Genomic DNA, 115,343 nt, shown 5'->3' with positions numbered 1-115,343 from the left:
GACGACGCACCCGAAGCCTTGCTCGAACGCGGGAAAAAACTCGTGGTGCAAATGGTCGAGACGTTCCAGGAGGGCGGCAAGCCGACCTTCGTTGAAACCCTCGACGCGGTCGAAGTGGCGAGGAAAAGCGGCATGCCGCTGGCGCCGATCATGATCTACGGCGACGACGTCACGCACCTGTTGACCGAAGAAGGCATCGCCTATCTGTACAAGGCGCGTTCGCTGGAAGAGCGTCAGGCGATGATCGCCGCCGTCGCTGGCGTCACCGCCATCGGCCTGCGCCACAACCCCAAAGACACCGCCCGCATGCGCCGCGAAGGCCTGATCGCCTTGCCCGAAGACCTGGGCATCCGCCGCACCGACGCGACCCGAGAACTGCTGGCGGCCAAAAGCGTGGCCGATCTGGTGGAGTGGTCCGGTGGCCTCTACAACCCGCCCGCCAAATTCAGGAGCTGGTAATGCACGCCTTCAACCTGCAACCGAAAACCATAAGCGTGGCCGAACGGCTGGCGGACCTGGCGGTGGATGCGCTGATCGACGAAGCGGATTTGTCGCCAAAACCTGCATTGGTCGATCGTCGTGGCAACGGCGCACACACCGATTTGCACCTTGGGCTGATGCACGCCTCGGCGCTGTCGCTGTGGCCGGCGTTCAAGGAAATGGCCGAAACGGCCATCGAGTGTGGCGAGGTCGGCTTGCCGCTGCGCGAAGCCCTTGGGCGCATTGGTCGCGAAGGTGAGCAAGCGATGCTCGCAACCACCCACGGAGTGAACACTCATCGTGGGGCGATCTGGGCGCTGGGACTGTTGGTTGCGGCGGCGGCGCTGGAACCTGAATCCAGTGGCGCAAGTGCCGTCACCTTGCGCGCGGCACGGCTGGCGCTACTCGATGATCGATACGCACCGCGTCCCTTGAGCCACGGCGCCCAAGTCGCCCAGCGTTATGGCGCTCGCGGTGCCCGTGAAGAAGCGCAGCTTGGTTTCCCGGCAGTGCTTCAACGCGCGCTGCCACAACTCAAACGTAGCCGCAGCTTGGGCCATGGCGAACAGAACGCCCGCCTCGACGCGTTGCTGGCGATCATGACCCGACTGGCCGACACCTGCGTGCTCTACCGCGCCGGCGAACAAGGCCTGCACACCATGCAGTCAGGCGCCCAGGCGGTACTGGACGCGGGCGGCAGCGCCAGCCTGGCCGGTCGCCGTCGTCTGCATGAGCTGGACCAACAATTAATCGCATTGAACGCCTCGCCCGGCGGCGCCGCCGACTTGCTCGCCGCCTGCCTGTTCATCGACCGTATCGAGTCTGGCGCCGGCGTCACCCAGGGAGTTTGCTGATGGAAACCTTGTCCTTTGAATTCCCCGCCGGGCAGCCGCCACGGGGCCGTACGTTGGTGGGTTGTGTTGGCTCGGGCGATCTGGAAGTGCTGATCGAACCCGGTCAGGCCGGCAAGCTGACGATCCAGGTGCAGACCTCGGTCAATGGCGCCGAACAACGCTGGCAGCATCTGTTTGCGCGGATGTTCGACGGCCAGACGCCACCCGCGATGGCGATTGATATCCACGATTTCGGTGCGACCCCCGGCGTGGTGCGTTTGCGTCTGGAACAAGGCTTCGAGGAGATCGGCCATGACTGACAGCGCCGCATTGTTGAACAAGCACAGCTTCGTCGAACTGGGTGCCCGGCAACGTGCCAAGGCCCTGCTCGACAGCGGTTCTTTCCGTGAATTGCTCGATCCGTTCCAGCGCATCATGTCGCCCTGGCTGTCGCGCCAGGGCGTGGTGCCGCAAGCCGATGACGGTGTGGTGATCGCCAAGGGCCGCATCGGCGGTTTGCCGGTGGTGATCGCCGCCATTGAAGGCGCGTTCCAGGGTGGCAGCCTCGGTGAAGTCGGCGGCGCGAAGATTGCGGGCGCGCTGGAACTGGCCGCCGAAGACAACCGCAACGGCATCGCGACCCGCGCCGTGTTGTTGCTGGAAACCGGCGGCGTGCGCTTGCAGGAAGCCAATCTCGGATTGGCGGCGATTGCCGACATTCACGCCGCGATTGTCGATCTGCGCCAATACCAGCCAGTGGTTGGCGTGGTGGCGGGCAGCGTCGGCTGCTTTGGCGGGATGTCGATTGCCGCCGGGTTGTGCAGCTATCTGTTGGTCACCCAGGAAGCACGGCTCGGCCTCAATGGTCCGCAGGTGATCGAGCAGGAAGCCGGGCTTGAGGAATATGACTCCCGGGACCGGCCTTTCATCTGGAGCCTGACCGGGGGCGAGCAACGGTTTGCCAGTGGTTTGGCGGACCGTTATGTCGCTGACGATGTGGCGCAGATTCAGCAGCAGGTCAGCGAGTTGCTTCAGCAAGGCTTGCCGGCGCACCCACGCAGCCAGCAGGCGGAGCTGTTTGTGCAACGCCTGGCGCGTCTGGACGCCGAGCCGCAAATCGAGCCGGCGACGGTTCGCGATCTGTATCAAGGAGAGCGCGCATGAGCAGTTATTCGCTGAGAGGCTTGAGCTGGTTCAACGCCTTGAGTGCCGGTGCCCGGCCGGTCGAGGGTTTGCCGGCTTCGCTGAAAGTGGCCGACGGATTTTTGGCTGATCAGCCCGTGCGATTCATTGCGGTGGTGGCTGATCCTGACAACCGCTTCGCCCGCGCCCGCAACGGCGAAGTGGGTTTGCTGGAAGGCTGGGGCCTGGCCAAAGCGGTGGATGAAGTCATCGCAGCGGACATCGACAAGCCGCACAAACGCGCCTTGATCGCCATCGTCGACGTGCCGAGCCAGGCCTACGGTCGGCGCGAAGAAGCCCTCGGCATTCATCAGGCGCTGGCCGGTGCGGCGGACAGCTATGCTCGCGCTCGACTGGCCGGCCACGCGGTGATCGGTCTGTTGGTCGGCAAGGCAATGTCCGGGGCATTCCTGGCGCATGGGTATCAGGCCAATCGGCTGATCGCGCTGCGTGATCCCGGCGTGATGGTGCACGCCATGGGCAAGGCATCGGCGGCGCGCGTGACGTTGCGCAGCGTCGAGGAGCTCGAAGCCCTGGCCGCCAGCGTGCCGCCGATGGCGTATGACATCGATAGCTATGCCAGCCTCGGGTTGCTCTGGGAAACCCTGGCGGTGGAACAGATCGAGCAACCGAACGCGACCGATCTGGCGCGGGTGACCGAATGCCTGGGCCTGGCGATTGACGATGTAGCCGTCGGTGGTCGCGACCTGAGCAGCCGCTTGGGCGCGACCAACCGTGCCGCATCGAGCAAGGTCCGCGAACTGCTGAGAGCGCAGTGGTGAACACGCTGCTGGCCCACGACCTGCTTTGGGGGATGACCCCGCAGCAGTTGCCGGCGGACGCGCCGTTGTGGGTGGTCGAGGTGTTGAGCGAAGGCCAGCCAGTGGTGGTTCGGCGTGCCTTGGCCGCAGCAGGGCAGATTGCCGTGGGTGTGCGTGGGGCTTTGCGCGAGCAACGTTTTGCGACGGTGATGGATATCGCTGCGATCCAGCGCCGGGTGCAACCGCAAGCGCTTTGTCATGCCTGGCTTGCTCGGGATCTGCCCGCCTTGCGCGCCCTCGATCAATTGCGGCCCATGCTCGATGCCTGCGGTTGGGTATGGGGTGTCAGCGGCAGCGCCGGGTTCGAGCTGGCCAGTGGTTTTGAGGCATTGCATGAACGCAGCGACCTCGACCTGATCCTGCGCACACCGCAACCGCTGGACCGCGCTCAAGCACAGGCACTGGTGAACATTCTGGACACGGCGGTGTGCCCGGTAGACATGCAGCTGCAGACGCCTTCAGGCGCCGTCGCCCTGCGCGAGTGGGCGGGTCCTTCGCGGCGGGTCCTGTTGAAAAGTGCCAGTGGCGCCTGTCTGGTGAGCGATCCCTGGAACCCGCAGGTGCAGGCAGCGTGAGCAGTCTGCTGGTGTTCCCCGGCCAAGGCGCGCAACAGCCGGGCATGCTGCATCGATTGCCTCGGGAAACGGTCGAGGAGGCGAGTGACGTCCTTGGCGAAGAGGCGTTGCTGTTGGACTCTGCCGAAGCCTTGCAGTCGACACGCGCGGTTCAGCTCTGCTTGCTGATCGCCGGTGTCGCGGCTTCGCGTCAGTTATCAATGGCGCCGGATTACGTGGCGGGATTGTCCATCGGTGCGTACCCGGCAGCGGTGGTGGCCGGTGCCCTGGGCTTCAGTGACGCGCTGCATCTGGTCAGCCTGCGCGGTGAACTGATGCAGCAGGCTTATCCACAGGGTTACGGCATGACCGCGATCATCGGTCTGGATTTATCCACAGTGGAAAATTTGCTGGCGCAGGTTCACAGCGTTGATACGCCGGTGTATCTGGCCAACATCAACGCCGATAACCAGGTGGTGATTGCCGGCAGCGACGGCGCGATGAACGCGGTTGCCAAGCTGGCGAAAGGTCGCGGCGCCGGTCTGGCCAAGCGGCTGGCGGTCAGCGTGCCGTCGCATTGCCCGCTGCTGGAGGCTCCGGCCAACACCCTGGCTGAAGCCTTCGCCAGCATTCAGTTGAAAACGCCGACCTTGGGTTACCTGAGCGGCAGCCGCGCCCGGCCGGTCAGCAACACCGAAGCCCTGCGCGACGACCTGGCGTTCAACATGTGCCGCGTCGTCGATTGGCGCGGCACGGTGCAAAGCGCCTACGAGCGCGGCGTCCGTCTGCAGATCGAACTGCCACCCGGTGCGGTGCTGACCGGGCTGGCGCGCCGGGTGTTCGAGCAGGGCACCGTGATTGCCTTCGACGGTGCGCGCCTCGACACCTTGCAAGCGCTCATGCGTGAGGAGGGACGCCGCCAATCCTAGATCACCGACTCAAGCTTGCGAAGCACAAGAACAACAACTTCGACGATGCACTTTGAGGACAACAACAATGATTATTTACGGTGTGGCGCTGTTGGCGATCTGTACGCTGGCAGGCGTGATCATGGGTGATGCGCTGGGCGTTTTATTGGGCGTGAAGTCCAACGTCGGCGGGGTCGGGATCGCCATGATCCTGCTGATCTGCGCGCGGTTGTGGATGCAAAAACGTGGCGGCATGACCAAGGATTGCGAGATGGGCGTCGGTTTCTGGGGCGCGATGTACATTCCAGTGGTCGTGGCGATGGCCGCGCAGCAGAACGTCGTGACCGCCTTGCACGGCGGCCCGGTGGCGGTCCTGGCGGCGATTGGTTCGGTGGTGGTCTGCGGCTGCACCATTGCCCTGATCAGTCGCACCCACAAGGGCGAGCCATTGCCCGACGAACCGGCAGAAGTGACCCCGGTCGGCACGCCAGTAGGAGGTCGATGACATGTGGGATCTCTTCGAGAAAGACCTGGCCAGTAACAGCCTGATCACGGCCTTCGCCTTTGTTGGCGTGATCATGTGGGTGTCAGTGGTGTTGTCCAGGCGCCTGACCTTCGGCCGCATTCACGGCTCGGCGATAGCGATCATGATTGGTCTGGTCCTGGCCTGGGTCGGCGGCACCATGACCGGCGGCCAAAAAGGCCTGGCGGATCTGTCGCTGTTCTCCGGCATCGGCCTGATGGGCGGCGCCATGCTGCGCGACTTTGCGATTGTGGCCACGGCGTTCGAGGTGCAGGCCACCGAGGCGAAGAAGGCGGGCTTGATTGGTATCGTCGCGTTGCTGCTGGGTACGACGCTGCCGTTCATTGTCGGCGCGAGCATTGCCTGGGTGTTCGGTTATCGCGACGCGGTGAGCATGACCACCATCGGCGCGGGCGCGGTGACGTACATCGTCGGGCCGGTGACGGGTGCAGCGATTGGCGCCAGTTCCGATGTGATGGCGTTGTCGATTGCCACCGGGTTGATCAAGGCGATTCTGGTGATGGTCGGCACACCCATGGCGGCGCGCTGGATGGGACTGGATAACCCGCGTTCGGCGATGGTCTTCGGTGGGTTGGCCGGCACGGTCAGCGGCGTGACGGCCGGGTTGGCGGCGACGGATCGGCGGCTGGTGCCTTATGGCGCGCTGACGGCCACGTTCCACACCGGGCTTGGGTGCTTGCTGGGGCCTTCGCTGTTGTACTTCATTGTTCGCGCAATAATGGGCTAAGGCGCTGGATCTTCGCTGCCTGTACTGAAGCCTTCGCGGGCAAGCCCGCTTCCACATGGGAATGCATTCTCTGTGGGATCAGACGCCTTCGCGAGCAGGCTCGTTCCCACATGGGAATGTGATCTCTGTGGGAGCGTGGCTTGCCCGCGATGCAGGCGCCGCGGTCTCACACTGGAATGCTACTGTGGGAGCGAGCCTGCTCGCGAACGGCGCGGCTCGGTTTCAGGCCTGGCGATTGGCATACATCCGACACTCCGCCAACAGCGCCAGCAAATTCGGATCGCGCTCCTTGGCCTTCAGAAACACCACGCCAATGTGTTGCTGCAACCGATACCGCTCCTGCAACGGAATCAGCTTCACCCGGTTCTCATACACCGCCGCAATCCGCCCCGGCAGCAGCGCATAACCCACACCCGAGCTGACCATGCTGAGCAGGGTGAAGATGTCATTGACCTGCATCGCCACCTTCGGCTCGAACCCCGCCTGCTTGAACACCCGAATCCCGTCCTGATGTGTGGCAAAGCCTTGGGTCAGGGTGATGAAGGTCTCGTCGCGTACCTCGGCGAGGTCGACTTCGTTACGCTGGGCAAACTTCGAGTCCGCCGGGGTGGCAAGGAAAATGTCGTCGGAGAACAACGGGATCTGCGCGCAATCCGGGTCGTTGACGCTGTCGTCCAATGACACCAGGATTGCGTCGACTTCCATGTTCTTGAGCTTGTACAGCAGGTCGATGTTCGAGCCGAGGATCAGGTCGATGTTCAGCTCGCTGCGGCGGATCTTCAAGCCCATGATCAGCTGCGGCACGGTCTTCACCGTCAGCGAATACAGCGAGCCGAGCTTGAAGCGCTCCGCGGAAAACCCGGCCGCTTCGCGGGTCAGGCGCACGCTTTCGACCACGTCCTGAATCAGCTTCTGCGCCCGCTCTTCGAGCACATAAGCGCTTTCCAGCGGTGTCAGGTTGCGGCCTTCGTGCTTGAATAGCGGGCAGCGCAGGGCACTTTCCAGCGAATGGATGGCCCGGTGCACGCTGACATTGCTGGTCTGCAACTCGGCTGCCGCCCGCGCCAGATTGCCGGTGCGCATGAAAGCGAGGAACACCTCGAGTTTTTTCAGGGTCAACTCTTCGTCGATCAGCATGGGCCGGACTCTTGTTCGAATGGCTCGATTGTGCCCATTTCCCGCGAGCTACGCAGGCCTTTGTAGGAGACCGGCGCCTACCCGTTCCGGCACGGCTCCTACATGACGCGTAGGGGGAGTGTGTCTTGAAACATTGCGCTTTTAGTCTCAAGGGCTGAGCCTTGCGCCATCAGGCACCACATTTTCGAGGTAAGCGATACATGTATCACGGGGAAAGATTGAACGCCTGGACTCATCTGGTCGGGGCGGTAGCGGCTTTTGTCGGGGGTATCTGGCTGCTGGTGATTGCCAGTCTGAGTGGCGATCCATGGAAGATCGTCAGCGTGGCGATCTACGCGTTCACCTTGCTGGTGCTGTACAGCGCCTCAACCGTGTACCACAGCGTGCGCGGGCGCAAAAAGGCGATCATGAAGAAGGTCGATCATTTTTCGATCTATCTGCTGATCGCCGGCAGCTACACGCCATTTTGTCTGGTGACGTTGCGCGGGCCCTGGGGCTGGACCTTGTTCGGGATCGTCTGGGGGCTGGCGCTGATCGGCATCCTGCAAGAGATCAAACCGCGTTCGGAAGCGCGGATTCTGTCGATCGTGATTTACGCGGTGATGGGCTGGATCGTGCTGGTGGCGGTCAAGCCGCTGATGGCCGCGCTGGGCGGCGCCGGCTTCGCCTGGCTGGCCACGGGCGGGGTGTTGTACACCGTGGGGATTATCTTTTTTGCCCTGGATCATCGGCTGCGGCATGCCCACGGGATCTGGCATCTGTTCGTGATTGCCGGGAGTTTGCTGCATTTTGTGGCGATTCTGTTTTACGTCCTCTAGACCGTGCTGAGGCCATTCGCGAGCAAGTCGAATCGTCGCACCGTCGCTCTCACATGGATTTTTGGTGTTCACAAAGCCAATGTGGGAGCGATTCGACTTGCTCGCGAAATGGCTCTAGAAGTCGCCCCAAAGCTGCTGGGCAACCGCCAACGCCACCACCGGCGCGGTCTCTGTACGCAGCACCCGTGGCCCAAGCCGCGCAGCATGGAAACCGCCCTCCTTGGCCTGATCCACTTCCAGATCTGACAACCCGCCTTCCGGGCCAATCAGGAATGCCAAAGTCTGCGGCTTGGCATGACTGACCAACGGCTCTGCCACCGGATGCAATACCAGCTTCAACTCAGCCTCGGTCTGCTTCAACCAATCCGCCAGCAACAGCGGCGGATGGATCACCGGCACCGTTGAGCGTCCACACTGCTCGCAGGCGCTGATTGCCACCTGGCGCCAGTGCAGCAGGCGTTTGTCGGCGCGTTCGTCCTTGAGCCGGACTTCACAGCGGTCAGTGAAAATCGGAGTGATTTCAGTAACACCCAGTTCGGTGGCTTTCTGGATTGCCCAGTCCATCCGCTCACCACGGGACAGGCCCTGGCCGAGGTGAATCTGTAACGGCGACTCGATCTGACCGGCGAAACTTTCATTGATCTGCACGGTGACGCGTTTCTTGCCGACATCGGCCAGCGTGCCGAGAAATTCCTGACCCGAGCCGTCGAACAACTGCACCGCATCGCCCTCGGCCATGCGCAGCACGCGGCTGATGTAATGGGCCTGGGCCTCGGGTAACTCGTGCTCGCCGATACTCAGGGGCGCGTCGGTAAAGAAGCGGGACAGTCTCATCTTGGGTCTCTGGAAAGGGTGTTAATCATCTGGATTCGCGTCGACTTCATTCGCGAGCAGCTTCGCTCCCACAGGGGGAGCGCGGTCAACTGTGGGAGCGAGCCTGCACGCGAAGGCGCGGGTTCGAACGCCACAGAAGCTCAAGTGAAATCAATCAACCTGGATCACGGAACCCAGGGTGGAAATTCTGCGGCACCGCCACGCTGACGCTGTCACGGGTGGCGATATCGATGCCTTCACTGGCCACTTCAGCCAGGAAGTCGATCTGCTCCGGGGTGATCACGTATGGCGGCAGGAAATACACCACACTGCCCAACGGCCGAAGCAAAGCGCCACGCTCCAGCGCGTGCTGGAACACCTTCAAGCCGCGACGTTCCTGCCACGGATACGCCTCTTTGCTCGCCTTGTCCTTGACCATCTCGATGGCCAGCACCATGCCGGTCTGGCGCACTTCGGCGACGTTCGGATGATCGACCAGATGCGCCGTGGAGGAGGCCATGCGTTGCGCCAGGGCCTTGTTGTTCTCGATGACGTTGTCTTCTTCGAAAATATCCAGAGTCGCCAGTGCCGCCGCGCAAGCCAGCGGATTGCCGGTGTAGCTGTGCGAATGCAGGAAGGCGCGCAGGGTCGGATAGTCGTCGTAAAACGCGCTGTACACCTCGTCGGTGGTCAACACCGCCGCCAGCGGCAGATAACCACCGGTCAGTGCCTTGGACAGGCAGAGGAAGTCCGGGCGGATGCCGGCCTGTTCGCAGGCGAACATGGTCCCGGTACGGCCGAAGCCGACGGCGATTTCGTCGTGGATCAGGTGCACACCATAGCGATCGCAGGCTTCGCGCAGCAGCTTGAGGTACACCGGGTGGTACATGCGCATGCCGCCAGCGCCCTGGATCAACGGCTCCAGAATCACCGCCGCCACCGTGTCGTGGTTTTCAGCCAGGGTCTGTTCCATGGCCGCGAACAGGTTACGCGAGTGTTCTTCCCAGCTCATGCCCTCGGGCCGCAAATAGCAGTCAGGGCTTGGCACCTTGATGGTGTCCATCAGCAGCGCTTTGTAGGTTTCGGTGAACAGCGGCACATCGCCCACCGCCATCGCCGCCATGGTTTCACCGTGGTAGCCGTTGGTCAGGGTGACAAAGCGCTTCTTGTTCGGCTGGCCGCGGTTGAGCCAGTAGTGGAAGCTCATTTTCAGCGCGACTTCGATGCAGGACGAACCGTTATCGGCATAGAAGCACCGGGTCAGGCCTTCCGGGGTCATCTTCACCAGGCGCTCGGATAACTCGATCACCGGCTGATGGCTGAAACCGGCGAGGATCACGTGCTCCAGCTGATCAACCTGGTCCTTGATGCGCTGGTTGATGCGCGGGTTGGCGTGGCCAAACACGTTGACCCACCAGGAACTGACGGCGTCGAGGTAGCGTTTGCCTTCGAAGTCTTCCAGCCAGATGCCTTCGCCGCGCTTGATCGGGATCAGCGGCAGCTGTTCGTGGTCTTTCATCTGGGTGCAGGGATGCCACAACACCGCGAGATCGCGTTGCATCCACTGATTATTCAGGCCCATATACAGTCTCCTCGAGGCGGCCCGCGACATGCGCGGACTTACAATCGCGCAAGCCTATGCAATGCGTGGCACGGGAACAACCCATTGCGTTGATTTGTCTGTGATAGGGCGCTTCGCGAGCAGGCCAATTCAGGTTCTGCATAAATGGCGGGCTGTTTCCAACATCCAGCTACAGTTTTAGCCTTTAATCTTTCCTTAACTCGTCTATTTCAGACTCTTGATCGTATTTCTCGATATTTCAAAGCGAAATTTTCCGCTTTAAATCGATAGATAACTCGATAGTCTTGGTCGCACTTCTCACGGGATTTGGGCAATGCAGCTACGTAATTCTTCTTCTCGCTACGGTTGGGTCAGCATTGTCTTGCACTGGGGCGTGGCACTGGCGGTCTTCGGGCTGTTCGCGCTGGGCCTGTGGATGGTCGGTCTGGACTACTACAGCACCTGGCGCAAAGACGCGCCGGACCTGCACAAAAGCATTGGTCTGGTGTTGTTCGCCGTGATGCTGCTGCGCGTGCTGTGGCGCTTTATCAGCCCGCCGCCGCCAACCCTGCAAAGCTATAGTCGCATGACGCGTCTGGGCGCCAAGTTCGGGCACTCGTTCCTGTACCTGGGGCTGTTTGCCGTGATGATTGCCGGTTACCTGATTTCCACCGCAGACGGTGTCGGGATCCCGGTGTTTGGCCTGTTTGAGATTCCTGCACTGGTTTCCGGACTACCGGATCAGGCAGATACCGCCGGGGTGATTCATCTGTGGCTGGCATGGGCGCTGGTAATTTTTTCCGGCCTCCATGCGTTGGCAGCATTGAAGCACCACTTTATCGATCGTGATGCGACCCTGACGCGAATGCTGGGACGCAAAGCCTGAAGTTCAACCTCGACTCCAAAGGAATAGAAAGCATGTTGAAAAAGACCCTCGCTGCCCTGGCCATCGGTTCGGCCCTGCTGTCCGCCAACGTGATGGCGGCCGACTATGTTGTCGACAAGGAAGGCCAGCACGCCTTCGTTGACTTCAAGATCAGCCACCTGGGCTATAGCTACATCACCGGTACTTTCAAGGACATCGACGGCAAGTTCAGCTTCGACGCTGCCAAGCCTGAAGACAGCAAGATCGAGTTCAACGTCAAAACCGCCAGTGTGTTCACCAACCACGCCGAGCGCGACAAGCACATCGCCAGCAAGGATTTCCTGGAAGTCAGCAAATACGCTGATGCCAAGTTCGTCTCCACCAGCGTCAAGTCCACCGGCAAAAATGCTGATGGCAAGGAAACTGCTGACGTGACCGGCAACCTGACCCTGCACGGCGTGACCAAGCCAATCGTGGTCAAGGCCACGTTCCTGGGTGAAGGCAAGGATCCATGGGGCGGCTACCGTGCCGGCTTCGAAGGCACCACCAGCATCAAGCGCTCTGATTTCGGCAAGATGATGGACCTGGGTCCACAGTCCGACGCCGTTGAGCTGTACATCTCGTTTGAAGGTGTCAAAGCGAAGTAATTTTCGCGCCTGACACAAAAACGCCCCCGACCTTATGGTCGGGGGCGTTTTTTATTGCCTGCCCAAATCATCCATATATTACAAAACCTGTGGGAGCGAGCCTGCTCGCGAATGCGGTTGATCATTCAACATCGATAGCGACTGACGCACCGCTTTCGCGAGCAGGCTCGCTCCCACAGGGGATTTTCATCAGCCAAAAAAAAACGCCCCGGCTCGCAAGAGACGGGGCGTTTTTTCGTGCTTCGAAAAACCTTAGCGGTTGCGGGTCAGCAACGCTGGTTTCTCGCCGCGCGGACGGCCTGGCAGTTGATCAAGTTGCTCAGGAGTCGGGAAACGATCGGTTTTCGACTCCTTGTGAATGATCTTCGGTGCCGGGCCACGCGGGTTCTGCACGGCCGGTTCCGAACGAGGCTGGTCGTCACGGGCCGGGCGGCGGTTGCGGCCTTCTTCGCGACGGGCCTGACCGTCACGTGGCGCGCCGTTACGTGGGCCGCTGCGCTTGGCGGGTGGAGTGCCGGTGCTGGCGCCATCGCTGCTGCGTGGGCCGCTCTGGCGACCTTGCGGCTTGCCACCGGTGCGTGGAGCTCCAGCGCCTGCAGCCGCGGCAGGTGCCGGGGCACCCGGACGACGGCCACGGCCCTGAGCCGGTTTGGCTTGAGGGATGTAGTCGACGCGGTTACCGAAGTTATCCACATCATCGTCCAGGAACTCGTCCGGAGCACGATCAGCGGCAGCAGCGCGTGGCGCCGGGCGTTGCTGTTCGCGAGCCGGAGTACCTTCGCGTGGCTTGTGTTCACGAGCCGGGCGATCACCACGGCCAGTGGCGGCAGGTTTTTCCTTGCCGCCCTTGTCCTTGCCCTTGTCTTTACGACCGCCGCCACCGCCAGTGCCGTTAGGGCCATCGCCGCGCGGGCCACGTGGGTTGCGCGGGTTACGCACATCCGGACGCTCGCGAACTTCTGGTTTCTCGGCTTCTACAGCGCTGGAGTCGAAGCCCATCAGGTTGCCGTCGGCAATCTTCTGCTTGGTCATGCGCTCGATGCTTTTCAGCAGTTTTTCTTCGTCCGGGGCAACCAGCGAGATCGCCTCGCCCGAACGACCGGCACGGCCAGTACGGCCAATACGGTGAACGTAGTCTTCGTCGACATTCGGCAGTTCGAAGTTGACCACGTGTGGCAACTGATCGATGTCCAGGCCGCGAGCGGCGATGTCGGTGGCTACCAGAATGCGCACTTCACCGGCCTTGAAGTCGGCCAGGGCTTTGGTGCGGGCGTTCTGGCTCTTGTTGCCGTGGATGGCGACGGCGGTGAGGCCGTGCTTGTCCAGGTACTCGGCCAGACGGTTGGCGCCGTGCTTGGTGCGGGTGAACACCAGTACCTGTTCCCAGGCGCCAGCGGTGATCAGGTGCGCCAGCAGCGAGCGCTTGTGGCTGGCCGCCAGACGGAAAACGCGCTGTTCGATACGCTCGACCGTGGTGTTCGGTGGCGTGACTTCGATGCGTTCCGGGTTGTGCAGCAGCTTGCCGGCGAGGTCGGTGATGTCCTTGGAGAACGTCGCCGAGAACAGCAGGTTCTGGCGCTTGCTCGGCAGGCGAGCCAGGACTTTCTTCACGTCATGGACAAAGCCCATGTCGAGCATGCGGTCGGCTTCGTCCAGTACGAGGATTTCCACGTGGGACAAATCGACACTGCCTTGACCGGCGAGGTCGAGCAGGCGGCCAGGGCAGGCTACCAGCACGTCAACACCACGGGACATGGCCTGAACCTGCGGGTTCATGCCGACGCCGCCGAAGATGCAGGCGCTGACGAATTTCAGGTCACGGGCGTAGAGCTTGAAGCTCTCGTGCACCTGGGCCGCGAGTTCGCGGGTCGGGGTCAGGACCAGCACGCGCGGTTGGCGCGGGCCGTGACGCTGGGATTTGTCCGGGTGACCGTTGGGGAACAACCGCTCCAGGATCGGAAGGGCGAAGCCGCCGGTTTTACCAGTACCTGTCTGTGCCGCGACCATCAGGTCGCGACCTTGCAACACGGCGGGAATGGCCCGCTGTTGCACCGGAGTAGGCTCGGTATAGCCCGCCGCTTCAATGGCACGGACTAAAGCCTCGGAGAGACCGAGGGAAGCAAAGGACATGAGTAATCCTGTTTTAGTTAGGGCTTGGCCCAATGGGAGTCTTGCCTGGCGCGAATCGCGTTTAAGAGGACGCAATCCCGTCCGGTCCTGCTTCGGTCACGAAGGCTCGTCTGGAACGCTCGCGCGGGCTGAAAGCTGCGCTGTAGCGGGGTCGAGATGCCTTTAACGGTTCCGAGCGTCCGGGCGTGAGCCTGGCGGGAAGGCCGGAGTATAACAGAGCAATCACTGCGCGCCGCTTTCCTGCTGCTCAACGGTTTTTTCGCTGGCGGCGGTGGTGCGGGCAGCGTTCACGTCGGTGGGTGGACTGGTGCCATATCGGGCGCTCAGTTCGGCGTAGGCGGGTTCGCGTTTGAAGCGCTTGAGTTCGGCGCCGAAGCGTTGCACCAGCAAGTCCATGCCGGCGTTGCGCCGTACCGCCAGGAACTGATCCTGGCGGCTGATTACAGCGGGATTTTCGGTAACCTGATTGCGGATATTCAGTTCATCAAGCAAATGCTGGCCGACCCGGCGATCGGTGATCAGCAGGTCGATCCTGCCGCGCAGCAGCTTGCCGAAGTTGGCTTCGTGGGTCGGGGCCGGCTCTCGGGTGAACAGCGGCGAATTGCTGAAGTCGGGGCTGTACAGATAGCCGGGCGACGTGCCAATGGTCAGGCCTTTTAGATCGTCCAGGGTGCGGAACGGGTGCGGTCGTTCGTTGGCGTAGAACATCACGAACTGCACTTGCGACAGCGGCTCGCCGGGATACAACAGCGTCGCGTCGCGCTCATCGCTGTGGAAAATATCCAGTGCGCCGTCGGCCAGGCCTTGATCGAGCATTTGCAGGCAGCGTTTCCAGGGCAAAAACTGCCACTCGACATCGATGCCCAGGCGTTTGAAGACGATGGCGGTGGTTTCGTAGTCCAGCCCCAGGGACTTGCCGTTTTCTTCGTAGACATAAGGCGCCCATGGCTCAGTGACGATACGCAGCTTCTCGCCTCGAGCCGCAAAGCTCAGGCAAGTGAATAGAAGCACGGACATTAACTGCGCGATCAAAGGCATGACCTGAGATTACGACGAGAAACGGGAAAGAGCCAGAAACTGGCGGCAGAAGCTCTGGTTCGGGTTTCAAAAGCAAAAGATCGCAGCCTTCGGCAGCGCCTGCAGGGGAACGTGGACCTCTGTAGGCGCTGCCGCAGGCTACGATCTTTTGAACCTGCGTGTGACGACTGTTAGCGCGGCAACTTCAGGTTATTCCACACCGCCAGGCTCGGTTCTGCCTGGTTCAGCGTGTAGAAGTGCAGCCCCGGTGCGCCACCTTGCAGCAGGCGTTCGCACATCTCGCTGATGACGTGCTCACCAAAGCCTTGAATGCTCTGGGTGTCATCGCCATAGGCTTCCAGTTGCTTGCGGATCCAGCGCGGAATTTCCGCACCGCAGGCATCGGAGAAGCGTGCCAGCTTGCTGTAGTTGGTGATCGGCATGATCCCCGGCACGATCGGGATGTTCACGCCCATCGCCCGTACACGCTCGACGAAGTAGAAGTAGCTGTCGGCGTTGAAGAAGTACTGGGTGATTGCACTGTCGGCGCCGGCGTTGGCCTTGCGCACGAAGTTGGTCAGATCGTCTTCGAAGTTACGCGCTTGCGGATGCATTTCCGGGTAGGCGGCGACTTCGATGTGGAAATGATCGCCGGTTTCTTCACGAATGAATTCAACCAGGTCATTGGCGTGGCGCAGTTCGCCGCTGGCCATGCCCATGCCCGAAGGCAGGTCACCGCGAAGCGCAACGATACGTTTGATGCCGGCTGCCTTGTATTGGGTCAGCAGGCCGCGCAGGTCGTCCTTGCTGTCGCCAACGCAGGACAAATGCGGGGCGGCAGGGACTTTGACTTCACTTTCCAGCTGCATCACGGTGTTGATGGTGCGGTCACGTGTCGAACCGCCAGCGCCGTAGGTGCAGGAGAAAAAATCGGGGTTGTAGGTGGCCAGCTGACGAGCAGTGGCGAGCAGCTTTTCATGCCCAGCATCGGTCTTGGTAGGGAAGAACTCGAAACTGTAGCGACGGTCTTGGGACATGGTCATATCCTTGGAAACGCGTAAGCCTGTGAGGCTTGCTCAACCCGAATGGGAGCAGGCTTGTATGGGCGCCGGGTTTGCCCGCGATGCCGGCACCTCGGTGTTTCAGAAACACTGAGGTGATGCCATCGCAGGCAAGCCAGCTCCCACAAAAGCCCGCTCCCACAAGGGAGAGCAGGCAGCAGGTCCGATCAGTAGCGGTAAGCGTGCGGCTTGAACGGGCCTTCGACGGTCACGCCGATGTAGTCGGCCTGGGTCTTGGTCAGTTGAGTCACAACGCCGCCGAAACCGCGAACCATTTCCAGGGCCACTTCTTCGTCGAGTTTCTTCGGCAGTACTTCAACGGTCAGGCGCTCGGCTTTCTGGGCTGGCGACAGGTCGGCGTACTTCTGGCCGAACAGGAAGATCTGAGCCAGCACCTGGTTGGCGAACGAACCGTCCATGATGCGGCTTGGGTGACCGGTGGCGTTGCCCAGGTTCACCAGACGGCCTTCGGCCAGCAGGATCAGGTAGTCGTCGTTCTGAGCGTCGAAAGCGCCCGGGCCGGTACGGTGGATCTTGTGTACCTGTGGCTTCACTTCTTCCCATGCCCAGTTCTTGCGCATGAAAGCGGTGTCAATTTCGTTGTCAAAGTGGCCGATGTTGCAGACAACAGCGCGCTTCTTCAGGGCTTTGAGCATGTTCGAGTCGCAAACATTGACGTTGCCGGTGGTGGTCACGATCAGGTCGATCTTGCCCAGCAGTGCCTTGTCGATGCTGGCTTCGGTGCCGGTGTTGATGCCGTCGATGAACGGCGAAACCAGTTCGAAGCCGTCCATGCAGGCTTGCATGGCGCAGATTGGGTCAACTTCGGAAACCTTGACGATCATGCCTTCCTGACGCAGGGACTGGGCCGAACCCTTGCCCACGTCACCGTAGCCGATGACCAGCGCTTGCTTGCCGGACAGCAGGTGGTCGGTACCGCGCTTGATCGCGTCGTTCAGGCTGTGACGGCAGCCGTACTTGTTGTCGTTCTTGCTCTTGGTCACCGAGTCGTTGACGTTGATGGCCGGGATTTTCAGCTCGCCCTTGGCCAGCATGTCCAGCAGGCGGTGAACGCCAGTGGTGGTCTCTTCGGTCACGCCGTGGACGCGGTCCAGGATTGCCGGGTACTTCTTGTGCAGCAGCTCGGTCAGGTCGCCGCCGTCGTCGAGGATCATGTTGGCATCCCAAGGCGCGCCATCTTTGAGGATGGTTTGCTCCAGGCACCACTCGTACTCTTCTTCGGTCTCGCCTTTCCAGGCATAAACCGCGATACCGGCAGCAGCGATAGCGGCAGCGGCCTGGTCCTGAGTCGAGAAAATGTTGCACGACGACCAGCGAACTTCGGCACCCAGGGCAACCAGGGTTTCGATCAGCACGGCAGTCTGGATGGTCATGTGGATGCAGCCGAGGATTTTGGCGCCTTTGAGCGGCTGCTCACCGGCGTACTTGCGACGCAGACCCATCAGGGCCGGCATTTCGGACTCGGCAATGATGGTTTCGCGACGGCCCCAGGCAGCCAGGGACATGTCGGCAACTTTGTAATCGTTAAAATCTGCAGGCGTGATAACAGCGCTCATGAAGAGCCTCCATTCGTAATGTATGCGAATGGGCGCCGTTGTGCGTTTAGTGTCTGACCGATGACGGTCAAGCAACGCCCCATCCGAGCCTGACAGGTCGAACCTGCTGCAGCGCCCCTCGGACAGGTGGCGGGAAAACGGTATCAATAGAAAGTTACCGTTCTGAAACGGTGGCGATTATAGCGGGCTATGCTGATCTTCCAAAGGGTTTCTGTCGGCCAGATGAAGATCGTTTATGACGACCATAGTAGAAGCTGCATGGAGCATGACCGCCCGGTCTGCCATGATGCCCACCATCTTTCGGCCAGACGCTCAGGAGTGAACATGAATTTCCACACCCGCAAATGGGTAAAACCCGAAGACCTCAACCCCAACGGCACACTGTTCGGCGGCAGCCTGCTGCGCTGGATCGACGAAGAAGCGGCGATCTACGCCATCGTCCAGCTGAGCAATCAGCGCGTGGTGACCAAGTACATCTCCGAAATCAACTTCGTCAGCGCCTCGCGCCAGGGCGACATCATCGAACTGGGCATCACCGCCACCGCGTTCGGTCGCACCTCGATCACCCTGACCTGCGAAGTGCGCAACAAGATCACCCGCAAAAGTATCCTGACGGTGGAGAAGATGGTCTTCGTCAACCTCGGTGAAGACGGCCTGCCCGCGCCACACGGCCGGACCGAGATCAAGTACGTGAAGGACCAGTTTCAGGACGATGCCGCCAGCGAATAAGCGCGGACCCTGCGGCGAGGGAGCAAGCTCGCTCGCCGCAATGGTTTGATTCGTTTTTGCGGTCAGTGAACAGCTCCGAACCCCGCGTGTCGTACCTACAAGACACGCCACCGGTTCCGGAACGCCATGAACACTCAAAAAGACGGCAAGACCCCCAACCTCTCGGCTGAAGAACAGCAAGACGTCGACCAGAACCAGCCGCCCCGCGCGGCGGTCCTCCACGAAATCATCCGCACCCAGGGCGATCAGGAGCTCGAACGCAGTGTCGCCGCGCTCTGGTGGTCGGCCCTTGCCGCCGGTCTGACCATGGGCCTGTCGTTGATGGCCATGGGGCTGCTCAATTCGCGTCTGCCGGACAGCGAAGCCTTCAAGGTGATCGCCAGTTTCGGTTACTGCGCGGGTTTCCTTGCGGTGATTCTGGCCCGCCAGCAACTGTTCACTGAAAACACCCTGACGGCGGTACTGCCGGTCATGACCAAACCCACGCTTGGCAACTTCGGCCGGTTGCTCCGCCTGTGGACGGTGGTGCTGTTCGGCAACCTCTGCGGCACGTTGCTGGTGGCCTACGTCATGTTGCACCTGCCGATTTTCGATACCAAGACCGACGCAGCCTTCCTTGAAATCGGACGCAAGGTCATGGAAAACAGCACCAGCCAGATGTTCGCCAAAGGCATCATCTCAGGCTGGATGATCGCGACCATGGTCTGGATGATCCCGTCGATGGAAAGCGCCAAGATGTGGATCATCATCCTCATCACCTACCTGATGGCGCTGGGGGATTTCACCCACATCGTCGTCGGTTCGGCCGAGGTTTCTTACCTGGTGTTTGCCGGCGAGTTGCCGTGGAAGGATTTCTGGCTGGTGTTCGCCGGGCCGACCCTGGCCGGGAACATCATCGGCGGCAGCTTTATCTTCGCGCTATTGAGTCATGCGCAGATTCGCAGCGAAAGCGGGCCGCCGACGACGTCTGCGGATCAGAAAACCGATCCGCAGCAGGTTAAAAAATAATCAGTGATGCTCGGCCTGTGCCGCTGGTGCAGGCTCGTCCCTGGTGACGTGCTTGACCAGTTTGCCGATGCTCAAACCCTGCAACAGGATCGACGACAGCACCACGATGTAGGTGATGCTCAGGATCAGATCGCGCTCCGGGCCCAGCGGCAGGGCCAGGGCCAATGCCACCGAAACACCGCCACGCAGCCCACCCCAGGTCAGAATCCGGATCGTGCCGCGCGGCACCGTGCGCCAGCGCCGCAGCAAGACAATGGCCGGCGCCACGGTCAGCAGCCGCGACAGCAGAATCGCCAGGGCCAGCAAACTTGCGGCCAGCACATGCAGCCAGTTGAACGGCAACAGCAACAGCTCCATGCCGATCAGCGCGAACAGCAGGGCATTGAGCATGTCGTCGAGCAGTTCCCAGAAACCGTCCAGGTACTTGCGGGTCATGTCGTTCATCGCCAGGTTGCGGCCCAGGTTGCCGATGATCAGGCCGGCGACCACCATCGCAATCGGCGCCGAGACGTGCAGCTCCGAGGCCATGGCCGAGCCGCCGATCACCAGCGCCAGGGTCAGCATGACCTCGATCTGGTGCTGCTCGATGCTCTTGATCATCAGGTACACGAGGTAGCCGATCAGCCCGCCGAACACCACGCCGCCAATCGCTTCATGGGCAAACAGCATGGCCGTGGCGCTGATGGTCGGGGTTTCGCCCAGTTGCGCGATGCCCAGCAACACGGTGAACACCACGACCGCCGTACCGTCGTTGAACAGCGACTCGCCGACGATGGTGGTTTTCAGTGGCTTGGAGGCATTGGCGGTGCGCAGGACGCCGAGTACGGCAATCGGGTCGGTGGGCGAAATCAGCGCACCGAACAGCAGGCAGTAGAGGAAACTCACGTGCCAGCCGAACAGGGCGAAAATGTAATACGCCAGGCTGCCGATCACGGCGGTGGCGATCAATACGCCGAAGGTCGCCAGCAGGCCGATGGGCCAGCGGTAGCTGCGCAGGTCATTGAGGTTGACGTGCAGGGCGCCGGCGAACAGCAGGAAGGACAGCATCCAGTTCATCAGCAGGTCGCCGAAATCGATCTGGCCGATCAACTGTTGCACGCGTTCTTCGAGACCGGGGTAGCCCATGAAACTCAGGCCTTGCAACAGCAGGGAAAACATCAGCGCGGTGACCATCACACCGATGGTCGGGGGCAGGCCGATGAAACGGAAATTCACGTAGGTGAGTAGCGAGGTGAGGCAGATGAACGCAGCGACAAGTTCAAGCATCCGGGGTCCTTGGATGGGGGGTGAGAAAGAGGGGTTTGGGCAAAAAGCACCGAGTCGGCTTCTTCGCGAGCAGGTCGAATCGTCGCACCGTCGCTCCCACATTGGATCTTTGGCGCACACGAATTCTGTGCTCACTGAGATCTACTGTGGGAGCGGGCTTGCTCGCGAAAGCTATTTCATAGGCGAAGCAACTATTCAGCCGGACACATTGACCGCAGCCGCAGCCCGACGTTGCAGGTAGATATAGAAAAGCGCCGTCAGCACCGTCAACCCACTGACCAGCGCCCCGGTCCATGGCAGGTCCGCCAGGTCCGCACCGCTGGCGACCACCAACCCGCCAATCCACGCGCCGGCGGCGTTGCCGAGGTTGAACGCACTCTGGTTCAGGGTCGAACCCAGGTTCGGTGCCTCATGGGCCTGATCGATGATCAGCAGTTGCAGGATCGGGCACAGTGCAAAGGCAAAAATGCCCCACAACACCAGCGTGATCGCTGCCGGAATCACCGAGTGGCTGGTCTGGCTGAACGCCGCCAGCACCAGCACGACCGCCAGCGCCATGCCCACCAGGGACGGCAGCAGGCGACTATCCGCCAGGCGCCCGCCAATCATGCTGCCCGCCGTCAGGCCGACGCCGAAGAGCAGCAGCATGATGGTCACACCATGGGGGCTGACGCCGGTGATGTCTTGCAGGATCGGCGCGATGTAAGTGAACACGCTGAACAGACTGGTGGACGCCAGCACGCTCATGCCCAGCGCCAGCAGCACATTGACCTTGCCCAGCACCTTGAACTCGCTGGCGAGGTTGGCCTTGTCCATGGCGATGTCCTTGGGCAGCCACACCCATTGCGCGATGGCCGCGATCACACCGATCACCGACACCGCCCAGAAGGTCGAGCGCCAGCCGGCGTATTGACCGAGCGCCGTACCCAGTGGCACGCCGAGCACATTGGCCAATGTCAGACCGGTGAACATCATCGCAATGGCCTGGGCCCGTTTGTTCGGTGCCACCAGACCGGCGGCCACCACCGAGCCGATACCGAAGAATGCGCCGTGGCATAAGGCCGTGATGACTCGGGCCGCCATCAGCGTCGCGTAGTTCGGCGCCAGGGCGCAGAGGATGTTGCCGAGGATGAACATCAGCGTCATACCCAGCAGCGTGGCTTTGCGCGGCATGTTGGCCGTGCCGATCGCCAGGATCGGCGCGCCGAACACCACACCCAGGGCGTAGCCGGTGATCAACAGACCCGCGTGGGGAATGCTGACGCCGAGGTCGCGGGCGACATCGGGCAGCAAGCCCATGATGACGAATTCAGTGGTGCCGATGCCGAACGCGGCAACAGCGAGGGCAAGCAAGGCGAGTGGCATGCGCAAGGTCTCTGTCGGTAGTCTTGACGCTCTGATCAGGCATACGCAGGCCGACGACCGATCTCGGGCGAGAGCGGGCAGGGGCATAAATTATTGGTATTGGTCTGTGCGCAACTGAGTGCGGCGTGGTCGCTTGCAGTATAAACAGCTGCTGACATATGGCGAATCAATTCTCAGCCTTTGCCTCTGTGTAGGAGGCGGGGCAACTCAAGGAGTGTGCCGTGCTTGCGACGGTTCTGGTATTGGTGGCGGCGCTGTTGCATGCGGCGTGGAATACCCTGATCAAGTTCAGCGCCGAACGGCTGCTGGTCGTGGCGTGCATGGACAGTGTGGCGCTGCTGTTTGTCGCGTTGATGCTGCCGTTCCTGAATGCGCCACCAATGGACCTGTGGCCGTGGATTCTGGCGTCGGCGGCGTTCGAACTGCTTTACCGCTATCTGCTGATTCTGGCCTATCGGGTGGGTGATCTGGGACTGGTCTATCCGCTGATGCGGGGACTGTCACCGTTGGTGGTACTGACACTCACACTGATTTTTGCCGGGGAGGTACTGACCCATCAGCAGATCTTCGGAATTCTGCTGATCCCGTTCGGCATGCTCTGCCTGCTGTGGCAGGGCGGTGGCGGGGCGCGGCTGCCATGGTCGATGTTGCCAGTGGTGGCACTCATCGGCTTGTGCATTGGCTGCTACACCTTCATTGATGGCCAGGCGTTGCGGCGCTGGCCCCATCCACTTGATTACCTGGTCTGGGTCACGTTGCTCAGTGCCTGGCCGTTTCCGTTGTTGGCGTGGGGGCGCAAGCGGCCGGCGTTCAAACTGTTCTGGCGTGAGCAGTGGCGACTGGGGCTGGCGGTCGGATTCTGTGTGTTGTTCAGCTACGCTCTGGTGCTGTGGGCGATGCAGTTGGGCTCGATTGCCGAAACGGCGGCGCTGCGCGAAATCAGCGTGATCCTGGTGGTGCTATTCGGCATGCGTTATCTGAAAGAACCCTTTGGCCGGCCTCGGCTCTTGGCCTGTGGGGTGGTGTTGATTGGCATACTGGTGATGAAGTTCTGACCGCCTGCAACGGCACTCGATTTTCTAAAACTTGAAGAAGGGATTGCTTTATGACGGTTGCTCTGTGGTGCATTTTGATCGCGATTTTCCTGCCGTATTTGTGTACGGGTGTGGCCAAGACCAGTGGTGGGTTCAGGCTGAAGGACAATCATGATCCACGCAGTTTTCAGGATTCGGTTCAAGGTGTGGCCAAGCGTGCCTATGCCGCGCAGATCAACAGCTTCGAAGTGACCCCTGCGTTTGCGGCGGCGGCGATCGTCGCGCATCTGGTGGGCACGGCGCAGTTGGTGACGGTCAATGTGCTGGCCGTTCTGTTTATCACCAGTCGGCTGTTGTACATCATCTGCTATCTGGCGGACTGGGCGATCTTGCGGTCGCTGGTGTGGTTTGTGGGGATGGGGTTGATTGCCAGTTTCTTCTTTGTGTCGATCTGAGCGGTTTTAGCCAGAATTTATGCTGCTCAACCCGGCCTCTTCGCGAGCACATCGAATCGTCGCACCGCCGCTCCCACAGCGGACCTTCAGTGAACACAAATTGGGTGTTCGACAGGAATCTAATGTGGGAGCGGCGGTGCGACGTTCGACTTGCTCGCGAAGGCTATCTATCAGCCACCGCAGGCTTAAGGATTGGTCTTCACCGCATCCGCCACCTGAGGCACTTGCGGCAGCGCTGCACCTTTAGGCCACAACATCCAGATCTGCCCCTGCTGTTTCATGTCCCCGGCCAGTTGCCCGGCCGCATCGCCGGTGCCCCAGAACAAGTCCGCACGCACTTCGCCGGCAATCGCGCCGCCCGTGTCTTGAGCCGCCACTGGGCGAACCAATGCCGTGCCGTCCGGTTTGGTGGTCGATAACCACAACAAGCTCCCGAGCGGAATCACCTTGCGGTCCACCGCCGCGCTGTAGCCGGCAGTCAACGGCACGTTCAGCGAACCCCGTGGCCCTTCGTTGCTGTCCGGGTTGCGGGTGAAGAACACGTAGCTTGGGTTGCTGCCCAACAGCTCGGGAATGCGCGACGGATTGGCCTTGGCCCAAGCGCTGATGGCGCCCATGGTCACGTCTTCTTTCTTCAACTCACCCTGTTCCACCAGCCAGCGGCCGATGGGACGATAAGGGTGGCCGTTCTGGTCGGCATAAGCGATTCGCAGTTGTCGGCCATCGTCGAGCTGAATGCGACCGGAACCCTGGATCTGCAGGAACTGCAGGTTCATCGGATCGGTCAGCCAGGCAACGATGGGCGCATTGACCCCTTTGGTTTCGATGGTCGCCGCATCGTCATAGGGCTTGAGTACACGGCCTTCAAGTCGGCCGCGAAGGCGTTTGCCCTTGAGTTCCGGGTAGATGCTGTCCAGCGCGACGATGATCATGTCATCGGGCACGCCATACACCGGGATGTTCGCCACGTCGGTCTGGGTCAGGCTGCCGGGATAGACCGGTTCGTAGTAGCCGGTAATCAATCCGTCGGGATTGTCGTTGGCGGCGCGCAGGCCATAGACGTCGAGATTCTGCTTGAGAAAACCGCGAATCTCGCCGGCGGTTTGCGGGACGTTGGCCGCTGCCGCGCAGGTCGTGCCCCAGACCGGGTCGGCCTTGAGCCGGGTGCAGGCACTACGCCAGGAGCCGAAACCGGCGAGCAGGTCGTCGTCGGACACCGTCGGCAATGCTTCCCAGGTCGCGCTGCTGTAAGTGGCCAGGGCATGGGTTTTTGGTTTGTTGTTATCGCCACCGGTGCAGCCCGCGAGCACGGCTACCATCGGCAGGGTCCAGGCGAGGTGATGACGCCAGGCCTTGAAACGGCTGTTCATGGAGTAATTCCTTGGACGGTTGCCCGAGTGCTCCATGCGCTCAAGCAACCCATATTATTAATAGGGCTATTGGTCTTTGCCGATGACACGAGGATACTGGCCGCCGTCTCCCGTGACCTGAAGCCACCATGACTCTTAAAAGACTTTCTGTTGTATTGCTGGCCTGCCTGACCTTGTCCGCCTGCGGCGGCGTTGATCCCAATTCTCCCCTGGGTCAGCGCAAGGCGATCTTCAAGCAGATGCTCAAGACCGGCGAGGACCTGGGCGGCATGTTGCGTGGCCGTATTCCGTTTGACGGCGGCAAATTTGCTGACGGCGCAGTGAAGCTTGATGCGCTGTCCCATGAGCCGTGGAAACATTTCCCGCAGGTGCGTGAAGAAGATCACACCAGTGCCAAGGACTCCGTGTGGCAGCAGCAGGCACGTTTTCAGGAAATGGCCCGCACCCTTGAAGCCGCCACCGGTGACCTGGTGATTGCCAGCAAGGTTCAGCCTTACCAGGCCAGCAACCTCGGGCCGGCCGTGCAGAAAGTCGAAGATGCCTGCAGTGCGTGCCATAAACAATTTCGGGATCATTGATTCGTTTGTAGCGAGGGAGCTTGCTCCCGCTCGGCTGCGCAGCAATCGCGAAGTACCCATACTGCGCAATTACCGGTTTGGGGCTACTTCGTAGCCTAGCGGGAGCAAGCTCCCTCGCCACTTTCGTTCCGTGTCGAGCCTTATTTGTCCAGCTCATCCAGCGCGTCCTGCAATTGCTTGCGGGACTCGGCGAGTTTGTCTTTGCGTTTGTTGATCTTGTCGGCGTCGCCCTTTTTCATGGCCTTGTCCAGATCTGCCTGGCGCTGGCTGACGTCGTGCTTGGCGTCGAGCACCTTGTTTTCCCGTTCCTTCTTCAGGGACGCATCAGTGCAATGATTGGTAATTTCGCTCAGGGCTTTTTCCAGGCCGGCCTGCTGGTCGGCGTTGCCGTGGGCCTTGGCCAATTCGATCTGATTGACGATGCCTTGTTTCTTGGCGGCGCAGCCGGTCAGCCCCGGGGCGTCTTCGGAGGCCATCAGTGGGGTCGCCATCACGCTGCAAAGGGTCAACAGGACGAGCGGTGAAAGAAATTTCATAAAAGCTCCAGATGAAAAGGCAATCGGGTCGATGTGGCGATGGGCTGTTTGAGCGCATTGCCACCTTTGGGTTCCCGGTCAGGTCAGGCGTCACTGTCTAAAACCTTCAACACCGGCAACCCTTAATGTCTCACTCAGGGCCAGCACCTGCGGATCACTGAAAAAGGCGCTTAATTGCGTAGCGCGTCCAGGACCTATGCCGGCTTCGGCCTGCCATTGTTCGGTGGTGCGTTGTGCCAGCGCCTGCCATGAATCGGCGAGCCGTGCCTGACCGGTCGCAGGCAAGCCCAAGGCTTTGAGCCAGCGAGCGAAAGGACGTTGGCGGGCGCTTTCAAAACTGTCCAGCAGGCGAGCGCTGTTGCGTTCGCCGAAACCGTCAATGTTAGCAAGCTCTTGCGCATCAAGGGTCAACCAATCCAGCAGGCCGTCGAGATGGCCTGTTTCCAGAAGTTTCTCCCAAGTGCCAGGGCCGACATGGGGCAGGGCCAGGCCTTGCTTGCCACTGAGCCAGGTGAGCCGCGCGAGGAACTGACTCTCGCAGCCCGGCGTCGGTTGCCAGCAACTCAGAAGATGGAAGTCGGCCGCCAGTGGAACGTTCAGCTGTGCGCGTTCGGTGCTGCGCAGCACAACGCTGTCGAGCCTGGGGATGGTCAGCCCCGCGAGGCTGATGGCGACCTGATCGCCGGGGCGAATGTCCATCGCTTGCCAGCGCTCCAGGGAGCTGACGCTCACCCGTCTGACCTGCCTGTCGTCGAGCGTCACCGGCAACAACTCCAGCACTGGCGTGATGCGTCCGGTGCGGCCGATCCTGAAGTGGACCTTGCGTACTTCGGCCAGCGTCTGGGCGAACGGATATTTCCAGGCGACGGCCCAGTAAGGTGGCCGTGCTTGCCAGTGCTCGGCGCTGGGCCGCTGGTCCTGGCGCAGGACCACGCCATCGCTGGCAAAGGGCAGGGGCGAGCGATACCAGTGATCGCGCCAGCGTCCGGCGTCAGCCCATTCGTTGATCGGCTGACTGTAGGGGGAGGTGGTCGCAAAACCCAACTCATTCAGTGCGGTGACTCTGGCCGATAGCGTCGCCGGGCCTTTGGGCCAGTCCCAGACAAATAGGCCGATTCCCGATGCCTGTTCGACACTCAGTGACTTGCGGGCCATCAAGCCGGCCACGGTGGCGCGAGCATTGAGGCTGCCAGCCTTGGCCTGTATGTGATCAACCAGGCGCCAATACAGTTCGCCTTGCAGCAGCAGGTCCATGGGCTTGGGCAGGCGTTGGGGGATGGCGGCGATCTGCCGGGCCGAGGCCGTCCAGTCGTGGCCATTTATCCCGTCCCCTCTACTGATCGCCTGATGCAACTGGCCTTTGCGGTAGATCAGTGTCACTGCCACGCCATCAACCTTGGGTTGAATCCAGACATCCTTGCGATTGCGCAGCCATGTTTCGACGGCATGGTTTTCGTGGAGTTTTTCCAGGCCAGTGTGGGGGACTGGATGGGCGATGGTGCCGCCTGCGGTTCGCAAGGGTTCGGCGTCAGCGTTCAGAGCAAAGCAGTTGCGCCAAGCGCTCAGGCGGGTGCGGGACTGGTCGTAGAGTTCGTCGGCTATCAGTGGGCGGCCTTGGCGGTGATAGCTGTCGTCCCACTGATCTATTTGTTTTTGCAGGGCGGTGATTTCGCTGTGGGCGCGGGCGGTTGGCCAGTCGGGGCATTCGGCGGCTTGGGCGGTCAGGCCGGTGACGGTGAGTAAAACGGTGATGATCAGGCGCAGGCTAGGGAGCATCGTGAGCGTCCTTGCTCATTGGGGTATTTGGAGGCTAGGTCAGCATTGCCGGATGCGAGGGTTGGGTGTTTTGCCGGGTATTTCGGTTGGCTGATCTGGCCTCTTCGCGACACGGCCTCGAACGCCAGCCAATAAAAAGCCCCGCACGGCGAACCGTGCGGGGCTTTTGGTACCGCCAGGGAAGTCTTACAGGCCGGCAGCAGAACGCAGGGCGTCAGCGCGGTCGGTTTTTTCCCAGGTGAACGTGGTGAACGTATCGTCACCAACGGTCTTGGTTTCAGGCGTGCGGCCGAAGTGGCCGTATGCCGCGGTTTCGCGGTACATCGGGTGCAGCAGGTCGAGCATGGTGGTGATCGCGTATGGACGCAGGTCGAACACTTCGCGGACCAGTTTGACGATCTTGTCGTCGCTGATCTTGCCGGTGCCGAAGGTGTTCAGCGAGATCGACGTAGGCTGGGCTACACCGATAGCGTAGGAAACCTGAATTTCGCAGCGCTCGGCCAGGCCGGCAGCCACGATGTTCTTGGCCACGTAACGACCGGCGTAGGCCGCCGAGCGGTCAACCTTCGATGGATCTTTACCGGAGAACGCGCCGCCGCCGTGACGGGCCATGCCGCCGTAGCTGTCGACGATGATCTTGCGACCGGTCAGGCCGCAGTCGCCAACCGGGCCGCCGATGATGAACTGGCCAGTCGGGTTGATGTGGAACTGTGTGTCCTTGGTCAGCAGTTCGGCAGGCAGTACGTGCTTGACGATCAGCTCCATCACGCCTTCGCGCAGGTCTTTGTACGACACTTCAGGGTTGTGCTGGGTCGACAGTACAACGGCGTCGATACCGACAACCTTGCCGCCTTCGTAGCGGCAGGTCACTTGCGACTTGGCGTCCGGACGCAGCCAAGGCAGCAGGCCGGATTTACGGGCTTCGGCCTGGCGCTGAACCAGTTGGTGCGAGAAGGTGATCGGTGCTGGCATCAGCACGTCGGTTTCATTGCTGGCGTAGCCGAACATCAGGCCCTGGTCGCCAGCGCCCTGATCTTCAGGTTTGGCGCGGTCAACACCCTGGTTGATGTCAGGGGACTGCTTGCCGATGATGTTCATCACGCCGCAGGTCGCGCCGTCGAAGCCGACGTCGGAGCTGGTGTAGCCGATGTCGAGAATCACGTTACGAACGATGTCTTCCAGATCGACCCAGGCCGAGGTGGTGACTTCGCCAGCAATGATTGCCACGCCGGTTTTCACCAGTGTTTCGCACGCCACACGGGCGAACTTGTCTTCAGCAATGATGGCGTCCAGCACCGCATCGGAAATCTGGTCGGCGATTTTGTCCGGATGTCCTTCGGACACGGACTCGGAGGTGAAGAGGGAGTATTCGCTCATCTCAATGTTTTCCTGAATTTACCGATGGTGTGTGTCGCCAGCCGGTCGCTGAAAATGGCGGACCTGAATCTGGAAACCATTACGTAAGCCCACATAGAGGCTTTCCCCGGGAACGAGTCCCGCAGCGGTGGCCCAACGGGCCAAATCGTCCTGTTCAAACCCCAACCATAGATCACCGCAGGCCTCCCTGGCCCAACTCTGGTTGTGGCTACATAACTCTGTCACGAGCAGACTACCGCCCGGTTGCAGCAGCCCGGCCATGTGCTTGAGCGCTTCGGCGGGTGCGGCGAAATGGTGCAATACCATGTTCAGTACTACGCAGTCTGCCTTGAGGCTTACAGCATTCAATGCATCGGCCAATTGCAGGCTGACGTTAGTCAGTGCTTCGCGTACACAGACCTGACGTGCCAATTCAAGCATCGCCGGGCTGTTATCCAGTGCCGTCACCTGCGTGAAGCGGTGCGCCAGTTCCGGCAGAAAACTGCCATCACCGGGGCCGACTTCAATGGCGGTGGCGCCGTCACCGAAACTTAACTTGTCGAGCAGCGCCACCACGCTTTCGCGGTATTGCGCCAGGCCGGCGATCAAGTCTTGCTGGGCGCGAAACTTCTCCGCCACCCGTGAGAAAAAGTCCTGGCTGGCCGCTGCTCGTTGCGCGTGAACCTGAGCGATCCGCGACTGCACATCGGCAGGCAACGTCAGGTCGTCCACTTCTTCGAGCAGCGCAGCGTGCAGCTTGCCGCCCAGCAATTCGGTGTGGGGCAGGGCGCGACGATAGAAAATCGCGTTGCCTTCGCGGCGCGTCGCCACCAGGTCGGCCTGGGCCAAGACCTTCAGGTGATGACTCATGCCGGACTGACCCATGCCGAAGATCTGTGCCAGTTCCAGTACGCCGAACGAATCGTTGGCCAGCGCGCGCAAAACATTCAAACGCAGAGGATCACCGCCGGCCTTGCACAGGGCCGCCAGCTCGTCGCAATCGTCATGTCGAATGGAAGGCACGCGTAAATTCATAAGGCCAGCAGTCTAGTGACGGTCCGAAAAGCCTGCAAGGGCAATATCAAAAAGTTTTGATATTGCTCGATAGATGGCACTTCTCGCCGGATGGTCAACTCTACAAACGTGCGGCGTAAAGGTTTCAGCAACCGAAACCGCCGTTATCCATGGGAAAAACGTCTCCAGATGACTATCTGTCATTGCCCCGAGGCGGCCCGGTGAGGGAAAATGCTCGCCTTTTTTCCGATTCAATTTTTCCAATCTTGATTCAGTACCCGTAGGAGAACAGCGATGCCCAGCCGTCGTGAGCGTGCCAACGCCATTCGTGCCCTCAGCATGGATGCCGTGCAAAAAGCCAACAGCGGCCATCCCGGTGCCCCTATGGGCATGGCGGATATTGCCGAGGTGCTTTGGCGTGACTACATGAAGCACAACCCGAGCAACCCGTCGTTCGCCGACCGTGACCGCTTCATCATGTCCAACGGCCATGGCTCGATGCTGGTCTACTCGGTGTTGCACCTGACCGGCTACGACCTGTCGATCGATGACCTGAAAAACTTCCGCCAGCTGCACAGCCGTACCCCGGGCCACCCGGAATTCGGCTACACCCCGGGCGTGGAAACCACCACCGGCCCGTTGGGTCAGGGCCTGGCCAACGCTGTTGGTTTCGCCTTGGCGGAAAAAGTCATGGCGGCGCAGTTCAACCGTCCTGGCCACAACATTGTCGACCATCACACCTACGTGTTCCTGGGTGATGGCTGCATGATGGAAGGCATTTCCCACGAAGTCGGCTCCCTGGCCGGTACGCTGGGCCTGGGCAAGCTGATCGCCTTCTACGATGACAACGGCATCTCCATCGACGGCGAAGTCGAAGGCTGGTTCACCGATGACACGCCGAAGCGTTTCGAAGCCTACAACTGGCAGGTGATCCGCAACGTTGACGGTCACGACCCGGAAGAAATCAAGACTGCAATCGAAACCGCTCGCAAAAGCGCTCAGCCGACGCTGATCTGCTGCAAGACCACCATCGGTTTCGGTTCGCCGAACAAGCAGGGTAAAGAAGACTGCCACGGCGCCCCGTTGGGTGACGCGGAAATCGCCTTGACCCGCAAGGCACTGAACTGGAACTACGGTCCATTCGAAATCCCGGCTGACATCTATGCCGAGTGGGACGCCAAGGAAGCAGGCCGCGCGGTCGAAGCCGAGTGGGACCAGCGTTTCGCTGCCTACTCCGCCGCTTTCCCTGACCTGGCCAACGAACTGGTCCGTCGCCTCGGCGGCGATCTGCCAGCTGACTTCGATGAAAAAGCCCAGGCTTACATCGCTGAAGTCGCAGCCAAGGGCGAAACCATCGCCAGCCGCAAAGCCAGCCAGAACGCCCTGAATGCCTTCGGTCCACTGTTGCCTGAACTGTTTGGCGGTTCGGCTGACCTGGCCGGTTCCAACCTGACCCTGTGGAAGGGCTGCCAGAGCATCACGGCCGACAACGCCGGTGGCAACTACGTGCATTACGGTGTTCGCGAGTTCGGCATGAGCGCGATCATGAACGGCGTAACCCTGCACGGCGGCCTGGTGCCTTACGGCGCGACCTTCCTGATGTTCATGGAATACGCCCGCAACGCCGTACGCATGGCCGCGCTGATGAAGAAGCGCGTGGTGTTCGTCTACACCCACGACTCCATCGGTCTGGGCGAAGACGGCCCGACGCACCAGCCGGTCGAGCAACTGACCAGCCTGCGCAGCACCCCTAACCTCGACACCTGGCGCCCAGCCGATGCCGTTGAATCGGCGGTTTGCTGGAAACTGGCGATCGAGCGCAAGGACGGCCCTTCGGCGCTGATCTTCTCCCGTCAGAACCTGCAGCACCAGACTCGCGACGCCGGCCAGATCGCCGACATCGCCCGCGGCGGTTACGTGTTGAAGGACTGTGCAGGCGAGCCTGAGCTGATCCTGATCTCCACCGGTTCGGAAGTCGGCCTGGCCGTTCAGGCTTACGACAAGCTGACCGAGCAGGGTCGCAAGGTGCGCGTTGTTTCGATGCCTTGCACCAGCGTGTTCGATGCCCAGGACGCCGGCTACAAGCAAGCGGTCCTGCCGTTGCAGGTCAGCGCCCGTATTGCTATCGAAGCCGCTCATGTGGACTTCTGGTACAAATACGTCGGCCTGGAAGGTCGCGTCATTGGCATGACCACCTTCGGCGAGTCGGCGCCTGCGCCTGCCTTGTTCGAAGAGTTCGGCTTCACCCTGGAAAACATCCTGGGCCAGGCTGAAGAACTGCTGGAAGACTAAGTCCGGGTGATGTATTGCCTGTTCTGACGCTATCGCGGGCAAGCCCGCTCCCACAGGGGATCACGGTCTCATGTGGGAGCGGGCTTGCCCGCGATGGCAATAGAACATTCACCGCAGCACTGACGGATTCACCACGGTAATCGAGAACCCCATGCCTCAACCGCGTCCCTACAAAGTTGCACTCAACGGCTACGGCCGGATTGGTCGTTGCGTCTTGCGTGCTTTGTTTGAGCGAGGCGAGAAGGCCGGGTTTGAAATTGTCGCGATCAATGACCTGGCCGACATGGCCAGCATCGAATACCTGACACGTTTTGACTCTACCCACGGCCGGTTTCCCGGCGAAGTGCGGGTCGAAGACGATTGTCTGCATATTAATGGCAACTGCGTGAAGGTCCTGCGCAGTGCTATCCCCGAAGGCATCGATTGGGCGTCGCTGGACGTCGATCTGGTGCTGGAGTGCTCCGGCGCTTATCACACCCGTGAAGATGGCCAGCGGTTCCTCGACGCCGGCGCGCCACGGGTATTGTTCTCCCAGCCGATGGCCAGCGAGGCGGATGTCGACGCCACCATCGTCTACGGCGTGAATCAGGATTGCCTGACCGGCGATGAATTGTTGGTGTCCAACGCGTCCTGCACCACCAACTGCGGCGTGCCGCTGTTGCGCCTGCTGGACCAGGCCATTGGTCTGGAATACGTGTCGATTACCACCATCCACTCGGCGATGAACGATCAGCCGGTGATCGACGCGTATCACCATGAAGACCTGCGCCGCACCCGTTCGGCGTTCCAGTCGGTGATCCCGGTGTCCACCGGTCTGGCCCGTGGCATCGAGCGTTTGCTGCCGGAACTTGCCGGGCGTATCCAGGCCAAAGCGGTAAGGGTGCCGACGGTCAACGTGTCCTGCCTCGACATCACGATGCAGACCGTGAGCGACACCAACGCGAGCGAAGTCAACCGGATCCTGCGCGAGGCTGCCACCAGCGGCCCGCTCAAAGGCCTGCTGGCCTACACCGAGTTGCCGCACGCCAGTTGTGATTTCAACCACGACCCACATTCGGCCATTGTCGATGCCAGTCAGACCCGTGTTTCCGGCCCAAGGCTGGTGAACATCCTGGCCTGGTTCGACAACGAATGGGGCTTTGCCAACCGAATGCTGGACGTTGCAGAACACTATCTGCAAATAGCTGCACCCCAATCAAAACCTGTTCTCTAAAAGCTGCTCTCTAAAACAAAGCCTCCAGGAATTGCGACCCATGACCGTGTTGAAGATGACCGACCTCGATCTGCAAGGTAAGCGCGTACTGATCCGCGAAGACCTCAACGTCCCAGTCAAGGACGGAGTGGTTACAAGCGATGCGCGTATCCTGGCTTCGCTGCCGACCATCAAGCTGGCCCTGGAAAAAGGCGCGGCCGTGATGGTCTGCTCGCACCTTGGCCGTCCGACCGAAGGCGAGTTCTCGGCCGAGAACAGCCTCAAGCCGGTTGCCGACTACCTGAGCAAGGCCCTGGGCCGCGAAGTACCGCTGGTGTCCGACTACCTGGGCGGCGTTGACGTCAAGGCCGGCGACATCGTGCTGTTCGAAAACGTACGCTTCAACAAGGGCGAGAAAAAGAACGCTGACGAACTGGCCAAACAATACGCCGCCCTGTGCGACGTGTTCGTGATGGACGCCTTCGGCACGGCTCACCGTGCCGAGGGTTCGACCCACGGCGTGGCCAAGTTCGCCAAGGTCGCCGCCGCTGGCCCGCTGCTGGCTGCTGAACTGGAGGCATTGGGCAAAGCCCTCGGCGCCCCGGCCCAGCCAATGGCCGCCATCGTCGCCGGCTCCAAGGTCTCGACCAAACTTGATGTGCTGAACAGCCTGAGCCAGATCTGCAATCAGCTGATCGTCGGTGGCGGTATTGCCAACACCTTCCTGGCGGCTGCTGGTCACCCAGTGGGCAAATCGCTGTACGAGCCGGACCTGTTGGACACCGCCCGCGAAATCGCCGCCAAAGTCAGCGTGCCATTGCCGGTTGACGTGGTGGTTGCCAAGGAGTTTGCTGAAAGCGCCACCGCGACCGTCAAGCTGATCGCCGACGTCGCCGACGACGACATGATCCTGGACATCGGTCCACAGACAGCGGCCAATTTCGCCGAACTGCTGAAGTCGTCCAAGACCATCCTGTGGAACGGCCCGGTGGGCGTGTTTGAATTCGACCAGTTCGGCAACGGCACCAAAGTGCTGGCTCATGCGATTGCCGACAGCTCGGCGTTCTCCATCGCCGGCGGCGGCGACACCCTGGCGGCCATCGACAAATATGGCGTGGCTGATCAGATCTCCTACATTTCTACCGGTGGTGGCGCGTTCCTCGAATTTGTCGAAGGCAAGGTGTTGCCAGCCGTTGAAGTCCTGGAAAGCCGGGCCAAGGCCTGAGGCCGCCTGTTGACCAGGCAAAGGAGTGTTTACATGGTCAAGACGTTAGCGCTGTTGATGGTGACGGGCTTGCTGGCCGCTTGCGGGAGTACCCCCAAAGCCGCGTCGGAATCCGAGTCGGTGCCGCCGCAGAAAAGCTGTTACCAGGCTGACTGGCAGGCGGAAACCAACCCGGTGCTCAACAAGCGTTCCGGGCCCGATGGCCTGGACAAGTACGAGACACAGACTCCGGCCAAGGAACATGGCTGCCCTTGACCGGTCTGACTCATTAACTCAAGGCTGGTGGCGTGCGCCGCCAGTCGAGGAACACCGATGAAAGGCTTTATCGCCGTTGCAGCACTGGTATTGCTGGCAGGTTGCGCCAATTTGAACCTGTTCACGCCGGCCACGCCAGCGGACCACTGGACCACCTGGACCTGCGACAGCACGGCCAAAGTGCTCTGGCATTACACTGACGACAGCCGCAAGGAAGTCGATGTGCGCCTGGGCGGGGCGGATCAGGTCTACCGCCTGAAGCTTGAAGCGGGTGCCGACGGTTCGCTGTACAGCAACGATATGCTGGCGTTTCACATAAAAGGTGAGGAAGGCCTGGTGTACTGGGTCGCCACCAACGATTTGATTGGGCGTGGCTGTAAAACCGAGTGACACGATTGATTTGATTCACACAGATCTGATGTGCAAACAAATCTAATGTGGGAGCGAGCTTGCTCGCGATGAGGACGGCACATTCAACATCAAAAGTGCCTGTAACACCGTCATCGCGAGCAAGCTCACTCCCACAGGGTTCGATTCCACAGGTTTTTCTGTGCAGTGCTTCAGATTTTCGCAACACCGAATGAGCGGACCGGGCCAACCCCCGATCTGCAATAACTTGAATAGCCGCCGCCCCTACGGCAGGCTGGCATGATTAACGACCCAAACCGGGAGAGACACACACAATGGCACTTATCAGCATGCGCCAGATGCTGGACCACGCAGCCGAGTTCGGCTACGGCGTTCCAGCCTTCAACGTCAACAACCTTGAGCAGATGCGCGCCATCATGGAAGCCGCTGACAAGACTGACTCCCCGGTGATCGTCCAGGCTTCGGCCGGTGCTCGCAAATACGCCGGCGCCCCGTTCCTGCGTCACCTGATCCTGGCGGCAATCGAAGAATTCCCGCACATCCCGGTTTGCATGCACCAGGACCACGGCACCAGCCCTGACGTCTGCCAGCGCTCCATCCAGCTGGGCTTCAGCTCGGTCATGATGGACGGCTCCCTGGGCGAAGACGGCAAGACCCCGACCGACTACGACTACAACGTCCGCGTGACCCAACAAACCGTGGCCATGGCTCACGCCTGCGGCGTTTCGGTGGAAGGCGAGCTGGGCTGCCTGGGTTCGCTGGAAACCGGCATGGCCGGTGAAGAAGACGGCATTGGTGCCGAAGGCGTTCTGGATCACAGCCAGATGCTGACCGACCCGGAAGAAGCCGCTGACTTCGTTAAACGCACTCAGGTCGATGCCCTGGCGATCGCCATCGGTACCAGCCACGGCGCGTACAAGTTCACCAAGCCGCCTACTGGCGACGTGTTGGCCATCGACCGCATCAAGGAAATCCACAAACGCATCCCGAACACCCACCTGGTGATGCACGGTTCGTCCTCCGTGCCACAAGAGTGGCTGGCGATCATCAACCAGTACGGCGGCGACATCAAAGAAACCTACGGCGTACCGGTTGAAGAAATCGTCGAAGGCATCAAGTACGGCGTGCGCAAGGTCAACATCGACACCGACCTGCGCCTGGCATCCACCGGTGCGATGCGTCGCCTGATGGCCACCAACCCGAGCGAGTTCGACCCGCGTAAATTCTTCGGCGCCACTGTGACGGCGATGCGCGATGTTTGTATCGCTCGCTACGAAGCATTCGGCACTGCCGGCAATGCTTCGAAGATCAAGCCGATCTCGTTGGAAGCGATGTACCAGCGGTATTTGAAGGGTGAGTTGAACGCTAAGGTTAACTGAAACACCTATCAACAAAAAAACGTGATCAGATTGGGTGAGAACTCAATTTGGTACGGTTAAAAGCAAATGCCCCGACGTGTCGGGGCATTTGCTTTTTTAAAATCTGGAATATAAAGGGATGGCTGCCTGATTAGAGACTACAAGTTCGGTGGTGGTTGCCTTTGGTATGGGAAATAACAAAATTACTTCTCTCGGGTTAATTGAATAATTGCTTCAGCTGGTTTCTTTTTTTTATTGCTAGATACCAACTTTTAATTACAAAAAGTTATAAACGCCTGTCAGATATGACAGGTGTGCGGGCGCCGGCAGAAGCCTATTCTTTGAGCTCAATCACTCACTGGATGAAAAAAATGGAAACTAAAAATAGCATCAGTGGCGAAGTTTCTGGTTCCCTGGAAGTCACATTCAAACATCAGGACTATGGTGAGCACACGTTGAAGCTTGCGGGGCAGGGCATCTTGTTTAGTAAGGACGGGTTCTTTCATATTACTCCAGGTTATAGGGAAATAGACGGGCACCGTTATTATATGGGCATTAAGTTTAGAACTGACCTTGAGGTTGGAAAGACCTACACGCTAGACCGAAATGATGAGCCCGTAAGAGCACATTTGGAGATGGATAACATTGAAGGCGATAAATATGCCAGTGGTACGTTTCGTTTGTCAAAAGGTGGGCAGTATCCCGAGGGGGAATTCAATCTCTTTGAGGAAGGGCTCCTTTCAGCAGAGGGAACATTCATGTCGTTAGGGTTCAAGGCGTGAGTAGTTGACCCTGGTCTGACGTCACGCAAGAAAAGGGGACAGATTTATCTGATCGGTCCCCTCATCACAACTATCGTAATGGCCTATTTCGTTGGCCGTCTCGTGCTCTTTCTGCTATTCACAATCCCACATTTTTTTCAATTCCATCCGTGAATTACGAATGGCCTGTCAGTTGCTCTCGTTGAAGAGAACCGCCTTTCACGCGTCCAAAAGAGTCGGAATTAAAAGCGCGTAAATAAAAACCCGCGGTCGTGCGGGTTTTTATTGATTTTGACGACGGCGGGTATTTTCGAACAGAAGTTATTGAGCGGTAGTGTGACGGGCCAATGGCATAGCCAAGACAACGACTTACTTATCGTGATCAATATCCAGCTTGCTGAACGTCACTTTACCGCCCTCGCTGGTGTACCCGGTGTTGTCCTGCACATACACGCCGGCTTTGAAGTACAACGGCTTGTCACGCCAGGTGGCGCTGATGTTGGAGTCCCACTGATAGCCCGCCGCGCTGATGCCTAGCTGACCGCCGGGGCTCAGGTGGATCAGGTAGGAAAACTCCTGATCGAGCTTCACCCCGGTGGCGATCGTGATCACCCGGCCTTCTTCGTCATCGGGGCGCATGCGCACCTTGGCGACGATGTTGCCGGTCAGGGTTTTGGTTTTGTATTGATATTCGACCTTCACCAGTGGTTTCTGGCTTTCATAGGCGTGGATCTGGCCAATGACGATCTTGCCCGAGCTCGGCACCTGGTTGACCGACAGGGTGGCGCGCAGGGTGTTGTCGGCGTCCGGGTAGTACCAGTTGCGCAGGGTGCCGTTGCTAAAGGTTTCGCGCAGCTCGGTGCGGGGGTAGATCGCGTTTTCGGTGCGTGAGCCGGTCACCGGGGACCAGAAAAATAGCGTTCCGGTATCGGAATGGAAGTATTGATCCTTGAAGCCCTTCACCAGTTTGGTGGTTTCAACGGTGTACGGCGGGCTGCCGACAGGAACACTGAGGTTCCAGGTTGCGAGATCGATCATAGTCCTGACTTCCACATTTTCTAGCTGCACGCGCGTGCCAGAAGCTCTAGCCCGCGCGTTTGGGGGCGGCCTTTATAAGCGTAGAAGGCTTCTTTGTTAACGCCCGTCCGGCAGACGATTGGCGTCAACATCCTGTCGAATGGCCATCTTTCCCGGTTTTAGCGGCCTGGAGAGCTGACCGTTAGTCGGGTTATGGACGCTTTGGTTAAATGATGGCGGTATGACAGCTTCTGCTTTCCCGGATCCCGGACTAGAGTGAAGGCTCAGTATTTGTCCGGTTTTCACGAGAAGCCGGCCTGACGCCCCAACAAGAGAAGCAGCATGGAATGCGTGCAACCCAAGCCAGGTGAAGGCAGCTCAGTCCTTTTGATTGTCGATGATTATCCTGAAAACCTGATCAGCATGCGTGCGTTGCTGCAACGCCAGGACTGGCAGGTTTTGACCGCCGCCTCAGGCTTTGAGGCATTGAATATTCTGCTCGAACACGATGTCGACCTGGTGCTGCTGGATGTGCAGATGCCGGGCATGGACGGCTTCGAAGTCGCCCGTCTGATGCGCGGCAGCCAGCGGACCCGGCTGACGCCGATCATCTTCCTTACTGCCAACGAACAATCCCAGGACGCGGTCATCAAGGGCTACGCCAATGGTGCCGTGGATTACCTGTTCAAACCCTTCGATCCGCAAATCCTCAAGCCCAAGGTGCAGGCGCTGCTGGAACATCAGCGTAATCGCCGGGCGTTGCAGCGCCTGAGTCATGACCTGGAAGTAGCCCGTGCCTTCAATGCCTCGGTACTGGACAACGCCGCCGAAGGCATTCTGGTAGTGGGTGAAGACGGGTTGATCCGTTTTGCCAACCCGGCGATGTCGCGGCTGCTCAATGCCACAGTGCAGGATTTGCAGGGCAAGGAATTTCTCGATTTTCTGCAGAAACCGCACATTCCGGTGTGGGCCGATTCCGATCTGTATGCCGGTTACAAACGTGGCGAAACCCTGCGCCTGCATGACGCGCTGCTGCGTACCGCGCCCGGCCAGCAAGTCCCGGTTGCCTTGTCCTGCGCGCCATTGCCCGTCGAGCAACACGCCATGGTGGTGACGGTGCTGGACATGTCGGTGGTGCGCCACCTGCATCAGCAACTGGAGTTTCAAGCCGTCACCGACCCGCTGACCGGCCTGCTCAATCGACGTGGCTTTTATCAAACCGTGGAAAACCTGCTGCTGCGCGGCGAACGCTCCGACAGCGCCTGGGTGTTGCTTTATCTGGACCTGGACGGCTTCAAACGGGTCAATGATTCCTTGGGCCATGATGCCGGCGACCGGGTGCTGCGCTGGGTATCGGAGCAGTTGAAGGCCTGCCTGCGTCCCTTCGATATTCTGGCACGCATGGGCGGCGACGAGTTCACGGCGCTGCTGGACCTGGAGTTTCCCGAGCAGGCGGCGAAAATCGCCGAGAAGCTGATTGAGCGAGTGTCGGTCTGTCAGCAGATCGAAGGCATGGACATCGCGTTGGGCGCCAGTGTCGGCATCGCCACCTACCCCGACTGCGGGTCGAATCTGGACGGTCTGCTGCGCGCTTCCGACATCGCGATGTACGAGGCCAAGCGCGCCGGGCGCCAGCAGTATCGCTTTTACGATCATGAGATGAATGGCCGGGCACGGTCACGGTTGATGCTCGAAGAGAGCGTGCGTACGGCCATCGAAAACCGCGATTTCAATCTGGTGTATCAGCCACAAGTCGCCATTAACGGCGGGCAGATTCGTGGCTTCGAGGCGTTGTTGCGCTGGCAGCACCCGAGTGTTGGCGATGTGCCACCGGGATTGTTTCTGCCGTTGCTGGAAGAGGCACGTCTGATCAGTCGCCTGGGAAGCTGGATTTATCATCGCGGCGCCGGGCAGCGCAAAGCCTGGGAAACCCTGTTTGCAGAGGACCTGGTGCTGGGCCTGAGCTTGAGCAACACCCAGTTTGGCTTGCCGAATCTGGTCACCGAGTTGCGCCAGGTGCTGGAGCGCCATGGTTTACAGCCACGGCATCTGGAGGTCGAAGTCACCGAAGAGGCGTTGATGCTCAACCCGGATGAAACCCGCAAGCAACTGCGTTTGCTGCGCAATCTCGGGGTGCGGGTGGCGCTGGACGATTTTGGTTCCGGGTCGTGTTCGCTGGCGCATTTGCGTGATCTGGAACTGGACACCCTGAAGCTCGACCGGCACCTGATCGCCCGGTTGCCGGGCTCTTTGCGGGACGCGGCGCTGGTGCGCAGTGTCATCGACCTGTGCAACCAATACGGCTTGCTGGTGATCGCCGAAGGGGTGGAAACCATCGAGCAATATGAGTGGCTGCAAGCCAATGGCTGCGAGTATGTGCAGGGTTTCCTGGTCGCAAGGCCGCTGATGGCCGAGGACGCCGACGACTTTGTAACGCCCTTTGACTGGAGCGCGCTGGCCCGCTGAATTCGCTACACTGGCAAACTTTTTGTGATCCCAGTGCTGCCCCGATGACCGTTTTGAAATACCTCCAGGCCTATCCCGCTGCGTTGCAGGACCAGGTGCGCCAGTTGATCAGCGAAGGTCGGCTGGGCGACTACCTGGACCAGCGCTATCCGCACAAACACGCGGTCCAGAGCGACAAGGCGTTGTACACCTATGCCCTGGACCTGAAACAGGAATACCTGCGTAACGCCCCGGCCATCGACAAAGTGCTGTTCGATAATCGCCTGGACCTGACCCACCGCGCCCTTGGCCTGCACACCACCATCTCGCGGGTGCAGGGTGGCAAGCTCAAGTCCAAGAAAGAGATTCGCGTGGCCTCGCTGTTCAAGGAGGCGCCGTCCGAGTTTCTGAAAATGATCGTTGTGCATGAATTGGCGCATTTCAAGGAGTCGGATCACAACAAGGCGTTCTACAAACTGTGCGAACACATGTTGCCGGGGTACCACCAGGTGGAGTTTGATTTGCGGGTGTATCTGACTTGGCGGGATATGCAATAAGGGAGCTTCAGATGGACGTCAGCAAGACCAAGAGCAGCTTCTACCGCCGGTTGTACGTGGCGTACCTGATCGACAGCGGGCTGGCCAGCAGCGTCCCGGCCTTGACCGAGGTCACCGGCATGCCGCGGCGTACGGCGCAGGACACCATCGCCGCGTTGGCGGATCTGGACATCGTTTGCGAGTTCGAGCAGGAAGACGGCGCGCGCAATCATGCCGGTCGGTATCGGATTCGTGAGTGGGGGGCGATTGACCGGGGGTGGATCGAGCGCAATTTGCGGCAGATCAAAGCGGTATTGGATTACCCCTGACGTATTACGGCGACGCAACTGACGCCTTCGCGAGCAGGTTCGCTCCCTCATGGGTTCTGTGCCGTTCACAAATCCACTGTGGGAGCGGGCTTGCCCGCGAAGAGGCCATCACGGGCGCTACATCACTCAGAACGGCGCATCCCGATATGCGGAATGTCATCCTCAAGATATTCCTCACCCACCACCACAAATCCGTACTGCCCGTAATACCCCTGTAAATGTGCCTGGGCCGAGAGATAGATCGGCACCTGCGGCCAGTGCTTTTCAGCCTGTTTCAACGCCTGTTCCATCATTTGATGCCCCAGGCCTTTGCCCCGGCCTTCAGGCGCTGTCACCACCCGGCCGATCACCACGTCGCCGCCCTGCAACTCCGGGTCGAGCAAGCGCAGGTACGCCACCAACAGATCGCCGTCCCAGCCCATCAAATGGCGGGTATCGCCTTCCAGATCCTGACCATCGACGTCCTGATACACGCATTTCTGTTCGACGACGAACACCTCGGCACGCAATCGCAAAATGGCGTACAGCTGCTCTTTGCCCAGATCGCTGTGATGTTTGCAAACCCACTCGATTGTCATTTTCACATTCCTTGAATTACGTCCCCCGGATACTAAGCGCCCGGACGCTGGTTGTCTCGGGGGCGAATAATTCTGTGACAAAGGCCAAAATGCCATCATTCATCTCGTGTGGCTTTGTCTTCTTTGTGTAATCTGAGAACAAGCGCTGTGCAGTGGTTTCAATGAGCTAAGGTTAGGACCGGGGTTTTACTGTTGAACCACCCTTGAGGTTTTGGCTGAAAACATGCCGGGCGCCTGCCCGCTAAGGATTTTCGAGCATGCCGCGATTGCATCGAGCCTTTGCTTTGATTGGGTTGCTGTTGCTGACTCAGATGGCCACAGCAGAAAAGCTGCGGCTGGTGGCTGATGCCTGGCCTCCGTTTACCGACGCCACCTTGGTTAATGGCGGCGTGGCCACCGATATTGTCAGCACCGCGCTGGCCCGCGCCGGTTATGCCAGCGACTTTGAGCAAGTGCCCTGGGCTCGCGCCTTGATGGGCGTTGGCGAGGGGCGTTACGACGTCCTGGTCAACGCCTGGTACAACGAGGAGCGCACGAAGCTGGGGCAATTCTCCGGTGAGTACCTGCTCAATCGCGTGCGCTTCATCAAGCGCAAAGACGCGCCCATCGAATACGACAACCTGCAACAACTGCACACTTATCCGATAGCGGTGGTGCGTGGTTATGCCTATTCGCCCGAGTTCGACAACGACGAGGCGTTACAGAAAATCCCTGTGCATAACTTCGCCATGGCCGTGCGCATGCTGGCGGCGGATCGGGTTCAGCTGACTTTGGAAGACGAGTTTGTTGCCCGTTATTACCTGGCTCGGGAATCGAGCAAGGTGCGCAACTCGGTGGAGTTTTTGCCCAAGCCCTTGAGTGAGAACAGCCTGCATATTCTGGTGAGCCTGAAAAACCCGGAGCATGAACAGATTGTCGCCGGGTTTGACCGGGAGATTGCGGCGATGAAGGCAGATGGGAGTTATGAGCGGTTGTTGCGGCAGCATGGGATGTAAGGGTTAACAGCTGTGGTGACTGGGCTGGCCTCTTCGCGGGCAAGTCCGGCTCCCACAGTGGATCATCGTTGTTCATGGGATGTGTGTCTGGCACAAATCCCATGTGGGAGCGAGCTTGCTCGCGATGGCGTCATCGACCACGCCCCAAATCTCAGGCTGCACTGGTGTCCTTGATCAAATGCGCCGCCAACGTCCGCAACGGCCCCAACTGCCGGCAAATCAAGGCAAGCTGTGTCTGCACCAATCGCTGCCCTTCATCGATCTCATCCGGCATCTGCTCCAGCTCATCAGCCAACGCCTCTTCGGCATCGCTCTGAATCGCAATCGGCGTCTTGCTCGCCAGGCCCAGGGCAATTTCGTCAATGCTGGTTGCCAGGCTTACCCCCGCGCCATCAATCAGGTGTTCACGCACATCTGTCGGTAACTGGGTTTCCCGGTGCGCACCCAAGCCCGACAGATAGCTGAGCAAGGTGTGTGACAGCACCAGAAAGCGGAAACCGACGTCCGCCTCCTTCCGAAAATGCCCCGGCTCCATCAGCATATTGGCCAGGGTCGTCGACAGCGCCGCATCGGCGTTGTGTGCGTTGCGCCGGGCCAGTCGATACGCCAGGTCGTCGCTCTTGCCGGCAGCGTATTGCTGCATGATCTGGCGCAGGTAGATGCTGTTGCAGGTCAGGGTATTGGCCAGCACCTTGTTCAGGCGTCGACCCTGCCAGTCCGGCAGGAACAGGAACACCGCCAGACCGGCGATCAGGCTACCGAGCAACGTGTCGAACAGCCGTGGCAGGAACAGCCCGTAGCCATCGCCGACCTGATTGAAGCAGAACAGCACCATCAAGGTGATCGCGGCGGTGGCCAGGGTGTAGCGCGTGGTGCGGTTGATAAAGAACACCACCCCGGCGGCGATGGCGAAACATGACTGTACCAGCGGGCTCGGGAACAGATCGAACAGCGCCCACGCCAGGGTCAGGCCGATGGCGGTGCCGATGACCCTCTGGCCGAGTTTGCGCCGGGTGGCGCCGTAGTTCGGCTGGCACACGAACAGCGTGGTGAGGATGATCCAGTAGCCCTGAGACGGATGGATCAAATGCACCATGGCGTAGCCGATGCTCAGTGCCAGGGGCAGGCGCAGGGCGTGACGGAACAGCAACGAGGTTGGCGTCAGCTGTGTGCGCAGGCGAATCCACACGTCCTTGAGGTTGCGTGGCGAGCGGTCCAGCAGGCTGCTGTCGGTGGCATCGGCCAGGGCGTCGGGGTTGCTGGCGTCGCTGAGCAAGCGGTCCAGCGTGCCGAGGTTGGCCGCCAGTGCCCGCAGCGAGCGCAGCAAGCCGCGCCAAGCCGGGTTGCTCTGGATGCGCAGGTGTTCCAGGGAGGCGTGCAGGTCGCTCAGGGCCTCGGCGAAGCTGGCGTCGTAGATGAATGGCTGGCGCATCTGGATCGATTCGGCCAGCGCCCGGCAGGCCTTGCCTTGCTGGCGCAACAGGCGCTGGCAGCGGAACAGCACGTCGCTGTGGAAGAACGCATCGGCCAACGCGTTGTAAGGATAGTGCGAGGAGCTGGCGCGTTCGTGGATGTCCTGGGCGAGGAAGTACAGCTTCAGGTAGCGGCTGACTTTCGATCCCGGTCGACCGTTGCCGACCCGGTGCAGAATGATTTCCTTGGCCGCATTGAGCGCGGCGACCACGCGGCCGTTTTGCTGGGCCAGTTCCAGGCGCCGCGCCTCCACGTCCATCTGCCGGATCGGCTCGAACAGCGAGGCCTTGAGCTTCAGATAAAAGCCCAGCTCACGGAACAACCGCGCCAGGCTCTGCTGCACCGGCTGGTTGGAGAACATCGCCTGCCACAACACCGAGAGCAAGCCGTACCAGGCGGCGCCGGCCACCAGCAGCACCGGCTCGTGCCAGAAATCGGTAACCGCGCCGCCGCGTTGATCGACGCCGATCATGGTGTAGACCGACAGGATCAACGTCGCCGAGGCAATCGCGCCATAGCGTTCGCCCAGTGCCCCGAGCATGGTCAGGCCGAAGGCGGCCAGCGCCAGGGCGATGATGAAGATGATGGGGTAGGGGAAGAGCAATTCCACGGAGAACGCGGCGATGCTGAAACACACCAGCGTCACGGCCAGCGCGTTGAGGCGGCCCTGCCAACTGTCGTCGGTCTCGGCCAGGGCACTGGCGATGATCCCCAGGAACAACGGGATCAACAGCCCCATCTCGTCCTGATACCAACACACGGCCATGCTGCCGGTCAGGGCGATGAACACCCGTACGCTGTAGCTGAATTTATCCAGCGCCCAGAGGCGACGTAGAGACTGACGAAATGAAGTCGAGGACATGAAGTGCGAAGGCCTTCCGAGGCAATGACGCTAAATTGAGCCAGTAATGACGCCGACGCAATGGCGCCGATCACATCTGACAGCAAATTTTGTTCCGTCAAACACGGTGGGCCTTTGCCAGTCGCAGATTTTTCGGCTTGCAGAAAACCTTGTGGGAGCTGGCTTGCCTGCGATGGCGTCAGATCAGTCAACCTGAAGGAGGCTGATGGACCGCTATCGCAGGCAAGCCAGCTCCCACATTGACCGCATTTCACAGGCAGTCATGGACTCAGGCGTACTGCGCCGCCGCATACCCCGACGCCCATGCCCACTGGAAGTTGAAGCCGCCCAGATGCCCGGTGACATCGAGTACTTCACCGATGAAATACAGGCCGGGGCTTTTCAGTGATTCCATGGTCTTGGACGAGACTTCGCGGGTGTCCACGCCGCCCAGCGTCACTTCTGCGGTGCGATAGCCCTCGGTGCCGGCCGGTACGACTTTCCAGCTCGCCAGCTTTTCGGCGATGTCGGCGATTTCCGCGTGGGTGTATTGCTTCATCGGCTTGGAGACGAACCAGTTGTCTGCCAGCAGGTTGGCCATTTTCTTGGTGAAGATCTCGCCGAGCAGGGTTTTCAACTCACTGTTCGGGCGCTCGGCCTGTTGCTGTTGCAGCCAGCCCGGCACATCGTGGTCCGGCAGCAGGTTGATCTCGACGGTGTCGCCGGATTCCCAGAACGAAGAAATCTGCAAAATCGCCGGGCCACTGAGGCCGCGGTGAGTGAACAGGATATTCTCGCGGAAACTCTGGTCATTGCAGCTCACCAGACAATCCACCGATGTGCCGGACAACTCGGTGCACAGTTCTTTGAGCTGATCGGTGATGGTGAACGGCACCAGCCCGGCGCGGGTCGGCAGCAGGTCATGGCCGAACTGCCTGGCCACCTGATAGCCGAAACCGGTGGCGCCCATCGTTGGAATCGACAGGCCGCCAGTAGCGATCACCAGCGATTCGCAAGTCAGTTGCCCCAGCGTGGTGTCCAGCAGGTAACCGGCTTCGACTTTCTCAATGGTCTGGATAGAGGTGTCCAGGTGCAGGCTGACGCCGACCTGATTGCACTCTTGCAGCAGCATCTCGAGGATGTCGCTGGATTTGTTATCGCAGAACAACTGACCGAGTTTTTTCTCGTGATACGGCACGCCGTGTTTGGCGACCATGCCGATGAAATCCCACTGGGTGTAGCGCGCCAGTGCAGACTTGCAGAAATGTTCGTTCTGCGAGAGGAAATTAGCGGGTTCTGCGTACATGTTGGTGAAATTGCAGCGGCCACCGCCCGACATCAGGATTTTCTTGCCAGCCTTGTTCGCATGGTCGAGCAACATCACCTTGCGCCCGCGCCCGGCGGCGGTCAGCGCACACATCAACCCTGCGGCGCCAGCGCCAATGATCACGACTTCGGTAGAGCGCAAAACGGTGTCCTCACACAAGAACTGATCTGGAATGCAATCAAATGTGGGAGCTGGCTTGCCTGCGAGGGCATCGCAGGCAAGCCAGCTCCCACAGGGTTTGCGGCGTTCTTAGAGAATACGCACGCGCAACGAACGGCCCTTGATCTTGCCGTCGTTCAGACGCTGCAGTGCCTGCTTGGCAATGCCACGCTCAACCGCCACATACGCCTGGAAATCGAAGATCGCGATCTTGCCGACCTGAGCGCCCGGAATGCCGGCGTCGCCCGTCAGTGCGCCGAGGATGTCGCCCGGACGCACTTTGTCTTTACGACCCGCGCCGATGCACAGCGTGCTCATCACCGGCAGCAGCGGGGTGCCGCCCTGGGATTTGAGATTGGCGACCTGATCCCAGCTCAACGGCGACTTCTGCAGCAGCTCGATGGCCTGGGCGCGGTGCGCTTCGGACGGCGCGACCAGGCTGATCGCGATGCCTTTCTCACCGGCACGGCCGGTACGGCCAACACGGTGGATGTGGATTTCCGAATCACGCGCCAGTTCGACGTTGAGCACCATGTCCAGCGCATCGATGTCCAGACCACGAGCGGCGACGTCGGTGGCAACCAGTACCGAAGTACTGCGGTTGGAGAACATTGCCAGCACCTGATCGCGGTCACGCTGTTCCAGATCGCCGTGCAGGCCGACGGCGGAAATGCCTTTGGCGGTCAGGTGATCGACGGTTTCCTGAACCTGCTGCTTGGTGAAGCAGAACGCCACGCAGGACACCGGACGGAAATGCGCGAGGACCTTGACCACGGCATCCATGCGCTCGTCCGGGGAAATTTCGTAGAAACGCTGCTCGATCTGCGTGTCGTCATGAAACGCCTCGGCCTTCACGATCTGAGGGGTGCGCATGAACTTCGACGCCAGTTGCTTGATGCCCACCGGGTAGGTCGCGGAGAACAGCAGGGTCTGGCGGCGCTCCGGGGTCTGGGCGATGATTTCTTCGATGGAGTCGTAGAAACCCATGTCGAGCATGCGGTCGGCTTCGTCGAGGATCAGCGTGTTCAGGCCGTGGAGAACCAGCGAGCCCTTGCGCAGGTGCTGCTGAATACGACCCGGGGTGCCGACGATGATGTGCGCGCCATGCTCCAGCGAGCCGATCTGCGGGCCAAACGACACGCCGCCGCACAGGGTCAGGACCTTGATGTTGTCTTCGGCACGGGCCAGACGACGGATTTCCTTGGCGACCTGGTCGGCCAGCTCACGGGTCGGGCAGATAACCAGTGCCTGGCAACCGAAGAAGCGCGGATTGATCGGGTTCAACAGACCGATACCGAAGGCGGCGGTCTTGCCGCTGCCGGTCTTGGCCTGCGCGATCAGGTCCATCCCCTTGAGGATCACCGGCAAGCTTTGCGCCTGGATCGGCGTCATCTGGGCATAACCGAGGGAGTCGAGGTTAGCCAGCATGGCGGCGGACAGCGGCAAAGTATTAAAAGCGGTGGCGATGGTGGTCACGGGACTGGCCTGCAAAACAAAATGTCGCGCAGTGTATCAGTCCCGGAGCCATTGGCCCTAAGGTTCGATGTGCTCTTCCGGACGTTTGGCACGCCGTCCGTCTTCCTTCGACAGCTGCGAGAAGATGGTCGCGGCCAGCATCGCCATCACGCCCACGGTGACAAAGGTCAGCTGGAACGCGCCCAGCACGGTGTCCACGCCATCATTTCCGACCTCTGCCGTGAAGCCGCCGAGCAACGCACCGGCGCACGCCACACCAAGGCCCAGGGACAATTGCGCGACCACCGACAACAGGCTGTTGCCGCTGCTGGCGCTGGCGTCGTCGAGGTCGATCAGGGTCACGGTGTTCATCGCGGTGAATTGCAGGGAGTTGATCGCGCCGAGGAGGGCCAGCATCGCCAGCAACAGCCAGTACGGGGTGGCTTCGCTGACCAGGCCCATGGCCGCCAGCATGATCCCCAGAAACAGCGTGTTGCCGGTGAGAATGATGCGGTAGCCCAGACGCTCGATCAGTGGCCGCGCCACCGACTTGGCTAACATCGCTGCCGCCGACAGCGGCAGCATGCTCATGCCCGCCTGTGACGGCGAATAACCCAGCGCCACTTGCAACAGCAACGGCACCAGAAATGGCAGCGCACCGCCGCCCAGCCGGGCGAACAGGTTGCCGAGGATGCCGACCGCGAAGGTCCGGGTCTTGAACAATGACGGCGAGAACAGCGGATAGTCGATGCGTCCGGCGCGCAGCCAGTACGCCGCCAGGCACGCCATGCCAGCTACCAGCAACAACATCACCCGCAGGTGCGGCAGGTGCAGTTCACCGAGGCCTTCCATGGCGATGGTGATCAGCACCATGGAGGCGCCGAACAGCAGAAAACCGACGCCGTCGAAACGGGTGCGCTCGGTGCCGCGCAGGTCCGGGATGAATTTCCACACCGCGTAGCAGCCGATCAGGCCGACCGGCAGGTTGACCAGGAAGATCCAGTGCCACGACAGGTATTGCACCATCCAGCCGCCTGTGGTCGGCCCCATCAACGGGCCGAGCAGCCCGGGAATGGTGATGAAACCCATGATCCGCACCAGTTCCGAGCGCGGGTAGGCGCGCAGCACCACCAGCCTGCCGACCGGCAGCATCAAGGCACCGCCCAGGCCTTGAATGACTCGTGAGGCAATCAGCAATGTCAGGTTGGGCGACAGGGCGCAGAGCAATGAGCCGATGCTGAACAGCAGGATCGCGCCGAAGAAGATCTTCTTGGTGCCGAAGCGGTCGGCGATCCAGCCCGAGGCCGGGATCAGCAGGGCGACGGTGAGCATGTAGGAGATGATCACACCCTGCATGCGCAACGGATCTTCCGCCAGGTCCTGGGCCATGGCCGGCAGGGCGGTATTGAGGATCGTCCCGTCGAGGGACTGCATGAAGAAGGCAATGGCGACGACCCATGGCAGCCAGCGGGCGGTAACAGGATCGAGAGGCGGGCGGTTGGGCATGGGACCTCTTGTGGGTTGGTCAGATGTCTCTCGGTCCCTGGCATAAGGGAACCATTGTGGCGAGGGGGTTAACCCCCGTTCGGCTGCGAAGCAGTCGTAAATCCGGTGAGCGCGGTCCGTCTGATGAATCGCGGTTGCCGGTTTTGGGGTCGCTTCGCAACCCAACGGGGGTAAACCCCCTCGCCACAGAGACTTCGGTGTTCTGGAGGTTGGTGTTTACAGGGTCAAGGTCAATCGGCGCACCAGCGCCCCCGGCAACAGCGCCGAGGCCGTCGCCCGCTGGCTGTAGGTGCTGGACGACAGCAGCAACTCGCGCTCTGCGGTCAACGCCTCCAGCTGCGAACCCAGCAGGCTGTAGGCGCTGTCATCAAAACGCATGGTGCTGACCGGTGCCTGAATCTCGCCATTCTCGACCCAGAACGTCGCGAAGCGGGTCATGCCGGTCATACGTGCCGCGGGTTGGTCAGAGTAGTTCAGGTACCACAGGTTGCTGATGTACAGCCCCGTACCCAGCTGCTTGAGAATCTCGGCATCCGGCAGCGTGCCCGCCGCCATGTTCAAGGCGCTCGGCATTTCACCGCCGCTGGCACCGTTGGCCGTGAGCCCGTATTCGGCGGCACTGCGGGAACTGACCATCTGCTCGCCAGCCTTGCCTTCGACGATCAGGCCCAGATCACTGCGCGGATAACCCTCGCCGGAAAACGCCGGGCTCAGGGAGCCGCTGACTTTCTCGTCGATGGACACCAGCGGGCTGAACGCATGATCGCCCGCATAGAGCTTCTGCAGCGGGCTGCTCTTGCTGGCGATCGACTGCGCCGAGAAACCGCCCCAGCCAAGCATGTCCATGATTTCTTGCAGCGCGGCGGGTGCCAGATACGCGCGGTACTGCCCCGGCGCCAGGGTGCGCAGCGGTCGACCCAGATACTCAAGCTGCTCGCGGGCCTGCTGGAAGCGTCTGGCAAAGCCTGTGCTGTTCCAGTCATGCCCGGCGTAGCTGGCTTTCACTGCCTCGCCGTTTTCGTGAAACAGGCTGAAATCGAAGTTGAAGCTATTGGCCTGATGCCAGCCGAACGCGCCGGACGAGCTGGCAAACCCGCGACTGATCGGCCCCGCCGCATAGAATCCCACCAGATCCAGCCCTTCGGCGGCTTGAGTGATTTCAGCCACGACCTGCTCGGTATCCGGCAGCGGATGGTCCTGCACATTCTTGCTCTGCCAGCCGTTGTGGTTGAGCAGCAGATACGGGTCCGGCGGCAGCAGCGGCAGGGTCTCGCGCAATTGTTGCAGGCCCTCGGCGAGGCGCTGAAGGTCAACTTCAGGATCGCCCGAGAGGGTGATGTGCAGGTCGGCGTGGCGGCCGTCGTTGATCAGTTTGAAGCCGATGCTCGCTTGCTGCACCTGTCCGGCCTGACGCACCTTGGCGTGGTTGAAGCGCACGAACGCCGACGATTCCGCCGCGTAGCTGAGGGTGAATTGCTCAGGCCCGTGCACGGCACCGCGCAACCAGTTGACCAGGCTCTTGAACCCTTCGACCTGGTTATTGGGAGTAGTCATCAAACGTCTCCTCCAAATACATCAACATTGCTGAACACGCACGCCGGCGAGGCGTGGCCGACGCGGATCACCTGGTTCGGCTCGCCCTTGCCGCAGTTCGGCGTGCCCAGAATCTGGAAGGTACTGGCGTCGCCGACCGCGCTGAGGCTCTTCCAGAAGTGCGCGGAAATCGCCCGGTAGTTGGGGTTTTTCACCACGCCCTTGAGTTCGCCGTTTTCGATCAGCTGACCCCACTCGCAGCCGAACTGGAACTTGTTGCGCGCATCATCGATGGACCACGAACGGTTGGTACGCATCAGGATGCCGTGTTCGATACCGCCAATCAGCTGCTCCAGCGATTGATCGCCGGGCTCGATGTTGAGGTTGGCCATGCGGTCGATGGGCGGGCGATTCCAGCCACAGGCGCGGCTGTTGGCGACTCCATCCATACCGGCCCGGAATTGCGACAGCGCACCGCCCAATGGGCGCAGGAGCAAGCCCTCCTTGATCAGCAATTGCTTGCTCGCCGCTGTGCCGTCGTCGTCATGACTGTAGCTGGCGAGTTCTTCCGGGATGTCTGGGTCGAAGCTCACGTTCAGCAGTTTCGAGCCGTATTGCAGGCGGCCGAAGTCGCTGGCCTTGACGAAGCTGGTGCCAGCGTAATTGCGCTCGTCGCCCAGAATGCGGTCCAGCTCCAGCGGGTGACCGATGGACTCGTGGATTTGCAGCATCATCTGGTCCGGCATCAGCAGCAGGTCGCGAGGGCCGTGCGGGGCGTTCGGTGCCAACAGCAATTGCAGGGCGTCGTCGGCCACTTTCGGCCCGGCGCCGATCAGGCCGCAACGGCTGATGACATCGAAGCCGCCCTGCTGGCCGAAGTTTTCCCGGCCCAGGGTGCGGGTCTGGCTGTCGCTGCCGTCGTAGGCGGTGACTTCGAGAGTCGGGTAGACGAAACGCTGGGCCTGACGCAATTCGGCGCCAGCACTGTTGAGGTAGATCTGCTCGACGTTGGTGATGCCGATGCTCACTTCCCAGTTCACCAGTCGCTCGTCCTTGGGCACCGCAGCGGATTCGGCGCCGAGCAACTGATAGCAGTCGCTCAGGGATGGGAAGGGCTGGTCGAGGTGAGGCGAGAGATAGTCGGCGCGGTCGCTGGAGACGGCTTGCTTGCTCAGGTCCAGGAGGGCATGCGGCTGGAGTCGGCGAGCTTGTTGCTCGGCCCGGTCGAGCGCGGCTTGCAGGCCCTGTTGCGACAGGTCGTTGGTCGCGGCATAGGCTTCGACGCCGTTGACCCGCACGGTCAGCATCGCCCCTTCGTCACGGCTGAAACTCGGCGGTTCGGCGACGTTCTTGCGCACTGACAGGTATTGGCCGGACTCACGAACATAGCGCAAGGAAAAGAATTCAGCGCCCGTGCGCAACGCAGCAAAACGCTGCTTGAGCTGGGGGTGGAAATCGAACATTCGAGAACCTCCTTGGTATTGGAGTAGCGGCGTATCGATTCGGCGGGGGGTGAAACGGTTGCGTGGCGCTAGATTAGGCCTGCGTGGGGGGTAGGATCAAGCGTGGTGCGGTGCGGGAAAAGGTTTAGTTGGAGAGATGTGCTGATTAGTCGGGCCTCATCGCGAGCAAGCTCGCTCCCACATTGGTCTGGGGTTGAGCGCAAATTTGCAATCCAGTCCGAAACCTGTGGGAGCGGGCTTGCTCGCGATTGGCCGTGACGCGTAGGGCCCCTTCGCGAGCAAGCTCGCTCCCACATTTGATCTATGTCGTTCACAAATGTTGTGTTCGATGGAGATCTGCTGTGGGAGCGAGCCTGCTCGCGAAGGCCGCGCCTCGGTGTAACGGCTTACTGCGCGGTCAGGCTCACATCGCGCAACGGCTTGCCACGCACCGGTGCATCACCGGCCACGTAGTAGTCGGCGGTGCTGCGCGGCAGCGACTGGCGGCCACGGATCTTGTCGGCGATTTTCTCGGCGATCATGATCGTTGGCGCGTTCAGGTTGCCGGTGGTGATGATCGGCATGATCGAAGCATCGACCACGCGCAACGCCTGCATGCCATGCACGCGACCTTCGGCGTCAACCACCGCCATGTCGTCGGTGCCCATCTTGCACGAGCAGGACGGGTGGAACGCGGTTTCGGCGTGTTCGCGGATGAACTTGTCCAGCTGCTCATCGGTTTGCACGTCGATGCCCGGGCTGATTTCGCGACCACGGAAAGCGTCCAGTGCCGGCTGCTGCATGATTTCACGGGTCAGGCGGATGCCGTCGCGGAATTCCTGCCAGTCCTGCTCGGTGGCCATGTAGTTGAACAGGATGCTCGGGTATTCCCGTGGATCCTTCGACTTGGCCTGGACGCGACCACGGCTCGGCGAACGCATGGAACCCATGTGCGCCTGGAAACCGTGTTCTTTGACGCCATTGCTGCCGTTGTAGTTAATCGCGACCGGCAGGAAGTGGTACTGGATGTTCGGCCAATCGAATTCTTCGCGGGTACGGATGAAACCGCCGGCTTCGAACTGGTTGCTGGCGCCGATGCCGGTGCCGTTGAACAGCCACTCGGCACCGATGGCCGGCTGGTTGTACCAGAGCAGCGATGGGTACAGCGAGACCGGTTGGGTGCAAGCGTATTGCAGGTACAGCTCAAGGTGGTCCTGCAGGTTTTCGCCAACGCCCGGCAGGTCGTGGACCACTGGAATGTCGAGCTTGTTCAGCAGTTCGGCCGGGCCGACGCCGGAGCGTTGCAGAATCTGTGGCGAACCGATCGCACCGGAGCACAGCAGCACTTCTTTGCGCGCCGTGGCTTCAACGCGCTCTTCAGCGGCGCCGATCAGGTAACGCACGCCGGTCGCACGCTTGCCTTCGAACAGGATCTTGTCGGTCAGGGCGTGGGTGACGATGGTCAGGGTCGAACGCTTTTTGGCGGTGTCCAGGTAACCGCGAGCGGTGCTGGCACGACGGCCGTTCGGCGTCACGGTACGGTCCATCGGGCCGAAGCCTTCTTGCTGGTAGCCGTTCAGGTCTTCGGTGCGCGGGTAACCGGCTTGCACGCCTGCTTCAACCATCGCGTGGAACAGCGGGTTGTTGCCGGCTTTGGGCGTGGTCACGCTGACCGGACCGTCGCCACCGTGGTAGTCGTTGGGGCCGATATCGCGGGTTTCGGCTTTACGGAAATACGGCAGGCAGTTGAGGTAGTCCCAGTCTTCAAGCCCTGGCAGCTTCGACCAGTTGTCGTAGTCCATCGCGTTGCCACGGATGTAGCACATGCCGTTGATCAGCGAAGAACCACCCAGGCCCTTGCCGCGACCGCATTCCATCCGGCGACCGTCCATGTGTGGCTCTGGATCGGTTTCGTAGGCCCAGTTGTAGCGACGGCCTTGCAGCGGGAACGCCAGGGCCGCCGGCATTTGCGTGCGGAAATCGAGACGGTAGTCCGGACCGCCGGCTTCGAGCAGCAGGACGGTGACGCCTTCGTCTTCAGTCAGACGGGTCGCCAGAGTGTTACCGGCCGAGCCGGCACCGATGATGATGTAATCGTATTCTTGGGACATTGAATGCACCCTCTTTGATGTGGGTCAGGTCGCGGTGGCCGAGCTGCCACTTACGTGTGGCGAGGGAGCTTGCTCCCGCTCGGCTGCGCAGCAGTCGCAAAATCAGCGACCGTGTTCTGTCTGAACAAATGCGGTGCCTGGAGTTGGGGCCGCCTCGCAGCCCAGCGGGAGCAAGCTCCCTCGCCACAAGGGCCGCAACTCCAGCACCGCGTCAGATCAGAAAACCGAGGCGTAATCGCCCAGTTCGACCTGTACCGATTTGATACGTGTGAAGTTGTTCAGCGAGCTGATGCCGTTCTCACGGCCAACACCCGACTGCTTGTAGCCGCCAACCGGCATTTTCGCGTCGGACTCGCCCCAGGCGTTGATCCAGCAGATACCGGCTTCCAGTTGATGAATCACGCGGTGGGCGCGGTTCAGGTCTTTGGTGACGATACCGGCGGCCAGGCCGAAGTCGGTGTCGTTGGCACGACGGATCACTTCTTCTTCGGTTTCGTACGTCAGGATGGCCATGACCGGGCCGAAGATTTCTTCGCGCACGATGGTCATTTCGTCGGTGCAGTCGGTGAACACGGTCGGGGCCACGAAGGCGCCCTTGGCCAGGTCGCCTTCGGTCAGACGCTCGCCGCCGCACAGGACGCGGGCACCTTCTTCCTTACCTTTGGCGATATAACCCAGCACGCTTTCCATGTGGGCGAAGCTGACCAGCGGGCCGAAGTTGGTGTTCTCGTCTTGCGGGTTGCCGATGCGGATGCGCGCAACACGCTCAGCGATCTTGGCTTCGAAAGCAGCTTTGAGGTGGCTCGGTACGAACACGCGAGTGCCGTTGGTGCAGACCTGACCGGAGCTGTAGAAGTTGGCCATCATCGCGGTGTCGGCGGCGCGATCGAGGTCGGCGTCGTCGAAGATGATCAGCGGGGATTTGCCGCCCAGTTCCATGGTCACTTCCTTGAGCGAAGAGCTCGAAGCGCTGGCCATGACTTTCTTGCCGGTGTCGGTGCCGCCGGTGAAGGAGATTTTCTCGATGCGCGGGTGTTCGGTCAGCCAGGTGCCGACTTCACGGCCGCTGCCGGTCAGGACGTTGAACACGCCAGCCGGAACGCCGGCTTCGGTGTAGATCTCGGCCAGTTTCAGGGTGGTCAGGGAGGTGACTTCGCTTGGCTTGAAGATCATCGCGTTACCGGCGGCCAGGGCCGGTGCGGATTTCCACAGGGCGATCTGGATCGGGTAGTTCCACGCGCCGATACCGGCCACGACGCCCAGCGGCTCGCGACGGGTGTAGACGAACGAGGTGGTGCGCAGCGGGATCTGCTCGCCTTCGATGGCCGGGACCAGACCTGCGTAGTACTCCAGCACGTCAGCGCCAGTGACGATGTCGACGTATTTGGTTTCGGAGTACGACTTGCCGGTGTCCAGGGTTTCCAGCGCGGCCAGTTCATCGTTGCGCTCACGCAGGATGTCGACGGCACGGCGCAGGATGCGCGAACGCTCCATGGCGGTCATTGCAGCCCAGATTTTCTGGCCTTTCTCGGCGCTGACCACGGCACGTTCGACGTCTTCTTTCGTCGCGCGCTGGACGTTTGCGAGGACTTCACCGTTAGCCGGGTTGATGGCTTCGAAGGTGGCGTCGCTGCTGGCGTCACTGTAGCCGCCATCGATGTAGAGTTTTTGCAGTTCGAAACGGGCCATATAGTCCTCGCAAGAGCATTAAGTTGGTTGGCGGTGACCACTGGAGTGATGCCATATGGTTGTGGCAACACCGATCAGTAGCAGTTCAGGGGTTGAGCGATTTATGTGTGCTCTAACTCACCTGCTTGGCCAATTGGAAATCCATGTATTCGTAAGCGATCTGTTGCGCCTGCTCGGTGTCGAAAGCGTCTCCCGACAGCGCGCCGCGCAACCACAAACCGTCAATCAACGCTGCCAGGCCTCGGGCGGCGTTGCGCGCTTGATCAAGCGGCAACACGCGGCGGAACTGGCAGCACAGGTTGGAATACAGGCGGTGATCGTTGATCCGCTGCAACCTGTGCAAAGACGGCTGGTGCATGCTGGTGGCCCAGAAGGCCAGCCAGGTTTTCATTGCCGGGCCATTGACCTGGCTGGCGTCGAAGTTGCCTTCGATAATCACCTGCAGATGCGCCCGTGGGCTGTCATCTGCCAGCGCCTGGCGGCGCGCGGTGACGTTCTCGCTGAGGACGCTCATCAGGTACCGCATCGTGGCGGCGATCAGGCCATTCTTGTCCTGAAAATAGTGACTGATGATGCCATTCGAGACACCGGCCAAACGGGCGATTAGCGCAATGCTGGCGTCCCCCATTCCGACCTGATCGACAGCCTGCAAAGTGGCTTCGATCAACTGTTGACGGCGGATGGGTTGCATACCGACCTTGGGCATCTTGCACATCTCCTTAGGCCTTCCGGCAGCCCAAATACGGCTGTCGGATTGAGGGCCAGTCTATTTTGTTTTGATTGAACGTTCAATCAACAAAGAATAAGATCTGCGACAAATCGTCGCTGCCTACAGGTTTTTCCAACTGTCAGATGGCGCAAAAACGACACCTGAAAATGCTTGAAACGCGCGCGGGGCATGGCGTGAGTCGATGACGATGGACGTGTTGAATGGGCAAGACGCTTGAGGCCAGGTTTCGGACCAACCGTCCAGACCAGGCTTGCGACGTCGGTTCTCAACGCCAGTCCTGCGGTTTCGGGCTTTTTTCGGGGTGTCTTTATATCACCCACCGGTCGGCTGCCAACTAACCGATTGGTCGGGTAACGCGTTGCCTTGTGTTCTTCTCTCGCACTGCCTGGAGCATCTGTGCCATGAGTTCTGCCTCTCTTATAAAGACCCCACCCGAGAAGGTGACGGTCAACGGTTGGGTGTTCTACACCTCTACCGCGTTGATCCTGTTGTTGACCGCCATTCTGATCATCGCCCCGCAAGAGGCCGGCAGACTGCTCGGCATTGCCCAGGCCTGGTTGTCCCGCAGTTTCGGCTGGTACTACATGGTGGTAATCGCCGCCTATCTGGTATTCGTGGTCGGCCTGGCGTTCTCGTCCTACGGCAAGCTCAAGCTGGGCAGCAAGGACGACACCCCGGACTTCAGCTACGGCGCCTGGGCAGGGATGCTGTTCTCGTCGGGTATCGGCATCTCGCTGCTGTACTTCGGCGCTTCCGAGCCGCTGGACCACTACTTCAATCCGCCTGAAGGCGTTGCCGCCAGCAACATGGCCGCCCGTCAGGCCGTGCAACTGACATTCCTGCACTGGGGCCTGCATGGCTGGGCGATCTACGCACTGGTCGGCCTGGCGGTGGCGTACTTTGCCTACCGTCATAACCAGCCGCTGGCCCTGCGTTCGGCGCTGTATCCACTGGTGGGCGAGCGTTGGGTCAAAGGCGCGGCCGGTCACGCGGTGGACGGCTTCGGCATGTTCGTGACGCTGCTGGGTCTGGTGACGAACCTGGGGATCGGTTCGCTGCAAGTGTCCTCGGGCCTGGAAAACCTGTTCGGCATGGAGCACAGCAACACCAACCTGCTGATCGTGATCATCGTGATGAGCACCGTGGCGACCATCGCCGCCGTGTCCGGCGTGGAAAACGGCATCCGCCGTCTGTCCAACCTGAACATCGTGCTGTTCAGCGGCCTGCTGATTTTCGTGCTGCTGTTCGGCCCGACCCTGCACCTGCTCAACGGCTTCGTGCAGAACATCGGCGACTACCTGAACGGCGTGGTGCTGAAGACCTTCGACCTTTATGTGTACGAAGGCGACAACGCCAAGTCCGAGCGCTGGCTGGGCCTGTGGACCCTGTTCTACTGGGCCTGGTGGATTTCCTGGGCACCATTCGTGGGCATGTTCATCGCGCGTATTTCCCGTGGCCGTACCGTGCGTGAACTGGTCGCCGGCGTGCTGCTGATTCCGCTGGGTTTCACCCTGGCGTGGCTGTCGATCTTCGGTAACTCGGCACTGGACCTGGTGATGAACCAGGGCGCGGTGGAGCTTGGCAAGACGGCACTCGAGCAGCCGTCCATGGCGATCTACCAGCTGCTCGAGCATTACCCAGCGTCGAAAATCGTTATTGGCGTGTCGATCTTTGTCGGCTTCGTGCTGTTCCTGACCCCGGCGGATTCCGGCGCGGTGATGATGGCCAACCTGTCCTGCAAGGGCGGTAACGTCGACGAAGATGCGCCGCACTGGCTGCGGATTTTCTGGTCGGTGATTATCACCCTGGTGACCATCGGCCTGCTGTTCGCCGGTAACTTCGAAGCCATGCAAACCATGGTGGTGCTGGCCGGTCTGCCGTTCTCGGTGGTGCTGGTGCTGTTCATGTTCGGTTTGCACAAGGCCATGCGCCAGGACATGCAGATCGAGCAGGAACAAGCCGAGCTGGCGGCACGCGGTCGTCGTGGTTTCAGCGAACGCCTGACCCAACTGGACCTGCAACCGAGCCAGTCGATCGTCCAGCGCTTCATGGACAAACAGGTCAGCCCGGCCCTTGAAGACGCCGCGAGCCAAATGCGCGCTCAAGGCCTCAATGTGCAGACATTGCTGGGCAAGGCCAAGCGTTGCATGGGCCTGCGGATCGAGATGGAAGAGGGCAACCCTTTTGTTTACGAAGTGAGCCTGGACGGCTACCTGGCGACCCCGACCGAGTCGGCCCAGTCCGATGAGGCCCGCCAGCGTTACTATCGCGCCGAGGTGTATTTGCACAATGGCAGCCAGGACTATGACTTGATGGGCTTCACTCAGGATCAGATCACCCGCGATGTGCTCGATCAGTTTGAAAGCCATCGGCAGCTCCTTGGCCGGGTGTATAGCTAAAGCTTGATGGGGCACGGTGTTTCGGTCTGAAGCACCGCGCCGCATTCTTCGCGAGCAAGCCCGCTCCCACAGGTGACCGAGTTCCAATGTGGGAGCGGGCTTGCTCGCGAAGGGGCCATCAGCCACAACGTCATTTGCCCCGATATCCCGTAAACAAAAACGCCGCGATCCTCTCGCGGCGTTTTTGTGTCTGTGGGCTTAGCCCAGGTTCTTGCCGAGCAGCGCGTGGTACAGCTCGCTGTCGCCGAGAATCCCCACCACATGGTTGTTGTCGTGCAGCACCAGTTTGTTGCCGGTCTGATATCGGATCTGCAACGCATCGCGCATGCCGATGTTGGAGTCCACCAGCGTTGGCCGGCGGCCCAGGCCTTCAACCGCTTGCCCTGGCGCCCAGTTCTGCAAGTCCAGCGCCGAGCCGTTCTGCCGTGCGCCCTTGATGGTGTTGCCTTCGGCCAGGTCCAGCCAGGAATCGCCGCCCGGGTCCAGGCACACCGAACCGTTGATGCGTTTGCAGTTGTCCAGCGTGCGCATCAGGCTGCGTCCGCACAGCACGTTCAGCGGGTTGGTGTGGGCAACGAAGGTGCGTACGTAGTCGTCGGCGGGGTTCAATACGATCTCTTCCGGCACGCTGTACTGAACGATGCGGCCGTCTTTCATGATCGCGATACGGCTGCCGAGTTTCAGCGCTTCATCAAGGTCGTGGCTCACGAACACGATGGTTTTGTTGAGCTTGCTTTGCAGTTCCAGCAGTTCGTCTTGCAGGCCCTGGCGGATCAGCGGATCGAGTGCCGAGAACGGTTCGTCCATCAGCAGAATGTCGGCGTCCATCGCCAGCGCACGGGCCAGGCCCACACGTTGCTGCATGCCGCCCGAGAGCTCGTCGGGTTTCTTGTTGCGCCACTGGGTCAGGCCCACCAGCTCCAGCTTGTCGTCCACCAGCTTGCGCCGTTCCTTTTCCGGACGGCCCTGCATTTCCAGGCCGAAGCTGATGTTCTCGCGCACCGTCAGCCACGGCATCAGGGCGAACTTCTGGAACACCATGGCGATGCGCTGGGTGCGCATCATTTTCAGTTCCGCCGGGGTGCAGGAGGCAATGTCGATCTGCTTGCCTTCATGCTCGACGAACAACTTGCCACGGCTCACGGTGTTCAGGCCGTTGATGCAGCGCAACAGGCTGGATTTGCCGGAACCGGACAAGCCCATCAGGACGCAGATTTCACCTTTCTCGATGTCCAGGCTGGCCTTTTCAACGCCGACAATCTGCCCGGTCTTTTTCAGGATCTCGTTACGGGTCATGCCCTGATCCAGCAGCTTGAGGGCGGCGCGTGGATCCTTGGCGAAAATGACGTCGACGTCTTCGAAGCGAATAATGCTCATGCGTCACCCCCTACTTTGGCTTCGGGTTGTTTGCAGATACGGTCGAGCATGATGGCCAACAACACGATCGCCAGCCCGGCTTCGAAGCCCAGGGCGATGTCAGCGGTGTTCAGGGCGTTGACCACGGGCTTGCCCAGGCCGTCGGCGCCCACCAGTGCGGCGATCACCACCATCGACAACGACAGCATGATGCACTGGGTGATGCCGGCGGCGATGCTCGGCATGGCGTGGGGCAGTTCGATACGCGAGAGCAGTTGACGGCGCGAGCAGCCGAAGGCCTTGCCGGCGTCCATCAGTTCTTGCGGGACATCGCGGATGCCCAGGTAGGTCAGGCGGATAGGCGCGGCAATCGCGAACACCACCGTGGAGATCAGACCCGGGACCACACCCAGCCCGAAGAGGGTCAGGGTCGGAATGAGGTACACGAAGGTCGGCACGGTCTGCATCAGATCGAGCACCGGACGCATCAGTGTGTAGAACATCGGCTTGTGCGCGGCGACGATGCCCAGCGGCACGCCGATGACCACGCAGACCAGGGTGGCGAACAACACCTGGGCCAGGGTTTCCATGGTTTCCTGCCAATACCCCAGATTGTGGATCAGCAGGAAGGAGAGGATGACGAATACTGTCAGGCCCCATTTGCGTTGGATGAAGTGAGCCAGCAGTGCGATGAGCCCGATCAGTGCAAATGGGTTGAACCAGGTCAACGCGAACGTCACGCCGTGGATCATCGTTTCCAGTGTCACGGCGATTGCGTCGAAGGTGCTGGCGCCGTGTTGCGTCAACCATTCAACGAAGCCCGCGATGTACTGGCCTAAGGGGATTTTCTGATCAATCAGCATGGTAGTGAACGTCCGCATGCAAGGAATAAACAGCCCGGGTGGGCGAACCCACCCGGCGTAAGCATTCTTACTGGGTTAAGGCGTCGCTAGCTTGGCTTTCACGGCTGCAAGGCCTGGTTTACCGTCAATGGTGGTCACGCCAGCGAGCCAGGTATCAAGCACCTGTGGATTCTTTTGCAGCCAGGCCTTGGCCGCCGCTTCAGGTTTCATCTTGTCGTCCAGGATGTTGCCCATCAGCGAGCTTTCCATGTCGACGGTGAATTCCAGGTTTTTCAGCAACTGACCCACGTTGCTGCATTCCTGGGAGTAGCCCTTGCGGGTGTTGGTCAGGACGGTAGCGGCGCCGAAGTCCGGGCCGAAGAAGTCGTCACCGCCGGTGAGGTACTGGATCTTGAAGCGCTTGTTCATCGGGTGCGGCGCCCAGCCGAGGAACACCACGGCGGTGTCGCGTTTCTGCGCGCGATCCACTTGCGAGAGCATGCCCGCTTCGCTGGATTCGACAACCTTGAAGCCGGCGTCTTTCAAGCCGAAGGCGTTCTTGTCGATCATGGTCTGGATCAGACGGTTGCCGTCGTTGCCCGGCTCGATCCCGTAGATCTTGCCGTCCAGTTCCTTCTTGAATTTGGCGATGTCGGCGAAGTCATGCAGCCCTTTGTCGTACAGCGCCTGCGGTACGGCGAGGGTGTACTTGGCGCCCTTTAGGTTGATGCGCACGGTGTCCACGGTGCCCGCATCGCGGTAGGCCTTGATGTCGTTCTCCATGGTCGGCATCCAGTTGCCGAGGAACACGTCCATGTTCTTGCCGTCGGCCAGGGACTTGTAGGTCACCGGTACGGAAATCATCGTGGTCTTGGTTTTGTAGCCCAGGGCGTTGAGCACGACGCTGGTGGTGGCGGTGGTAGCGGTGATGTCGGTCCAGCCGACATCAGAGAAGTTCACGGTACTGCACTGGGCCGGTTCTGCGGCTTGAGCCAGAAACGGCAGACTCAGCATGGCGGCCAACAACAACGACGGGGAACCTTTCATGGGTGGACTCCTTTGTGTTTTTTTTGGCAGTGTTCCGACTGGACCACCGCACTTATGGGTTGCGGTTGGATGGCGTTCTGGAGACAGCTTTACCACGGCGCCTTGCAATCGAGTCGATACGATCATGTACCAGTGAAAATCTGACGCCTACAGGGTGCGTCGTAACCAGTACAGGGATGGTCGTATCCAGTGTCGGTGAGGTCGTTTACAGCTAGTTTCGGCCTTTTTTACTCCTCTGAACCGTAAAAAAACCGTGAAAACGAAGCGCCAGCGACTCACGGCGTTGGTGGGCATGAGTGCGTCGGTGTGAGACGTCGAACGACTGGGCAAAAGCCCGATGATGCGGCCATCCCGGCGGATTGCAGCTTCAGAGTAGCAGCTCCGTCACCGGGCGCTTCTGCGCCTGGCGTTGGTCCATCCAGGAGTTTTGGCAGTCATGGCAATCAGCGTTTTCGACCTGTTCAAGATCGGCATCGGCCCCTCCAGTTCCCACACGGTGGGGCCGATGCGCGCCGCCGCATTGTTCGTCGAATCGCTGCGCGACAAGCACCTGCTGGAGCAGGTGCGGCGGGTTGAAGTGCAGTTGTACGGCTCGTTGTCGGCCACCGGCATCGGTCATGGCAGCGACAACGCGGTGATCATGGGCTTGATGGGCGAATGGCCGGATGCGATTGACCCGTCGCAAATCGGCATCCGCATCGACACCCTGCGCGAAACCCATACGTTGTTGCTCGACGGTCGTCTGTCGGTGCCGTTCATTTGGGCGCGAGACATGCGCCTGATCGACGAGAACCTGCCGTTCCACCCCAATGCCATGACCCTGATCGTTGAGGGTGAGTACGGCGAGTTGCATCGTGACACCTATTATTCGGTCGGCGGCGGGTTCGTCGTCGATGAGGCGCAGGCTGCAAGCGGCGTGGTGGATCTGGACCGCACCGTGTTGCCTTATGACTTCTCCAGCGCCGTGGAGCTGCTCGAACTCTGTCAGACCCACAACCTGCGGGTGGCCGAGCTGATGCTGGCCAACGAGAAAGTCTGGCGCAGTGAAGAAGAAATTCGCGCCGGCCTGATGAAGCTCTGGCGTGCCATGCAAGATTGCGTGGAGCAGGGCCTCAAGCACGAAGGCATTTTGCCGGGCGGCCTGAATGTGCGACGCCGCGCGGCCCGGCTGCATCGCAGCTTGCAGGAGCTGAACAAACCCAATGTGATCGGCTCGACCCTCAGCGCCATGGAGTGGGTCAACCTGTTTGCCCTGGCGGTCAACGAAGAGAACGCGGCCGGCGGGCGCATGGTCACCGCACCCACCAATGGCGCAGCGGGAATCATCCCGGCGGTGTTGCACTACTTCATGAAGTTCAGCGAAGTGGTGACCGACGCCAACGTCGTCGACTATTTTCTTGGTGCGGCGGCGGTGGGCATTCTGTGTAAAAAGAACGCCTCGATTTCCGGGGCCGAAGTCGGTTGCCAGGGCGAAGTCGGTTCGGCCTGCGCCATGGCCGCGGCGGGGTTGGCGGAAATCCTCGGCGCCACGCCGGAGCAACTGTGCAACGCGGCGGAAATCGGCCTGGAACACAACCTCGGCCTGACCTGCGACCCGGTCGGCGGCCTGGTGCAAGTGCCGTGTATCGAGCGCAATGCGATTGCGGCAGTGAAAGCGATCAATGCGGCGCAGATGGCCTTGCGCGGCGATGGTCAGCATTTCATTTCGCTGGATCGGGTGATCCGCACCATGCGCGATACCGGGGCAGACATGCATGACAAATATAAAGAGACATCGCGGGGCGGGTTGGCGGTGAGTGCGGTGGAGTGTTGAGACCCCTTGGCTCACTGATGAAGTGATTTTCTGTGGCGAGGGAGCTTGCTCCCGCTCGACTGCGCAGCAGCCGCAAAGCTATATCTGAAAGAATTCGGTTGCAGGTTTCAGGGCCGCTTCACGCCCCAGCGGGAGCAAGCTCCCTCGCCACAAAGAACTAGTTTGCCCCACCAGACCAGTCAAAACTGCGCGCTAAGTGAACACACGCTCCAACAAGCGCCACGTTTTAGCGCGTCGCAATCAGACAAGCCGCTGTTTCCACCATCGTCCACCCCACGCCTTCCCGACCACTCGTCACCCGTGCTTGTGGTGACACTCTCGCCCAGCCTTTCACTGCCCCCGTTCCCACAAGTGCTACCGATTTGCTCACCGGCCACGGGGCAGGGCATCGGTGGGAATTGATGGCGCTTTAATTCCTTACTCCTGACGTGTCATATCCAGACACATCCCGACGTCGTTTTCAGGAGTTATTGAACGCTCATTCAATTTCAGGCATGGCAATTGCTCTGTCATTACAAAGCCCGTCTCCCACCCGAGAACGATGGCAATAACAAGAGCCTCCGCCTGAGGCCATCACCCGCTTTGTGTGAGGAGATACCGCGATGACGTCGTTCAACTCCGGGGCTCAACCCCAGAACCGTGCGCCTCAATCCATCGGCTTTTTGCTGCTGGACAATTTCACGCTGATTTCTCTGGCCTCCGCAGTGGAACCCCTGCGCATGGCCAACCAATTGTCCGGTCGCGAGCTGTATCGCTGGACGACCCTCACCGTTGACGGTGGCCAGGTCTGGGCCAGTGACGGTCTACAGATCACCCCCGATTGCTCCATGCACAAGGCGCCCGCCCTGGACACCGTGATTGTCTGCGGCGGTATCGGCATTCAACGCACCGTCACCCGCGAACACGTGTCATGGCTGCAAAGCCAGGCGCGTCAGTCCCGTCGTCTGGGCGCAGTGTGCACCGGCAGCTGGGCCCTGGCGTGCGCCGGTCTGCTCGACGGTTTTGATTGCAGCGTGCACTGGGAATGCCTGGCCTCGATGCAGGAAGCCTTTCCTCGTGTGGCGATGAGTACGCGCCTGTTCACCCTCGACCGTAACCGCTTCACCAGCTCCGGTGGTACCGCGCCGCTGGACATGATGCTGCACCTGATCAGCCGCGATCACGGGCGTGAACTGTCCGCCGCCATTTCGGAAATGTTTGTCTACGAGCGCATCCGCAACGAACAGGATCACCAGCGTGTGCCGCTCAAGCACATGCTCGGCACCAACCAGCCGAAGTTGCAGGAAATCGTCGCTCTGATGGAAGCCAACCTCGAAGAGCCGATCGACCTCGACGAACTGGCGGTGTACGTCGCCGTGTCTCGTCGGCAACTGGAGCGGCTGTTCCAGAAATACCTGCACTGCTCGCCGTCGCGCTACTACCTGAAACTGCGGCTGATTCGTGCTCGGCAGTTGCTCAAGCAGACACCGATGTCGATCATCGAAGTGGCGTCGGTGTGCGGCTTTGTCTCCACCCCACACTTCTCCAAGTGTTACCGCGAGTACTTCGGCATTCCGCCGCGTGACGAGCGCGTAGGCTCCAACACCACGCAGCAAGTGGCAATGATGCCGTTGCCGCAAGCGATGGTGCTGTCACCGTTGTCCGGGCCGTTGTCGGCGTTGAGTCAGGCGCGTAACGAGTCGACGTTTGCCAGCGTAAGGCTCTAGACCGAGACGGCTCCATTCGCGAGCAGGCTCGATCCCACAGTTGACCGAGTTCTCCCATGGGAACGGGTTCGACTGTGGGAGAGGCGGTGCGACATTCGGCTTGCTCGCGAAGGCGTCCTGTCAGGCGCTACGGCTCTGGATGAATGGCACGAGGGCTGGCAATAACTGCTTGTCGATCGCCTGACGCACCGCCGGCAATATCGTGGCGTTGCCCGTCAGCATTTTCTCGACCATGCCCTTGAGCGCTTTGGCCCGCGCGTCGTTCAAACCACGCACCGCACATTCACAGGCCTGGTCCGGCGTGGCACCTGCTGGCATATCAAACCCCAGGGCTCGCAGCTGGCTCAGCAGATCATCCTGGTCAATCAAATCGGCGTGCATCATGACGCAATCCTTCTTCAGGGAACGGTGTCGTGACTCGATTCTGGTAGTGGCACGGGGTGTCGGCAAGGACCAAATGCCGCAGTGGCTGCCATACCTATGAACAGGTCGTTTTCGGCTAACTTGCCCTGGCGGCGAATGGGCACACTGGATTCAGCTGGCGACACGACGGTTTGGTCACCCTCGGGCAACAGCTCCTCAGACAGTACACCCTGCCTCGATCCTGTCACGGCTTGATCGGGGCTTTTTTTTGCCTGTGAGTCAGGAAGATATGTGGTGCTGGGGCGGGCGCCATCGCGAGCAAGCTCGCTCCCACAGTTGACCGAGTTCTCTCAGAAGAATGCGGTTAAATGTGGGAGCGGGCTTGCTCGCGAAGAACGATGACGCTTATTTCTGCGGAGGAAGGGCAATCACCCGGCCAATGTAGTCCGGGACGGGCAGGTCGCTCTGCCCGTCAACGATGGCTTGCAGCTTGCTCAGGGTTGCTTCGCTGAACGGTGCCGAACGCGGCCCGGCCAGATCGACGTGCAGCAGCATTTGTTCATTGCCCGCCAGCGCCTTGTCGCCGCCCACCAGGTGCAGGCTGTGATAGAGGTGCAGGCGTTTCTGGTCGTGGGCGATGATTTGCGTGCGCACCTCGACTTCGGCATCGAGCTTCACTTCGTGCAGGTAGTTGAGGTGCAGTTCCAGGGTGAACAGCGAGTGACCGCTGGCTTCGCGGTTGTTGCTGTCCATCCCCAGGCGATCCATCAGCGCGTCGGTGGCGTAACTGAAGATCAGCAGGTAGAACGCATCGCGCAGGTGACCGTTGTAGTCGACCCAGTCGGGGATGATTCTGGTTTGGTAGGTGGTGAGGGTGGGCATGGTTCATGTTCCGATAGGGAGGGTGACTGGCCTGGCCCTATCGCGAGCAGACTCGCTCCCACCATGGAACTCGGTCAACTGTGGGAGCGAGCTTGCTCGCGAATGGGCCGGACCTGCTGACGATTTACTCGCTGAAGGCCATCCCGTGTTTCTCTTTGGTGGACCTCACCGCCTCCAGCACCGCCAGCAAGCAATCATCACGATAGCGCTCCAGCGCCGGGATGCTGCGCTCGCCCAACTGCTCGCTGGTCCCATCTACCACATCATCAATCAGCTTGTCGGTCAGCTCCGGTGCCGGCAGATACGTCCACGGCAGCTGCAACGCCGGGCCGAACTGCGCCATGAAGTGCCGCATCCCGGCATCGCCACCGGCCAGGGTGTAGGTCAGGAACGTGCCCATGAACGACCAGCGCAGGCCCGCGCCGAAGCGGATCGCATCATCAATCTCACCGGTGGTGGCCACGCCGTCGTTGACCAGGTGCAGCGCCTCACGCCATAGCGCTTCGAGCAGCCGGTCGGCGATAAAGCCGGGTACTTCCTTGCGCACATGCAGTGGACGCATGCCCAACGACTCATAGACGTTCATCGCCGCCTGCACCGCTTCGGGCGCGGTGTTCTTGCCGCCAACGACTTCCACCAATGGCAACAGATAAACCGGGTTGAACGGGTGCCCGACGACGCAGCGCTCCGGGTGCGTCGAACGCTCGTAGAACTCGCTCGGCAGCAGGCCCGAGGTGCTGGAGCCGATCAGCGCATTGGGCTTGGCCGCCGCGCTGATTTTGCTGTGCAGTTCCAGTTTCAGGTCCAGGCGTTCAGGTGCGCTTTCCTGGATGAAATCCGCGTCGCGCACGCATTCCTCGATGGTGGCGACGAAGCGCAGCCGCTCTTGCGACGCGCCGGGCGCCAGGCCCTGTTTCTCCAGCGCCCCCCAGGCGTTTGCGACGCGTTTGCGCAAGGCGGCTTCGGCGCCGGGCGCGGGGTCCCAGGCGACTACGTCCAGGCCATGGGCGAGGGCGCGCGCGACCCAGCCGCTGCCGATGACACCGCTGCCGAGTGCGGCGAAGGTTTTGATTTGGGTGATGAAGGTCATGGTGATTTCCTGAAGCGTTCGGTGATCCAGTGTGGGAGCGGGCTTGCCCGCGAAAGCGGAGTGTCAGTCGCCAAAAATGTCGGATGTGACGCCGCCTTCGCGAGCAGGCTCGCTCCCACAGGGGGGATGTGGGATGTGGGGTGTGGGTCAGCCGCGCTGAGTCAGGCCCATCTTTTTGCGGCCTTCAGCCGGGGTCAGCACCCGCGCCCCGAGGCGGCTGAGAATTTCCGAAGCGCGTTCCACCAACTGCCCATTGGTTGCCAACACACCCTTGTCCAGCCACAGATTGTCTTCCAGCCCGACCCGCACGTTGCCGCCCAGCAGCACCGCCTGCGCGGCCATCGGCATCTGCATGCGGCCAATACCGAAACCGGCCCAGACCGCGTCCGCTGGCAGGTTATCGACCATGGCTTTCATGGTGGTAGTGTCGGCCGGTGCGCCCCATGGAATGCCCAGGCAGAGCTGGAACAGCGGGTTGTCCAGCAGGCCTTCCTTGATCAGCTGCTTGGCGAACCACAGGTGACCGGTGTCGAAAATTTCCAGCTCGGCCTTCACGCCGAGCTCTTGAATACGTTTGGCGCCAGCACGCAGTTGGGCCGGGGTGGAGACGTAAATGGTGTCGCCATCGCCGAAGTTGAGGGTGCCGCAATCCAGGGTGCAGATTTCCGGTAGCAGCGCTTCGACGTGGGCCAGACGGGTCAAGGGGCCGACCAGATCAGTGTTCGGGCCGAACTCCATCGGGTTCTCGCCAGCGCCGATTTCCAGGTCGCCGCCCATGCCGGCGGTGAGGTTGACGATGATGTCCACGTCCGCCTCGCGGATGCGCTCCATCAGTTCTCGGTACAGCGCCACGTCACGGCTGAACTTGCCGGTTTGCGGATCACGCACATGGCAATGGACCACGGTGGCGCCGGCCTTGGCGGCTTCGACGGCAGCGGCGGCGATCTGTTTCGGGGTGACCGGCACATGCGGGCTGCGGGCGGTCGTGTCGCCAGCACCGGTGAGTGCGCAGGTGATGATGACGTCGTGGTTCATGAGGCGGTTTCCTTCAGGCGTGGTGTGTCCGGACGCAGCCCAGGCCGGGCTGCGAATCGGTGATTCATGTCGGGGTTATTTACGGGTCAGCTGCAGGTTGTCCGCCGCCGGCTTGCCATCGAAGGTGGTCACGCCTGCGAGCCAGCGCTGTTTGTCCTGCGGGTGATCCTTGAGCCACTGTTTGGCGGCTTCGAACGCGTCCTTGTGATCCAGCAGCGGCTGCATCATCCGGCTCTCGTCGGCGGCGGTGAATGTCAGGTTGTTGAGCAAACGACTGACGTTCGGGCATTGCTGCGCGTAGTTCGGCGCGGTGACCGTCCAGACGGTAGCCATGCCTTCGTTCGGGCCCAGGGCGTCGTCGCTGCCGGTGAGGTAGGTCATCTTCACGTTGACGTTCATCGGGTGCGGCGCCCAGCCGAAGAACACCACGGCTTCGTTGCGGCGCACGGCGCGATCCACGGCGGCGAGCATCCCGGCTTCGCTGGACTCGACCAACTGGAACTTGCCGAGGCCAAACTGGTTCTTGGCGATCATCGCCTTGATCTGGGTGTTGGCGCCGGAACCCGGTTCGATACCGTAGATCTTGCCGCCCAGTTCTTTTTCGAATTTGGCGATGTCGGCGAACGTCTTCAGGCCCTTGTCGGCCAGGTACGTCGGCACGGCAAGGGTGGCGCGGGCATCTTTGAGGCTTGGCGCTTCCAGCACCTTGACCTGTTTGCCATCGACGAACGGGGTGATGGTCTGCGTCATCAGCGGGTTCCAGTAGCCGAGGAACAGGTCCAGGCGCTGGTCGCGAATCCCGGCGAAGATGATCTGCTGGGAGGCGCTGGTCTGTTTGGTGTTATAGCCGAGGCCGTCGAGCAGCACCTGAGTCATGGCGCTGGTGGCGATCACGTCGGTCCAGTTGACCACGCCCATGCGCACGTTCTGGCACGCGGCGGGTTCGGCCGCCATGACGCTGGCGCTCAACAAAGCGGTGCTACTGAGTGCAAGAACACAGCGGGTGATCAGTCGTTTCATGTCGCGTTCCTCGGCAGGACGTTATTGTGGGTTCCGGCATCTGCGCACCGGTGATGCCAAGTTACGCAGCTGTCGGCCCGCAAAAGCGCACTACGGCGACCGGCTCTTGCACTGCAGCGACCTGCGCCCTTGAATGCCGTCGACAACTGGCGTATCAACGACCCCACGCTACCCGCCAACCGAGTGCGCTCCATGTCCCAGGATTTCTACTTCTTGTTGATGCCGGGCTTTTCGGCCATCGGTTTCATCTCCGCCATCGAACCGCTGCGGGTCGCCAATCGCTTTCGCGGTGAGCTGTATCGCTGGCATGTGCTGAGCGCGGACGGCGGGGCGGTGCTGGCGAGCAATGGCATGTCGGTCAACGCCGATGCCGCACTGGAACCGCTGAAGAAGGGCGCGACGCTGCTGGTGGTCGCCGGTTTCGAACCGCTGAAATTCGCCACCCCGGCGCTGGACCACTGGTTGCGCCGGCTGGACAACGAAGGCGTGACCCTCGGCGCTATCGACACCGGCAGTTTTGTCCTCGCCGAAGCCGGTCTGCTTGAGGGTCATCGCCTGACCCTGCACTGGGAAGCGATCGACGCGTTCAAGGAGTCCTATCCACAGCTCAGCGTCACCCAGGAGCTGTTCGAGATCGATCGCCGACGCATCACTTCAGCGGGCGGCACCGCCTCCATCGACCTGATGCTCGACCTGATCGCCCAGGCCCACGGCCCGGCGCTGGCGATTCAGGTCAGCGAGCAATTCGTGCTTGGGCGCATTCGCCCACGCAAAGACCACCAGCGCATGGAAGTCGCCACGCGCTACGGCATCAGCAACAAGAAACTGGTGCAGGTGATTGGCGAGATGGAACAGCACAGCGAGCCACCGCTGAGCACGCTGGCGCTGGCCGAATCGATCAGCGTCACCCGGCGCCAGCTGGAGCGCCTGTTTCGCCTGCACCTGAACGACACGCCGAGCAATTTCTACCTGCGCCTGCGCCTGGAGAAGGCCCGGCAATTGCTGCGCCAGACCGACATGAGCGTGCTGGAAGTGAGCATCGCCTGCGGGTTTGAATCGCCATCGTATTTCACCCGCAGCTATCGGGCGCGGTTTGCGCGGTGTCCGAGGGAGGATCGGCGGCGGTTGGGGGATGGACGGGAGGTGGTTTGACAGCTTTTTATACTCAATTATACTCACGACTATAAATTATACCTTCAGCCATAATTGAGTATAAAACCATGTCAAAGCCCACTGGTTTTGTGTTCCGCCGTCCCGAACTGGCTCGCAATATTGTCGATGGGCTGGTCGGTTCCGGAATTCAGAACTACACCTCAGGCCTGTTTCTGTCGGCGCCGCGGCGTACCGGGAAAAGTACTTTCCTGCGCGAAGACCTGATTCCTGAATGTGAAAGCCGGGGCTGGCTGGCGGTGTATGTCGACCTCTGGGCCAATAAAGACAAAGACCCGGCCGACCTGATTGCCTCCGCCATCGCCAGTGCATTGGTGCCGTTCGAGAAAGGCATTCGCAAACTGGCCAAGTCCATCGGCATCGAAAAACTCAGTTTCCTGCGCACCTTGTCCTGGGACTTCAGCAAGCCGCAATTGCCGGAAGGTGCCACGCTGACCCAGGCCCTGGAGTTGCTGCACCGCGCCGCTGGCAAGACCGTGGTGCTGGTGATTGACGAAGCCCAGCACGCCTTGACCACCGAGGCCGGGGTTAACGCAATGTTCGGGCTCAAGGCCGCTCGCGATCAGCTTAACCAAGGGCGAGAGGATGATGTCGGCGGTCTGCGGCTGGTGCTGACCGGGTCCAATCGAGACAAGCTCGCGCACTTGGTGCTCAGTCGAAATCAGCCCTTTTACGGGTCGAGCGTCACGCCGTTCCCGTTGTTGAACAAGGAGTTTACCAAGGCCTACACCGCTCATCTGAACGCTCATCTGGCGCAGACGAACCAATTTTCTGCCGACGACATCGATCAGGCTTTTGAACTGGTGGGGCGTCGCCCGGAAATGCTTCGAAGCATCATCGGTGAAGTGGCGCTCGAACTCGGCGAAGCGAGTAACCTGGGTGAGTTGTTGCGCAACAGCGCCGAGACGCTGCGAGCGGGCGTCTGGACCGAGTTCGAAAGCGCCTGGAACGCCCTGACGGTGCCGCAACGCGCGGTGCTGGAGGTGATGGTCGAACGTTCGAAAAACAACGAGCCCTTCGCGCCGTTCACCGATGCGACTCTGGTGGCGGTTGGCAAGGCACTCGAAGCCATGGGCAGCGACACGGTGCCGGGCACCCAGACGATTCAAGCCTGCATTGATGCCCTGCGCGAGAAAGAGCTGGTCTGGAAGTCGAGTCGCGGCGCGTATGCGCTGGAAGACAAGTCATTCGCCGACTGGCTCAAGCACTACCGCTCCCGGAAGTCCGGCTAACTTACTTTTTCATCAGCGCAGAACACGCCGCCTTGTAGGCTTCATGCTGATACTTGTTCAGCGTCGCCGGCAGCTCAAAGGCGAACTTCTTGTTCTGCGCATTGATGGTCTGCGGTGACAGCAGTATCACTTCACAATTTTCCAGCAACTGGAAAACGCCCTCGATCTTGAACGTGGTTGGCCCGCCGGCGAATTCGCCTTTCTTGCTGCGCTTCTTGATCGCGATCCGGTCGATGGCGTTTTCACGCACAAACGAGGCGACCTGAGCAGCGAAGATTTTGACGTTGGCGGCGTCGTCGTCATCCTCAAGAGCGATTTTCTTGGTGGCCAGGGCGATGTGGCTCAGCGCCTGACCGTCGAGAGAGGCGATGGCGATGATCGCTTCGCTGCCTTTGATTTCGATGCCGCAAGTCTTCATGCAAAAGCCTTTTATGAGTGGTTCACGCGCAACCTTGTGAAGTACAGGCATCTTACCGGCAGTGCACAGCGCGTGCAGATCAGCCTTCGTGAATTCGACTTTCCACCGCGGGTTTATCTGCATTGCGGATCGCGGTGCTGATCTTTTCGACTTGTTCCGTGCTTCTGGAGAAGGCCGCACGAGTCTCCAGCGCGGTACGAGGCGAGGACAGTTCTGCGGACTGCGCGCCTAATGCTTCAAGCGTCCGTTTGGCCACATCGGTGTCAAGTTCCTGCACGGTGCTGATCAACTGCTTGCGTTCAGGCACGGTACCGTCGAGCCAATTGGCAAAGTAGGCTTGCTTGCCCTTGTTTGCATCCAGAGACCACTCGGCCTGAGGACTGGCCTGGGCAATCGCGTCAGTCCTTTTTGATGCAGTAACGCCAACCTGATTGGCGCCAAGGGCAAAGCTGAAAATGAACAGCGAATTGAGCACGAAAAGCACGAAGCGTTGCCACAACACAGTCGATGTCGCGGCGAACACCACGAGTCCAAACAAAATGCTGATGATCAGCCCGGTGTAGTTGGGGGGCACACCAAACTGATTGACCAGCGTGTTTGTGATGAACATGGTCAGGGAGCCGGCTATGCCCGGTGTCAGCATCGACTTGGGGTTCAGAAACTCCTCGTGGGCTTTTTTCTCGGGCATGGCCGTAACCTGGATGGCTTGCGATCAGCAAAGCTTAGGCGCTAATACCCATATCCTCTATTCGCCCGCAGAGATCGCCTTGCAGATCGCCGGGCATTGAGCGCCACGCCATCAGCGCGCTGGATCGGCTTGCCTAACCTTTTCCAGTACCGGCGGGCACGGCAATGAACACACGACTGCATTTGGGGGGAGAGGCAGGCCCTCACTCAAGGCCTTCATTGAAGTGTGTAACCCTTTCAGCTTCCTTGAGCCCGAGCGCTATATCGAACAGACGCTGGATGCGTTTTCCGGATGGAGCGCTTGCTGTGCTGATCTGGAAATCGATAAAGGGCAAAGCCAAAAGCTGCTGACCGTCCTTGAATCAGTATGGCAAGCGCTCTAAAACCTCCCTCACTCCTGCGAAATCGACTCCAAAAACTCCGACCGCTCGTCGCTCATCCGCGCCACGCAATCGTTCTGCGCAATGGTGAATGCCTTGCTACCGCTCGTCGCCGGAAACGCTTCCACCGCGCAATCCGCGTCCCGGGTCTTCTGCCATTGCTGTTGAGCGGTCTTGAGTTTGGCGGTGATGTCGGCCAGTTGCGTCGGGTTCTTGCCGTAGGCCGTTTGCAGGCGTTCGGTCAGGCCCTGGTAGTTTTCCTTGAGCAACTGTTCGGCGGTGGTTCTGCCGTAGGCCGAGCATTCCAGGGTCTGGACGTCGTTTTCGACCGCATCGCACGGGTTGTTGTCGGACTCTTCGGCCGCGTGTACGCCGGTCGCTATCAGTGCCAAAGCCAGGAAGATCGATTTCATTGCGCCGCCGCCCCATTTTTCAGTGCATATCCAGAGATGCGGCGAATTCTGGCTCAAGAACGGAGTTCTGAACAGGGAGCCAGAAGCACGCCAGACAAGCCGTTTGCCTGCGATTGACGCTTTCGGCAATTCCCCTGTCGTTTTTGCACCCGGCTGCACGGGCACCGAGGCATATGCTGGCCCCAAAGCGCCGGCAGACGATTCGGCGCATGAATCGCCAATAGGGGACAGCCTGATGAGCCCAGCCGAATTGCACGCCGACAGCATCGTTATCGACGGGCTGATCATTGCCAAGTGGAACCGTGAGCTGTTCGAAGACATGCGCAAGGGCGGTCTGACCGCAGCCAACTGCACCGTGTCGGTGTGGGAGGGCTTCCAGGCCACCATCAACAACATTGCCGCCAGCCAGAAACTGATCCGCGAGAACAGCGACCTGGTGATCCCGGTGAAAACCACCGCCGACATCCGCAAAGCCAAGGAGCAGGGCAAGACCGGGATCATCTTCGGCTTCCAGAACGCCCATGCCTTTGAAGACCAGCTGGGCTACATCGAGATCTTCAAGCAGCTCGGCGTGGGCGTGGTGCAGATGTGCTACAACACCCAGAACCTCGTCGGCACCGGTTGCTACGAGCGTGATGGCGGCCTGTCGGGTTTCGGTCGCGAAGTCGTCGCCGAGATGAACCGTGTCGGCATCATGTGCGACTTGTCCCACGTCGGCTCCAAGACGTCCGAAGAAGTCATCCTCGAATCGAAAAAACCGGTCTGCTATTCCCACTGCCTGCCGTCGGGTCTCAAAGAGCACCCGCGCAACAAATCCGATGAAGAGCTCAAGTTCATTGCCGACCACGGTGGTTTTGTCGGCGTGACCATGTTCGCGCCGTTCCTGGCCAAGGGCATCGATTCGACCATCGACGACTACGCCGAAGCCATCGAATACACCATGAACATCGTCGGCGAAGACGCCATCGGCATCGGCACCGACTTTACCCAGGGTCACGGCCAGGACTTCTTCGAAATGCTGACCCACGACAAGGGCTATGCCCGCCGTCTGACCAGCTTCGGCAAGATCATCAACCCGCTGGGCATCCGCACCGTGGGCGAGTTCCCTAACCTGACCGAGACGCTGCTCAAGCGCGGCCACTCCGAGCGCGTGGTGCGCAAGATCATGGGCGAAAACTGGGTCAGTGTCCTGAGAGACGTCTGGGGCGAATAAGCCGCCGCACTTACGAATCCTTACCCGCTGCCGTCCGTGCAGCGGGCAACAAACCGAATTTTCCGGAGTTAAGTTTCCATGGCCAAGATCGCCCCGCAATTGCCAATCGAAGTCGACAGCGAAACCGGTGTCTGGACCTCCGACGCCCTGCCGATGCTGTACGTGCCGCGCCATTTCTTCGTCAACAATCACATGGGCATCGAGGAAGTGCTGGGCGCCGATGCGTATGCCGAGATCCTCTACAAGGCCGGCTACAAATCGGCCTGGCACTGGTGTGAAAAAGAAGCCGAATGCCATGGCCTGGAAGGCGTCGCGGTATTCGAGCACTACATGAAGCGCCTGTCGCAACGCGGCTGGGGCCTGTTCAAGATTCAGGACATCGACCTCGACAAAGGCACTGCCAGCGTCAAGCTTGAACACTCGGCGTTCGTCTACGTGTACGGCAAGGTCGGGCGCAAGGTCGACTACATGTTCACCGGCTGGTTTGCCGGGGCCATGGACCAGATTCTGCAAGCCCGTGGCAGCAGCCTCCGCACCGTGGCCGAACAAGTCTACGGTGGCTCCGAAGAGGGCCACGACGACGGCCTGTTCACCGTCAAGCCGTTGTAAGTCGAGGACCGCGCCATGGCTTTCGAAGCAATGTTCCAGCCGATCCAGATCGGCAAACTGACCATCCGCAACCGCGTGCTCAGCACCGCGCACGCCGAGGTCTATGCCACCGACGGCGGCATGACCACCGACCGGTACGTCAAGTATTACGAAGAGAAAGCCAAGGGCGGGATCGGCCTGGCGATTTGCGGCGGTTCCTCCAGCGTGGCCATCGACAGCCCGCAAGGCTGGTGGAAATCGGTCAACCTGGCGGACGACCGGATCATCCCGCATTTCCAGAACCTGGCCGATGCCATGCACAAGCATGGCGCCAAGATCATGATCCAGATTACCCACATGGGCCGACGCTCGCGTTGGGACGGTGAGCACTGGCCAACCCTGCTGTCGCCGTCTGGCATCCGCGAACCGGTGCACCGTGCGACCTGCAAGACCATCGAGCCGGAAGAAATCTGGCGGGTGATCGGCAACTACGCCAGCGCTGCAGCGCGGGCCAAGGCCGGTGGCCTGGATGGCGTCGAATTGTCCGCTGTGCACCAGCACATGATCGACCAGTTCTGGAGCCCGCGCGTCAACAAACGTACCGACGAATGGGGCGGCAGCTTCGAGAACCGCATGCGTTTCGGCCTGGAAGTGCTGAAGGCCGTGCGCGCTGAAGTCGGCCCGGATTTTTGCGTCGGCATTCGTCTGTGCGGTGACGAGTTTCACCCGGACGGCTTGTCCCACGAGGACATGAAACAAATCGCCAAGTATTACGACGACACCGGCATGCTCGATTTCATCGGCGTCGTGGGTTCGGGTTGCGACACCCACAACACCCTGGCCAACGTGATCCCGAACATGAGTTATCCACCGGAGCCGTTCCTGCACCTGGCGGCCGGGATCAAGGAAGTGGTCAAGGCCCCGGTGCTGCACGCGCAGAACATCAAGGACCCGAACCAGGCCACGCGTATTCTGGAAGGTGGCTATGTGGACATGGTCGGCATGACCCGCGCCCACATTGCCGATCCCCACCTGATCGCCAAGATCAAGATGGGCCAGATCGACCAGATCAAACAGTGCGTCGGGGCCAACTACTGCATCGACCGTCAGTACCAGGGCCTGGACGTGTTGTGCATCCAGAACGCCGCGACCTCCCGTGAATACATGGGCGTGCCGCACATCATCGAGAAATCGACCGGTGTCAAACGCAAGGTCGTGGTGGTCGGTGCCGGGCCTGCGGGGATGGAAGCGGCTCGCGTGGCGGCCGAACGTGGCCATGACGTGACGCTGTTCGAGAAAAAAGAATTCATCGGCGGGCAGATCACCACCGCCTCGAAAGCCCCGCAACGGGACCAGATTGCCGGCATCACCCGCTGGTTCCAGCTGGAGCTGGCGCGGTTGAAAGTCGATCTGCGTCTGGGCGTGGCGGCGGATGCGCCGACCATCCTCGACCTGCGCCCGGACGTGGTGGTGCTCGCCGTTGGCGGTCATCCGTTCCTGGAACAGAACGAACACTGGGGCGCGGCGGAAGGCCTGGTGGTCAGCAGTTGGGACATCCTTGACGGCAAAGTGGCGCCGGGCAAGAACGTGCTGGTCTACGACACCATTTGCGAATTCACCGGGATGTCCACTGCAGACTTCCTCGCCGACAAGGGCAGCCAGGTCGAGATCGTCACAGACGACATCAAGCCGGGCGTGGCGATTGGCGGCACATCGTTCCCGACCTACTACCGCAGCATGTACCCCAAAGAAGTGATCATGACCGGCGACATGATGCTGGAGAAGGTCTACCGCGAAGGCGACAAGCTGGTGGCGGTGCTGGAGAACGAATACACCGGCGCCAGAGAGGAGCGGGTGGTGGACCAGGTGGTGGTGGAAAACGGCGTGCGTCCGGACGAAGAAATCTATTACGCGCTCAAAGAGGGCTCGCGCAACAAGGGCCAGATGGACATCGAAGCCCTGTTCGCGATCAAGCCGCAGCCATCGCTGAGCCAACCGGGGGACGGCTATTTGCTGTTCCGCATCGGCGACTGCGTGGCCCAGCGCAACACCCACGCGGCGATCTATGACGCGTTGCGGTTGTGCAAGGATTTCTAACGGCTTCACCACCATCACCTGTGGCGAGGGAGCTGGCTCCCGTTGGGCTGCGAAGCGGCCCCAAATCAGCCAATGCGGTCTGTCAGTAAGAACGCGTTGGCCGGTTTACGACTGCTTCGCAGCCGAACGGGGGCAAACCCCCTCGCCACAGGTAGGTGCCAGGCCTTCATCGGCACGCACATGAACCCGTGCAAGACCCCGAGGTCTTTGGGAGCTCCACATGTTGAACACCCTTCTTCCAATCCTGCTGTTCGCTGCCCTGGGCCTGGCTGTCCTGGGCGCGTTGCGGCGGGCGGCCATGTGGCGCCGGGGCCGTGCCTCGAAGGTCGATTTGATCGGCGGCCTGCTGGCCATGCCCAAGCGCTACATGGTCGATTTGCACCACGTCGTCGCGCGGGACAAATACATCGCCAACACCCACGTCGCCACAGCCGGCGGCGCGGTCGCATCGATGGTGCTGGCCATTCTGGTCCACGGTTTCGGCCTGCATAACCGCTTTCTCGGTTACGCCCTGTTGCTGATGACTGCGGTGATGTTCGTCGGCGCGATCTTCGTCTACCTGCGCCGTCGCAACCCACCGGCCCGTTTGTCCAAAGGCCCCTGGATGCGCTTGCCGAAAAGCCTGCTGGCATTCTCGGCATCGTTCTTCCTCGTGACGCTGCCGGTGGCGGGCATCCTTCCGGAAAATTTCGGCGGTTGGCTGGTGGCGGCGATTCTCGGGGTCGGCGTGCTGTGGGGCGTCTCGGAACTGTTCTTCGGCATGACCTGGGGCGGCCCGATGAAGCACGCCTTTGCTGGCGCATTGCACCTGGCCTGGCACCGTCGCGCCGAACGCTTCAACGGCGGCCGTTCCACCGGCCTGAAACCGCTGGACCTCAACGATCCGAGCGCACCGCTGGGCGTGGAAAAACCCAGGGATTTCACCTGGAACCAACTGCTCGGTTTCGACGCCTGCGTGCAGTGCGGTAAATGTGAAGCCGCCTGTCCGGCGTTTGCCGCTGGCCAGCCGCTGAACCCGAAAAAGCTGATTCAAGACATGGTCGTCGGCCTGGCCGGTGGCACCGATGCCAAATTCGCCGGCAGCCCGTATCCGGGCAAAACCGTGGGCGAACATAGCGGCAACCCGCATCAACCCATCGTCAACGGTCTGGTGGACGCCGAGACCCTGTGGTCCTGCACCACCTGCCGCGCCTGCGTCGAGGAATGCCCGATGATGATCGAGCACGTCGACGCCATCGTCGACATGCGCCGTCATCTGACCCTGGAAAAAGGCGCCACGCCCAACAAGGGCGCCGAAGTCCTGGAAAACCTGATCGCCACCGACAACCCTGGCGGCTTCGCGCCCGGTGGGCGGATGAACTGGGCGGCGGATTTGAACCTCAATCTGCTCAGCGAGAAAAAGTCTGTCGACGTGCTGTTCTGGGTCGGCGACGGTGCGTTCGACATGCGCAACCAGCGCACCTTGCGCGCCTTCGTCAAAGTGCTGAAAGCGGCCAAGGTCGACTTCGCAGTGCTGGGTCTTGAAGAACGCGACAGCGGCGATGTGGCCCGGCGCCTGGGTGATGAAGCAACGTTCCAGCTGTTGGCCAAGCGCAACATCCAGACCTTGGCCAAATACAGCTTCAACCGCATCGTCACCTGCGACCCGCACAGTTTCCATGTGCTGAAAAACGAGTACGGCGCCTTCGACGGCCACTACCTGGTGCAGCACCACAGCACCTACATGGCCGAAATCATCGGCGCTGGCGCGTTGAATCTCGGCCAACACAAAGGCAGCAGCGTGACGTACCACGACCCGTGCTACCTCGGCCGCTACAACGGCGAATACGAGGCGCCGCGTGAAGTGCTGCGCGCGCTCGGGATTGAAGTCAAAGAGATGCAACGTTCCGGGTTCCGTTCACGCTGCTGCGGCGGTGGCGGCGGCGCGCCGATCACTGACATTCCGGGCAAACAACGGATCCCCGACATGCGCATGGACGACATCCGCGAAACCGGTGCCGAGCTGGTGGCCGTGGGTTGTCCACAGTGCACGGCGATGCTCGAAGGCGTGGTTGAACCGCGTCCGTTGATCAAGGACATCGCCGAACTGGTGGCCGATGCCTTGCTCGAAGACGCCGCGCCGAGCAAGCCGGCAACGCCAGCCAAACGTGAACCCGCGGAGGTGCATTGATGAGCGACATTATCCGCCGCGATCCCCGCGCCGAATGGATCGCCCGCAACCGTCTGCACCCGCTGCATGCGGCCATGCAACCGGCGCAACACAGCTGGATGGGGCCTAACGGCGTCATTCGCAAGAACCTGCACGGCATCGGGTTTATCGGGCCTAACGGCATCAAGCGTATCGACCGTAGCGGCGCGCAGCAGGGTGGGGCGAGCAAACGTTCGGCGGCCGTTGAAGTGCAATTGCCGCTGCATCAGGTGCCGGCACCTGCGTTCTACATCAGCGTGGTGCCGGACATGGTGGGTGGCCGTTTGAGCAGCCATGACCGGGATTTGCTCGGCCTCGCGCATCAGTTGGCCGGCAACGATGGCGCGGTGTTGGCCGTGGTGTTCGGCGAACACAAGGAAAACGCCTTTGCCACGGCTGGCGTCGATCGCCTGTTGGTGCTCGAAGGCGATGAATTCAGTGGTTATGCACCGGAGCAACGGGTGCAGGGGCTGCGGGCTGTGGATAACCAGTTCAGCCCGCGTCATTGGTTGCTGCCGGACAGTCGCAGCGGTGGTGGTGAACTCGGTCGGCGCTTTGCGGCGGCGTTGGGGGAACGCCCGGCCACGCGGGTCTGGCAGGTCAAGGATCAGCAATGCATTGGCCGTGCCGGTGCCGGTCTGCAAGACCTTGCGCGTCCGCTCGCACGCTTGATTCTGGCGGCTGCCGAATGTGCAGAACCGGTCAGCGATACCCGTCACGAAGCATTGCCGGTGGAGTTATCCACAGCAGTGGCGCGCAGCCTGTCGCGTATCGAGGACCTGGGCGCCGTAGCGGTGGACCCGGCGGCGATTCCGATGGCCGAAGCCGAGTTCATCTTCTCCGGCGGCAACGGGGTCAAGGACTGGGGACTTTTCCACAGGACCGCCCAAGCCCTCGGCGCCACCGAGGGCGCGTCCCGGGTAGCGGTGGACGACGGCTTCATGGCGCGGGACCGGCAGGTCGGTGCATCCGGCACTTGGGTCACTGCGCGGGTTTACGTGGCCGTGGGGATTTCCGGGGCGATCCAGCACCTGCAAGGCATCGGTGCCTGCGACAAGGTGGTGGCAATCAACCTCGATCCGGGTTGCGACATGATCAAACGGGCCGACCTGTCGGTGATCGGCGAAAGCGCCGCGATTCTGCAAGCCTTGATCGATGCGGTAGCGGCTTACCGCAGCGAATCCCGGCGCGATGCGGCTTGAGGAAAAGATCATGAGTACGAAAATCATCAGCCTGGTGTCCATCGGCGCCCACCCGACTTCCGGTCGGCCACGTCGCGCCGAGCAGGATGCGCGTGCGGTGGAACTGGGTCTGCAACTGGCTGGGGATAACCTGCAAGTGCTGCATGCCGGCGACATCGCGGAACCGGCGCTGCGGGCTTATCTGGGCATGGGCCTGGAACAGCTGCATGTGCTGGAGCAGCCGGTCGGCGCCGACGCATTGCCAGCATTGACTGCGTATTTGCGTGATGCGGGGGCGCAGGTTGTGCTCACCGGCAGCCAGGCGGAAACCGGCGAAGGCTCGGGGATGTTGCCGTTCCTGCTGGCGGAAAACCTGGGCTGGCCGTTGGTGGTGGGGTTGGCACAGGTCGAATCCATCGACGGCGGCTCGGCGCTGGTGCTGCAAGCCTTGCCCCGTGGTCAGCGCCGCCGGCTGAAAGTGCGTCTGCCGTTTCTGGCAACTGTGGATAACGCTGCGCCCAAGCCTCGGCAGAGTGCTTATGGCCCGGCCCGGCGCGGGGTATTGCAGGCCGATGAAGTTGAAGTGATCGATGATGAACTGTTGGCCGTGGCAACCCTGCAACCGGCCAAACCACGGCCCAAGCGTTTGAAAGTGATCAAGGCCAAGAGCGGCGCGGACCGCATGAAGGCCGCGACGGCCAAGGCCAGCGGTGGCGGTGGGCAAGTGCTCAAGGACGTCACGGCGCAGGCAGGTGCCGAAGCGATCCTCAAATTGCTGATTGAAGAAGGCGTGGTTCGCTGACCCGGATTCATCACTAATTCACTGTGGGAGCGAGCCTGCTCGCGAAGAGGCCATCCGCTTCAACGATGATGTTGCCTGACAAACCGCTTTCGCGAACAGGCTCGCCCCCACAGGGATAGGTGCTTTTCACGCGCGATGTGTTTTACCCACAATCCCTGTTAGCGCTTCTGTGGATAACATGTTCGCCCCTCGCTGTACCCCATACAAATCAAGCCCTGTAGCGCTCAGTACAAAAAACAACCAGCCTAACTCACGGTTTTTCCGGGCTTTTTCCCGAGGATAACTTTGCCCGCAGGCCAATACTTGCCCCCAATCTCTGTTGGCGCTTCTGTGGATAAGATGTTCGCTAACCGCTACAGGCCTTATAAACCGGGACTATTAGGCAGTTGATCATAAAACGATCAAAATCCATTTTCGACCCGCAAAACTCCGCGCAAACCCTTGAAAATCGCGGTATTCAACGGTTTTCCACAGATCCACCAAAGTTGCCCCCAAAGTCTGTTGGCGCTTCTGTGGATAAGGTGTTCGCCATCCTCTACAGCCCATACAAACCGTGGCTTTCGACGGTCTGGTCAAAAAACAGCCAATCCCCTCTGGAAACCCTTCTTCTGGATAAGTCACGGATTTTCTTCGCTTTCTGTGGAGAAATTTTCCGACAAATCCACAGTTGTCCCCATAACCGGTGGATGGAGGTGTGGATAACTTGTTCGTCAAACCCTGCAAGCCACGCGGCGCATAGGCCTGAAGGCAATAGATCAGATTTCATACAGTTCTAAGGCACTTCCTTGACGGCGAACGGTCGCCTGTCTTCACTAACCAGTTACCAGGGACAACGTCACTTATCCACATCTGGTTCAGGGAGAACGCGTGATGGATATCCAGCCACACCGCTCGCACCCCGCTCTCTGCCGGAGTTGTGTCCCAACTCCCGCCCCTCTGCTGCGCAAACGGACTCACCGTCGCGCCACCAATCAGCGTGCTCGCCTATAGCGCCTGATTTGTTCAAGACACAGCTGTGCTGTCGCTGAGTTCGCTCGGTGGCCAGGTGCTCGTTCGTCCATTGATTGCAGGCAGCCGCAGAGTTGCCCCATCAGCCTGAGAGAGGAAAGACCCCATGACGCGGATCGCAACGCCCATCAGCGACATCCAGGAACACTATGACGTGATTGTTATCGGCTCCGGCTACGGCGGCGGGATTGCCGCTTCACGCCTGTCCAGAGCCGGCAAGCGTGTGTGCCTGCTGGAGCGGGGCCGGGAAATCCAGCCTGGCGAGTACCCCAACACCATGATCGCCGCGACCGAGGAGTTGCAGGTGCATGATCCGGACGGCCATATCGGTTCGCGCACCGGGCTGTTCGACTTGCACGTCAACGCCCAGCAGAACGTGGTGGTCGGTTGTGGCCTGGGCGGTACATCACTGATCAATGCCAACGTGGCACTGGAGCCGGAGCCCGGTGTGTTCGACGACCCGCGCTGGCCGCTCGCCGTGCGCGAACACCGCGATACGCTGCTCAAGGACGGCTATGCCCGCGCCCGGGAAATGCTCAAGCCCAATCCTTACCCGAGCACGTCGCCAACGCTGCCGAAACTGGAGGCCAACAAAAAATCAGCGGACTACCTCAAGCAAGGCGCGCACTTCTACAAGCCGCCGATCAACGTGACCTTCGACAAACTGCCCAACAACATCAATCACGTCGGTGTCGAGCAACTGCCCTGCAACCATTGTGGCGACTGCGTCTCTGGCTGTAACAACAAGGCCAAGAACACCACGTTGATGAACTACCTGCCGGACGCCAGCAACCACGGTGCGCAGATTTTCTGTCAGGCCGAGGTGCGGCATCTGGAGCGCGACGGTGATGGCTGGATCGTGCACTTCCAGTACCTGGACAGCGGTCGCGAGATGTTTTCGGCGCCGACTCTGTTCGTCAAGGCCGACATCGTTGTGGTGTCCGCCGGCACGTTGGGCTCGACCGAAATCCTGCTGCGTTCGCGCGAAAAAGGCCTGTCGACGTCCAACCAGCTCGGCGAAAACATGAGCGGCAATGGCGACATCCTCGGCTTCGGCCACAACTGCGAGCAACCGATCAACGGCATCGGCTTCGGTGCGCACCCGGCCAAGGAACTGGACCCGGTCGGCCCGTGCATCACCTCGATCATTGACATGCGCACCGAAGGCGACTGGCGCAGCCGCATGGTCATTGAAGAAGGCTCGATCCCCGGCGCGCTTGGGCGCCCAATGGTGCCGAGCATGGCCGCGTTCGCTGAAGTGATCGGCAAGCCCACCGACGACAGTTTTACCGGCAAGCTGAAATACAAGGAGCGCGAAGCCGAGAGCTTCCTGCGTGGCCCGTATTACGGCGCGCTGCACAACATGCAGACCTACCTGATCATGAGTCACGACGACGGCAAAGGCCGTATGGTGCTCGACAGCAAGGATCAGTTGCGCATCGACTGGCCGGGCGTCGGCGAGCAGGAAAACGTCAAGATCGGCAACGAACGGCTGCACCTGAGTACCCAGGCGCTGGGCGGGATCTGGGTCGAGAATCCGATCTGGACCAAGCTGCTCAAGCACAGCATCGTCTCGGTTCACCCATTGGGCGGTTGTGTAATGGGCGAGGACGCAGGGCAGGGCGTGGTCAACCACAAGGGCCAGGTGTTCAGCGGCGTCAGCGGCACCGACGTCTATCCCGGTTTGTACGTGACCGACGGTGCGGTGATTCCGACCTCACTGGCGGTCAATCCGTTGCTGACCATTTCCGCCGTGAGCGAGCGCAACATGGGCCTGTTGGCGGCCGATCGCGGTTGGCACATCGACTACACGCTGCCCTCGGCGCCGCGCAAATCGGTGGCACCGCCGACGTTGGGCGTGCAGTTCACCGAAACCATGAAGGGTTTTTTCTCCAGGGACTTCATCCAACCGCAAGGCACCGACCTCAAGCTGTATGAAGCGGCGGCCACTCGTGGTGAATCGCAAAACTCGCCCATCGAGTTCACCCTGACTATCACCGCCAATGACCTCAACCGCATGATCAAGGAGCCGGAACACGCTGCGACGCTGGTTGGCACCCTGAATGCGCCGGCCCTGTCGCCGCTACCGCTGACCGCCAGCAACGGCGTGTTCAACCTGTTCGAGCAGTATCAGGAGCAGGTCGGCGTACGGCACATGAACTACGACATGAAACTGACCGCCGAGGACGGCCACGACTATTTCTTCAGTGCCTTCAAAACCGTGCCCGAAGACAATGGCGTGCTGAATATCTGGCACGACACCAGCACGCTGTACGTGACGCTGTATAGCGGGCCGGACAAGAGCGGCGCGGTGATCGGCTCCGGGGTGATGCACATTCATCCGACCGATTTCGCCAAGCAGATGACCACCATGAAGGTGCTCAATGCGCGCAACGAACGTGAACGCGTCGAGGGCCTGGCGCGCTTCGGCAAGTTCTTTGCCGGCATCCTGTGGGAAAGTTATGGCGGCGTGTTCGCTGGCGATATCTACTTCAACCCCGACGCACCGCCCCGGCTGAAACGGCCTTTGGACGCGCCGCCGCCAAGCGTGCATTTCTTCCAGACCGAAGACAGCGTCGAGCTGCGCCTGACCCGTTATCAGGGCGGCAGCAAAGGCCCGGTGATGCTGGTACATGGCTTGGGTGTGGGCTCGAATATTTTCTCCACCGACACCATCCAGACCAACCTGCTGGAGTACCTGTGCAAGCACGAGTACGACGTCTGGCTCCTGGATTTTCGGGTCAGCATCCTGCTGCCCGCCAGCAAGCACGAGTGGAACGGCGACCAGATTGCCCAGTACGATTTCAAGGCCGCCATCGAACAGATCCAGCAAGCGACCCAGGCGCGGGACGTGCAATGCGTGGTGCATTGTTACGGTGCGACGACCTTCTTCATGTCGCTGCTGGCCGGGTTGCAGGGCGTGCGTTCGGTGGTCTGCTCGCAGATTGCGGCGGACACCGTGGTCGCCACGGCCACCGGGCTCAAGGCCGGTTTGCATTTGCCGGGGATGCTCGATGCCATCGGCGTCAAATCACTCACGGCGTATGCCGACAACAAGGAGAACTGGTTCAACAAACTCTATGACAAGGCGCTTAACGGCTACGCCCGGATCGAGGCCCAGGGCTATTGCACCAACCCGGTGTGTCACCGCATCACCTTCATGTATGCATCGCTGTACCGCCACGACACCCTCAATGAAACCCTGCACGACAACCTGCACGAACTGTTCGGCGAGTCGAACATGCACACCTTCGAACACCTGGCGCTGATCGTGCGCAAAGGGCACCTGGTCAACTTCAAGGGTGAAGACGTCTACATGCAGCACTTCGACCGCCTGACCATGCCGATCTGCTTCATCAGCGGCGCGGACAACCAGTGCTATCTGCCCGAAAGCACGCTCAAGACTTATGAGCGGCTGTGCAAGGTGCATGGGCCGGAGCGTTACAGCCGGCAGGTGGTGCCGGGGTATGGCCATATCGACTGCATGTTCGGCAAGAATGCAGTGGTGGATGTGTATCCGATCATCCTGCAACACCTGGAGAAGACCGCCCTCGGCTAACGCAAATCCCCTGTGGCGAGGGAGCTTTTGTGGCGAGGGGGCTTGCCCCCGTTGGGTCGCGAAGCGGCCCCAAACCGGTGTATGCGGTCCATCAGGAGAAACCGCATTCGCAGGTTTTACGACTGCTTCGCAGCCGAACGGGGGCAAGCCCCCTCGCCACAGGTGTGTTACCTCGGGTTTTGGTGACAACAAGGAAATGGATGATATGGACACTTACATCCGCTGGTTTCAACGCTTCATCTGGCTAGGCATCGTGATGAACATGGTCTTCGCGCTGCCGGCGCTGTTCGCCCCGGCACTGCTGACGTCGATGCTCGGCCTGCCACCGCAACTCTCCGACCCATGGCTGGAAAACGCCGGCATGTTGCTGGTGGGCATCAGCGTGTTCTACATGCCGTCGGGCTTCAACGCGCCACGGTTCGTGGTGCATTCGTGGCTGTGCGTGCTGACGCGGCTGATCGCCGTGGCGTTCTGGATCTACCTGATCAACACCAGCAACGAGGCGACGGTGTTCGTGCCGATGTTGATGGGCGATCTGAGCTTCTTCCTGATCCTCGGCATCCTGCTCTATCTGGGCACCACACCCGCCAACCGCCCCGTGGCCTTGCTGTGCGATGGCTGGCGGGAATGGCGAGCGGGCTGGGCGCTTCGCTGGCAGAGCCACGGGTTCAAGGTCGGCACGCTGATCGTGGTACTGCTGCTGGGTTTCTTCGGTTACGAAACCTGGTATCAGATGTTGCGAGTGGTGCCGGCCGAGCAATACGCCTCCGACGAAGACCACTTCAAATACGCGGCCATCGGCCTTGGAATCGAAGCGCGCATCCCGTATTACCTGTTCGCCGTCTTGCCGCAGATGTGCCCGGAAAAGCTGCCGAAACCCGGTGGTTATGAAGTCTTCGGGTTCCTCTACGAGAACGGCAAGGACTTGCCCATCGGCATGGCCAAACGGCAAATCGGCTACCCGACCGTCGAGCCCAACTGCGCCTTGTGCCACACCGGGTCTTACCGGGCCAATGCCAGTGACGTCGCCACTAACCTGGCGACCGCGCCGGCCAACACCCTGCAACTGCAAGCGTTCCAGTGGTTCGCCTACGATTGCGCCAGCGACCCGAAATTCACCACCGACGCGGTGATGGCGGCGATCAACAGCAAGTTCCAGCTCGGCTTTTTCGAGCGGCTGTACAACCGCTACCTGATCATCCCGATGGCCAAGAGCGCGCTGCTCAAGCAGAAACAGGCCTACGCCTGGCAAAAGCTGCGGCCGCCGCAAGGGCCGGGGCGTACCGACACGTTCAACCCGACCAAAATGGTGGTGTTCGGCTTCCCGGATGACTCGACCATCGGCACCGTGGACCTGCCGCAAATCTGGAACCAGAAACCCCGGGAGTCGCTGTACCTGCACTGGGACGGCAATAACAACGACATTCACGAGCGCAACTACGCCGCGGCGATGGCGGTGGGGGCGACGCCGGAATCGGTGCTGCCGCAAAGCTTCAACCGCGTGACCAACTGGTTGCTGGGCACCAAGCCACCGGCCTGGCCGTGGGCGCTGGATCAGGCGAAGGTTGCTCAGGGCAAGCCGATCTGGGAGAAAAACTGCGCCGGTTGCCATGACTTTGGCCGCGCCGACACAGGGCAAGTCACCACCAGCATCGACGAACTGGGCACCGATCCGCATCGCCTGGACTCGTTTACCACGGGCCTGGTGACGGCGTTCCACAGCTTCAAGAAACCGCCGTTCGACTTCAACGCCTATCGCAAGACCCAGAGCTACAGCAACACGCCCACCGACGGCATCTGGATGCGCGCGCCGTACCTGCATAACGGCTCGGTGCCGACCCTGTGGGATTTGCTGCAAATACCGGAAAAAAGGCCTCAGGTATTCTTCACCGGCTCTGACGTGTACGACCAGCAGAAGGTCGGCTTCGTCACCAGTGGCGCTCAGGCCAAGGCTTCGGCTGATTTCAAATACGACACGCGTCTGGAGGGCAACCACAACAGTGGCCACCTGTATGGCACGCAACTGTCGGACGACGATAAACGGGCGCTCATCGAGTTTATGAAAACCCTGTGATCCTGTGACGGATGGAGGAACGCAAACATGTCATTAGTCTCGAATCTGGAACACGAATACGACAAGGTCAAACTGCGGGTACACGGGCTGTACACCCGATTGGACATGGCCTGGAAAAAGCTCATCAGCGACCTCGAACCCGAGGAATATCAGGCCATTGTGTCGCTGTTGCAGCGCGGCCATGACCAGGCGCAATACGTGCTGGCCCACGGCGAGCTGCCGACCGACGAGCCTGTCGTGCCGTGGGAGTTGTCCCACGGCCTGTCGATCCTGCACATCGGCAACGCCACCGCGCTGCCGCAATCGGAAGAAGAACTGCAAACCCAGGTGCTCAAGGACGGCAGTTTGCTGGGTTGCCGCAAATGGGAATTGCTGGACCTGATGTGGAGCGAGTCGCTGCTCAAGTGGATCGAGAACCTGCGTCGTCACGCACCGTTCGCCACCACCCCGGCACTGATGAAGATGGACAGCGACGTGACCCTGGCGATTGCTGGCGACTGGGGTACTGGTCCGTTTGACACCCATGCCCCGGCCGTGGCGGTAGCGACGCAGATGCAGCTCGGCGCGCCGGACTTCACCATTCACCTGGGCGATGTGTATTACGCCGGCACCAACTCCGAAGAAGGCGTCGACATGGTCGGTTGGCCGCAGGGGCGGCAGGGTTCGTTCACGCTCAATTCCAATCACGAGATGTACAGCGGCGCCCACGGCTACTTCAAGGAGCTGGCCAAGCGCTTCCCGCAGCAACAGGGCACCAGTTATTTCGCGCTGTATAACGATGACTGGCTGGTGATCGGCCTTGATACGGCCTATGCCTCGAAACCGTTGAACCTGTACATGGACGGCACCTTGAACCAGCCGCAGATCGACTGGATGAAAGGCTTGCCGCAGCGCAAGAAAATCATGGTGCTCAGCCATCACCAGGGCTTCGACATTGGCGGCAAGAACAAGACGGCGCTGTATCAGCCGGTGTGTGATGCCCTGGGGCGCGAGCCGGATTACTGGTATTGGGGGCATTTGCACAACGGCATCTGCTACGCCGCCCAGGGCGGGCTGCATGCCCGTTGCGTCGGGCACGGGGCGATTCCCTATGGCGACGCCAGCGAACTGGACGGCATCCCACAGGTGCTGTGGTCGGAAAGCAAGAATGCCAAGGACGAGGCGTACCCGGATCGGGTGTTGAACGGGTATGTGAAAGTGCGGCTGGTGGGGGAGAACATCGAGGAGACGTTTATCGGGGAGGATGGGTCGGTGCGGTGGTCCTCCAACTGATCGGGTGAATGTGACACCGCTTTCGCGAGCAAGCTCGCTCCCACAGTGGATCTTTGGCGCACCGAAGATCAAATAAGGGAGTGGGATACCGCTTTCGCGAGCAAGCTCGCTCCCACAGTGGATCTTTGGCGCACCGAAGATCAAATAAGGGAGTGGGATACCGCTTTCGCGAGCAAGCTCGCTCCCACAGTGGATCTTTGGCGAACCGAAGATCAAATGTGGGAGCGAGCCTGCTCGCGAAGCTTTGTTCTTGATCAGCCCTGAACCGGCACACCCTTGAGGTACGGCGCAGGCTCCGCTCCCAAATTGCTCAACAACCGCTCGCTGTACCAGTCGACAAAATTCACCACGCCAAACTCGTACGTCTTCGAATAAGGCCCAGGCTGGTAAGCCGTGGAGTTGATCCCGCGCTGATTCTCTTCGGCCAGGCGCCGGTCCTGGTCGTTGGTCGCATCCCACACCTGACGCATGCGGTCCACGTCGTAATCCACGCCTTCGACCGCGTCCTTGTGCACGATCCACTTGGTGGTGACCATGGTTTCCTGCGCGCTGATCGGCCACACCGTAAACACGATGATGTGGTCGCCCATGCAGTGGTTCCACGAATGCGGCAGGTGCAGGATGCGCATCGAGCCGAGGTCCGGGTTCTTGATGCGGCCCATGAGTTTTTTACAGCCTTGCTTGCCGTCGAGGGTCATCGATACGGTGCCCTTGAGCAGTGGCATGCGCACGATGCGGTTACGCAGGCCGAAGCTGGCGTGGGCGTAGGGGATTTTTTCGGCTTCCCAGGCGGCAGCGGAGGCGGCGACATGGTCCTTGAACGCCTGATCGGCGCGAGGGTCGGTGACGTCGTCCCATTCCAGCAGGGTTTTCAGCAGCTCCGGGTGCGACGCGTTGCAGTGGTAGCACTCGCGGTTGTTTTCCAGCACCAGTTTCCAGTTGGCCTTTTCCATCAAGGTGGTGGTAATCGCCACCTTGGTGTTCTCCATGTCATACGGTTCCATGTAGTGGTTCAGCGTCTGCAGGAAGTCATCAATGGCCGGCGGGTTTTCCGCCAGGCTGATGAAGACGTAACCGCCAGCCGTCTTCACATTCACCGGTTTGAGGCCGTACTGCTTCATGTCAAAGTCGGCGCCCATTTCGGTGCCGGCGAACAGCAGGCGGCCGTCCAGCTCGTAGGTCCACTGGTGGTAATGGCAGACCAGCTTGGCGACTTTGCCTTTTTCACTGGTGCACAGCCGCGAACCACGGTGGCGACAGACGTTGTGGAACGCATGGATCACGCCTTCGGCGCCGCGAATCACGATGATCGGGTTCTTGCCGACTTGCAGGGTCAGGTAATTGCCCTTGGTCGGGATTTCGCAGGCCATGCCGGCGATCAACCACTCTTTCTGGAAGATCTCCTGCATATCGATATCAAACAGCCGCTCGTCAGAGTAGAACGGCTGCGGCAGCGAGAACGTACGCTCGCGCTCCTGCAGCATCTGGGCGGTGGCCTTGCGTGCGGGTTCCAGCGGATCGCCCAGGCTCAGTTTTGCGGTGACGTCCATCGTTTAATCCTCATGGCCATTCTGTGTGGCCGGCGAAAGTGGCTGATACGGTTTGCTACGCAAGGTGTAAAGAAGTCGTCTTTGTGTGGAGCGAGTGTGGGGCCGGCGCTGCCCGCAACCTTATCCACGAGCGACATGGCCCACTCTGTTCCCGACGCGCAACCCCCGGTAGTTGGGGGCTGGTCGCGATAAGTATGTGAATGTCGCAGATAGGTAAATGGGTGGTTCGCGCGTTACGCAGAATCGCCAACATAAGGCCGACAGTCGGCCGTGGAGATCAGCATGTCCAACAGCTTCCTGAATCCGGTCACTACCCAGACCTGGGCCAACGGTCGACACATCGTCCGTTGCGTCAAAGTCATCCAGGAAACCTGGGACGTGCGCACCTTCTGTTTCATGGCCGATCAGCCGATTCTGTTCTTCTTCAAGCCTGGGCAGTTCGTCACCCTGGAGCTGGAAATCGACGGTGTGCCGATCATGCGCTCATACACCATTTCCAGTTCGCCGTCGGTGCCGTACAGCTTTTCGGTGACCATCAAGCGCGTGCCGGGGGGCAAGGTCTCCAACTGGTTGCATGACACCCTGCACGAAGGCCAGGAACTGGCGGTGCACGGGCCGGTCGGGCTGTTCAACGCCATGGATTTCACCGCGCCGAAGGTGCTGTACCTCAGCGGCGGTGTCGGCATCACCCCGGTGATGTCCATGGCACGCTGGTTCTACGACACCAACGGCAACGTCGACATGGTGTTTATTCACAGCGCCCGCTCACCCAAGGACATCATTTACCACCGCGAGCTGGAACACATGGCCTCGCGCATCGACAATTTCAGCCTGCACCTGATCTGCGAGAAGCATGGCCTTGGCGAGCCGTGGGCCGGTTATCGCGGCTACCTGAACCACAAGATGCTGGAGCTGATGGCGCCGGACTTCCTGGAACGCGAAGTGTTCTGCTGCGGCCCGACGCCGTACATGAATGCGGTCAAGCGCATGCTCGAAGCGGCCGGTTTCGACATGAGTCGCTATCACGAGGAATCGTTCGGGGCGACGCCACCGGAAGCTCGCGCCGATGCCGTGGAACAAGCCGAAATCGCCGCCGACGCACCGGAAGTCGACCTGGCCGACCTGCATCAGGTGGAATTCACCGCATCCGGCAAGAGCATCCGCGTGGCGCCGGGCGAAACCGTGCATGCGGCAGCGGCCAAGCTCGGGCTGCTGATTCCGAAGGCCTGCGGGATGGGGATTTGCGGGACGTGCAAGGTCATGAAACTGGGCGGCGAAGTGGAGATGGACCACAACGGCGGGATCACCGAGGAAGACGAAGCCGAAGGGTTTATCCTGTCGTGCTGCAGCGTGCCGAAGGGCGATGTGCGCATAGAGTTCTAACCCACACCAATCCCTTGTGGGAGCGAGCAGGCTCGCTCCCACAGGTTTTGTGGTCTTCTCTGATCGATTGGTTTCTTCAGCCTACAAACAGGTCCGGCATCAGTACGTCGCTGCTGTCAGGGGCGAACCGATAGTGTTCAAACTCGGTTATGCCGTGTTCCCGCAGAATCTCTTCATCAATCAGCAACCGTCCGGTAATGCCGCGACCGCTGCTGTCCAGAATGATGGAAGCCGCATCGGCCATGATCGCCGGGGTTCGTGCGTGTTTGAAGGATTCGCGCGAGCCGAGCTGGAACTCGATGGCCGCCGTGGCAATCATGGTCTGCGGCCACAGCGAGTTGACGCTGATGCCGTAGCTGGCAAATTCCTCGCTCATGCCCAGGGTCAGCATGCTCATGCCGTATTTGGTGACGGTGTAAGGGCTGTACTGCGCGAACCATTTCGTCGCCAGGTTCAGCGGTGGTGACAGATTGAGGATGTGGCCACTGGATTTTTTCAGGTAGGGCAGGGCGGCCTGGCTGCACAACAACACAGCACGTGTGTTGATCTGGTGCATCAGGTCGAAACGCTTGAGCTCGACGTGCTGAACGCCAGTCAGCTTGATGGCGCCCGCATTGTTGATCAGCGCATCAATGCCGCCAAAATGCTCGTTGGCCTGGGCCAGCGCCGCGCGTACCGCGACGTCATCGCGCACGTCCACCTGCAGAGCCAGCGCCTTGCCGCCTGCGGCTTCGACTTCCTTGGCCACGCTGAAGATAGTGCCGGGCAGTTTGGCATGCGGCTCGGCGCTTTTGGCCGCGATCACGATATTGGCCCCGTCTCTTGCAGCACGCAGCGCGATCTCGCGACCAATCCCGCGACTGGCGCCGGTGATGAACAGGGTTTTGCCTTGTAGGGACATGCGTGCGCTCCTGATTATTGTTGTCTGAGCGGATGGAACGGCTCGCAGGACAATGTAGACCAGGGCAGCAGGGGCGAACGGCTTGTGAGGGCTTTTGAGGGCTTGTGAAGGTTGTGAAGGTTGTGAAGGTTGTGAAGGTTGTGAAAGCTTTGAAGGCTTGTGAAGCCTTGGAGAGGGCTTTTGAGGGCTTGTGAAGGCTTGAGAAGGCTTGAGAAGGCTTGAGAAGGATTGTGAAGGTTGTGAAGGTTGTGAAGGTTGTGAAGGTTGTGAAAGCTGTGAAAGCTGTGAAAGCTGTGAAAGCTTGTGAAGCCTTGGAGAGGGCTTGGAGAGGGCTTTTGAGGGCTTTCGAGGGCTTGAGAAGGCTTGTGAGAGCTTGAGAAGGCTTGTGAGGGCTTTTGTGGCGAGGGAGCTTGCTCCCGCTGGGGCGCGAAGCGGCCCCGACATCTGAGAATGCGGTCTGTCAGACAGACCGCATCGGCTGGTTTTACGACGGCTGCGCCGCTGGGCGGGACGGTGCGACGTTTCGCCAAGCACCCTCGCCACAGGGGATCGTGTCGCTGCTTAGTGGGACATCACGTCCCGAATATCCGCCGCCAGTTCCCGCACGCGTTCTTCTTCGGTGTCCCACGAGCACATGAAGCGTGCGCCGCCCTTGCCGATGAAGGTGTAGAAGCGCCAGCCGCGGGCGGTCAGCGCGGCGATGGCCGGTTCCGACAGTTGCAGGAACACGCCGTTGGCCTGCACCGGGAACATCAGTTCCACGCCGGGGATGTCGCTGACCAGTTCCGCCAGCAACTGTGCGCAGCGGTTGGCGTGATGGGCGTATTTGAGCCAGGCGCCACTTTCCAGAATCCCGACCCACGGCGCCGACAGGAAGCGCATCTTGGACGCCAGCTGGCCGGCCTGTTTGCAGCGGTAGTCGAAGTCTTCGGCCAGGTCGTGGTTGAAGAACAGAATCGCCTCACCCACCGCCATGCCGTTTTTCGTGCCGCCGAAGCACAACACATCCACCCCGGCTTTCCAGGTCAGGTCTGCCGGGGAGCAGCCGAGGAATGCGCAGGCGTTGGAGAACCGGGCACCGTCCATGTGCAGGTGCAGGCCGAGTTCCTTGCAGGTGGCGCTGATGGCGCGCACTTCTTGCGGGGTGTAGATACTGCCGACTTCGGTGGCCTGGGTCAGGGTCACGACGCGGGGTTTGGGGTAGTGGATGTCCTGGCGCTTGAGCGCGACTTCGCGAATCGATTCCGGTGTGATCTTGCCGTTTTCAGTGCGGGCAATCAGCAGTTTGGATCCGTTGGAAAAGAATTCCGGCGCGCCGCATTCGTCGGTTTCGACGTGGGCGGTTTCCGAGCAGATCACGCTGTGGTAACTCTGGCACAGCGACGACAGCGCCAGGGAGTTGGCTGCCGTGCCGTTGAAGGCGAAGAACACTTCGCAGTCGGTCTCGAACAGCTGGCGGAAGTGATCGGACGCGCGGGCGGTCCATTCGTCGTCGCCATAGGCGCGCTGGTGGCCGTGGTTGGCTTGTTCCATGGCTGCCCAGGCTTCAGGGCAGATACCGGAATAGTTGTCGCTGGCGAATTGTTGGCTCTTGTCGGTCATGGCCGTTTTCCGTGGTCGGGGCTCAAGGGGTAAAAGAGCCTCGTGGTCAATGATGGTGTGCACTGTACCGAAGATCGTCCGGCGAACGCACGGATGTTGCTATCAGAAAATTACAGGGATCAAGGGCAATTATGCACAGGACTAAACGCGACGGCGCGCTGGATCTGCTCAAGTGGCTGGCGCTGCTGAGCATGGTGCTCGATCACCTGCGATATGTCGGTTATTCCCTCGATCTGCTGTATGTGCCGGGACGGCTGGCGTTCCCGTGGTTCTGTCTGGCGATGGCGGCGAACCTGGCGCGGGCATCGGTTGTGGCGGGCAGTGGTCAGTGGCGTTATCTGGGTTGGTTGATGGTGTTTAGTGCCATCAGCGAAATTCCCTACCGTGTGTACATTCCTGATCCCGACACGTTGAACGTGATGCCCACACTGGTGCTCGGGCTGCTGGTGGCGCGTGGCTGGCAGGATCCGACGCTGCCGGCACGGGGGCTGACGATGGCGGCGGTGGTGCTGGCGCTGGTGTTCAACGAGCGACTGATGTTCGGTTTTTTCGGTGTATTGCTGCCGTTGGCGATGTTGCTGGTAATCCGTCGGCCCTGGTATTTCAGCGTGCTGCCAGGGCTGGTGTGCCTGGCGGGGAATCAGTGGCGAGTGCTGTACGAAGCGGCTGAATTTGGCAACCGGGCGGCGATCCTGGGTATCGTTGCGTGCCTGATTGCGCCATTGCTGGGGCTGTTGCTGTTGCGACAGACCAGTCGCCTCAAGCCGCCGCCCATGCGTCGCTGGGCGTATGCGCTCTATCCCGCGCATTTCCTGCTATTGCTTGCACTACGCCAAATCATCGTCTGATCCGATCACCTGTGGCGAGGGAGCTTGCTCCCGCTGGAGGCCGAAGGACTCCCAAACCCAGTCAGCGCGGTGTATCAGACATCAGGCGTCGGCCGGGTTTGGGGCTGCTACGCAGCCCGTCGGGAGCAAGCTCCCTCGCCACAAAGGCCAGCGTTTTCAGCCCATGTCGTAAACGCACCTTTGCGTGGCGTCCATAGGCATTTGGCCTGTCTGCGCCGGTCATACCATCGCATCCAAAGGGCACTGTCGAAAGGCACATGCCTTACCGAGACGAATGGCGCACCGCCGCCGCTGGGAGAGACGCGATGTTCAGCAAGCAAGACCAGATCCAGGGTTATGACGATGCACTGCTGGCGGCGATGAATGCCGAGGAGCAACGCCAGGAAGATCACATCGAGCTGATCGCGTCCGAGAACTACACCAGCAAACGCGTCATGCAAGCGCAAGGCAGCGGCCTGACCAACAAATACGCCGAAGGCTATCCGGGCAAGCGCTACTACGGCGGTTGCGAGCACGTGGACAAGGTCGAAGCCCTGGCCATCGAGCGTGCCAAGCAACTGTTCGGCGCCGATTATGCCAACGTCCAGCCGCACTCCGGCAGCCAGGCCAACGCTGCGGTCTATCTGGCCCTGTTGAACGCAGGCGACACCGTACTGGGCATGAGCCTGGCCCATGGCGGGCACCTCACTCACGGCGCCAAGGTCAGCTTCTCCGGCAAGCTCTATAACGCCGTGCAGTACGGCATCGACACCGACACCGGCCTGATCGATTACGACGAAGTCGAGCGTCTGGCGGTCGAGCACAAACCGAAAATGATCATCGCCGGGTTCTCGGCTTACTCCAAGACCCTGGACTTCCCGCGCTTCCGCCAGATCGCCGACAAGGTTGGCGCCTACCTCTTCGTCGACATGGCCCACGTCGCCGGCCTGGTCGCCGCCGGTCTGTACCCCAACCCGCTGCCCTACGCCGACGTGGTCACCACCACCACCCACAAGACCCTGCGCGGTCCACGCGGCGGCCTGATCCTGGCGAAGGCCAACGAAGAGTTGGAAAAGAAATTCAACGCCGCCGTGTTCCCCGGTGGCCAGGGCGGCCCGCTGATGCACGTCATCGCTGGTAAAGCCGTGTGCTTCAAGGAAGCGCTGGAACCTGGCTTCAAGGCCTATCAACAACAAGTGATCGACAACGCCCAGGCCATGGCCGGCGTGTTTATCAAACGCGGCTACGATGTAGTGTCCGGCGGCACCGACAACCACCTGTTCCTGGTCAGCCTGATCCGTCAGGGCCTCACCGGCAAAGAGGCGGATGCAGCCCTCGGTCGCGCCCACATCACCGTCAACAAGAACGCCGTACCGAACGACCCACAATCACCGTTCGTGACCTCGGGCCTGCGCATCGGCACCCCGGCGGTGACCACGCGCGGCTTCAAGGTCAGCCAGTGCGTGGAACTGGCCGGCTGGATCTGCGACATCCTCGACAACCTCGGCGATGCCGACGTGGAAGCGAATGTCGCCCGGCATGTATCGGCCTTGTGCGCGGACTTCGCGGTTTATCGCTGAGTGCGGTTTTGGAGTAAATGACTATGCAACGCTACTCGGGCTTCGGCCTCTTCAAGCACTCCCTCAGCCATCACGAAAACTGGCAGAAAATGTGGCGCACGCCGACCCCGAAAAAGGTCTATGACGTGGTCATCGTCGGCGGTGGCGGGCATGGTCTGGCGACCGCCTACTACCTGGCCAAGGAGCACGGCATCACCAATGTCGCCGTGGTCGAGAAAGGCTGGCTGGGCGGTGGCAACACCGCGCGCAACACCACCATCGTACGTTCCAACTACCTGTGGGACGAGTCGGCGCACCTGTACGAACATGCGATGAAACTCTGGGAAGGCCTGTCCCAGGACCTGAACTACAACGTGATGTTCTCCCAGCGCGGCGTCTATAACCTGTGCCACACCCTGCAGGATATTCGTGATTCCGAGCGCCGGGTCAGCGCCAACCGCCTCAACGGCGTGGACGGTGAACTGCTCGATGCCAGGCAGGTGGCGGACGAGATCCCCTACCTCGATTGCTCGAAAAACACCCGCTACCCGGTGATGGGCGCCACCGTCCAGCGTCGCGGCGGCGTGGCCCGTCACGATGCCGTGGCCTGGGGCTTTGCCCGTGCCGCCGATGCCTTGGGCGTGGACCTGATCCAGCAGACCGAAGTGATCGGGTTCCGCAAGGAAAACGGCGTGTGCATCGGTGTCGAAACCAACAAGGGCTTCATCGGCGCCAAGCGCGTCGGCGTGGTCACGGCCGGTAACTCCGGGCACATGGCCAAGCTCGCCGGCTTCCGCCTGCCCATCGAATCCCACCCGCTGCAAGCGCTGGTGTCCGAGCCGATCAAACCGATCATCGACAGCGTGATCATGTCCAACGCCGTGCACGGTTACATCAGCCAGTCCGACAAGGGCGACCTGGTGATCGGCGCCGGTATCGACGGCTACAACGGCTACGGCCAGCGCGGTTCGTACCCGGTGATCGAACACACCATCCAGGCCATCGTCGAGATGTTCCCGGTGCTGTCCCGCGTGCGCATGAACCGCCAGTGGGGCGGCATCGTCGACACCACCCCGGACGCCTGCCCGATCATCTCCAAAACCCCGGTGCCGAACATGTTCTTCAATTGCGGCTGGGGCACTGGTGGCTTCAAGGCCACACCGGGCTCGGGCAACGTGTTTGCCGCCAGCCTGGCCAAGGGTGAAATGCACCCGTTGGCGGCACCTTTCTCCATCGACCGTTTCCACAACGGTGCGCTGATCGATGAACACGGCGCTGCGGCCGTCGCCCACTAACAGGAGAAATCCCTATGTTGCATATCTTCTGTCCTCACTGCGGCGAACTGCGCTCCGAAGAGGAATTCCACGCATCCGGCCAGGCGCACATCCCGCGTCCCCTGGACCCGAACGCCTGCACCGACGAGCAGTGGGGCGACTACATGTTCTTTCGCGATAACCCGCGCGGCCTGCATCACGAGTTGTGGATTCACGCTGCCGGTTGCCGCCAGTACTTCAACGCCACCCGCGACACCGTGACCTACGAAATTCTCGAAACCTACAAGATCGGCACCAAGCCGCAATTCACGGCTGACGGCCAGAAAGCGGCCAAGACGGCTCTGGGAGAGAAGGTATGAGCCAGATCAATCGCCTGTCCAACGGCGGACGGATCGACCGCAACAAAGTGCTGAGCTTCACCTTCAACGGCCAGGTGTACAAAGGCTTTGAAGGTGATTCCCTGGCCGCTGCACTGCTGGCCAACGGCGTCGACATCATCGGTCGCAGCTTCAAGTATTCGCGCCCTCGCGGCATTTTCGCCGCCGGTGCCGAAGAGCCGAACGCGGTATTGCAGATCGGTGCCACCGAAGCCACGCAGATCCCCAACGTGCGCGCCACGCAACAGGCGCTGTACCAGGGCCTGGTCGCCACCAGCACCAATGGCTGGCCGAGCGTGAACAACGACATGATGGGCATTCTTGGCAAGGTCGGCGGCAAGCTGATGCCGCCGGGTTTCTACTACAAGACGTTCATGTACCCGCAATCGTTCTGGATGACTTACGAGAAGTACATTCGTAAGGCTGCCGGGCTTGGTCGTTCGCCGACCGAGAACGATCCGGACACCTATGACTACATGAACCAGCACTGCGACGTGCTGATCGTCGGCGCCGGCCCTGCGGGTCTGGCCGCTGCACTGGCGGCTGCACGCAGCGGCGCCCGGGTGATTCTGGCGGATGAGCAGGAAGAGTTTGGCGGCAGCCTGCTCGATTCCCGCGAGAGCCTCGACGGCAAGCCGGCGACCGAGTGGGTTGCCAGCGTGATCGCCGAACTGAAAAGCACCCCCGACGTGTTGCTGTTGCCGCGCGCCACGGTCAACGGTTATCACGACCACAACTTCCTGACCATTCACGAACGCCTGACCGATCACCTCGGCGACCGCGCCCCGATTGGCCAGGTGCGTCAGCGCATCCATCGGGTTCGCGCCAAGCGTGTGGTGCTGGCCACCGGCGCCTGCGAGCGTCCGCTGGTTTACGGCAACAACGACGTGCCGGGCAACATGCTCGCCGGAGCCGTTTCGACTTACGTGCGCCGTTACGGTGTGGCACCAGGCAAAAAGCTGCTGCTGTCGACCAATAACGATCACGCCTACCGCGTGGCGCTGGATTGGCTTGATGCCAGCCTGCAAGTCGTCGCCATCGCCGACGCCCGCAGCAATCCGCGTGGGGCGCTGGTGGAAGAGGCTCGCGCCAAAGGCATTCGCATCCTGACCGGCAGCGCCGTGATCGAGGCCCGTGGCAGCAAGCACGTGACCGCTGCCCGCGTGGCGGCGATTGATGTGAAGGCACACGCCGTGACCAGCCCAGGCGAATGGCTTGAATGCGATCTGGTTGCCACTTCCGGCGGTTACAGCCCGGTGGTTCACCTGGCTTCGCACCTGGGTGGCAAGCCGACCTGGCGTGAAGACATCCTCGGTTTCGTACCGGGCGAAGCGCCGCAGAAACGCGTGTGTGTCGGCGGCATCAATGGCGTCTACGGTCTAGGCGATTCGCTGGCCGACGGTTTTGAAGGCGGTGTTCGCGCCGCCAGTGAAGCCGGTTTCGGCGTGGTCGAAGGCGTGCTGCCCAAAGCCCTGAGCCGTCATGAAGAACCAACGCTGGCGCTGTTCCAGGTGCCACACGAAAAAGCCACCGCACGGGCGCCGAAGCAATTCGTCGACCTGCAAAACGACGTCACCGCCGCCGCCATCGAACTGGCGACCCGCGAGGGCTTCGAGTCGGTCGAACACGTCAAGCGCTACACCGCGCTGGGCTTCGGCACCGATCAGGGCAAGCTCGGCAACGTCAACGGCCTGGCCATCGCCGCCCGTTCGCTGAACGTGACCATCCCGCAGATGGGCACCACCATGTTCCGTCCGAACTACACGCCGGTGACGTTTGGCGCTGTGGCTGGTCGTCACTGTGGGCACATCTTCGAGCCGGTGCGCTTCACCGCGCTGCATCACTGGCACGTGAAAAACGGTGCCGAGTTCGAAGACGTCGGGCAGTGGAAACGCCCGTGGTACTTCCCGAAAAACGGTGAGGACATCCACGCAGCCGTCAAACGCGAATGCAAAGCCGTGCGCGACAGCGTCGGCCTGCTGGACGCTTCGACCCTGGGCAAGATCGACATTCAAGGCCCGGATGCGCGCGAATTCCTCAACCGCATCTACACCAACGCCTGGACCAAGCTCGACGTGGGCAAGGCGCGTTATGGCCTGATGTGCAAAGAAGACGGCATGGTCTTCGACGACGGCGTCACCGCTTGCCTCGCCGACAACCACTTCGTGATGACCACCACCACTGGCGGCGCGGCCCGGGTGCTGCAATGGCTGGAAATCTATCAGCAGACCGAATGGCCGGACCTGAAGGTGTACTTCACCTCCGTGACCGATCACTGGGCAACCATGACCCTGTCCGGGCCGAACAGCCGCAAGCTGCTGGCCGACGTCACTGACATTGATCTGAGCAACGAAGCGTTCCCGTTCATGACCTGGAAAGAAGGCCTGGTCGGCGGCGTGCCAGCGCGGGTGTTCCGGATTTCGTTTACTGGTGAGCTGTCGTACGAAGTCAACGTGCAAGCCGACTACGCCATGGGCGTGCTGGAAATAATCGTCGCGGCCGGCAAGCAGTACAACCTGACGCCGTACGGCACCGAGACCATGCACATCCTGCGCGCCGAGAAGGGCTTCATCATCGTCGGCCAGGACACCGACGGCTCTATGACCCCGGACGACCTGAACATGGGCTGGTGTGTCGGCCGCACCAAACCGTTCTCGTGGATCGGCTGGCGCGGCATGAACCGCGAAGATTGTGTGCGGGATCAGCGCAAACAGTTGGTGGGGCTCAAGCCGATCGATCCGACCAAATGGCTGCCGGAAGGCGCGCAACTGGTGTTCAACACCAAGCAGGCGATCCCGATGACCATGGTCGGTCACGTGACTTCCAGCTACTTGCACAACTCCCTGGGGTATTCGTTTGCCATGGGCGTGGTCAAGGGCGGTTTGAAACGCATCGGCGAGCGCGTGTTCGCACCGCTGGCCGATGGCAGCGTGATCGAGGCGGAGATTGTTTCTTCGGTGTTCTTCGATCCTAAGGGTGATCGGCAGAATATCTGACAGACCGAGTCGCCTGCATCGCAGGCAAGCCAGCTCCCACATTTGGAATGCGTTCCCCTGTGGGAGCCGGGCTTGCCCGCGATGACGGCGGGACAGCCACCACAAGGCTTATAGAATTAGGTGTTCCATATGACCGCAGCCAATGTGTACCAACAACGCCCAACTACCGGGGCCAAGGCCGAGTCGTCGCTGCATCATGCCGACCTCGCCAGCCTGGTGGGCAAGGGCCGCAAGAACGCCGGCGTGATCGTGCGTGAGAAAAAACTCCTCGGCCATCTGACGATTCGTGGCGATGGCCACGATGCGGCGTTCGCCGCCGGCGTGCACAAGGCCCTGGGCATCGAATTGCCGGGTGCGCTGAGCGTCATCATCAAGGGCGAAACCAGCCTGCAATGGATGGGCCCGGATGAATGGCTGCTGATCGTGCCGGGCGGTGAAGAATTTGCCGCCGAACAGAAATTGCGCGAAGCGCTGGGCGAGCTGCATATCCAGATCGTCAACGTCAGCGGCGGCCAGCAGATCCTCGAACTCAGCGGACCGAACGTACGCCAGGTGCTGATGAAATCCACCAGCTACGACGTGCACCCCAACAGCTTCCCGGTGGGTAAAGCCGTCGGCACCGTGTTCGCCAAGTCGCAACTGGTGATTCGCCATACCGGCGAAGACACTTGGGAACTGCTGATCCGCCGCAGTTTCTCGGACTACTGGTGGTTGTGGTTGCAGGATGCGGCCGCCGAGTACGGCTTGAGCGTTCAGGCCTGACTCAGTGTTGAGTGGGCACTGCTTTTGTGGCGAGGGAGCTTGCTCCCGCTCGGCTGCGCAGCAGTCGCAAAACCTGATCCCGCGTTCTTCCTGAAGGATCGCGGTTGCTGATTTTGGGGTCGCTTCGCAACCCAGCGCGAGCAAGCACCCTCGCCACAGAGTTATCTCTGATCACAGATGTTGCAGCAGGAGTCACCGCACTATGAGCCGCGCCCCAGACACATGGATCCTGACCGCCGACTGCCCCAGCGTCCTCGGCACGGTGGATGCGGTGACCCGCTTTCTGTTCGAGCAGGGCTGCTACGTCACCGAGCACCATTCCTTCGATGACCGGCTCTCGGGCCGCTTCTTCATTCGCGTGGAATTCCGCCAGCCCGACGGCTTCGACGAACAGGCGTTCCGCGCCGGGCTGGAGGAACGCGGCCAGGCGTTCGGCATGATCTTCGAACTGACCGCGCCGAACTACCGGCCCAAAGTGGTGATCATGGTGTCCAAGGCCGATCACTGCCTCAACGACTTGCTCTACCGCCAGCGCATCGGCCAGTTGTCGATGGACGTGGCCGCCGTGGTTTCCAACCACCCGGACCTCAAGCCGCTGGCCGACTGGCACCAGATTCCGTACTACCACTTCCCGCTCGACCCCAACGACAAACCGTCCCAGGAGCGTCAGGTGTGGCAGGTGATCGAAGAGTCCGGCGCCGAACTGGTGATCCTTGCCCGCTACATGCAGGTCCTGTCGCCGGAGCTGTGCCGCAAACTCGACGGCAAGGCGATCAACATTCACCACTCCCTGCTGCCCGGTTTCAAGGGTGCCAAGCCGTATCACCAGGCCTACAACAAGGGCGTGAAGCTGGTCGGTGCCACCGCGCACTACATCAACAACGACCTGGACGAAGGCCCGATCATCGCCCAGGGCGTGGAGGCGGTGGACCACAGTCATTACCCGGAAGATTTGATCGCCAAGGGACGGGATATCGAGGGCCTGACGCTGGCGCGGGCGGTGGGGTATCACATCGAAAGACGGGTGTTTTTGAACGCCAATCGTACCGTCGTTCTTTAGATCGCTATCGCGGGCAAGCCCGCTCCCACGGGGTTCTGTGTCGTTTGCAGATTTTATGTACACCCCCGATCACCTGTGGGAGCGAGCCTGCTCGCGAAGAGGCCCTGACAAACAACACAAGACACACAGGCAATAACCCGAGCACTTAAACGCGCTGCCTGCCTGGGCAACGCGGTTCCATAAAAACAACAGCGAGGTGAAAGCATGTCTGGCAATCGTGGTGTGGTGTATCTCGGCAATGGCAAAGTCGAAGTACAGAAAATCGACTATCCGAAAATGCAGGACCCGCGCGGCAGGAAGATCGAGCACGGCGTCATCCTGCGCGTGGTGTCCACCAACATCTGTGGTTCCGACCAGCACATGGTGCGCGGCCGGACCACGGCGCAGACCGGCCTGGTGCTGGGCCACGAGATCACCGGCGAAGTGATCGAGAAGGGCAGCGACGTCGAGAACCTGAAAATCGGCGACCTGGTCTCCGTGCCGTTCAACGTGGCGTGCGGGCGTTGCCGTTCCTGCAAAGAGCAACACACCGGCGTCTGCCTGACCGTCAACCCGGCCCGTGCCGGTGGTGCTTACGGCTACGTGGACATGGGCGACTGGACCGGTGGCCAGGCCGAATACGTGCTGGTGCCTTATGCCGACTTCAACCTGCTGAAACTGCCGGACCGCGACAAGGCCATGGAGAAAATCCGCGACCTGACCTGCCTCTCCGACATCCTGCCCACCGGTTATCACGGCGCCGTCACTGCTGGCGTCGGCCCCGGCAGCACCGTCTACATCGCCGGTGCCGGCCCGGTCGGCCTGGCCGCTGCCGCTTCCGCTCGCCTGTTGGGCGCGGCAGTGGTGATCATCGGTGACGTCAATTCGATCCGCCTGGCCCACGCCAAGGCGCAGGGTTTTGAAATCGTCGACCTGTCGACAGACACACCGCTGCACGAACAGATCGCCGCCCTGCTGGGCGAGCCGGAAGTCGACTGCGCCGTCGATTGCGTGGGCTTCGAAGCCCGCGGCCACGGCCATGACGGCGTCAAACACGAAGCCCCGGCCACCGTACTCAACTCGTTGATGGGTGTAGTGCGCGTAGCGGGCAAGATCGGCATTCCAGGCCTGTACGTCACCGAAGACCCGGGCGCCGTGGACGCCGCCGCGAAAATGGGCAGCCTGAGCATTCGTTTCGGCCTGGGCTGGGCCAAATCCCACAGCTTCCACACCGGGCAAACGCCAGTGATGAAGTACAACCGCCAGTTGATGCAGGCGATCATGTGGGACCGTATTCACATTGCCGACATTGTCGGGGTCGAGGTGATCAGCCTGGATGATGCGCCGCGTGGGTATGGCGAATTCGATGCGGGCGTGCCGAAGAAATTTGTGATTGATCCGCATAAGTTGTTCAGTGCGGCGTAAGGATTTTGCGCTATGAAAAAGGGCGACGTGAGTCGCCCTTTTCTATTTCTGATAGCTGGGGATAACTAAGGGAGTATCAGTATTGCCACTGCGTAGTTCCCTAATGCGTCCTTCTAGCTCATGAAGTCTTGTACGAACGCGGTCGGATGGAGTGTCTTGAATTGAATCAATCAGGGACCGATATTCATTAGTGTAGTTATCGATTCGGGTTTGAATCCTTGATGGCCTCGGTGTTGGAATAATGTCCCCGAAATATGCCGGTGCGTATTTCGGATCAAAGGCTCCGGCGAAGTGATTGTTTGCGCTTAGGGAATCATAGCTTGGCGGTTGCACGTGAAAATCGCGCTGCAACTTACCAGTAAAAGGTGTTGCAGAGGGCTTGGCTGTATATCGAGGCGGTGGTCCCGCAGGAGTGCCGTTTGCTTGAAAAAGCGGAACACCTGTGGGTGTTTTGCTGACCGTCGAAACTTTTGGAGTCATCGAGGACGTTTCTCCTCCCACCGACTTAATGGAAGAAAGGGCTTTGGGCGAATTTTTCATCTGTAGGATCTTGGATATATTGTTTCTGACAACTCCCCACAGCAAGCCTATATGCCCGTTTGGATCACTTTGATTTACTGGATCCCCGCCGCAATAGCTATACGCATTCAACCCACCCTCCCCAAACGGACTCCAACTGTCCGGGCTGTTAAATCGCATCAATACCGGGTTCAACGCCCGATAGCCATTGCCTAATAGATAGTGCCCGGTCAGCGGATCCGGCCGTTCGCCGTTGAAGCCTAGCAGGCTGAGCAAGCCGTTTTCCTGTGGGCGGTGGCCGTAAGGCGTGTAGGCGATGGGTTGGGGTTGAGTTGCGTCCAGAGCGTTCAACACCGAACGCTGCTGATCAGTGGCGAGCAGGCGGGTTTGCACGGCGCCGGTCTCGTGCTGTTGCTGCGCCAGCAACTGGTCGTCGTACTGCATGATCGAGCGCTGCAGCGCACCGTGGATCTCGGTGGCCAGGCGAGTTTTCTGGTAGAAGCGCTGGGTACCGGGCTGCGCTGCAGGTGTGCTGGCGACCAGGCGATCCAGTGGATCGTAGTGGTAATGGCACAGCAGGGTTTCGCGGTTGGACTGCATGGGGCTGGACTCCCTGAAAGGTGCGTCGGTTCAGGGGTTTACTGTGGCGCAATTGGCTGGAGTTGGGTACTAGCAGAACTGATAGTGTTTGATTTGCGAGCTGCATTCATTCTCGGCACCGACAGGTGTCGTCAACAATGGGTGATTAATCCTTCATGCGGATTAAGCGAACGACAGGTTGCATAGAGTCAGGGGTTAAACGCACGTTCCATTCGTCAGAAGCGGCGTAGTTATGAACAGGGCGTAAAGGGGACCTGTTAATGGTAGGCGGCAATGGGACAGGGATGAGTTGCACGTCCCATTCGCCAGGAGCAGCGTAGTTATGAATAGGGGGTAGGGCGGCGTTACTTTTAGCGATAGATGCTTTATTGGTGCCCTTATGTGCAAGCGTGCTTGGCTCTTTACGGGGGTTGGCCCCCTCGATGAGCGTTTTGTTTGTCGCAGGGGCGTTTGTTTGCTGCGTGCTTAGGGGACTAGGCGGTACTGTTTCTCTTGGTGTCCTCTCTGCTATTGGTGCTGCTATTGCTTTCATTTTTGCGTTGGCTTTTTTTATACTGCCCAGGCTTTTTTTAACTCGAAACAGGGCGCCGGATATATCTGGCTGGTTGAAGAGTCTGCGAGCGAAAAAGAAAAGTTTTAGGTTGCCAGACGGATCTGCGTAATTGATCGGATCATTTTCGCAGTAGGCGTAAGTGTTAAAGCCACCCTCCCCAAACGGACTCCAACTGTCCGGGCTGTTAAATCGCATCAATACCGGGTTGAACGCCCGGTAGCCATTACCCAGTAAATAATGCCCGGTCAGCGGATCCAGCCGTTCGCCGTTGAAGCCTGGCAGGCTGAGCAAACCGTTTTCCAGCGGGCGGTGGCCGTAAGGCGTGTAGGCAAGGGGTTGGGGTTGAGTTGCATCCAGGGCGTTCAACACCGAACGCTGCTGATCAGTGGCGAGCAGGCGGGTTTGCACGGTGCCGCTTTGATACTGTTGCTGTGCCAGCAGATGATCATCGTGCTGCATGATCGAGTGTTGTAACGCGCCCTGGATCTCGGTGGCCAGGTGATCTTTCTGGTAGAAGCGCTGGGTACCGGGCTGCGCTGCAGGTGTGCTGGCGACCAGGCGGTCCAGTGGGTCGTAGTGGTAGCGGCAGAGCACTACGAGACGATTAGCGTCCATTGTGTTACTCCTTGGCTTTCCTCTATAGCTTGAATTTTACAGGTTGGTAGTTGAATGTTGAGTGCTCCAAAGGTTCTTTCAGCGGGTCATATGTATTTTGTTTGCGGATGACCAGGTTGATAACTCCCAAGTCTGCAATTTTTGCTGAATTATGAAAGTTATAGATCCTTGCCATTTTTTCGTCTGAAAGGTTTGTGGTGATTCTTCCGATATATGCCTTAACTTCTTTTCCTTTTGTCAGGGCTATCTCGGCACCTATTTCATCAGAGTTGCAGGCCAGTATTCGCACTCGATCATAAGTGTTGAGATCTATGTTTTTTATTATGGTTTGTGCGTCCCAATATTCGTTGCCGATGACGAGTTTTCCTGGGTGTGCTTCACTACCGTGAGCAGCAATGGTAAGTCTCGAGCCACCTTTGTGCGTTGATTCAAAAGTGAAGGCATTGTCGGCAAGTTTAGTGACATTCCTCATTTTGCCGGGAGGTGTTGCAATAACAGCGGTGGCTGGTGCGCTTGCACGTTTTGTGCTCGGTAATATACCCAGTAATGATTTTAGTCCTCGTATATGTCCTGTCGGGTCTGAAAAGTTTAGTGGGTCGCCCTGGCAATACGCATATGCATTCAACCCACCCTCCCCAAACGGACTCCAACTGTCCGGGCTGTTAAATCGCATCAATACCGGGTTGAACGCCCGATAGCCATTACCCAGTAAATAATGCCCGGTCAGCGGATCCAGCCGTTCGCCGTTGAAGCCCAGCAGGCTTAGCAAGCCGTTTTCCGGCGGGCGGTGACCGTAAGGCGTGTAGGCAATGGGTTGGGGTTGAGTTGCATCCAGGGCGTTCAACACCGAGCGCTGCTGATCGGTGGCGAGCAGGCGGGTTTGCACGGCGCCGGTCTCGTGCTGTTGCTGCGCCAGCAACTGGTCGTCGTACTGCATGATCGAGCGCTGCAGCGCACCGTGGATCTCGGTGGCCAGGCGAGTTTTCTGGTAGAAGCGCTGGGTACCGGGCTGCGCTGCAGGTGTGCTGGCGACCAGGCGATCCAGTGGATCGTAGTGGTAGCGGCACAGCAGGGTTTCGCGGTTGGGCTGCATGGGGCTGGACTCCCTGAAAGGTGCGTCGGTTCAGGGGTTTACTGTGGCGCAATTGGCCGAGGTTGGGTACTAGCAGAACTGATAGGGTCGCAGCGCATTTAGGCACAGCAAATCCATGTGGGAGCGAACCTGCTCGCTCCCACAGTGGTTATTCTTTGTTCGTGGGATTTTGTCTGCCAGTCAAGTCGTTGCACCCGCCGGCTCAAGGTTGTCCAGTGCCCGGTTAACCGCCAGCTCACCGAGCATGATCACCTGTTGAATGCCCAGCATTGTGTTGCGCTGTGTGCCATCCAGAAACCCGGCGAAATCGCTCATCATCACGCTCGCCGAGGCCAGGGACTCGCAGGCGTTGGCCAGCAGGGTTTCGGTGTCGATGTCGGGGGCGATGAGGAAGATGGTGCTGGGTGCGCGGGGTTTGAGGCTGGCGGGCTTGAGGTAGAAGTTGAGTGCGCGGTTGGCGGCTTCTTTCAGCTTTTTTGGATCGAGCGCTGGATCGTGGGGGACCGGCTCGGTCTTCGGGGGATTGGGTGTGGGTTTGATCATGTCTCAGTTCACTCTTGATGAGGCTGCGACCCGCTCGCGACTAAACGAAGGGAGGCAGCCGTACGCAGGTTAGTCGACCGACGAACTAAGAAATCGGCGCACCCGAAGGCGCCCTGCGCACAGCTACCATCAAGTGCAGGGATGGGATACCTGACTGATGACGGCTTGCACGACTTAGTTTCGCCGGGCGACTAAACCCGATCACTGGGGATCAGTGACGCGAACCAAGTTACCGACGGCCCTCCAGGCACACAAGCCGGCGGATTCTGGCGCAGTTGTAGGCAACGACGCAAGGTTGTGTAGCCTGCCGGAACACATCTCGCAAAAGCACGGCAGCTCCTACAGGGGCCGATGTCAGCGCCCTGCCAACGCACCTTGATACAGCACCGGCCCCGTCGGTTGCCCGGTCGGCGAGCCGCCTTTGGGCTCAAGGCTGACCGCCAGCGCAATCGGCTTGCCGATCAGTGCTCTCTGCACCTCATTCAGCTCGACCTTGCCTTTGCCGCCCGCCGGAATCACCCCGAGGGAAACCGGTTTGCCATCGGCCGCAATTGCCCACAATTCCAGGCTGCGGTCCGGTTCGACGGCGGCCAGGGCCAGCGGTTCGACGTTCAGGTAATTGGCATGAGCTTCGACCTTCAGCGCAGGCTGCGCATCGGCGGTCAGCAGTGTGGCGCTGTACCGCGCAGTGTCACGGTTGTAGAGCACGCCCAGGGCCACGGCGATCACCAGAGAACACACTGCCGCCGTCACCCGCAGCCAGTTCCAGAATGGCCGTTTGGCCGGTACATGCAGCACTTGCGGATCGATGCGCGCGGTAATCCCGTGCCACACGTGATCCGGCACCGGTTGCTCGGGCAGGGCATCCGTCAGGCTGGCGAGGGTCTCCTGCCATTGCGCCAGTTCGGCGCGCAGTGCGGCGTCATCAAGCAGCAACTGTTCAAAACGTCGGCGAGCGGCAGCCGGCATCAGGCCAATGGCGTAATCGGCGGCGAGGGCGCGGCGCAGGGTCGGGGTCTGATAGTTCATGATTCAAGGCACCTGCGCAGGCGCTCCATACCGCGACGAATCCAGGATTTGACCGAGCCCAGTGGCGCGGCCAGATGTGCGGCCAACTCGGCACACGACAGCCCTTGAAAATAGGCCACGGTGATCGATTGGCGTTGCATGCCTTCGAGACTTTCCAGGCACCGGTTCAGGGCGCTGGCCTCGCGGGCACTGGTGAGTTGTTCGTGGGCCGAGGGGCTTGGGTCTTCCAGTGCCTGTTCTTCGAGATCGGTCAGCGGGCGGTCGCGGTGTTTGCGCAACTGGTCGATGGCCTGATGGCGGGTGATGTTGATCATCCAGGTCAGCGGTGCCGACAAGTGCGCTTCATAACGCGAGGCGTTGTTCCAGATACGCACAAAGCTTTCCTGCAGCACTTCTTCTGCCAGGTCACTACGGCCCATGAAGCGCAGGGCCACGCCATGCAGGCGCGGGCCGACACTGCGATAAAGCGTCTCGAATGCGCGGCGGTCACCCAGTGAACACTGGGCCAGGAGCTGCCTGAGCTGATCGGCGTCGGTGCTGGAAATAACAGTTCTCCGGACGGTCGAGGGAGTAATGACGGGCTGCGAGCGATGCCGGTTGCAGGCAGAGGTTAGTTCACGGCGCGCCGTTGTTCCATTCACGGGTGGTCACCTCGGAAAAAACGCCGACCCCGATGCGCAGGGCCGGCAAGCACTGCTTAACCTTTGGGCATCAGCACTTTGTCGATGACCTGAATCACGCCGTTGGACTGGTACACGTCGTAGGTGGTGATGTCGGCGACGTCGCCTTTTTCATCCTTGATCACGATGTTGTGTGGGCCGTTCATCATGACCCAGAGTTTGCCGCCAGCGACGGTGGTGAGTTCGGCCTTGCCGCCACCGGCCTTGATCTTCGCGGCCAGGGCCATCATGTCGAGTTTGCCGGCGACCACGTGGTAGGTGAGGATCTTGGTCAGGGTGGCTTTGTTCTCCGGTTTGAGCAGGGTGTCGACGGTGCCGGCAGGCAGGGCGGCGAAGGCCGAGTTGACCGGCGCGAACACGGTAAACGGACCTTTGCCTTTGAGCGTGTCGACCAGCCCTGCGGCTTTCACGGCGGCGACCAGTGTGGTGTGGTCGGCGGAATTGACTGCGTTATCGACGATGTCCTTGCCTGGCATCATGGCCTGGCCACCGACCATCACGGTGTCGTGGCTCATGTCGGCGGCTTGTGCGGTGTTCAGCACGAATCCGCCGCCAAGGGCCAGGGTCAGCAGGCTGGCAATCAACGGGGCTTTGATCGAAGTGCGTTTCATGGAGGTGATCCTTGTGGGGGGGGAATCGGCCAGGAATGTCTGTCCGTGCTTGATATACGCAGGCGGGTCTAGACTGGATGCAGTGCGGGGAGAATTCTTTGTGAACACCACGAAACCTGTGGGAGCAACATTGATTCAGGCTGACCCACCGCCATCGCGAGCAAGCTCGCTCCCACAGGGACGGCGTCTTTACCGAAACCCTTTGCCACATAAGGCTGTTGTCGCCGGACCTGGGAACAATCCCCCGGGATCTCAGTCGAACGCACACGTTTTTTGCCGTCCACCGATGGGCGGTGCTCATGGCCACAAGAGGATGTCTGGATGAAGATTTCACGCGGTTTTGCACTGGCTTCGCTGTTGTCCGTGGCGGCCAGCCCGGTCTTCGCAGGCTTCAGCCTGGACGACGTGACCAAAGCGGCTTCGAGCATGCAGGGTGGCAACGCCGCCACTGCCGCCGCCCCAACCCCACAAACAGCCGGGCTGCTCGGCGCGCTGACTTCGCAACTGAACGTCACCCCGCAACAAGCCGTCGGCGGCACCGGGGCGATGCTGGGGCTGGCGAAGAATCAACTGAGTTCCACCGACTACTCGCAACTGGCCAAGAGTGTGCCGGGGCTGGACAAGTTGTCCGGTGGCGGGCAAATGGGCGCGTTGAGCGGGATGCTCGGTTCGTCCGGCAAATCGGCGGGTCTGGATAACGCACTGGGTAACGTGAAGAACACCAGCGACCTGAACAGTGCGTTCGGCGCCCTGGGCATGAACGACAGCATGGTCGGCCAGTTTGCCCCGGTGATCCTCAAGTACCTCGGTGACCAGGGCGTCGGCGGTTCGCTGCTGAAAAACCTGGGCGGGATCTGGGGTGCCGGCAGCTAAGCAGGCCCCGGCGGATCAACGGCGTTCGGCGCGCAAGGCGTCGATACGCCGGTCCTTGTCGATCCAGAGCTGGTTGACCCAGTTCTGGATTTTCTGGCGAAACACCGGATCGTTTTCGTAATCGCCCTGCCACAGCGCCGGGTCCAGTTCATGGGTCTGAATGTCGATGATCACGCGCGGCACGCTGCCGCAGATCAAGTCCCAGAACCCCGGAATGTTCTGCTGCGGATAGACCACCGTCACATCGAGAATGGCGTCCAGCTGTTCGCCCATCGCCGCCAGCACGAACGCCACGCCGCCCGCCTTGGGCTTGAGCAGGTGGGTGAACGGTGACTGCTGCTGTGCGCTTTTCGCGGCAGTGAAGCGCGTGCCTTCCAGGTAATTGACCACGGTCACCGGCTGGCGCTTGAACAGCTCGCAGGCGGCTTTGGTGATCTCCAGATCCTTGCCTTGCAGTTGTGGGTTCTTCGCCAGGAACGCCTTGGTGTAGCGTTTCATGAACGGGTAATCCAGCGCCCACCAGGCCAGTCCCAGAAACGGCACCCAGATCAGTTCTTTCTTGAGGAAGAATTTGAAGAACGGCGTGCGCCGATTCAGGGTCTGGATCAGCGCCGGAATGTCGACCCAGGACTGGTGGTTGCTGATCACCAGATAAGACGTGTCGCCGCGCAAGTCATCGCCGCCACGGATGTCCCATTGGGTGGGGATGCAGAGGCGGAAGATCAGCTTGTCGATTTCGGCCCAGGTCTCGGCGATCCACATCACCGACCACGAGGCGTAATCACGCAGGCGACCGGGCAGGATCAGCTTGAGCAGGGCAAACACCATCAGCGGTCCGAACAGCACCAGGGTGTTGAGTAACAACAGCAGCGTAACGAAACAGCCGGTGAGCAGGCGGCGCATAAGTGACTCTTGCA

Annotated in this window: 99 protein-coding genes, 1 pseudogene and 1 riboswitch (1 of these 101 cut by a window edge); of the genes and pseudogenes, 53 read left to right on the top strand and 47 right to left on the bottom strand. The window is 60.6% G+C overall.

Annotation, left to right across the window (positions count from 1 at the left end):
- The 9 genes from mdcA to madM form a co-directional block, all read left to right on the top strand.
- On the top strand, window positions 1-459 hold the end of the coding sequence (gene mdcA, locus POF45_RS13875; protein ID WP_282315881.1) for a malonate decarboxylase subunit alpha. Its footprint begins 1,212 nt before the window's first position; 459 of the gene's 1,671 nt are visible here — the last part of the coding sequence; the start codon falls outside the window, past its left edge; the stop codon is at window positions 457-459.
- Window positions 459-1,334, top strand: a complete 876-nt coding sequence (locus tag POF45_RS13870) for a triphosphoribosyl-dephospho-CoA synthase (RefSeq protein ID WP_282315879.1) — start codon at window positions 459-461, stop codon at window positions 1,332-1,334. Before mdcA ends, POF45_RS13870 begins: the two co-directional genes overlap by 1 nt.
- A complete protein-coding gene (locus POF45_RS13865) occupies window positions 1,334-1,633 on the top strand; it encodes a malonate decarboxylase subunit delta (RefSeq protein ID WP_054044377.1) in 300 nt (99 codons plus the stop codon). Before POF45_RS13870 ends, POF45_RS13865 begins: the two co-directional genes overlap by 1 nt.
- Complete coding sequence (locus POF45_RS13860; protein ID WP_282315877.1) at window positions 1,626-2,477, top strand: biotin-independent malonate decarboxylase subunit beta; 852 nt, start codon at window positions 1,626-1,628, stop codon at window positions 2,475-2,477. Before POF45_RS13865 ends, POF45_RS13860 begins: the two co-directional genes overlap by 8 nt.
- Window positions 2,474-3,277, top strand: coding sequence for a biotin-independent malonate decarboxylase subunit gamma (mdcE, locus tag POF45_RS13855; protein ID WP_259497255.1), 804 nt, complete (start codon window positions 2,474-2,476; stop codon window positions 3,275-3,277). The genes POF45_RS13860 and mdcE overlap by 4 nt, the downstream gene beginning before the upstream one ends.
- Window positions 3,271-3,891 carry a malonate decarboxylase holo-ACP synthase gene (locus tag POF45_RS13850; protein WP_282315876.1) on the top strand — a complete coding sequence of 207 codons (621 nt, stop codon included), beginning with the start codon at window positions 3,271-3,273 and terminating at the stop codon, window positions 3,889-3,891. Before mdcE ends, POF45_RS13850 begins: the two co-directional genes overlap by 7 nt.
- Window positions 3,888-4,799, top strand: coding sequence for a malonate decarboxylase subunit epsilon (mdcH, locus tag POF45_RS13845; protein ID WP_259497253.1), 912 nt, complete (start codon window positions 3,888-3,890; stop codon window positions 4,797-4,799). The genes POF45_RS13850 and mdcH overlap by 4 nt, the downstream gene beginning before the upstream one ends.
- A gap of 67 nt (window positions 4,800-4,866) precedes the next feature.
- The gene (gene madL / locus POF45_RS13840) at window positions 4,867-5,283 is read left to right on the top strand and encodes a malonate transporter subunit MadL (protein WP_259497252.1); all 417 of its coding nucleotides are present in this window, start codon (window positions 4,867-4,869) and stop codon (window positions 5,281-5,283) included.
- A gap of 1 nt (window position 5,284) precedes the next feature.
- Entirely contained in the window at window positions 5,285-6,049 is a 765-nt protein-coding gene (madM, locus tag POF45_RS13835) for a malonate transporter subunit MadM (protein WP_259497251.1), read from the top strand.
- Window positions 6,050-6,271: 222 nt separating this feature from the next.
- Here the strand turns inward: madM and POF45_RS13830 are convergent, their stop codons facing one another.
- Window positions 6,272-7,186, bottom strand: coding sequence for a LysR family transcriptional regulator (locus tag POF45_RS13830; RefSeq protein WP_259497250.1), 915 nt, complete (start codon window positions 7,184-7,186; stop codon window positions 6,272-6,274).
- A 200-nt stretch (window positions 7,187-7,386) separates the two neighbouring features.
- On the opposite strand from POF45_RS13830, the gene trhA reads away from it, so the two are divergent.
- The gene (gene trhA / locus POF45_RS13825; protein WP_259497249.1) at window positions 7,387-8,004 is read left to right on the top strand and encodes a PAQR family membrane homeostasis protein TrhA; all 618 of its coding nucleotides are present in this window, start codon (window positions 7,387-7,389) and stop codon (window positions 8,002-8,004) included.
- 114 nt (window positions 8,005-8,118) lie between these two features.
- Here trhA and POF45_RS13820 read toward each other — a convergent pair whose 3' ends face one another.
- On the bottom strand, window positions 8,119-8,838 hold the full coding sequence (locus POF45_RS13820; RefSeq protein ID WP_259497248.1) for a 16S rRNA (uracil(1498)-N(3))-methyltransferase: 720 nt from the start codon (window positions 8,836-8,838) through the stop codon (window positions 8,119-8,121).
- A gap of 154 nt (window positions 8,839-8,992) precedes the next feature.
- On the bottom strand, window positions 8,993-10,399 hold the full coding sequence (locus POF45_RS13815) for an adenosylmethionine--8-amino-7-oxononanoate transaminase (protein WP_282315875.1): 1,407 nt from the start codon (window positions 10,397-10,399) through the stop codon (window positions 8,993-8,995).
- A 313-nt stretch (window positions 10,400-10,712) separates the two neighbouring features.
- Between POF45_RS13815 and POF45_RS13810 the strand changes: the two genes are divergently transcribed.
- Together POF45_RS13810 and POF45_RS13805 are read left to right on the top strand one after the other, a co-directional pair.
- Window positions 10,713-11,264, top strand: coding sequence for a cytochrome b (locus POF45_RS13810; RefSeq protein ID WP_259497246.1), 552 nt, complete (start codon window positions 10,713-10,715; stop codon window positions 11,262-11,264).
- A 32-nt stretch (window positions 11,265-11,296) separates the two neighbouring features.
- A complete protein-coding gene (locus tag POF45_RS13805; protein ID WP_259497245.1) occupies window positions 11,297-11,890 on the top strand; it encodes a YceI family protein in 594 nt (197 codons plus the stop codon).
- Between the two features lie 252 nt (window positions 11,891-12,142).
- Here the strand turns inward: POF45_RS13805 and rhlE2 are convergent, their stop codons facing one another.
- The 4 genes from rhlE2 to ahcY form a co-directional block, all read right to left on the bottom strand.
- The gene (gene rhlE2 / locus POF45_RS13795; protein WP_282315874.1) at window positions 12,143-14,020 is read right to left on the bottom strand and encodes an RNA helicase RhlE2; all 1,878 of its coding nucleotides are present in this window, start codon (window positions 14,018-14,020) and stop codon (window positions 12,143-12,145) included.
- Between the two features lie 222 nt (window positions 14,021-14,242).
- Window positions 14,243-15,058 carry a substrate-binding periplasmic protein gene (locus tag POF45_RS13790; protein ID WP_282315873.1) on the bottom strand — a complete coding sequence of 272 codons (816 nt, stop codon included), beginning with the start codon at window positions 15,056-15,058 and terminating at the stop codon, window positions 14,243-14,245.
- A 170-nt stretch (window positions 15,059-15,228) separates the two neighbouring features.
- Complete coding sequence (metF, locus tag POF45_RS13785; RefSeq protein WP_259497242.1) at window positions 15,229-16,074, bottom strand: methylenetetrahydrofolate reductase [NAD(P)H]; 846 nt, start codon at window positions 16,072-16,074, stop codon at window positions 15,229-15,231.
- A gap of 191 nt (window positions 16,075-16,265) precedes the next feature.
- A complete protein-coding gene (gene ahcY, locus POF45_RS13780) occupies window positions 16,266-17,675 on the bottom strand; it encodes an adenosylhomocysteinase (protein WP_259497241.1) in 1,410 nt (469 codons plus the stop codon).
- Window positions 17,676-17,698: 23 nt separating this feature from the next.
- Window positions 17,699-17,801: riboswitch (S-adenosyl-L-homocysteine riboswitch) on the bottom strand.
- A gap of 198 nt (window positions 17,802-17,999) precedes the next feature.
- Here ahcY and POF45_RS13775 point away from each other — a divergent pair.
- Both POF45_RS13775 and POF45_RS13770 read left to right on the top strand, forming a co-directional pair.
- Window positions 18,000-18,404 (top strand): acyl-CoA thioesterase, encoded by a 405-nt coding sequence (locus POF45_RS13775; protein WP_282315872.1) that lies wholly within the window; start codon window positions 18,000-18,002, stop codon window positions 18,402-18,404.
- Window positions 18,405-18,530: 126 nt separating this feature from the next.
- On the top strand, window positions 18,531-19,412 hold the full coding sequence (locus POF45_RS13770) for a formate/nitrite transporter family protein (protein WP_259497240.1): 882 nt from the start codon (window positions 18,531-18,533) through the stop codon (window positions 19,410-19,412).
- Here POF45_RS13770 and POF45_RS13765 read toward each other — a convergent pair whose 3' ends face one another.
- Complete coding sequence (locus POF45_RS13765; protein ID WP_259497239.1) at window positions 19,413-20,678, bottom strand: cation:proton antiporter; 1,266 nt, start codon at window positions 20,676-20,678, stop codon at window positions 19,413-19,415. It abuts the gene before it with no gap.
- Between the two features lie 195 nt (window positions 20,679-20,873).
- The gene (locus POF45_RS13760) at window positions 20,874-22,043 is read right to left on the bottom strand and encodes an MFS transporter (RefSeq protein ID WP_282315871.1); all 1,170 of its coding nucleotides are present in this window, start codon (window positions 22,041-22,043) and stop codon (window positions 20,874-20,876) included.
- Window positions 22,044-22,264: 221 nt separating this feature from the next.
- On the opposite strand from POF45_RS13760, the gene POF45_RS13755 reads away from it, so the two are divergent.
- Window positions 22,265-23,098 (top strand): DMT family transporter, encoded by an 834-nt coding sequence (locus POF45_RS13755; protein WP_282315870.1) that lies wholly within the window; start codon window positions 22,265-22,267, stop codon window positions 23,096-23,098.
- Window positions 23,099-23,148: 50 nt separating this feature from the next.
- Window positions 23,149-23,532 (top strand): MAPEG family protein, encoded by a 384-nt coding sequence (locus tag POF45_RS13750; RefSeq protein WP_282315869.1) that lies wholly within the window; start codon window positions 23,149-23,151, stop codon window positions 23,530-23,532.
- 185 nt (window positions 23,533-23,717) lie between these two features.
- Here the strand turns inward: POF45_RS13750 and mltA are convergent, their stop codons facing one another.
- Window positions 23,718-24,902: a murein transglycosylase A gene (gene mltA, locus POF45_RS13745; RefSeq protein WP_282315868.1), complete on the bottom strand. Its 1,185-nt coding sequence runs from the start codon at window positions 24,900-24,902 to the stop codon at window positions 23,718-23,720.
- Window positions 24,903-25,030: 128 nt separating this feature from the next.
- Between mltA and POF45_RS13740 the strand changes: the two genes are divergently transcribed.
- Complete coding sequence (locus POF45_RS13740; RefSeq protein WP_259497234.1) at window positions 25,031-25,480, top strand: c-type cytochrome; 450 nt, start codon at window positions 25,031-25,033, stop codon at window positions 25,478-25,480.
- Between the two features lie 140 nt (window positions 25,481-25,620).
- Here POF45_RS13740 and POF45_RS13735 read toward each other — a convergent pair whose 3' ends face one another.
- The 4 genes from POF45_RS13735 to POF45_RS13720 all read right to left on the bottom strand — a co-directional run bounded on the left by POF45_RS13735 (window position 25,621) and on the right by POF45_RS13720 (window position 30,183).
- Entirely contained in the window at window positions 25,621-26,016 is a 396-nt protein-coding gene (locus POF45_RS13735; RefSeq protein WP_282315866.1) for a DUF1090 domain-containing protein, read from the bottom strand.
- 90 nt (window positions 26,017-26,106) lie between these two features.
- On the bottom strand, window positions 26,107-27,792 hold the full coding sequence (ligB, locus tag POF45_RS13730; RefSeq protein WP_282315865.1) for an NAD-dependent DNA ligase LigB: 1,686 nt from the start codon (window positions 27,790-27,792) through the stop codon (window positions 26,107-26,109).
- A gap of 186 nt (window positions 27,793-27,978) precedes the next feature.
- Window positions 27,979-29,169, bottom strand: a complete 1,191-nt coding sequence (gene metK / locus POF45_RS13725; RefSeq protein ID WP_282315863.1) for a methionine adenosyltransferase — start codon at window positions 29,167-29,169, stop codon at window positions 27,979-27,981.
- Window positions 29,170-29,187: 18 nt separating this feature from the next.
- On the bottom strand, window positions 29,188-30,183 hold the full coding sequence (locus POF45_RS13720) for an ArsR/SmtB family transcription factor (RefSeq protein WP_259497230.1): 996 nt from the start codon (window positions 30,181-30,183) through the stop codon (window positions 29,188-29,190).
- Window positions 30,184-30,456: 273 nt separating this feature from the next.
- Between POF45_RS13720 and tkt the strand changes: the two genes are divergently transcribed.
- The 7 genes from tkt (at window position 30,457) to POF45_RS13685 (ending at window position 37,635) form a co-directional block, all read left to right on the top strand.
- Window positions 30,457-32,454, top strand: coding sequence for a transketolase (gene tkt / locus POF45_RS13715; protein WP_259497229.1), 1,998 nt, complete (start codon window positions 30,457-30,459; stop codon window positions 32,452-32,454).
- A gap of 151 nt (window positions 32,455-32,605) precedes the next feature.
- Window positions 32,606-33,667 (top strand): erythrose-4-phosphate dehydrogenase, encoded by a 1,062-nt coding sequence (gene epd, locus POF45_RS13710; protein ID WP_259497228.1) that lies wholly within the window; start codon window positions 32,606-32,608, stop codon window positions 33,665-33,667.
- A 40-nt stretch (window positions 33,668-33,707) separates the two neighbouring features.
- On the top strand, window positions 33,708-34,871 hold the full coding sequence (locus POF45_RS13705) for a phosphoglycerate kinase (protein ID WP_282315861.1): 1,164 nt from the start codon (window positions 33,708-33,710) through the stop codon (window positions 34,869-34,871).
- Between the two features lie 33 nt (window positions 34,872-34,904).
- Complete coding sequence (locus POF45_RS13700; protein ID WP_259497226.1) at window positions 34,905-35,126, top strand: hypothetical protein; 222 nt, start codon at window positions 34,905-34,907, stop codon at window positions 35,124-35,126.
- A gap of 57 nt (window positions 35,127-35,183) precedes the next feature.
- Window positions 35,184-35,516, top strand: coding sequence for an MliC family protein (locus tag POF45_RS13695; RefSeq protein WP_259497225.1), 333 nt, complete (start codon window positions 35,184-35,186; stop codon window positions 35,514-35,516).
- Window positions 35,517-35,809: 293 nt separating this feature from the next.
- Window positions 35,810-36,874, top strand: coding sequence for a class II fructose-bisphosphate aldolase (fba, locus tag POF45_RS13690; RefSeq protein WP_007913760.1), 1,065 nt, complete (start codon window positions 35,810-35,812; stop codon window positions 36,872-36,874).
- Window positions 36,875-37,224: 350 nt separating this feature from the next.
- Window positions 37,225-37,635 carry a hypothetical protein gene (locus tag POF45_RS13685; RefSeq protein WP_282315860.1) on the top strand — a complete coding sequence of 137 codons (411 nt, stop codon included), beginning with the start codon at window positions 37,225-37,227 and terminating at the stop codon, window positions 37,633-37,635.
- A 348-nt stretch (window positions 37,636-37,983) separates the two neighbouring features.
- On the opposite strand, the gene POF45_RS13680 is transcribed toward POF45_RS13685, so the two are convergent.
- Window positions 37,984-38,652 carry a polysaccharide lyase family 7 protein gene (locus POF45_RS13680; RefSeq protein WP_259497222.1) on the bottom strand — a complete coding sequence of 223 codons (669 nt, stop codon included), beginning with the start codon at window positions 38,650-38,652 and terminating at the stop codon, window positions 37,984-37,986.
- A gap of 321 nt (window positions 38,653-38,973) precedes the next feature.
- Here POF45_RS13680 and POF45_RS13675 point away from each other — a divergent pair, with 321 nt between their 5' ends.
- Genes POF45_RS13675 through POF45_RS13665 form a run of 3 tightly spaced genes read left to right on the top strand, consistent with a single transcriptional unit; the run spans window position 38,974 to window position 41,941 of the window.
- Complete coding sequence (locus POF45_RS13675) at window positions 38,974-41,097, top strand: putative bifunctional diguanylate cyclase/phosphodiesterase (protein WP_282315859.1); 2,124 nt, start codon at window positions 38,974-38,976, stop codon at window positions 41,095-41,097.
- Between the two features lie 44 nt (window positions 41,098-41,141).
- Window positions 41,142-41,633 carry a M48 metallopeptidase family protein gene (locus tag POF45_RS13670; protein ID WP_259497220.1) on the top strand — a complete coding sequence of 164 codons (492 nt, stop codon included), beginning with the start codon at window positions 41,142-41,144 and terminating at the stop codon, window positions 41,631-41,633.
- Window positions 41,634-41,644: 11 nt separating this feature from the next.
- Window positions 41,645-41,941, top strand: a complete 297-nt coding sequence (locus POF45_RS13665) for a winged helix-turn-helix domain-containing protein (protein WP_259497219.1) — start codon at window positions 41,645-41,647, stop codon at window positions 41,939-41,941.
- Window positions 41,942-42,063: 122 nt separating this feature from the next.
- Here the strand turns inward: POF45_RS13665 and POF45_RS13660 are convergent, their stop codons facing one another.
- Window positions 42,064-42,519: a GNAT family N-acetyltransferase gene (locus POF45_RS13660; protein ID WP_259497218.1), complete on the bottom strand. Its 456-nt coding sequence runs from the start codon at window positions 42,517-42,519 to the stop codon at window positions 42,064-42,066.
- Window positions 42,520-42,776: 257 nt separating this feature from the next.
- On the opposite strand from POF45_RS13660, the gene POF45_RS13655 reads away from it, so the two are divergent.
- The gene (locus POF45_RS13655; RefSeq protein ID WP_259497217.1) at window positions 42,777-43,514 is read left to right on the top strand and encodes a substrate-binding periplasmic protein; all 738 of its coding nucleotides are present in this window, start codon (window positions 42,777-42,779) and stop codon (window positions 43,512-43,514) included.
- 151 nt (window positions 43,515-43,665) lie between these two features.
- On the opposite strand, the gene yccS is transcribed toward POF45_RS13655, so the two are convergent.
- From yccS to betI, 9 genes are all read right to left on the bottom strand, one after another.
- A complete protein-coding gene (gene yccS, locus POF45_RS13650; RefSeq protein ID WP_259497216.1) occupies window positions 43,666-45,849 on the bottom strand; it encodes a YccS family putative transporter in 2,184 nt (727 codons plus the stop codon).
- Between the two features lie 268 nt (window positions 45,850-46,117).
- On the bottom strand, window positions 46,118-47,296 hold the full coding sequence (locus tag POF45_RS13645; protein ID WP_282315858.1) for a BaiN/RdsA family NAD(P)/FAD-dependent oxidoreductase: 1,179 nt from the start codon (window positions 47,294-47,296) through the stop codon (window positions 46,118-46,120).
- 108 nt (window positions 47,297-47,404) lie between these two features.
- The gene (gene dbpA / locus POF45_RS13640; RefSeq protein WP_259503285.1) at window positions 47,405-48,742 is read right to left on the bottom strand and encodes an ATP-dependent RNA helicase DbpA; all 1,338 of its coding nucleotides are present in this window, start codon (window positions 48,740-48,742) and stop codon (window positions 47,405-47,407) included.
- Between the two features lie 105 nt (window positions 48,743-48,847).
- Entirely contained in the window at window positions 48,848-50,440 is a 1,593-nt protein-coding gene (gene mdtD, locus POF45_RS13635) for a multidrug transporter subunit MdtD (RefSeq protein ID WP_282315857.1), read from the bottom strand.
- A 51-nt stretch (window positions 50,441-50,491) separates the two neighbouring features.
- Window positions 50,492-51,829 carry a TldD/PmbA family protein gene (locus tag POF45_RS13630; protein WP_282315856.1) on the bottom strand — a complete coding sequence of 446 codons (1,338 nt, stop codon included), beginning with the start codon at window positions 51,827-51,829 and terminating at the stop codon, window positions 50,492-50,494.
- Window positions 51,829-53,271 (bottom strand): TldD/PmbA family protein, encoded by a 1,443-nt coding sequence (locus POF45_RS13625; RefSeq protein ID WP_282315855.1) that lies wholly within the window; start codon window positions 53,269-53,271, stop codon window positions 51,829-51,831. Before POF45_RS13625 ends, POF45_RS13630 begins: the two co-directional genes overlap by 1 nt.
- 386 nt (window positions 53,272-53,657) lie before the next feature.
- Window positions 53,658-55,361 (bottom strand): choline dehydrogenase, encoded by a 1,704-nt coding sequence (gene betA, locus POF45_RS13620; RefSeq protein ID WP_259497211.1) that lies wholly within the window; start codon window positions 55,359-55,361, stop codon window positions 53,658-53,660.
- A gap of 216 nt (window positions 55,362-55,577) precedes the next feature.
- Window positions 55,578-57,050 (bottom strand): betaine-aldehyde dehydrogenase, encoded by a 1,473-nt coding sequence (gene betB / locus POF45_RS13615; RefSeq protein WP_259497209.1) that lies wholly within the window; start codon window positions 57,048-57,050, stop codon window positions 55,578-55,580.
- Between the two features lie 112 nt (window positions 57,051-57,162).
- Window positions 57,163-57,756 carry a transcriptional regulator BetI gene (gene betI / locus POF45_RS13610; RefSeq protein ID WP_259497208.1) on the bottom strand — a complete coding sequence of 198 codons (594 nt, stop codon included), beginning with the start codon at window positions 57,754-57,756 and terminating at the stop codon, window positions 57,163-57,165.
- Window positions 57,757-58,238: 482 nt separating this feature from the next.
- On the opposite strand from betI, the pseudogene POF45_RS13605 reads away from it, so the two are divergent.
- Together POF45_RS13605 and POF45_RS13600 are read left to right on the top strand one after the other, a co-directional pair.
- Window positions 58,239-59,857: pseudogene (locus POF45_RS13605) on the top strand (BCCT family transporter).
- Window positions 59,829-60,179 carry a hypothetical protein gene (locus tag POF45_RS13600; protein WP_259497207.1) on the top strand — a complete coding sequence of 117 codons (351 nt, stop codon included), beginning with the start codon at window positions 59,829-59,831 and terminating at the stop codon, window positions 60,177-60,179. The pseudogene POF45_RS13605 and the gene POF45_RS13600 overlap by 29 nt, the downstream one beginning before the upstream one ends.
- A 198-nt stretch (window positions 60,180-60,377) precedes the next feature.
- Here POF45_RS13600 and choV read toward each other — a convergent pair whose 3' ends face one another.
- From choV to POF45_RS13585, 3 genes are all read right to left on the bottom strand, one after another.
- On the bottom strand, window positions 60,378-61,556 hold the full coding sequence (gene choV / locus POF45_RS13595) for a choline ABC transporter ATP-binding protein (protein ID WP_259497206.1): 1,179 nt from the start codon (window positions 61,554-61,556) through the stop codon (window positions 60,378-60,380).
- The gene (choW, locus tag POF45_RS13590) at window positions 61,553-62,398 is read right to left on the bottom strand and encodes a choline ABC transporter permease subunit (RefSeq protein WP_259497205.1); all 846 of its coding nucleotides are present in this window, start codon (window positions 62,396-62,398) and stop codon (window positions 61,553-61,555) included. The genes choV and choW overlap by 4 nt, the downstream gene beginning before the upstream one ends.
- A gap of 75 nt (window positions 62,399-62,473) precedes the next feature.
- Window positions 62,474-63,424 (bottom strand): choline ABC transporter substrate-binding protein, encoded by a 951-nt coding sequence (locus tag POF45_RS13585; RefSeq protein ID WP_259497204.1) that lies wholly within the window; start codon window positions 63,422-63,424, stop codon window positions 62,474-62,476.
- A 436-nt stretch (window positions 63,425-63,860) separates the two neighbouring features.
- Here POF45_RS13585 and POF45_RS13580 point away from each other — a divergent pair, with 436 nt between their 5' ends.
- Both POF45_RS13580 and gbdR read left to right on the top strand, forming a co-directional pair.
- A complete protein-coding gene (locus tag POF45_RS13580; RefSeq protein WP_259497203.1) occupies window positions 63,861-65,237 on the top strand; it encodes an L-serine ammonia-lyase in 1,377 nt (458 codons plus the stop codon).
- 602 nt (window positions 65,238-65,839) lie between these two features.
- On the top strand, window positions 65,840-66,943 hold the full coding sequence (gene gbdR, locus POF45_RS13575; RefSeq protein WP_259497202.1) for a choline metabolism transcriptional regulator GbdR: 1,104 nt from the start codon (window positions 65,840-65,842) through the stop codon (window positions 66,941-66,943).
- A 120-nt stretch (window positions 66,944-67,063) separates the two neighbouring features.
- On the opposite strand, the gene POF45_RS13570 is transcribed toward gbdR, so the two are convergent.
- The 5 genes from POF45_RS13570 to POF45_RS13550 form a co-directional block, all read right to left on the bottom strand.
- On the bottom strand, window positions 67,064-67,327 hold the full coding sequence (locus POF45_RS13570) for a hypothetical protein (protein WP_259497201.1): 264 nt from the start codon (window positions 67,325-67,327) through the stop codon (window positions 67,064-67,066).
- 384 nt (window positions 67,328-67,711) lie between these two features.
- Window positions 67,712-68,188: a thioesterase family protein gene (locus POF45_RS13565; protein WP_259497200.1), complete on the bottom strand. Its 477-nt coding sequence runs from the start codon at window positions 68,186-68,188 to the stop codon at window positions 67,712-67,714.
- Window positions 68,189-68,312: 124 nt separating this feature from the next.
- Window positions 68,313-69,278, bottom strand: a complete 966-nt coding sequence (locus POF45_RS13560; RefSeq protein WP_282315854.1) for an L-carnitine dehydrogenase — start codon at window positions 69,276-69,278, stop codon at window positions 68,313-68,315.
- 147 nt (window positions 69,279-69,425) lie between these two features.
- Window positions 69,426-70,313, bottom strand: a complete 888-nt coding sequence (cdhC, locus tag POF45_RS13555) for a 3-dehydrocarnitine:acetyl-CoA trimethylamine transferase CdhC (RefSeq protein ID WP_282315853.1) — start codon at window positions 70,311-70,313, stop codon at window positions 69,426-69,428.
- A 75-nt stretch (window positions 70,314-70,388) separates the two neighbouring features.
- On the bottom strand, window positions 70,389-71,333 hold the full coding sequence (locus POF45_RS13550; RefSeq protein ID WP_259497197.1) for a choline ABC transporter substrate-binding protein: 945 nt from the start codon (window positions 71,331-71,333) through the stop codon (window positions 70,389-70,391).
- A gap of 192 nt (window positions 71,334-71,525) precedes the next feature.
- On the opposite strand from POF45_RS13550, the gene POF45_RS13545 reads away from it, so the two are divergent.
- Window positions 71,526-72,485: a GlxA family transcriptional regulator gene (locus tag POF45_RS13545; protein ID WP_259503284.1), complete on the top strand. Its 960-nt coding sequence runs from the start codon at window positions 71,526-71,528 to the stop codon at window positions 72,483-72,485.
- A gap of 68 nt (window positions 72,486-72,553) precedes the next feature.
- Window positions 72,554-73,735 carry an ATP-binding protein gene (locus POF45_RS13540; RefSeq protein ID WP_259497196.1) on the top strand — a complete coding sequence of 394 codons (1,182 nt, stop codon included), beginning with the start codon at window positions 72,554-72,556 and terminating at the stop codon, window positions 73,733-73,735.
- A gap of 1 nt (window position 73,736) precedes the next feature.
- On the opposite strand, the gene POF45_RS13535 is transcribed toward POF45_RS13540, so the two are convergent.
- From POF45_RS13535 to POF45_RS13525, 3 genes are all read right to left on the bottom strand, one after another.
- Entirely contained in the window at window positions 73,737-74,153 is a 417-nt protein-coding gene (locus tag POF45_RS13535) for a DUF3010 family protein (protein ID WP_259497195.1), read from the bottom strand.
- Window positions 74,154-74,232: 79 nt separating this feature from the next.
- Entirely contained in the window at window positions 74,233-74,841 is a 609-nt protein-coding gene (locus POF45_RS13530) for a hypothetical protein (protein WP_282315852.1), read from the bottom strand.
- 390 nt (window positions 74,842-75,231) lie between these two features.
- Entirely contained in the window at window positions 75,232-75,633 is a 402-nt protein-coding gene (locus tag POF45_RS13525) for a lysozyme inhibitor LprI family protein (protein ID WP_259497191.1), read from the bottom strand.
- A 235-nt stretch (window positions 75,634-75,868) separates the two neighbouring features.
- On the opposite strand from POF45_RS13525, the gene POF45_RS13520 reads away from it, so the two are divergent.
- The 9 genes from POF45_RS13520 (at window position 75,869) to POF45_RS13480 (ending at window position 91,615) form a co-directional block, all read left to right on the top strand.
- Window positions 75,869-76,846: a dipeptidase gene (locus tag POF45_RS13520; RefSeq protein ID WP_259497190.1), complete on the top strand. Its 978-nt coding sequence runs from the start codon at window positions 75,869-75,871 to the stop codon at window positions 76,844-76,846.
- Between the two features lie 78 nt (window positions 76,847-76,924).
- On the top strand, window positions 76,925-77,455 hold the full coding sequence (locus POF45_RS13515; protein ID WP_259497189.1) for a DUF5943 domain-containing protein: 531 nt from the start codon (window positions 76,925-76,927) through the stop codon (window positions 77,453-77,455).
- Between the two features lie 15 nt (window positions 77,456-77,470).
- Entirely contained in the window at window positions 77,471-79,531 is a 2,061-nt protein-coding gene (gene dgcA, locus POF45_RS13510; RefSeq protein WP_259497188.1) for a dimethylglycine demethylation protein DgcA, read from the top strand.
- A 220-nt stretch (window positions 79,532-79,751) separates the two neighbouring features.
- Window positions 79,752-81,701: a dimethylglycine demethylation protein DgcB gene (gene dgcB / locus POF45_RS13505; RefSeq protein WP_259497187.1), complete on the top strand. Its 1,950-nt coding sequence runs from the start codon at window positions 79,752-79,754 to the stop codon at window positions 81,699-81,701.
- Window positions 81,701-82,921, top strand: a complete 1,221-nt coding sequence (gene etfA, locus POF45_RS13500) for an electron transfer flavoprotein subunit alpha (protein WP_282315851.1) — start codon at window positions 81,701-81,703, stop codon at window positions 82,919-82,921. Before dgcB ends, etfA begins: the two co-directional genes overlap by 1 nt.
- A 10-nt stretch (window positions 82,922-82,931) precedes the next feature.
- The gene (gene etfB / locus POF45_RS13495; protein WP_282315850.1) at window positions 82,932-83,702 is read left to right on the top strand and encodes an electron transfer flavoprotein subunit beta; all 771 of its coding nucleotides are present in this window, start codon (window positions 82,932-82,934) and stop codon (window positions 83,700-83,702) included.
- A 1,114-nt stretch (window positions 83,703-84,816) separates the two neighbouring features.
- On the top strand, window positions 84,817-88,269 hold the full coding sequence (locus POF45_RS13490; protein ID WP_259497184.1) for an alpha/beta fold hydrolase: 3,453 nt from the start codon (window positions 84,817-84,819) through the stop codon (window positions 88,267-88,269).
- 205 nt (window positions 88,270-88,474) lie between these two features.
- Window positions 88,475-90,343 carry a c-type cytochrome gene (locus tag POF45_RS13485; RefSeq protein WP_282315849.1) on the top strand — a complete coding sequence of 623 codons (1,869 nt, stop codon included), beginning with the start codon at window positions 88,475-88,477 and terminating at the stop codon, window positions 90,341-90,343.
- 27 nt (window positions 90,344-90,370) lie between these two features.
- Window positions 90,371-91,615 (top strand): metallophosphoesterase family protein, encoded by a 1,245-nt coding sequence (locus POF45_RS13480; RefSeq protein WP_259497182.1) that lies wholly within the window; start codon window positions 90,371-90,373, stop codon window positions 91,613-91,615.
- A gap of 254 nt (window positions 91,616-91,869) precedes the next feature.
- Here POF45_RS13480 and gbcA read toward each other — a convergent pair whose 3' ends face one another.
- Window positions 91,870-93,165, bottom strand: coding sequence for a glycine betaine monooxygenase oxygenase subunit (gene gbcA, locus POF45_RS13475; protein WP_259497181.1), 1,296 nt, complete (start codon window positions 93,163-93,165; stop codon window positions 91,870-91,872).
- A 282-nt stretch (window positions 93,166-93,447) separates the two neighbouring features.
- Between gbcA and gbcB the strand changes: the two genes are divergently transcribed.
- The gene (gene gbcB / locus POF45_RS13470) at window positions 93,448-94,548 is read left to right on the top strand and encodes a glycine betaine monooxygenase reductase subunit (protein WP_259497180.1); all 1,101 of its coding nucleotides are present in this window, start codon (window positions 93,448-93,450) and stop codon (window positions 94,546-94,548) included.
- A gap of 76 nt (window positions 94,549-94,624) precedes the next feature.
- On the opposite strand, the gene POF45_RS13465 is transcribed toward gbcB, so the two are convergent.
- Both POF45_RS13465 and POF45_RS13460 read right to left on the bottom strand, forming a co-directional pair.
- On the bottom strand, window positions 94,625-95,449 hold the full coding sequence (locus tag POF45_RS13465) for an SDR family oxidoreductase (RefSeq protein WP_259497179.1): 825 nt from the start codon (window positions 95,447-95,449) through the stop codon (window positions 94,625-94,627).
- Between the two features lie 561 nt (window positions 95,450-96,010).
- Entirely contained in the window at window positions 96,011-97,051 is a 1,041-nt protein-coding gene (locus tag POF45_RS13460; protein WP_259497178.1) for a threonine aldolase family protein, read from the bottom strand.
- A 131-nt stretch (window positions 97,052-97,182) separates the two neighbouring features.
- Between POF45_RS13460 and POF45_RS13455 the strand changes: the two genes are divergently transcribed.
- The 8 genes from POF45_RS13455 to fdhA all read left to right on the top strand — a co-directional run bounded on the left by POF45_RS13455 (window position 97,183) and on the right by fdhA (window position 107,310).
- Window positions 97,183-97,899: a TraX family protein gene (locus tag POF45_RS13455; RefSeq protein ID WP_282315848.1), complete on the top strand. Its 717-nt coding sequence runs from the start codon at window positions 97,183-97,185 to the stop codon at window positions 97,897-97,899.
- 305 nt (window positions 97,900-98,204) lie between these two features.
- Window positions 98,205-99,458, top strand: a complete 1,254-nt coding sequence (gene glyA, locus POF45_RS13450; RefSeq protein ID WP_282315847.1) for a serine hydroxymethyltransferase — start codon at window positions 98,205-98,207, stop codon at window positions 99,456-99,458.
- 23 nt (window positions 99,459-99,481) lie between these two features.
- Entirely contained in the window at window positions 99,482-100,732 is a 1,251-nt protein-coding gene (locus tag POF45_RS13445; RefSeq protein WP_259497175.1) for a sarcosine oxidase subunit beta, read from the top strand.
- Between the two features lie 14 nt (window positions 100,733-100,746).
- Window positions 100,747-101,070: a sarcosine oxidase subunit delta gene (locus POF45_RS13440; protein WP_259497174.1), complete on the top strand. Its 324-nt coding sequence runs from the start codon at window positions 100,747-100,749 to the stop codon at window positions 101,068-101,070.
- Window positions 101,067-104,084, top strand: coding sequence for a sarcosine oxidase subunit alpha (locus POF45_RS13435; RefSeq protein ID WP_282315846.1), 3,018 nt, complete (start codon window positions 101,067-101,069; stop codon window positions 104,082-104,084). The genes POF45_RS13440 and POF45_RS13435 overlap by 4 nt, the downstream gene beginning before the upstream one ends.
- A gap of 129 nt (window positions 104,085-104,213) precedes the next feature.
- Window positions 104,214-104,846: a sarcosine oxidase subunit gamma gene (locus tag POF45_RS13430; RefSeq protein ID WP_259497172.1), complete on the top strand. Its 633-nt coding sequence runs from the start codon at window positions 104,214-104,216 to the stop codon at window positions 104,844-104,846.
- 202 nt (window positions 104,847-105,048) lie between these two features.
- The gene (purU, locus tag POF45_RS13425; protein ID WP_008147101.1) at window positions 105,049-105,906 is read left to right on the top strand and encodes a formyltetrahydrofolate deformylase; all 858 of its coding nucleotides are present in this window, start codon (window positions 105,049-105,051) and stop codon (window positions 105,904-105,906) included.
- Between the two features lie 204 nt (window positions 105,907-106,110).
- Window positions 106,111-107,310, top strand: a complete 1,200-nt coding sequence (fdhA, locus tag POF45_RS13420) for a formaldehyde dehydrogenase, glutathione-independent (protein WP_259497171.1) — start codon at window positions 106,111-106,113, stop codon at window positions 107,308-107,310.
- A gap of 42 nt (window positions 107,311-107,352) precedes the next feature.
- Here fdhA and POF45_RS13415 read toward each other — a convergent pair whose 3' ends face one another.
- From POF45_RS13415 to POF45_RS13385, 7 genes are all read right to left on the bottom strand, one after another.
- Window positions 107,353-108,429, bottom strand: a complete 1,077-nt coding sequence (locus POF45_RS13415) for an RHS repeat-associated core domain-containing protein (protein WP_282315845.1) — start codon at window positions 108,427-108,429, stop codon at window positions 107,353-107,355.
- A 145-nt stretch (window positions 108,430-108,574) separates the two neighbouring features.
- The gene (locus POF45_RS13410; RefSeq protein WP_282315844.1) at window positions 108,575-109,597 is read right to left on the bottom strand and encodes an RHS repeat-associated core domain-containing protein; all 1,023 of its coding nucleotides are present in this window, start codon (window positions 109,595-109,597) and stop codon (window positions 108,575-108,577) included.
- Between the two features lie 22 nt (window positions 109,598-109,619).
- Window positions 109,620-110,690: an RHS repeat-associated core domain-containing protein gene (locus tag POF45_RS13405; protein ID WP_282315843.1), complete on the bottom strand. Its 1,071-nt coding sequence runs from the start codon at window positions 110,688-110,690 to the stop codon at window positions 109,620-109,622.
- Window positions 110,691-110,870: 180 nt separating this feature from the next.
- Entirely contained in the window at window positions 110,871-111,233 is a 363-nt protein-coding gene (locus tag POF45_RS13400) for a DUF6124 family protein (protein ID WP_259497167.1), read from the bottom strand.
- A 354-nt stretch (window positions 111,234-111,587) separates the two neighbouring features.
- Complete coding sequence (locus tag POF45_RS13395; RefSeq protein ID WP_282315841.1) at window positions 111,588-112,262, bottom strand: anti-sigma factor; 675 nt, start codon at window positions 112,260-112,262, stop codon at window positions 111,588-111,590.
- Window positions 112,259-112,903: a sigma-70 family RNA polymerase sigma factor gene (locus POF45_RS13390; protein ID WP_259497165.1), complete on the bottom strand. Its 645-nt coding sequence runs from the start codon at window positions 112,901-112,903 to the stop codon at window positions 112,259-112,261. Before POF45_RS13390 ends, POF45_RS13395 begins: the two co-directional genes overlap by 4 nt.
- A gap of 56 nt (window positions 112,904-112,959) precedes the next feature.
- Window positions 112,960-113,553, bottom strand: coding sequence for a fasciclin domain-containing protein (locus tag POF45_RS13385; protein WP_259497164.1), 594 nt, complete (start codon window positions 113,551-113,553; stop codon window positions 112,960-112,962).
- Window positions 113,554-113,874: 321 nt separating this feature from the next.
- Between POF45_RS13385 and POF45_RS13380 the strand changes: the two genes are divergently transcribed.
- Window positions 113,875-114,426 carry a DUF2780 domain-containing protein gene (locus POF45_RS13380; protein WP_259497163.1) on the top strand — a complete coding sequence of 184 codons (552 nt, stop codon included), beginning with the start codon at window positions 113,875-113,877 and terminating at the stop codon, window positions 114,424-114,426.
- Between the two features lie 15 nt (window positions 114,427-114,441).
- Here the strand turns inward: POF45_RS13380 and yihG are convergent, their stop codons facing one another.
- Complete coding sequence (yihG, locus tag POF45_RS13375) at window positions 114,442-115,329, bottom strand: 1-acylglycerol-3-phosphate O-acyltransferase, YihG family (protein WP_282315840.1); 888 nt, start codon at window positions 115,327-115,329, stop codon at window positions 114,442-114,444.
- Window positions 115,330-115,343: the final 14 nt, after the last annotated feature.

Source organism: Pseudomonas fungipugnans, assembly GCF_029955235.1.
Taxonomy (GTDB): Bacteria; Pseudomonadota; Gammaproteobacteria; order Pseudomonadales; family Pseudomonadaceae; genus Aquipseudomonas; species Aquipseudomonas fungipugnans.
This window is presented reverse-complemented; position numbering and strand designations above follow the sequence as displayed.

Bases quoted from the DNA above. Each gene is read 5' to 3' on its own strand.
- POF45_RS13870 (WP_282315879.1), top strand. From the start codon at position 459: ATGCACGCCTTCAACCTGCAACCGAAAACCATAAGCGTGGCCGAACGG.
- POF45_RS13865 (WP_054044377.1), top strand. From the start codon at position 1,334: ATGGAAACCTTGTCCTTTGAATTCCCCGCCGGGCAGCCGCCACGGGGC.
- POF45_RS13860 (WP_282315877.1), top strand. From the start codon at position 1,626: ATGACTGACAGCGCCGCATTGTTGAACAAGCACAGCTTCGTCGAACTG.
- mdcE (WP_259497255.1), top strand. From the start codon at position 2,474: ATGAGCAGTTATTCGCTGAGAGGCTTGAGCTGGTTCAACGCCTTGAGT.
- madL (WP_259497252.1), top strand. From the start codon at position 4,867: ATGATTATTTACGGTGTGGCGCTGTTGGCGATCTGTACGCTGGCAGGC.
- madM (WP_259497251.1), top strand. From the start codon at position 5,285: ATGTGGGATCTCTTCGAGAAAGACCTGGCCAGTAACAGCCTGATCACG.
- POF45_RS13830 (WP_259497250.1), bottom strand. From the start codon at position 7,186: ATGCTGATCGACGAAGAGTTGACCCTGAAAAAACTCGAGGTGTTCCTC.
- trhA (WP_259497249.1), top strand. From the start codon at position 7,387: ATGTATCACGGGGAAAGATTGAACGCCTGGACTCATCTGGTCGGGGCG.
- POF45_RS13820 (WP_259497248.1), bottom strand. From the start codon at position 8,838: ATGAGACTGTCCCGCTTCTTTACCGACGCGCCCCTGAGTATCGGCGAG.
- POF45_RS13815 (WP_282315875.1), bottom strand. From the start codon at position 10,399: ATGGGCCTGAATAATCAGTGGATGCAACGCGATCTCGCGGTGTTGTGG.
- POF45_RS13810 (WP_259497246.1), top strand. From the start codon at position 10,713: ATGCAGCTACGTAATTCTTCTTCTCGCTACGGTTGGGTCAGCATTGTC.
- POF45_RS13805 (WP_259497245.1), top strand. From the start codon at position 11,297: ATGTTGAAAAAGACCCTCGCTGCCCTGGCCATCGGTTCGGCCCTGCTG.
- rhlE2 (WP_282315874.1), bottom strand. From the start codon at position 14,020: ATGTCCTTTGCTTCCCTCGGTCTCTCCGAGGCTTTAGTCCGTGCCATT.
- POF45_RS13790 (WP_282315873.1), bottom strand. From the start codon at position 15,058: ATGCCTTTGATCGCGCAGTTAATGTCCGTGCTTCTATTCACTTGCCTG.
- metF (WP_259497242.1), bottom strand. From the start codon at position 16,074: ATGTCCCAAGACCGTCGCTACAGTTTCGAGTTCTTCCCTACCAAGACC.
- ahcY (WP_259497241.1), bottom strand. From the start codon at position 17,675: ATGAGCGCTGTTATCACGCCTGCAGATTTTAACGATTACAAAGTTGCC.
- POF45_RS13775 (WP_282315872.1), top strand. From the start codon at position 18,000: ATGAATTTCCACACCCGCAAATGGGTAAAACCCGAAGACCTCAACCCC.
- POF45_RS13770 (WP_259497240.1), top strand. From the start codon at position 18,531: ATGAACACTCAAAAAGACGGCAAGACCCCCAACCTCTCGGCTGAAGAA.
- POF45_RS13765 (WP_259497239.1), bottom strand. From the start codon at position 20,678: ATGCTTGAACTTGTCGCTGCGTTCATCTGCCTCACCTCGCTACTCACC.
- POF45_RS13760 (WP_282315871.1), bottom strand. From the start codon at position 22,043: ATGCCACTCGCCTTGCTTGCCCTCGCTGTTGCCGCGTTCGGCATCGGC.
- POF45_RS13750 (WP_282315869.1), top strand. From the start codon at position 23,149: ATGACGGTTGCTCTGTGGTGCATTTTGATCGCGATTTTCCTGCCGTAT.
- mltA (WP_282315868.1), bottom strand. From the start codon at position 24,902: ATGAACAGCCGTTTCAAGGCCTGGCGTCATCACCTCGCCTGGACCCTG.
- POF45_RS13740 (WP_259497234.1), top strand. From the start codon at position 25,031: ATGACTCTTAAAAGACTTTCTGTTGTATTGCTGGCCTGCCTGACCTTG.
- POF45_RS13735 (WP_282315866.1), bottom strand. From the start codon at position 26,016: ATGAAATTTCTTTCACCGCTCGTCCTGTTGACCCTTTGCAGCGTGATG.
- ligB (WP_282315865.1), bottom strand. From the start codon at position 27,792: ATGCTCCCTAGCCTGCGCCTGATCATCACCGTTTTACTCACCGTCACC.
- metK (WP_282315863.1), bottom strand. From the start codon at position 29,169: ATGAGCGAATACTCCCTCTTCACCTCCGAGTCCGTGTCCGAAGGACAT.
- POF45_RS13720 (WP_259497230.1), bottom strand. From the start codon at position 30,183: ATGAATTTACGCGTGCCTTCCATTCGACATGACGATTGCGACGAGCTG.
- tkt (WP_259497229.1), top strand. From the start codon at position 30,457: ATGCCCAGCCGTCGTGAGCGTGCCAACGCCATTCGTGCCCTCAGCATG.
- epd (WP_259497228.1), top strand. From the start codon at position 32,606: ATGCCTCAACCGCGTCCCTACAAAGTTGCACTCAACGGCTACGGCCGG.
- POF45_RS13705 (WP_282315861.1), top strand. From the start codon at position 33,708: ATGACCGTGTTGAAGATGACCGACCTCGATCTGCAAGGTAAGCGCGTA.
- POF45_RS13700 (WP_259497226.1), top strand. From the start codon at position 34,905: ATGGTCAAGACGTTAGCGCTGTTGATGGTGACGGGCTTGCTGGCCGCT.
- POF45_RS13695 (WP_259497225.1), top strand. From the start codon at position 35,184: ATGAAAGGCTTTATCGCCGTTGCAGCACTGGTATTGCTGGCAGGTTGC.
- fba (WP_007913760.1), top strand. From the start codon at position 35,810: ATGGCACTTATCAGCATGCGCCAGATGCTGGACCACGCAGCCGAGTTC.
- POF45_RS13685 (WP_282315860.1), top strand. From the start codon at position 37,225: ATGGAAACTAAAAATAGCATCAGTGGCGAAGTTTCTGGTTCCCTGGAA.
- POF45_RS13680 (WP_259497222.1), bottom strand. From the start codon at position 38,652: ATGATCGATCTCGCAACCTGGAACCTCAGTGTTCCTGTCGGCAGCCCG.
- POF45_RS13675 (WP_282315859.1), top strand. From the start codon at position 38,974: ATGGAATGCGTGCAACCCAAGCCAGGTGAAGGCAGCTCAGTCCTTTTG.
- POF45_RS13670 (WP_259497220.1), top strand. From the start codon at position 41,142: ATGACCGTTTTGAAATACCTCCAGGCCTATCCCGCTGCGTTGCAGGAC.
- POF45_RS13665 (WP_259497219.1), top strand. From the start codon at position 41,645: ATGGACGTCAGCAAGACCAAGAGCAGCTTCTACCGCCGGTTGTACGTG.
- POF45_RS13660 (WP_259497218.1), bottom strand. From the start codon at position 42,519: ATGACAATCGAGTGGGTTTGCAAACATCACAGCGATCTGGGCAAAGAG.
- POF45_RS13655 (WP_259497217.1), top strand. From the start codon at position 42,777: ATGCCGCGATTGCATCGAGCCTTTGCTTTGATTGGGTTGCTGTTGCTG.
- yccS (WP_259497216.1), bottom strand. From the start codon at position 45,849: ATGTCCTCGACTTCATTTCGTCAGTCTCTACGTCGCCTCTGGGCGCTG.
- dbpA (WP_259503285.1), bottom strand. From the start codon at position 48,742: ATGCTGGCTAACCTCGACTCCCTCGGTTATGCCCAGATGACGCCGATC.
- POF45_RS13630 (WP_282315856.1), bottom strand. From the start codon at position 51,829: ATGACTACTCCCAATAACCAGGTCGAAGGGTTCAAGAGCCTGGTCAAC.
- POF45_RS13625 (WP_282315855.1), bottom strand. From the start codon at position 53,271: ATGTTCGATTTCCACCCCCAGCTCAAGCAGCGTTTTGCTGCGTTGCGC.
- betA (WP_259497211.1), bottom strand. From the start codon at position 55,361: ATGTCCCAAGAATACGATTACATCATCATCGGTGCCGGCTCGGCCGGT.
- betB (WP_259497209.1), bottom strand. From the start codon at position 57,050: ATGGCCCGTTTCGAACTGCAAAAACTCTACATCGATGGCGGCTACAGT.
- betI (WP_259497208.1), bottom strand. From the start codon at position 57,756: ATGCCCAAGGTCGGTATGCAACCCATCCGCCGTCAACAGTTGATCGAA.
- POF45_RS13600 (WP_259497207.1), top strand. From the start codon at position 59,829: ATGGACAAACAGGTCAGCCCGGCCCTTGAAGACGCCGCGAGCCAAATG.
- choV (WP_259497206.1), bottom strand. From the start codon at position 61,556: ATGAGCATTATTCGCTTCGAAGACGTCGACGTCATTTTCGCCAAGGAT.
- choW (WP_259497205.1), bottom strand. From the start codon at position 62,398: ATGCTGATTGATCAGAAAATCCCCTTAGGCCAGTACATCGCGGGCTTC.
- POF45_RS13585 (WP_259497204.1), bottom strand. From the start codon at position 63,424: ATGAAAGGTTCCCCGTCGTTGTTGTTGGCCGCCATGCTGAGTCTGCCG.
- POF45_RS13580 (WP_259497203.1), top strand. From the start codon at position 63,861: ATGGCAATCAGCGTTTTCGACCTGTTCAAGATCGGCATCGGCCCCTCC.
- gbdR (WP_259497202.1), top strand. From the start codon at position 65,840: ATGACGTCGTTCAACTCCGGGGCTCAACCCCAGAACCGTGCGCCTCAA.
- POF45_RS13570 (WP_259497201.1), bottom strand. From the start codon at position 67,327: ATGATGCACGCCGATTTGATTGACCAGGATGATCTGCTGAGCCAGCTG.
- POF45_RS13565 (WP_259497200.1), bottom strand. From the start codon at position 68,188: ATGCCCACCCTCACCACCTACCAAACCAGAATCATCCCCGACTGGGTC.
- POF45_RS13560 (WP_282315854.1), bottom strand. From the start codon at position 69,278: ATGACCTTCATCACCCAAATCAAAACCTTCGCCGCACTCGGCAGCGGT.
- cdhC (WP_282315853.1), bottom strand. From the start codon at position 70,313: ATGAACCACGACGTCATCATCACCTGCGCACTCACCGGTGCTGGCGAC.
- POF45_RS13550 (WP_259497197.1), bottom strand. From the start codon at position 71,333: ATGAAACGACTGATCACCCGCTGTGTTCTTGCACTCAGTAGCACCGCT.
- POF45_RS13545 (WP_259503284.1), top strand. From the start codon at position 71,526: ATGTCCCAGGATTTCTACTTCTTGTTGATGCCGGGCTTTTCGGCCATC.
- POF45_RS13540 (WP_259497196.1), top strand. From the start codon at position 72,554: ATGTCAAAGCCCACTGGTTTTGTGTTCCGCCGTCCCGAACTGGCTCGC.
- POF45_RS13535 (WP_259497195.1), bottom strand. From the start codon at position 74,153: ATGAAGACTTGCGGCATCGAAATCAAAGGCAGCGAAGCGATCATCGCC.
- POF45_RS13530 (WP_282315852.1), bottom strand. From the start codon at position 74,841: ATGCCCGAGAAAAAAGCCCACGAGGAGTTTCTGAACCCCAAGTCGATG.
- POF45_RS13525 (WP_259497191.1), bottom strand. From the start codon at position 75,633: ATGAAATCGATCTTCCTGGCTTTGGCACTGATAGCGACCGGCGTACAC.
- POF45_RS13520 (WP_259497190.1), top strand. From the start codon at position 75,869: ATGAGCCCAGCCGAATTGCACGCCGACAGCATCGTTATCGACGGGCTG.
- POF45_RS13515 (WP_259497189.1), top strand. From the start codon at position 76,925: ATGGCCAAGATCGCCCCGCAATTGCCAATCGAAGTCGACAGCGAAACC.
- dgcA (WP_259497188.1), top strand. From the start codon at position 77,471: ATGGCTTTCGAAGCAATGTTCCAGCCGATCCAGATCGGCAAACTGACC.
- dgcB (WP_259497187.1), top strand. From the start codon at position 79,752: ATGTTGAACACCCTTCTTCCAATCCTGCTGTTCGCTGCCCTGGGCCTG.
- etfA (WP_282315851.1), top strand. From the start codon at position 81,701: ATGAGCGACATTATCCGCCGCGATCCCCGCGCCGAATGGATCGCCCGC.
- etfB (WP_282315850.1), top strand. From the start codon at position 82,932: ATGAGTACGAAAATCATCAGCCTGGTGTCCATCGGCGCCCACCCGACT.
- POF45_RS13490 (WP_259497184.1), top strand. From the start codon at position 84,817: ATGACGCGGATCGCAACGCCCATCAGCGACATCCAGGAACACTATGAC.
- POF45_RS13485 (WP_282315849.1), top strand. From the start codon at position 88,475: ATGGACACTTACATCCGCTGGTTTCAACGCTTCATCTGGCTAGGCATC.
- POF45_RS13480 (WP_259497182.1), top strand. From the start codon at position 90,371: ATGTCATTAGTCTCGAATCTGGAACACGAATACGACAAGGTCAAACTG.
- gbcA (WP_259497181.1), bottom strand. From the start codon at position 93,165: ATGGACGTCACCGCAAAACTGAGCCTGGGCGATCCGCTGGAACCCGCA.
- gbcB (WP_259497180.1), top strand. From the start codon at position 93,448: ATGTCCAACAGCTTCCTGAATCCGGTCACTACCCAGACCTGGGCCAAC.
- POF45_RS13465 (WP_259497179.1), bottom strand. From the start codon at position 95,449: ATGTCCCTACAAGGCAAAACCCTGTTCATCACCGGCGCCAGTCGCGGG.
- POF45_RS13460 (WP_259497178.1), bottom strand. From the start codon at position 97,051: ATGACCGACAAGAGCCAACAATTCGCCAGCGACAACTATTCCGGTATC.
- POF45_RS13455 (WP_282315848.1), top strand. From the start codon at position 97,183: ATGCACAGGACTAAACGCGACGGCGCGCTGGATCTGCTCAAGTGGCTG.
- glyA (WP_282315847.1), top strand. From the start codon at position 98,205: ATGTTCAGCAAGCAAGACCAGATCCAGGGTTATGACGATGCACTGCTG.
- POF45_RS13445 (WP_259497175.1), top strand. From the start codon at position 99,482: ATGCAACGCTACTCGGGCTTCGGCCTCTTCAAGCACTCCCTCAGCCAT.
- POF45_RS13440 (WP_259497174.1), top strand. From the start codon at position 100,747: ATGTTGCATATCTTCTGTCCTCACTGCGGCGAACTGCGCTCCGAAGAG.
- POF45_RS13435 (WP_282315846.1), top strand. From the start codon at position 101,067: ATGAGCCAGATCAATCGCCTGTCCAACGGCGGACGGATCGACCGCAAC.
- POF45_RS13430 (WP_259497172.1), top strand. From the start codon at position 104,214: ATGACCGCAGCCAATGTGTACCAACAACGCCCAACTACCGGGGCCAAG.
- purU (WP_008147101.1), top strand. From the start codon at position 105,049: ATGAGCCGCGCCCCAGACACATGGATCCTGACCGCCGACTGCCCCAGC.
- fdhA (WP_259497171.1), top strand. From the start codon at position 106,111: ATGTCTGGCAATCGTGGTGTGGTGTATCTCGGCAATGGCAAAGTCGAA.
- POF45_RS13415 (WP_282315845.1), bottom strand. From the start codon at position 108,429: ATGCAGTCCAACCGCGAAACCCTGCTGTGCCATTACCACTACGATCCA.
- POF45_RS13410 (WP_282315844.1), bottom strand. From the start codon at position 109,597: ATGGACGCTAATCGTCTCGTAGTGCTCTGCCGCTACCACTACGACCCA.
- POF45_RS13405 (WP_282315843.1), bottom strand. From the start codon at position 110,690: ATGCAGCCCAACCGCGAAACCCTGCTGTGCCGCTACCACTACGATCCA.
- POF45_RS13400 (WP_259497167.1), bottom strand. From the start codon at position 111,233: ATGATCAAACCCACACCCAATCCCCCGAAGACCGAGCCGGTCCCCCAC.
- POF45_RS13395 (WP_282315841.1), bottom strand. From the start codon at position 112,262: ATGAACTATCAGACCCCGACCCTGCGCCGCGCCCTCGCCGCCGATTAC.
- POF45_RS13385 (WP_259497164.1), bottom strand. From the start codon at position 113,553: ATGAAACGCACTTCGATCAAAGCCCCGTTGATTGCCAGCCTGCTGACC.
- POF45_RS13380 (WP_259497163.1), top strand. From the start codon at position 113,875: ATGAAGATTTCACGCGGTTTTGCACTGGCTTCGCTGTTGTCCGTGGCG.
- yihG (WP_282315840.1), bottom strand. From the start codon at position 115,329: ATGCGCCGCCTGCTCACCGGCTGTTTCGTTACGCTGCTGTTGTTACTC.